Here is an 80,814-nt window from a genome sequence, read left to right as displayed (position 1 = left end):
GTGGTCAGGTTGGCGTTGATGCCGCCCGATTGCCCGCGATAGTCCAGACGCACGATCCCGTCGCCGCCCAGCACGTTGATCGTGTTGCTGCCGCCATTGTTCCAGAAGGACACCCAGTCGGTGCTGTTCTCGCGCAGGGTAAAGTTCACGGTGTCGTTGTGCGCGGTGCCGTTGACCTCAAGCCCCCACCACTCGACAACATTGCCGACGTCGATCAGCGTGGTGGTCCCAAGCGTGCCCTTGTCGACCGTGCCGGTGTTGGCTGCGCTGTTGATATCGGCCACAAACCCGTTCGAGAGCCCAAAATGGTTCAGCGAAGCCCCGCTGCGATAGACGTCCGAGAAATCCACCGTGTCATTGCCGCTGCCGGGGTTGAGCGTATCCCAGCCCTCTTCCGCGGTGCGCCCGGGGTTCAGGTAGTCGTTGCCATCGCCCCCATTCAGAACGTCGTTGCCTAGGCCACCATCCAGCGAGTCATCACCGGCAAACCCTGACAGTATGTCGTTGCCATCAAGGCCGAGAAGCGTGTCGTTTTCGGCGGTCCCGTCAAGGGTGTCTGCACCAGCCGTGCCAGTTTGCAGGTTATCGTTCGGAAAGAGATCGCTCACCCGGACAGTCTGGTCATCGAACCACAGTTCCTCGACATTGCTAAGCCTGTCAGTACCCTGCCCCGAGACCACCTGGATCACACCAGGCGACACTTCTGTAATCGTCGCCGCCGAACGTGAGATGCCCCAGAACGCGGCGGCGTCAAACCCGTCGCCCCCGTCGATCGAGTCATCTCCATAGTTGCCGATCAGCGTATCATGACCCGCACGACCAAGCAGCGTGTCATTGCCACCGCGCCCGTCGATCTGATTGCCACCCGAGTCTCCGGCAAGGCTGTCGCTGTCGTCGCGTGACCCGTTGATGTTTTCGATATTGCTCATGCTGTGGCTGAAGCTTTCACCGCGCCACACGCCAGAGGCCGTCCCGGCCTCAAGGTCCACAGTGACCGCCTCGACCCGGCTGCGGTCATAGCGCAGCGTGTCGGTACCTGCGCCACCATCTACGGTATCGCTGCCCGCCATGAGGATGAACCGTTCATCCGCCGAGGACCCAAGGATCGTGTCGGTGTGCATCGAGCCGCGAATTTCACTGGCGCGACCGGTGATCGTGTCCGTCCCGCCAAAGCCGTCCATGATAATCCCGGTTTCAAGGTTGGCGTTGATCCCTGCCGCGTCGCCGCGATAGTCCAGACGCACGGTGCCGTTGCTGGTGCCGATGTTGATCTGGTCGTTACCACCAAGGCCCCGCACCTGCACAAATCCGCCATCGGTCGAGGTCAGGTTGAACACGTCGGCAAACCCGGTCCCGTGGATGCCGAAGCCACCGGTCTGGATAACGTTCTCGATTTCGAGGATCACGGTTTCGCCGCCCGCGCCCTTGTCTACGCGGCCAAGGTTCTGTGTGCCGTCGATGATTGCCGTGATCCCGTTGGTCAGTTGGTCGTTATGCACAAGTTCCGCATATGCGCCGCCGTCAAAGGCAACACGGACATCGGCGAGATCATAGATGTCGTTGCCGACGCCAAGATCGGCCTGTGCCTCGGTATAACCGTTCTCGTCATCGACAATGACGATGTCGTCCCCGCCAAGCGTTCGGACGATATCCCAACCGCCACCGCCAACGGCAACCCCGTCATTACCAGCCCCCGTGGTGATCATACTGTCGCCCGGGTCATAGTCTTCGATGATCTGGCCAGTATGCGCGATCATGCGGTCGAGATTGGCCAGCGGGATCGAGCGGTTCGGCGCAAATGGGCCGCTTGTCACATGTCCGACATCCGTAATGACAGTGTCGCTTTCGCCAAACGCGTTCCACTCAGAGACCGGATCAAGGCTGTTGGTGAAGTCAGGTAATGCATCTCCACCAATCACGAAATACCAATCCGTTGCCGGCGTGTTTATGGGCCCATAGTTGAAGCTGAGGATGTAAGTTGTATTACCGTCCCAATCAACAAAACCGATATAGGTTTCGTCAATCAAAGCGAGGTCCTGGGTCAGTAGATCCACCTCGATGTTTCCGGGGATATCTGCATCGACCAATGGCAAGGCTTCATCATCCGGGTCCGGCACAGGGTTTCCGGGTGTCTCGAACGTGTAAGTCAGGTTCGGCATCACGCCGTTCGGCATCTCGATGCTGATAGATGTGTCTTTAACTTCGACCACATTGTCGTTGATGTCGTAAGTCACCTGATACCCGAGAAGGGTGTAATATGTCATTTTGTACTCTCCCAGAAACGACAACTGCTGCTTTTGTATTGGGCGACACTGTACCGTGCCGCCCGCGACAGTCAAAGAGTTTGGGGTCACAAAATGGTGCTCTCTTTCCGGTGGTTACCCGGGGCGATCAGGCCATCAGATCAAACACCTGACCGGCGATCTGGATATTGACCGAGTCCTGACCCGCGCCATCGACCAGCGCCCACATGATCTGGCCCGTGGGACGGTAAATCACGAACGCCTCTTCCACGTTGTCATCGCCCGATCTTTCGCCATCAGGGCTGGTGGTGTGGGTGGTATTGATCTGGAACTGGCTGCGCGTGGCCGAGTTGATCCCGAACATGAGCACATCGCCCTCGCTGGCGTCATAATCCTGAATCCAGTCCGACCCGTGATCGAAGATCCCGATATGAAAAAACCGGTCGGCCCCATTGCCGCCATTCACGCGGTCATGGCCAAACCCGCCATTGACGAAATCATTGCCGTCCCCGCCAAACACGAGGTCCGAAAAGGCGCTGCCGGTCAGGGTGTCATTGCCCGCCCCGCCGATCACCGTGTCCGCGCCGAAATCGCCCGCGATCTGGTCATTGCCAGCGTCCCCGCGCAATTCGTCATTGCCGAACCCGCCGTCAATCGTGTCATTGCCCGCACCGCCAAACACGACATCGCGCAGGTCGGCCTCGGTCGCGCCGCCTTCGATACTGTCATCGCCCGCGCCGCCGCTCAGGGTGTCTGCCCCGTCAAAGCCGAACAGGGTGTCATCGCCCCCTGCCCCGCGCAGCGCATCATTGCCGCTCTGACCATAAAGCGTTTGGTGCGTCTCGGTCGCGCCGATGCGGAAATGGTCAGCCGTCAGGGGCGTGCCGGTTTGCGAGTCATGGAAGACCCTGACAAAGGACCCGTCCGAGAATGTCAGCCGGGACACATTGCTAAAGTCTTTGGTAACCGCCAGCGCGGCCTCTTGCGCAGTTGCAAAGCCCGATCCGACCAGATGGATCACTTCGCCATTCAGATCGAAATCGGAAATCACGATACTGCCGCCGCCCGCCTGCAACTCGAACACATCCGTGCCGTTGCCACCGAACAACGTATCGGCCCCGCCCGTCCCGACCAGAGTGTCGTTGCCATCGCCGCCCTGCATCTGATCATTGTCGGCCCCGCCGACAAGCCGGTCATTTCCCTCTTGTCCGAATAGCGTGTCATTGCCAGCGCCGCCAATCAGGATGTCGTTTCCGCCTTCCCCCTGTATCTGGTCGGTCCCACCTAGACCATCAATCACATCCGCGATCTCGCGCCCGAAAATCGTGATATCGGCCCCGTTCGTAGCCAGCGCGGGCGTGGACCCCTGCGCGGTAAATCCCGTGGTCTCGTATCCAATATCCGCCAGCAGCGCGAGGTCGATCTGCGACGGCAACAGGCGCGATCCGCGGCTGGTGGTCGGATCCATCAGCACCATATTGTCATCATGCCCTTCCTCGACATGGACCAGATCGTGCTCGACCGGAACCGGTACCCCGCCATTGGCATTCAGCGCATTTGGCCCGTCAAAGCCACCTTGCGCAATCTGTTCAAAGATTTCTGCCGTCCCGAGACCAAGGATATGGCCAATCTCGTGAAGGGCCACGGTGATGAAATCGAACTGCCCTGCCTGCGGTGCATCCAGCGCGAAACTCCAGTCCGACGAGATGTCGAAACGCATGACGCCGACCCAGGGTTCAAAATTCGTGACCGGCCCAGTGCCTCGGTAATCATTGTCGATCCGGGTGTCGTAAATGTCACCACCGATATCCGTGCCGGAAAACCCGCCACGGCCCAAAGTGTTGCCACCCAGTTCTTCGGAACCCACAAACACCAGCAGATCATCAATCGGTCGATCCAGAACGATGGTTTCACGGACCGAAGAATTCGACGGGTTGCGGATGCTAAAGGTCTGCCCCGGTGCCACATCGTCGAATTCGTCCTGAATGAACCCCTCCCAGATCTCGCCGGCGCGCTCCAGCGCATCACGCGCGGCCTGGCTGTCGAAAAAGCCGTTGCTGTCGAAACGATAGTCAAATTCGATATTGAAACCCATGAGACCCTCCCGGACGCGGTGTTTTCCTGCCAGTGTAGCACAGGTCTATCCTTCCCACACAACCCAGGATGCTTTTTCACGCGAGATATGCTAAGGTACATATCTACCTCTAATTGAATAATTCCCTTAGCGGGTCTTTCCGCCTCGACCTTGGATCAAAAATGTAAAGAATGAGCCGCGAAAGGCCCTTTGTGCCGACCCATAAAGATCGGAACGACTGATGGCCAGCTTGCAGAAAATTCTTCATGTGGAAGACGACCCCGATATTCGGGAAATCGTGAAAATCTGTCTTGAGACGCTTGGGGGTTTCAAATTGCTGCAATGCGAATCCGGGCGCGTGGCGCTTGAGGCTGCGGAAGGGTTCGCGCCAGACCTGTTCATTCTCGACATGATGATGCCCGGCCTGAACGGGATCGAAACGCTGCAGGCGTTGCGGGAAAAGGACAGCCTTGCCAATGTGCCTGCGATTTTCGTGAGTTCCGTGGACACCGCCGACCGCTATCGCGCGGATATCGAGGCGCTGGCCATTGGGGCGATCCAGAAACCCTTTGATCCGACTACGCTGGCACAGCAGGTGTCGGACCTGTGGGCACAGACGCAATCCTGATCCGCAACAGCCTGGGTCAACCGCGCAGATGCACGTCCAGCGTGATGCGAATTTCCTCGGCCAGATCATCCGAGACAATCAGCACCTCGTCCAGTTCCAGAATAACATGCGGGGGCATCACCGATTTGACCAGCAGGGTTTCAGCACGCAGCGCCACCTCGGCCAGACCGTGGAATTTGTGCATGGGCGCCATGCCAACAAGGTTGTGCGCCGTATAATAGAGACGCGCGACAATCTCTTTGTCCAACCCATAGGCCGCAAGCGTGACAACCGCCTCTTCGACTTCTTCCTCCTTTTGGGCAAGCGTTTCGAGAAACTTCTGGCGCAGGGCCATCAGGTGTTTCTCAAGCGCCTCAGTTTGCCCTGCCGACAGGTCCGTACCATCCATCACGCGCACTCCTCTGGGTCACACAGCGGCAGCTTGACAAAGAACGTCGTGCCGACACCCAATTCACTTTCAAAATCCACCATGCCCCCGTGCGCTTCGACAATCTGTTTGACGATGTTCAGCCCCAGACCGGTGCCCTCATGGGCGCGGTGGTCTGACCCGTCGACCTGCGCAAATTTTCCGAACACGACATCACGTGACCCGGCGGGGATGCCGATGCCCTCATCCTGTACCGAGATGATCGCATAATCCGCATTGGCCTTGACCGACGCCTTGACCGTGTCGCCCGCGTCCGAGAACTTGACCGCGTTAGACAACAGGTTGTCGATCACCTGGGTCATGCGGTCGTAATCGGCGTTGATGCAGAGGTCGCGGTCGGATTTGGCGAGTTTCACCTTCACCCCGCGCCCGTCCGCATGGGCCGAAATCGCCTCGACCGAATCCTGCACAACGTCCAGCGGATCAAGTGGCGCAAGAGCATAGCGCATCTGGTTCGACTCGAGCTTTTGCAGGTCCAAGAGATCGTTGATCAGCGTGGAAAGACGCACGCCGTTCTTTTCGGCGATGCCAAGGATCTTTTCAAACCCTTCGGGATTTTTGGCGCTGTCCATGGTTTTCATCAGCCCCAGCGCGCCAATGATCGAGGTCAGCGGCGTGCGCAATTCATGGCTCACGATTGAGACGAACTGCGATTTCAGTTCAGCCATTTCATTGGCGCGGTCCCGTTCGATGCGCAGTTCCTCGTATTGATCCAGCCCCTTTTGATACAGGCGCAGGAAGATCATCGAACATTCCAGCACGAAGAACAGGACGAAAACCGCCGTGGCAAGATTAAGATAGAGTTCCGACCGCAGCGGTGGACGCACCTGAATGATGTCGCTGATGGGCACCGAAAGGAAGGTCAGGCTGTAGATCACCAGACGAACCGCCAGAACCTTGGGCAGCTGGTGGTTGTTGACCGCCGCGAACAGACCGGCCGCAAACAGGAAAAACAACGAGGCCAGATGTTCCGATGGCCCTTCGATATGCGCCACCAGAAGCACGAACATCGCAACCGCGATCGAGCTCAGCGTGGACGTGGCAAGCAGCTGGAAGTGGAAGCGGCGCGCCTTGCGGGGCGAGGCATCGCTCCATTTCATCACCCGTTTGGACACCCAGAAATCCAGAACCTCGGTGAACTGGCAAAACAGGTAACAATAAAGCGCAACCCAAAAGCTGTAGAAGAATGCGCACAGGATGAAAGCGCCGACATAGATCGCCTGGCGCTGAGGGACGAGGGCAAGACCACCACCCGCAAAGTCCTTGATCTGTTTCTGCAACCTCTTGGCCTCAGAGACCGTCATCTTCGACGACCGGTCCCGCGGCGCGCGCATTTTGGCCCAAAGCCGGTACGGCGACAGCGAAAACAGGGCGCTGCTGCGCTCTGCCGCTCCGATATCAAGGTCGCTTTTCATCATGGACTTGCTCCGTGCGGTCAGTGCAGGAAACCAGCAACCCGACGGTCTTGTGCGGGCAGCGCCTCGGCAAAATCATGTGGTGCGGTGTGGATCTTGGTGAAGTCCTGCATCAGGAACGTGGTGTCGATATAGGTGGTTTTGTGCGGCACATAATCGGTTTGGGAAAAGGTGCCCGTGGCCTGTATCGTGTCGCCAATGCTGACCTTTTCCTGAAAACTGCGGATCAGATCGGGGCAGCGGATTGAAAAGCAAGTCCGCGAAACATAAGGTTGCCCCAGCATATCGTCGGCGTCGCGGGTTTCCGTTGAGATATCCACCAGCAACCGGCGCTCTGGCTGGTCCAGCAAAAGCATCTCCGCGATTTCCCCCAATACCTGAAAGCGCATGAAATAAGTCATCTTGTTCACCTCGTGGCAGCGTGGTTCGTCCGCCCCGGCGGTTTTGCGACCGGGGTCGCACAGCAGGGGTGGTTCTCTTGATGTCCTTGATGGCGCTGCAAACTGGCAAAATCTTGTTCACAGCAAGGTCAATTCTTGGATTTGCCCGTCCCAAGCAGAGCCAGCGTCTGCTATGCGCAGAATTAAATTGATGCTTTAACAACACATCTCGAATAATTTGAGCCAAAACAAAGATTTTTGTGGAACCCCGTGTAATTGTATGAATCTCTTGTAGAAAAGAGATGAGCAGACGAGCCGGTGGGACGGCACGTCAGAAGAGGTGCGGAAACAACCGTATCCGAGGGGGCAAAACAGTTTGCGACGTTCGATGAACGCGCGCCTTTGTCCCGTTTCTGACGCGCATAATCCTGCGGTGACTTTGGTCCCGGTAAGGGCCGCTTTGGCCTTTTGGAACGAGTTGAGTGTTTCGGTCAGAACAAGAACGAGCAGGACAAAACAAATGCATGCAACGACTCTTTCCTTTGGAAACATGCATACGCACGGGGACCTTCTGGTCAAACTTCTCAAGGCGCGGCGGCAATCCTTTATTGTCGAACGGAAATGGGACCTGCCCGAAGCCGAGGGCATGGAATACGACCAGTATGACACCCCGGCCAGCCGCTGGATCGCAGTGCATGAAGATGGCGAGGTTCTGGCCGGGATCCGCCTGACACCGACCACGGCGCGCTGCGGGATGTATTCCTATATGATCCGTGACGCCCAGAAGGGGATGCTGGCGGATATTCCGGCGGATCTGTTGTCCTTCGAGGCACCCGTGGACGAAAAGGTCTGGGAAAGCTCGCGCGTTTTCATCGCCAAGGACATTCCCTCGGATAAACGGCTGGAAGTGCAGATGAAACTGATGCGCGAATTGATCAAGGCCGCGCAGGATGAAGGGGCGGAAAAGCTTCTCGGAATGGTACCGGCGCTCTGGCCGCGCTGGATCCGGCGCCTTGGCCTGCACGCGGAACCGGCGGGACCGGTGATGGAAATCGAAGGTATGCGTGTCCAGGTTGCCATGATGGACCTGTCCGAAGCGATCCACTAGGGCAAGGAAAAGGCCGTCGTCGCGCGACGCCCCCCTCATCAACGCAGTTTCAAACCAATTCCGCCAAAGCCCATACGGCTTTTCTTGGTTTCGTCATTCATGGCGTCGCGCAACAACACCTCGTAGGCGCGGCGTTCCATATCGTTCTGAAGGCCACTGCGCTTGCGGGTCCGCACAAGGCGCTGCATCTTCTGCAGAACTTCCTTGCGTTCGCTGGCGCGGCCCTCGGCACTGGCTGCAGCGGTCTGCAATGAAAACAGCGCCCCTGCCCGTGTCAGCGACATCAGCGACACCGCCTCGCCCACGCTGAGATTGACCTTTTCATTGTTGAACCGGGCCGCGACGGTTTCACCCATCTGCCCGTTCAGCATCATTTCAAAGCTGTGCTGAGAATGATCCGATTTCGCGTTGGTCGTGCACAGGAACACGCCATTGCCGCGATAGGTAATCATGCTGTCGGTGTGCGACATGGCCCGCGACAGGATGGTCGCGATATCAGTAAGCAACTGCTGGAACGCGATGTTGCTCAGGCCGCGATGCACCTTTTCCACGTTGACAATCTTGACCGCGAACACGTGACTGCGCATCAACTTGGTGCGCGACAACTGCATGATATAGTTTTCGAACGTGACGTAACCGACAACGCTTTCGACGCCACTGATCTCGACCGGTTCGCTCAGGCTGTGGGCAAAGCTGCGTTCCAGATCGCGCTTGAGCGCGGCAACCTCGGACCGACCTTCCTTCGCGCGGACTTGTTCCTTGGCCAGACGCTCGGCATTGCTGATCCGGCTGAACAGTTCAAGAAAATCAAAGGGCTTGGTCACATAGTCGGTGGCCCCGGCCTTGAACGCCCGGTCCACGTATTTCTTCTGGGACATAGCCGTCAGCATGATGATCGGCACCCGTGCATGCCCCGGCGTGCGCCGCAGCTTTTCACACAAGGTAATCCCGTTCATCACGGGCATCTGGATATCCAGCAGAAAACAATCAAACGGGGACCCTTCGGCCGCAACCATCTTAAGCGCCTCGGGCCCGGATGAGGCTGTCTTGATCACATGGGAGGTCTCCGCCGCCATGGAGGCTTCCAGCAGGTCCCGGATGTTTTCGTCGTCGTCAACCGCGAGTATTTTCATAATATCCCCCCACACGAGGTGGGCTCCGTTCATTTCCCGAAGCCGCAAGGGCGAAGTCGCCTCGCATCTCGGATCATCCCGTAAATCAGGCTAGAAGCGCATTGCGACAAGAAATGGGCGAAGTTAGGAAATTTTTACCATTTTTGAAATATCATTTATTACCTTATACTTAGATTGCATTTTTCAGAGAAATTGTGAAAAGTTCATGCAGGTTTGCTTGTTCTTCTATGATCGGACCCGCAACGCAGTTGCATAAAAGCCACAGCAAAGACTGCCCTTTCCGACTAAGAGTCCAGCTGGCACTGAAAGGCGGTCACGTCCCTTTCAAGGAACAGCGGCTTGCGCGCAGCAATCGTGTGGGCAACCTCGCATCGGGAGGCAATTTCGCCCCAGAACGCACGGAACAAGAGCGACGGGGTCTCGTTCAGCATGTAAGGCAGATTGGACACCACAAAGACCGAAAACCCCTCATCCAGCCAATAATCCAGCTGCCACTCTTCGGGTTGCAGCGGCCAGGCATGGGGGCGGATCAGGTCGCGCATTTCTTCATCCGTCGCATTCTCAAGGCCGAACATCACCGCCGGTGTCGGCACCCAGAAAAGCGCCTTTCCATCTTCTGTGGGTTCAGCGTCACGCGCGGCTTCTTCCGGCATCTCGACTTCATATTTGCGCGCCAGCCGGGTGATCCGCTCACGCGACATGGCCTGCGCCTCGGGGTGCTGCGGGGCGTCGACCGGCGGCAGGGACAGGATACGTGCCGCGGCATGGTCGCGCTGTAACAGGGCGGTTAGATCCCGCGACATGGGCACGGCCCGCGCCTGCCCCCACAGATCGAGCACGGCCAGAAAGGACAAAACCGCGGACGCGGCCAACGCCCCACCACCAATCCACTTCAGCGCTGGCATGCCAGACCGGATCACACTGACCAGACCGAAGCTGGCAAAAAACTGCATCAAAACGAAATAGCTGATCCAGAGGTGTTCGGGCTGGCGGTCACGCACCATCCCCAGTGTGATCACCATTCCGGCAAGGATACACAGCCAAAGCGCCATGTGCAGAGACCTGAGGTCTTTGTTGAGGAACGGACTACAAGCAATTGCAGGATAAAGAAAAAATGCGCCTAAAATAATCCACCCGACACCCCAGTTGGGATGACCCGCAAGCTGTAGCCACTGCACCGCCGCGTCCCGCATCGAGGCCCCCTCTCGCACGGACATGAGCGCCTGAATCTTCTGGTAGTTCACGAAGTTTTCGAAATCGAGCAGGATGCCGATATTTAGAACGGGCCAGAGCACAGCAATCACCAAGAGCGACCGCCCGAGGCTGCGCAAATACGGCACCGCGCCAAAACGCGGGGCCAGCAGGGCCACATGCGCAATCAGCAAAGGCACCAGGAAAAACAGGATGGACTGCTTGAAGCTGAGCGCCAGACAGGCGGCAAGTCCCAGCCACAGATCATACCGCTTCTTATCCCGCATCACGCGCAGGCTGAAGGCAAGAACGGTCAGAACCGTGGCCGCGGCCAGCGGTGTATCCCCTTTTGCAATATAGGAAAACGTGATCGCAGGCCCCGCAATCCCACCCAGCAGCGCAATCCCAATCGCCCACTCGCGCGGCGTCGCGAAACAACGCGCAAGGATATAGAACAAGGGCGCGATCGTGGCCCCAAATGCGGCAGTGACACCGCGCGCAGTGAGGTAAAACACCGTCGGATCGGTGAAATAGGCATCGCGAAAAGCGCCCGTATCCGCCCACCATCCCGCGACCATGCCGAAGCCGAACAGACCCGCAAGCGCCACCGCGTTGATATAGTTGAACAGCGGCGGATAGAAATGCTGGCCTGGCACAAGCTGCCCGGTGAGGACACGCGCGGCATCGTTGATGCGCTCATCCCCGTGAAAATAACCCCAGTCCAGCCCCACAAGACGCAGCGCAAAGCCAAGCAGGAACAAAACCGCCAGCACTCCGAGATCTTTTCTGTTCAACGGCCCTGCCCTGTGTTGCCTTGTGTTGCAAATCTGCGGAATGTGCGAAAAGGTGCACAATTCAACCATAATTTTGATGTCTTGACCGGTAATTTAGTCAGAATATGGCAACAAGCACAGATCAAAATTTACACTTATGACCTCTGGATCCCCTCATACCGATATCCCGATCTTCGTGGATCTGGACGGCACGCTGGTGAAAACCGACCTCGCTCAGGAACAGCTTGCCGGGCTTGTGTTTCGCCCCGCGCACCTTGGGGGCCTGATCCGTACCGGCGGCGAAGGCCGGTCGCATCTGAAACGCTATGTCGCCGAAAACGCCCGTCTCGACGTGGCCCTTTTGCCCTATAACGACGAGGTGCTGGACTATCTGACGGCGGAAAAGGCCGCGGGACGCCGGATTATTCTGGCCACGGCCGCAGACAGCAAGGTGGCCGAGGCAGTCGCGGGGTATCTTGAGATATTTGATGATATCATCGCCTCAACCCCGGGAAATAATCTCAAGGGCGCGGCGAAACTGGCCGAGATCGAGGCCAGTGCAGAGGGCCCGTTCGAATATCTGGGGGACAGCCCCGCGGACCTGCCGATCTGGCAGGCAGCGGACCGGGTCGGATTTGTGAACGCGGCTCATGGGCTGCGCACGCAGGTGCCCAACGAAAAGACAATCTCGCTGGCGGTCGACAACAAACCACCGGTCTGGAAATCCTTGCTCAAGGCCATGCGCCCGCACCAATGGGTCAAGAACGCGCTGATCTTTCTGCCGCTGTTCTTTTCACACAGCTATGGCGACCCCGAACTGCTGGTCCGGGCCCTGCTGACCTTTGTCGCGTTCAGTCTGCTGGCCTCCTCTGTCTATCTGTTCAATGACATTCAGGATCTTGGGGCAGATCGCAGACATGCCAGCAAGAAGTTCCGCCCCTTCGCGGCGGGTACCCTGTCGCCGGTCAAGGGGCTGATGGCCGCCGGGGGCCTGATGGTCTTTGCACTGGGTCTGTCCGCCCTGACCCTTGGTGCGCCGATCACGCTGTTGTTGCTGATCTATCTTGCGATCACGTTCCTTTACTCCGGCTGGCTCAAACACTTCTCGACCATCGACGTGATCACCCTGACCTGCCTTTACACAATGCGGATCTTTGTGGGCGGTGTCGCCATCGGCGCCCTGCCCTCGCCCTGGCTGCTGAACTTCTCGCTGTTCTTCTTCCTAAGCCTCGCGCTCATGAAACGCTATGTCGAGCTGGACGGGGTGCGCGCGGCGGGCAAGGACCGGTCTCGCGGGTATCAGGTGGGCGACCTTCCCGCCGTGATGGCGGGCGGGATTTCCACGGGGGGCCTGTCGGTCCTGACCCTGACGCTGTACCTCAATAGCGATTTCGTGGCGCAAACCTATCAGACCCCCATGCTGCTGTGGCTGGTGGCACCGCTGATCCTGTTCTGGATCCAGCGTGCCTGGGTCTGGGCCCTGCGCGGCTGGATTCACAGTGATCCCGTCGTGTTCGCGCTCAGGGACCGCATCAGCCGCGTAACGCTGGGCCTGACCTGCCTTCTTGTCGTGGCGGCAAAATATCTAGACCTCGGAGCATGGTTCCAATGACCCTGAACGGCTTTCTTCTGATTATCGTCAGCATCACCTTTTCCGCACTTGGGCAGACCTCGTTCAAGATCGGCGTGGACAAGCTGCAACTTGCCGAGGGCAGCACGCTTTGGGACAAGCTGATGGGCTTTGCGCTGTCGCCCACGATCCTGCTGGGCTTTGGGTTTTATGGTGTCGGGGCCTTTGTCTGGCTGCTGGCATTGCGACAGACCGAACTGTCGCTCGCCTATCCCTTTGTCGCGCTGAGCTTTGTGATCGTATTCCTGATCGGGGTAATCGGTCTGGGCGAGACAGTGAATGCCACCAAGATCACGGGGCTTGCCATCATCATCCTGGGCACGTTGGTACTGGCGCGGGCCTAGGCCTTTTTCTCGCTGGCGTCCTCGGGCGCGATGCGGGCGTTGGGGGCCAGCTCACCCTCCCACACGGGCGGTGCCACCTTGGGTTCCTCGGGATCGCCCTCATATGCCGGTGTCATGATCGCCACCTCGTTTTCGTTGAAGACATCCACGATGTTCTTGTGCAACTGCGAGCGCAGCAAAGGCAGGCTTGAGCCGCGTGTGGTGAAGGCATTGATCTGGTAATTGATTCCGAAATCGCCAAGACCGTCCATCAACACGAACGGAACCGGATTCTTCTTGAGTCCCGGCGTACGCCGCGCGGCCTCGACCAGCATGGCCTCGATCTTTTCGCGCGGCTCTTCATAGCCGATGCCCACCGTGCTGTGCAGGATCAACCCACGCCCGTCGATCTTGCTGGAATAGTTCACCACCTCGGACGAGATCAGAGTCGAATTCGGGATCGAGACCAGTTCGTTCTTGACCGATTTGATGTAGGTTTCCATCAGCTTGATCTCGATCACATCGCCGTAATGGTCTCCCACCCGGATGCGATCACCGATCCGCATGCTACGCTTGTAAAGCACGAAAAGCCCAGCCAGCATATTCGCCACCACCGTGTTCGACCCAAGCGACAACACCACGCCCACGAAAATGGTCAGCCCCTGAAAAGCCGCCGAGTCCGCACCGGGGATATAAGGAAAGCACAGGACCAGCGTCATCAGGATGATGGTGATCTGCAAAAGGTTGTAGGTCGGCCAGATCCATTCCTTCTCGAACCCTTTCCACGTGATGACCCCGGCCTCGAGGTTCTGGAAAAAGAGGCGGATGGTTTTCAGCAACAGGCGGGCCAGATAAGCGAGGACCGCAATGGTGATCAGGTTCGGCAGATAACCGAAAAAAGACCTGAGCAATGACAGCACAGGGTTTGTGACATTGTTGATCAAGATCTGCGCGATGGGTTTTGTCTCGGGGAAGGACAAGAGAACCAGCGACAGGTAATAGTAAAGCCCAATCAGAAAGACGAAACCCAATAGAAGGCGCATCAGGGAATAGACGAGTTGGGCAATCGCATCGCTTTTGACCACGTCACCCGTGGCGACCCCCACCCCTTGCGTATACCGTTTTACGCGCCGCGCGATGGCCCTCGGAAAGCGCTTGCGCACCACCACGAGTACAAAGCAAAAAAGGGCGAAAACCACCGACCAGACCACGGCCATCAAGGCGTTGAGCACAAAGGCTTCGGAGGATCTGTTTTCGCGGTACGCGACTATGGCGCGCTCAATGGCATCCCGCTGCAGCGACGCCAGAACCTCGATATCAAAACTCTCGGCTTCGGCATCGGCCTGTGTTGCCACGGTGATCCTTGTGCCATCAGCCAGAATGACCAGACCAAAATCGCCGGGTTGGATATCCATGAAAGGCGTGCCTGTCTCGGATCTTTGGGCCACCTCAATGATCCGGGCCGCGACACTCTCCGCGCGCTTGTCGGCAGGCAACGCGCTGGATCCGCGCAGTTTGAACAATTCGACACCGTCCACCACGACAGGGTGCAGAAATACGCGATCACTTTCGGCAGAGGACTCTTCGGGGAGCGCACCCGGCTGTTCCTGGGCTTTGGCGGGGCTGACCGACATCAGCCATCCAAAGACAACGCAACAAAGGACGCCGATCATCCCCATCGTCATTTGCCGCATGCCCAATCCCCTACCAAGCTATCGGTTGGGATCGACGCTAATCGGGGGACGCAATTTCACAAAGCCATTTATCTGAACATCTTAGTGAGCTTGCACGGGACTGTCATTTGGCCCCGTGCAAAACCTTTCGGTTTGGGCTCAACCCCGTGCTTCGGATAGCTTTGCCGCCACCTCTGCCACCACGGACTGGCGCGCGGCGTCCTTGACCGGACCATAGCCGCGAATGTCCATCGGAGCCGCAAGGATCTCTTGCAGTGTCTCGGCCGGCAGCGTGGTTGCCTGCGCCGCGACCTGGTCCATCACCCCTTCGTACCAGCCGATCAGGGCGCGTTCCTCGCGGCGCTCCTGCATGTAACCGAACGGGTCCAGCGCCGTTCCGCGCAGCCCCTTGAGCCGTGCCAAACCGGACAGGACCGGCCGCAGCCACGGGCCAAGGCGGCGCTTTTTCGGGCGGCCGCGCGCATCGCGCCCCGCGTTCAGCACCGGTGGCGCCATGTGATAAGCCACCTTGAAATCGCCTTCGAACTGCCCTTTCAGATTCTCCTCGAACCCGGTCTGCGTGAACAGGCGCGCGACTTCGTATTCATCCTTGTAGGCCATCAGTTTGAACAGGGATTTCGCCGCCGCCTGCCCCGCGATTTCGCGCAGGTTTTCGGGCAGGGCCGCCACGAACGCATCCAGACGCGCGCGATACCGGTCCGCATAGGCGGCATTCTGATAGTCGCGCAGGAACGCGGCGCGCTGATTGCGAAGGGATTCATAACTGTCCTTGGGACTCTCAGCCTCTTGCATCCCCGGCACGCGATCAGGGAAAGCCGCCATCAACCGCCCCAGATCAAAAGCGCGCCCGTTGGCCTCGATCGCGACGCCATTCAGCAGGATCGCCTGTTTCAATGCCATTTCGCTGACCGGCACCAGCCCCTTTTGCCACGCATATCCCAACATCATCACGTTGGCGAAAACCGCATCGCCCAGCAGGTCCTCAGCCAGCAGGTTCGCGTCGAACCCATCGACATTGTCCGCCCCCACAGCTGCGCGAATGACCTGTTCACGTGCGTTCACCTTCAGTTCGGCGTCGCGGCGCAGGACAAGATCGCCGGTTGGCATCTCGGCGCGGTTCAGCACCACGCGCGTGCCCTTGCGGTAATGCACCGACGCCTTGGGGGCCGAGGACACCACGATATCACAGCCTACCACCGCATCTGCCGCGCCCTTGTCGATGCGCACCTGATGAATGTCTGACGGGGCCGCCCCCAACCGGATATAGCTGAGCACCGTGCCGAATTTCTGGGCAAAGCCGGTGAAATCCAGCACGCTCGCGCCCTTGCCTTCCAGATGGGCCGCCATGGTGATCAGCGCGCCGACGGTCACAACACCGGTGCCCCCGACCCCGGTCACAAGCAGATCGAACGGCTTGGTGAGTGGTGGCAAAACGGGGTCGGGGGCATCGGCCAGCAGGCCGGCCAGATCAAGGTCGGCCGCCTGTTTGCGTTTGCGGGTCGCGCCCTCGACGGTTACGAAACTGGGGCAGAACCCGTTGAGACAGGAAAAATCCTTGTTGCAGTTGGACAGGTTGACCTTGCGCTTGCGTCCGAACTCGGTTTCCAGCGGTTCGATACTCAGGCAGTTGCTCTCGACCGAACAATCCCCGCAGCCCTCGCAGACCAGCGGGTTGATAACCGCGAACCGGTTCGGGTCTTCCATCTTGCCCCTTTTGCGGCGACGGCGCTTTTCGGTGGCACAGGTCTGTTCATAGATCAGAACGGTGACGCCCTTGATCTCGCGCAGTTCGCGTTGCACCGCGTCCATGGTCTCGCGCGGGTGGAACGTGGTTCCTTCTGGGAAGTCGGCCTTATCGAATTTCGAGATGTCGTCGGATACCAGCGCAATCCGCTGCACCCCTTCGGCGCGGCAGGTCTGGGCAATGCCCGACACGCTGACGGGGCCATCCACAGGTTGCCCGCCGGTCATGGCGACGGCATCGTTGTAAAGGATCTTGTAGGTGATATTGGTGCCCGCCGCGACCGCCTGCCGAATGGCGAGCGAGCCGGAATGATACCAGGTCCCTTCGCCCAGGTTCTGGAAGATGTGCTTGTTGCCGTTGTATTTCGATGCCACCACCCATGGCACGCCTTCGCCGCCCATCTGGGCATAGCCCACGGTTTCGCGGTCCATCCAGCTTGCCATCACGTGACAGCCGATGCCGCTGGCCGCCTTGGAGCCTTCGGGCACCTTGGTCGAGGTATTATGCGGACAACCCGAGCAGAAATAGGGCGTGCGGGTCGCGCCCTCGACCTGCAACAGAACCGGCGGTTCCGCCGTCAGGGCACGGGCCTTCTCGAGCAGGTTTTCTTCGGGGAAGAACGCGTCCAGACGTTCGGCCACCACAGGCACCAGCGCCAGCGGACTCAACTCGCCGGTCCAAGGCAGCAAAGGGTCACCTGCCGCGCGGTGCTTGCCTACCATTTTCTGGGGTTTGGCGCCCGGCCAGTCATAGAAATATTCCTTGAACTGGCTTTCTATGATGCCACGTTTTTCCTCGACGACCAGCACCTCTTGTTTGCCGCGCACGAAGTCCAACGCATCTCGACGCGCCAGTGGCCAGACCATGCCGACCTTGTAAATGTCGATCCCAAGCGCACGGCACTTGGCCTCGTCCAGCCCCAACAGGCGCAGCGCCTCCATCAGGTCAAGATGGCCCTTGCCGGTGGTGACAATGCCGAATGTGGCGTCCGCCACATCATAGATGCGCTTGTCGATCGGGTTGGCCTCGACAAACGCTTCGACCGCGCGCAGCTTGTGCGCGATGCGGGTCTCGATCTCGGGGCTGGGCAGGTCGGCGCTGCGCACATGCAGCCCGCCCGCCGGCCCCTTGAAATCAGGCTGCACAAAGGACCGATCCTTGGGCAGCTCCACCGACTGGCCGGATTCAACCGTTTCCGAGATCGCCTTGAACCCGACCCAAGTGCCGCTGAACCGCGACAGCGCGAAACCGTATTCTCCGAATTCAAGATATTCGCCAACCGAGGCAGGGTTCAGCGTTGGCATGAACCATGACATGAAGGCCACGTCCGACTGATGCGGCATCGACGACGAAACACAGCCGTGATCGTCACCGGCCACCACCAGCACACCGCCCTTGGGCGCACTGCCATAGGCGTTGCCATGTTTGAGCGCGTCGCCCGACCGGTCCACACCCGGCCCCTTGCCGTACCACATGGAAAACACGCCCTCGACCTCGCAATGGGGATCAAGGCTGGCCTGCTGCGCCCCAAGTACCGCCGTCGCGCCAAGGTCTTCGTTCACCGCCGGCATGAAGGTGATCTTCTGCGCCTCGGTCTCGTTGCGGGCCCGCCAGAGTTCCAGGTCCAGCGCGCCCAGCGGCGAGCCGCGATAGCCCGAGACAAAGCCGCCCGTGTTCAGCCCCGCGCGCCTGTCGCGCCGGGCCTGATCCAGCATGACACGGACCAATGCCTGCGTGCCGGTCAGGAACACGCGTCCCTCACCTCGGGTGTAGCGGTCGTTGAGCTGGTAGGTCTGGAAATCGTGGCTGGCTTTGGTCATGCTGGCAGGTCCTGTTCGCGTTGAAGGGCAATAGTGCTTCCATAAGTCTGAAAGATGTGACCATATTTTATGGAATTCCTCTTGATACTCGGGTAATTTGTTCGAAAACAGCCACTAGGTAGACATTTCAATTCATGCATCTTGACGACCGCGACCGAAAAATCCTCGAAGTCTTGCAAGCGGATTCGCGCATTTCCAACGCAGATCTTGCCGACCAGGTCGGTATGTCGGCCTCGGCGCTGTGGCGGCGGGTGCGGGCCTTTGAAGACGCAGGACTGATCGCGCGCTATGGCGCGGTTCTGGACCCCGAGGTTGCGGGGCTGGGGTTTCAGGCCGTGGTGCATGTGCAACTGACACGGCACAAGTCGGAAAAGCTGGACGAATTCGTGCGCGCGATCCAAACGCGGCGAGAAGTTCTGGAATGCTATGCCACCACTGGTCAGGCCGATTACCACATGCGGGTTATCTGCGCTGATCTCAAAGCCTATAATGACTTCCTGGAAAACTTCCTGTTCCGCATGGAGGCGGTTGAAAGCGCGCAGACCAACGTGATCCTGCGCGCCATCAAGAAAGACGCCGCCATCCTGCCGTGACTGTCGGGTGAGGGCAAGGACCGCCGCCTGCGCTCACACCCCGAGATAACGGTGCGTGATCTTTTCATCCAAGGCGTCGAACCGGTCGGCCCAGACGGTGCGCCCCTTTTCCAGGATCACGGCGCGGTCGGCCACGGTAGCCAGTTCTTTCAGGGATTTGTCCACGACCAGAATAGACAGCCCGCTTTCACGGCGCAGCGTGCCGATCGCAGCCCAGATTTCCTGCCGCACAACCGGTGCAAGCCCTTCGGTGGCCTCATCCAGGATCAGCAGGCGCGGATTGGTCATCAGCGCCCGCCCGATGGCCAGCATCTGTTGTTCCCCGCCCGACAGGGACGCGGCCAGTTGATCGCGCCGTTCGGCAAGGCGCGGGAACAGCTGTGTCACGGTTCGGAAATCCCAATGCCCACTACGCGCGGAGGCAATCAGGTTTTCATAGACGGTCAGGTTCGGGAAGCACCGGCGGCCCTCGGGCACCAGACCGATCCCTGCCTGCGCCGCCCTGTAGGACGGCACCCGCGCCATATCGCGCCCGTCAAAGGTGATCGTGCCCCCGGCATGGGGCAGCATCCTGCAGATGACCTTGACCGTGGTCGATTTGCCCATGCCATTGCGCCCCATCAGCGCCAGACCTTCTCCCTCGGCCAGCTCCAGAGAAACATCGAACAGCGCCTGCGACGCCCCGTAAAAGGCGGAAATGCCCGAGAGATGCAAAAGACTCATGCCGCGTCGTCCCCCAGATAGGCCGTGCGCACATCCGCGTTCTGGCGGATCTCGTCCGGCGTTCCGGTGGCAATGATCTGGCCATAGACCAGCACACTGATCCGGTCTGCCAGCGCAAATACGGCGTCCATGTCATGCTCCACCAACAAGATCGGCGCCTCGTGGCGCAGCCCGTCCAGCACACGGATCAGACGTTGCGAGCCCTCGGCGCCAAGGCCGGCCATCGGTTCATCCATGAGAAAAACCTTCGGCTCCAGTGTCAGCGCCACTGCCACCTCAAGCTGGCGGCGCTGCCCGTGCGACAAGGCGGCGGTCTGCACATGCGCCTCGTCCGCCAGCCCGACCCGTTGCAACGCCTGCATTGCCATGTCGCGCTGGGCGGTATCTTTCAGGATCGCAGAAAAGAACCGCATCACCCGCCCCCGACGCCCGACCGCCCCCAGAAGGACGTTTTGCAGAACAGTATAATCCATGGCGAGCGAGGAAATCTGGAAGGTGCGGGCAAGCCCCATCCGTGCCCGCGCCACGGCATCTTGCGCTGTGATGTCCACGCCATTCAGGGCCACACTGCCGTGATCGGGGTGTTCGGCACCCGAGACCTGCTTGATAAAGGTGGACTTGCCCGCGCCATTGGGCCCGATCAATCCGTGGATTTCTCCGCCCCGCAGGTCCAGCGAAATATCCTTGTTCGCCTCAAGCGCGCCATAGGCCTTGGACAGGTTGCGGATGTCCAGTACGGTCTCAGTCATGGGCCACCTCGCGGCCAGCGAGAAGCCCCATCAGCCCCCCCCGCGCAAACAGCACGACGCCCAACAGCACAAGGCCAAGATAGATGTGCCAGAACTCGGACAGCCCGCCCAGGACATGCTCCATCAGGATAAACAGGATGGCCCCGAGGACAGGGCCGAACAGGCGCCCGACCCCGCCGATGATGATGAACACCATGATCTCGCCGCTGAACTGCCAACTGAACATATTGGGACTTACAAAGCGGTTGAGATCGGCATACATCGCCCCCGCCAGCGCGGTGATCGCCCCCGAGATGACAAAGGCGGTCAGGCGGATGCGGAAGGGATCAATCCCGACTGCCTGAAGGCGTTCCGCATTCTGCCGCGCCGCGCCAAGCGCCAGACCAAAGGATGACAGGCTGATGCGCCAGACAAGGAGCAGTACAACCAAGAGCACAGCAAAGCTCAGCCCGTAGAACTGGATCGGGACCAGCGTGTTGAGACCGGGGAATTCGTTGCGGACATAGATCGACAGCCCGTCTTCGCCCCCATAAGCGGGCCAACTGATTGCGAAGTAATAGAGCATCTGCCCAAAGGCGAGCGTGATCATGATGAAATAGACACCCGACGTGCGCAGCGACAGCGCGCCAATCAACACCGCCGCCAAAGCCCCTGAAATCACGGCCACAATCCAGATCACGGGCATCTGGTTGCTGCCTTCGAACAGGATCGGCCATTCCATCAGCGGCACATAGTCCTGCAAGTGCGAGGCAAGGATACCCATGGCATAGCCGCCAAGCCCGAAAAAGGCTGCATGTCCAAAACTGACCAGCCCGCCAAGCCCCAGCGCGAGGTTCAGACCAACACCGGCGATGGCAAGGATCACCACCTTGGTGGCAAGTGTCACCCAATAGGTTTCACCCACGGAATTGGCCCATAGGGGGACCACGGCCAAAACTGCAAGAGTCGCAATGTTCACAAGGGTTTCACGCCGCATGCTCATGCCCTCCCGTAAAGGCCGGTGGGGCGCAGGACCAGCACGATCGCCATCAGCACATAAATCGACATCGACGCCAGCGCCGCCCCGACCGAGGTGGCCGCGGCGGGGTCCATGAAGGTGCCGAACAGGACTGGCAGCAGGATGCGACCGAACGTGTCGGTCAACCCCACCAGAAGCGACCCGACCAGCGCGCCCTTGATGGATCCGATGCCGCCGATCACGATCACCACGAAGGCAAGGATCAGCACCGGTTCGCCCATGCCGACCTGCACCGACTGGATCGCACCGACCAAGGCACCGGACAATCCTGCCAGCGCCGCGCCCAACGCGAAGACCAGCGTGTAAAGCTTTGAAATATCGACGCCAAGTGCGGCGATCATATCGCGGTCAGCTTCGCCCGCGCGGATGCGGATGCCGATGCGCGTCCTGGCAATCAATAGGAACAATCCTGCGGCAATGGCCAGCCCCACGCCGATGATCGTCAGGCGATACAGCGGATACTGGATGCCGCCCGGCAGGGTCACCGGCCCCGACAGCGCCGCCGGGATGTCGAGAAACAGGGGAAACGATCCAAAGATCCAGCGGGTGCCTTCAGAAAAGATCAGGATGAGCGCAAAGGTCGCCAGCACCTGATCCAGATGGTCGCGGTCATAAAGCCGCCGGATCACCAGCACCTCGACCAGCACCCCCGCGGCCGCGGCCGCCGCCAGACTGGCCGCCAACGCCAGCAGGAACGATCCCGTCGCCCCGGCCACAGCTGCTGCCGCGAATGCACCGATCATATAAAGCGACCCGTGGGCAAGGTTGATCAGACCCATCACGCCGAAAATCAGCGTGAGGCCCGCAGCGGACAGAAACAGCATCACGCCGAATTGCAGCCCGTTCAAAAGCTGCTCGACAATCAGGTAGGCTGGCATGGGAAAGTTCCGGTTGCCCCCGCGCCGCGTCGGGCGCAGGGGCGGTTTCGCTTACATCTTGCACTCGGCCGCATAGGCGTCGGCATGATCGGTCAGGGCGGTGCCGATGATCTTGTTGGTGTAGACTTCGCCTTCCTTGATCACTTCGCGCACATAGATGTTCTGGATGGGGTGGTTGTTCGGACCGAACTTGAAATCCCCCCGGACCGAGTCGAACTCGGCCGCCTTAAGCGCGGCGCGGAACGCATCCTGATCGGCCACATCGGCCTTGGCCGAGGCGGAAATGAGAAGGTTCGCCGTGTCAAACCCCTGCGAGGCATAGAGCGATGGCAGGCGGCCATATTCGGCCTGGAAACTGTCGACAAAGGCCTTGTTGGCGGCGTTGTCGATGTCCTTGTTCCACTGGCTGGTGTTGATCACACCCATCGCGGCCTCGCCCACGGCTTGCAGGATACCCTGATCAAAGCTGAACGCCGGCCCCACGACCGGCAGGTCCACGCCGCTGTCGGCATATTGTTTCAGGAAGGCGATCCCCATGCCACCCGGCAGGAAGAAGAAGACGCTGTCGGCGCCCGAGGCACGGATCTGGGCGATTTCGGCGGCATAGTCAGTTTGCCCGAGCTTGGTATAGACCTCACCCGCCAGGCCTCCGCCATAGGTACGCTTGTATCCGGTCAGCGCGTCTTTGCCCGCGGGATAGTTCGGGGCAAGAATAAAGCTGTTTTTATAGCCCGCTTCCTTGGCATAGGCGCCGGCGGCCTCGTGCAGGTTGTCATTCTGCCATGCGACGTTGAAATAGTTGGGGTGACAGCGTTTCCCGGCCAGCGCGGACGGCCCTGCATTCGGCGACAGGTAGAATTTGCCCTGCGCGGTCGCGGCAGGCACCACCGCCATTGCAAGGTTCGACCAGATGATGCCGGTCAGCACGTCGACCTTTTCCGACTGGATCATTTTGTCGGCCAGTTGCACAGCCACGTCGGGTTTGCGTTGATCGTCTTCGATCACGACTTCGATATCATCGCGGCCCGCCTGCTTCATGGCCAGCATAAAGCCGTCGCGCACATCAATGCCCAGACCGGCTCCGCCGCCGGACAACGTGGTGATCATGCCAACCTTGAGCCCCTCGGCCTGCGCGCCAAATCCGATGGCGGCCATCGCAGCGGCCAGGGCAATGGATTTCAATTTCATTCTGTGGTCACTCCCTATTGCGTCCGGCACCCGCGTTTTCGCGTATGGCTTGTGCCCCTTGTGGCCCGTGCCAGCAAAGCCAAAAAGGGGATGTGGCGCTCACTTTTCACCATTTCAAAACGATTGACAACGCAAGGATGTGAAATGCGGGCCAAATGCGCCCGGAACTAGGGTTGGATCGCGCGCAGCGACACCGGCATTCCGGGGCGCAAAAGGCCCTCTGGGTTTGGGAAAGATATCAGGATGGAGCCTTCACCGGTCTCGGGGTCCAGATCATAGCCCACCGCCTCGGCAGAGCCGCGTTCGGCAAAGGCAGATCCGTCGGGCAGAACGATTTCGTATACAAGGCTTCGAGCCTCGTCCAACGTGTAGTTGCCTTCCTTGAGGCGCGTCAGCACCTTTTCAAGAGATATCCCCACCCGCACATGCACAGGGTTGAGCTGTACGACCTGCGCGATCGGTCCGGACAATTCAACACTGAAGTTGCTGCCTTCGTGCAGGCGCGGGGCCGAGATCAACCCGTCTGCCTTGGCCGTGATCCGGTGCAGATCCAGCACCCCTTTGGCGATCTGCACCTCAAGATCTGCCGCCTCTTTCTCAAGCTGGGCAATCTCGCGTTCGAACGCGGCGTCCCCATAAGCCGCAACAGACACCGCTTCGCGTTCGATCAGCTCCTCGTGGCGGGCAAGGTCCTCGTCACGTTCGACCAGCACCGCCTCTGCCAGTTTCAAACGTGACTCAGCCAGCGCCAGTGTGACCCGTGCCTGCCGGTCATCCAGGCGAACCAGCAGATCCCCCTCGGCCACGCTTTGGCCCTCGGAAAACAGGATTTCCTCGATCCGGCCATTGATGGGCGAGGACACTTCCCACGCATGGGCCGCGACCACCGTGCCGTTTAGTTCGCCCGGTTGCGAGATCACCTCTTCGGCAGACGCCTTGCCTGCGCCCGTCACCGCAAATGCAAAACAGAAGATCATCACCATTTTGACCAGTCCGCAATGTCGCATCATTTGCCTTTCCCCTTTGCCTGTTCCCCAATTTAGCGGAGGCGACAAAAGTAGCGAGAAAAAATTCACCCGCGCCGTTCGGATGATGCGGACGTTTTCAGGGTCGATCCGGCTGCGGAAACTCCGTAGAGAGGGGATATGGACATGCACACCCCTTTCGAGATTTTCCTCACGGCTCCGCCCGGGCTTGAAACCGAACTCTGGACCGAAACCCGCGAGGCCGGCTTTCCCGACCCGCGCAAAGTGCCGGGGGGCGTGACCTTCGAAGGCACCTGGCCGGATGTCTGGCGCGCGAACCTTGTGCTGCGCGGGGCCACGCGTGTTCTGGCGCGGATCGGGGCGTTCCGGGCGTTTCACCTCGCCCAGCTTGATAAACGTGCGCGCAAGTTTGATTGGGGCGCGGTGCTGCCCAAGGGCGTGCCGCTGCGGGTCGAGGTCTCGACCTCGAAGCGCAACAAGATATATCACGCCGGGGCCGCCAAGCAGCGGGTGGAAACCGCCCTGCTCGAAGAATTCGGCGCACCGATCGCTGCCGACGCGCCGATCCAGATCAAACTGCGGATCGAGGACAACAACTGTCTGTTCAGCGTCGACACATCCGGCGAAAGCCTGCACAAGCGCGGCCACAAGGAAGCCGTGGCCAAGGCCCCGATGCGCGAAACGCTGGCAAGCCTGTTTCTGCGGCAGGCGGGGTTCGACGGCACACAGCCCGTGTTGGACCCGATGTGCGGGTCAGGCACGTTTGTGATCGAGGCGGCAGAGACCGCCATGGGGCTGTTCCCCGGACGTAGCCGCAGCTTTGCCTTTGAGCTATTGCCGACATTCAATGACGATCACTGGCAGGAAATGCGCAACACCCCTCCGGCCGCAAAGTCCCAAACGCAATACTTTGGCAGCGACCGTAATGACGGGGCCATTGCCGCCAGCCTTGCCAATGCCAAACGCGCCGGCGTCGATGCCTGCACCACGTTCGAACGCAAGCCCGTCAGCGAACTGACCCGCCCCGAAGGTCCGGTCGGGATTGTGATCGTCAACCCGCCCTATGGCACCCGCATCGGCAACAAGAAGCTGCTATATGCGCTGCATGCGACCTTGGGCGACCGTCTGAAAGAGGCGTTCAGCGGCTGGTCCGTGGGGATTGTCACGACCGAGGCCAGTCTGGCCCGCGCGACGGGCCTGCCCTTTCTGCCGCCCGGCCCGCCGGTGCCGCATGGCGGGTTGAAGGTCAAACTCTACCGGACAGCCCCCCTGCCCTGACCGGGCTCATCGGGACAAAATATCCACGGATCACCAAACCCTTGCGGGACGCCTCTGCTTTCAGGGTCAAAATGTCCAAACACGCACACCAGCCGAAATTATCGGTTTCAGGACTCACTTTCCTGTGATTGAACAGGAAGCGAGGGGCGCAAGAAGCACCCCGAGACTACTGGAACGGAGCCCGCCACCCCATGTCGGATTTGCTAAATGGTCTGTCTCAGGCCTTCTGGCTGGTGGTGACGCTGGACCCCGATCTGGTCGAGATCACCCTGCGGTCGCTGCGCGTGACGCTCACCGCGCTGCTGGTCGCCTCTCTGATCGCCCTGCCCTATGCCGCGCTTCTGGCGGTTCGACGGTTCCGGTTTCGCCGCACCACGATTGCCGTTTTGAATGCGCTGATGGGGCTGCCGCCCGTGGTGGTCGGCTTGATCGTCTATATCCTGTTGTCTCGGTCTGGTCCGTTCGGGGTATTTGGCCTGTTGTTCACACCCACAGCCATGATCATCGCGCAGGTGATCATCATCGTGCCGCTGATCGCTTCGATCGCGCACCAGTCGCTGCGCGAGCTGTGGTCGGATTACCACGACCTGCTGATTTCCATGAATACCACCCAGTCACAGCGCATCCGCGCAATCCTCTGGGACGGGCGGCGCGCCTTGCTGACCGCATCGCTGGCCGGGTTTGGCCGCGCCATCGGCGAGGTGGGCGCGATCATGATCGTGGGTGGTAATATTGACCATGTGACCCGCGTGCTGACCACCGCCATCGCACTTGAGACCGGCAAGGGCGATTTCGCGCTGGCGCTGGCGCTGGGGTTCGTACTGATCGCGATGGCAATTGCTGTCAACATGACGATCCACTGGCTGACCCAGACGGAACAGGAAGGGCGCTGGTGATGCCGTTGATGCCGATGACCGCAACAGGCGCCCTGTCGCGTCGCAGGGGTAAGGTTCTTGTCGGCCCCGTCGACCTGACGCTGGCCACCGAGGGTGTGACCATCGTAATCGGGCCGAACGGGTCGGGGAAAACCTCGCTGTTGCGGATGTTGCACGGCATTGCCCGTCTGAACGCGGGCGACATTACGTGGTCCTGTCCCATCACCGAAGCCCGCGAAAAACAGGCCTTTGTCTTTCAGACCCCGATCATGATGCGCCGGTCCGTGCGCGACAACCTGATGTTCCCACTACGCGTGTCCGGCGTTGCCAAACCCGAGGCGCGCGCCCGCGCCGAAGAATGGGGCCAGCGGATCGGCCTGGGCGAGGCTCTGACCCGGCAGGCCACGGTGCTTTCGGGCGGCGAGCGCCAGAAACTGGCTATTGCGCGGGCCCTGATCCGCAACCCCGAGGTGCTGTTTCTGGACGAACCCTGCGCCGCTTTGGACGGGCGTGCCATGCGCGAAGTCGAAGAGATCTTGCAAAACGCCGTTTCCGGCGGCACGCGCATTATCATGTCGACCCATAACATGGGACAGGCCCGCCGCCTTGCCACCGAAGTGATCTTCATGCTGGGCGGTCTTGTACATGAATTCTCATCCGCGCCGCCGTTCTTCGAGGCGCCCCGCACACCCCAGGCCCAAGCTTTTCTGAGAGGAGATATTGTAGAATGAAAAATTTACTGATTGGCGCAATGACTGCCGCCCTTGTCGCCACGTCGGCCCTTGCCGATGACATGAAAATGGCCGTGACGACCTCGTTTCACAATTCCGGTTTGTCCGACATCCTTCTGCCCGAGATCAAAAAGGATCTCGGGCTGGACGTGCAGCTTCTGATCGTGGGCACGGGCCAGGCGCTGCGCCTTGGGGAAGCGGGCGATGTGGACGCGATCCTTGTGCATTCGCGCAAGGCCGAAGAAAAATTCCTGGCCGCGGGCAACGGCACCCATCGTCGAGAGATCATGTATAACGATTTTGTCTTTATCGGCCCCAAGTCTGATAACGCTGCGATTGCCACCGCCAGCGCCGCCGCCGATGCCCTGCAAAAGATCGAGGCCGCGCAAGCCCCCTTCGTAAGCCGTGGCGATGACAGCGGCACCCACAAGAAAGAGCTGAGCCTGTGGTCGGCAGCGGGTCTGGATCCCGAAGGTTTCGGCGACTGGTACCGCGCGGTCGGCGCGGGCATGGGATCGGCCCTGAACACCGCGTCGGGCATGAACGCCTATATCATGGCTGACCGTGCGAGCTGGCTGAACTTTGGAAACAAGGGAGATCTGGCGCTGCTCTATGCAGGCGATCCGGTGCTGTTCAACCAGTATGCGTTTATCCCCGTGAACCCAGAAAAACACGGGCACGTGAAAAACGATCTGGCGATGAAACTGGAAAACTGGCTGGTGTCGGACAAGGCGAAAGAACTGATCAATAGTTATACCATCAACGGCGAAACCCTGTTTGTCTTCAACGCGAAACAGTGAACACTTCACCTATTGAAACGGCCCCGCATCCCTCGGGTGCGGGGCTATTTCTTTGGCGGTCAGTCGATGTCGCCATGCACGGCAAAAGCTTCGAGCTCTGCCTCTTGCGGTTCGATCACGCGGAAGGCCTCGCGCACCCCGGCATCGGTCAGTTCCCGCGCCACGGTCAAAAGCGTGTTGGCCTCGTGATCCTCGCACAGCTCAACCATGTGAGACAGTTCCTCGGACGCGACCGGACGGGCCGCTTCGACCGAAGGCGCGCCATAGAAGGACACGAAATGTCGGGCCAGCAGGTCGGTCAGCGCATCCATCTCGTCCGGCTCGATCTGCGTGACCGCAACAAAGGTGACACGCCCCCCGGTTTCAAGACCGAACCAGCCGTTGGCAAAGGCCTGTCTTGCCTTGCCCGAGAGATCAGCCTCGGTCCAGTTGGAAAACTCGAACCCGCCGGAGATGCACCATTCGCCCGTGCGGGCCGGAGAATGGAACACGTGTTGGTCGCTTTCGTCAAAATGGATCGCGCGGGCAAGTTTCATCTCTCAGGTCTCCAACAGTGTTGTCAGGGGGATCACATGGGTGGTCGCGTCATCGCGCAGCAACATGCCGAAATCCTCGTCCACGCCAAGGAATGATCCGGCAAGGCCGTTCTGCATGGTGTCTTCGCCCATGTCCTGCGCAAGGCCGCGCCATTCGGCGTGCAGCGGGCGGTTGCCCTCCTCTTCCCAACGCGTAATCCAGTTTAGCGTGTGCCGCGCCCAACTTTCAAGGAGCGCGTCCGCCGCAACATCGGCGCAGCCTTCGGCGTAAAGCGCGGTCTGGTCCGGGGTCTGTCCGGTCTCCTCGGACGCGGGCCACAAGGGCAAATCCAGCCCCACGACCAGCCAGTCCGGCACCGCCTCGGGGTCGGGCGTCGCCGAGGCAACGCGCAGCCGCCCACATTTGGCCCCGTTGATGCGGATGCCGCCACCCCATTCCAGATGCACCGCCACTTCGGGGGGACCAAGCGCGCCCAGCGCGTTCTGGAACCCGACACCGCACAGGGGCAGCATGGTCAGCGCCCGCTTGAGCGGCACTTCGGGTGCGAATACCAGCGCTGCGCGCAGCAGGTCGGACCCGAGGTCATAGACCACAAGCCCCGCATCACAGCCAAGTGCCGCGCGCATCTGGGCGGTCTCGAACGGGTCTTCCCCGCCCGCGACCGCAAGGCCCGACATCAGGGGAGGAAAGGTGACGTCGCTCATACCATCCCCTTGGCAATCAGGGCACGGGCCACGTCACGGAAAGCCCGCGCCTGCGCGCTGTCGGGCTTTGACGCCACGATCGGCGCGCCGCCATCAGCCGCCAGACGGATGTCCAGGTGCAGCGGAATTTCCGCCAGCAAAGGCACATCCAGCTTGGCCGCCTCGGCCGCAACACCGCCATGACCGAACACGTGCTCCTCGTGCCCGCATTGCGAACAAATATGGGTCGACATGTTCTCGATCATGCCAAGGATCGGGATGTTCAACTGCCGGAACATGTCGATCCCCTTGCGTGCATCCAGAAGCGCCACGTCCTGTGGGGTCGAGACCACGATCGCGCCATCCAGCGCGAATTTCTGGCTGAGCGTCAGTTGCACATCCCCCGTGCCCGGCGGCAGGTCAACGATCAGCACGTCCAAAGCGCCCCATTGCACCTGTGTCATCATCTGCTGCAGCGCCCCCATGAGCATCGGGCCACGCCAGACCACCGCCTGATCTTCGTTGGTCATCAGGCCAATCGACATCATCGTGACACCATGGTTGCGCATCGGCAGGATGATCTTGCCATCAGGGCTGGCCGGACGGCCCGACACGCCCAGCATCCGGGGCTGCGACGGTCCGTAGACATCCGCGTCCAGCAGGCCGACACGTTTGCCCTCGGCGGCCAGCGCGCAAGCGATATTGGCCGACACCGTGGATTTGCCGACCCCGCCCTTGCCCGAGGCAATGGCAATGATCCGCGCCACACCGGGCACCGGTTGCGGCCCCTGCGACTGGGCCTGTTGTTGGCTGCGCGGCTTGAGATCCGGCGGCGCCTTGGCGCTGTGGCCGGTCAGAACCACCGAAGCCGTCGCCACGCCTTCAAGCGCCTTGACGCGCGCCTCGGCCTCGGCCCGGACGGGTTCGTACATCTCGGCCTTGGCCGGGTCGATTTCCAACACGAAGCGCACGGTGTTGCCTTCGACATTCAGCGCCCGCATGACGCCTGCGGATACGATATCGCCCTGCCCCAGTGGGTCAGCGATGTCTTTCAGAACGGCGAGCACGGCCTCTCTGGTAAGTGCCACGAAATTACTCCTGCCCTTTGATGTCGCCGGTCACGACATGTTCCATGTCCAAACCCTCGATGGTGATAACCGCCTTTGCGGTAAAGGTTTTCCCCGCTGTGTCTGCCTCGCGCATGGCCTCTTCAATGGCCTGTTGCGAGGTCACGCCGACCTGTTTCAGGAACTTGCGCATCGACATGTTAAAATCGTCACTCATCGGTTTTCCTTTCCTTGCGCTTGACGGCGCGGTGTTTGGGTTTCTACCATTCCCCATGCACCTGCGTAAGCTGATTGTTGGTCTTTGTCTGATAGGTATAGGGTTTCCCGCCCTTGCCAATGACAGGCTCGTGCGGCTTGAGGCACCGGCCCCGTTGGTCGAAAGCGGGCTGATCAAATACATGGTGCCGCGCTTTTCGTTGAAAACGCAGGTCCGGGTCGAAATCGTTGCCGACGGCGCTGCGGCGGACATGCGGTTCGGCGAGACTGGCACCCCTTTGTTTGCCGGGCAGGATGCGACGTGGCACATGCAGATCGTCAGCCCCGACCATCCGGGCACCCAACGCTTTGCTGACTGGCTGCAATCCGACATCGGGCTGCGCACGATCACCGGCTTTGCCCCCGCGGGCACCGCGCTTTATACTCTTGCCACCGCGGAAGAGGCCGCACCAGTTGCCCTGACCTATGACGGCGACGCCGTGCTTGGGCACAAGGCCTCGATCGTGATGTGCGGGCGTTGTCACGTCGTCGACCCCGCCAACCGCATGAACGACATCGGCTCGACCCCGTCCTTCTTTGTCCTGCGCAGCCTGCCCAACTGGGATGAGCGGTTTGAGACCTTTTATGTCCTGGCACCCCATGGCGCCTTTACACAGGTTGCGGATGTCACGCCGCCCTTCCCCGAGGACCGCCCCCCGCCGATCGTGCCCGTCGAAATGACGCTGGACGATCTCGAAGCGATCCTTGCCTATGTCGCCTCTCTCGAGGCGGCCGATCTGGGGGCGCCATTGCAGCATCAGTGATCGCGGCGCTTGCTCAGGTAGTCCTCGGTCGTGCGCACCTTGGGACGCTCCCCGCCCGAGAACGGATTGTTGGTGGAATGGTACTGGGCATTCACGCGGCAATTGTCACACATCTGGATCATGCGCGCGGCTTCGGGGTTGGAATACATAGAATGGTTTCCGGCCAGCTTGTCCATGATGCGTTCGATGGTGGATTTCACCCCGAACAACGCCCCGCATTCGACGCAGGCAAAAGGTTCTTCCTCGTGCAGCACCACCTGTTCCAGAGCGGTGGCGGCAAGGTTCATGCGGGGTTCGTAAGTGATCGCATCCTCGGGGCAGACATTGGCACAGAGACCGCATTGCAGGCAGGCATCTTCCTGAAAACGCAATTGCGGCTGGTCCGGGTTGTCGCCCAACGCGCCCGAGGGGCAGAGCGAGACACAGCTCAGGCACAAGGTGCAGGAATCCGTGTTCACGAGCACGGCCCCGTACGGCGCGGTCTCTGGCAGGGCGATCACCTCGGCGTCGGGGTTGAGGCTGCGCGCGGTCTGACGGGCGATCTGGCGCCGCGTGCCCATCGGGCGAACGGGTTCTGCGACAGGGGTGTCAGGCGACGCGTCGTAAAGGCGCGCGACCATTGCATCGGGATCCTGTTCGTCCAGCAGCGTGACCTTTCCCCCGCCAAGCGCATTGGCCAGCGCGATTTCGCTCTCCAACGGCGGGCGGTCGGTCTGGGGGGCGGGCACGATCCACACATCGGCAAACCCAGCCGCCAGCGCAGCAAGCGCCTCGGCGTGACCAAAGGCGTTCAGCGCGTCCACCTCAAGCGGGATCACGTCCGCCGGCAGGCCGTCACCATAGCGCGCGGCCAACCTGACCATCTCGGCCCCGTGAGCGTTGACGACCAGAAGGCGGGGGGATGCACCGCCCGCCTCGCGGTAGGCGGTGGCAAGGGTCTGTACCCTGCGGATCGTGTGATCGGTGGCGGGCGCATCATAGGTGATTGCGCCGGACGGGCATAGCGCAGAACAGGCCCCGCAACCCGCGCAGATCATGGGGTCAATCGCCACATGATCGCCGTCGGGTGAAATCGCACCGGTGGGGCAGATATCAAGACAATTGCTGCACCCGATCTGGTTGGCACGGGAATGGGCGCAGAACAGCGGCTCGAGCTTGACATACAGCGGCTTTTCAAAGGTGCCGACCATGTGCGAGGCTTCAAGGATCGCCTCGGCCACGGCCCCCGGACTTTTGGGGTCGGGGCGCAGGTAGCCTTCGCGTTTCTCGTGCGCCGGAAACAGCGGAGTGCCGCCCGTCAGGTCCAAAATGATATCGCATTGCGAACGACCGCCATTGCGCGGCTCGGTCAGGCCCGGCGCGCCGCGACCGCCGGGGATCACTTGTTGCAGCGCATCAATCGTGACCTCGAACTGACCAAACGCGCCCTGCGCCTTGCGCAACTGTCCGCGGACGACATCGAAATCACGTGTGTCAGGCAGGTCCGCATCGTCGGTCAACAGGACGGTCACGCTCAGATGCGGGGCCAATTGCCGGCCCGCAGAGAGGGCCAGGTCCCCGGTCCCGATAATCAGGCACAAGCCCTCGGACAGGACGTCCGTGGTCTTGGTCTGGGGGGATGGCAAAAGGGCCTCGGCGGTCAAAGCGGCCATTTTGGGTAGTTTCGACGCGGTGTCCGCGCTCCAACCCGCCCTGTCGCGCAGGTCAAGGACCGCCGGTGCGGGGGCATCGAGATCGGTTGCAAGCTCCTCGAAGAAGTGCTGTTCCTGGGTGCAGCAAATAATTGCATCCCCGGCGGCAATCGCGCGGGCGGCGTCCTCGGATTGGGCCTGACAGAGGTTGGTGTGCAGCTTTGAGCATGGCTGGCCAGCGGCCTCGGACAAGGCCGCATCGTCGATGGGCATCGATCCGAGACAATCACACAATATCAATGTTTTGGATGGATTTCCTGATGCCGATCCCTGCGCCATTTTATGCCTCTCTCCCCGGTCAAAACGTACATCAACTAGGCATGATTCCCACCCATCGACAACCGGTTTTCTGAGGCGGCCGCCCGGCGAATCATGTGCGAATCGTGCGCCATGATCCGCAAATGCCTGCAAGACCTCTTTTCCAAGTTTTTTTATCAAGTTAGACAATTCGACCACGCCGCCATACCACGGCATACCGACCTGCCCAAAATGTCCGGACCATCCTTTTATTTAGGCAAAGTGAAAAAACGTCCTTTGCGTGGCGCTGCCGTGACGTCAATGCTGGATATTGAACACACACGCTTGGGGAAGGATCGCGGAGGTTTGGTCCACAATCCGCAAAAATACCAGACGCTGCCGATCGGCATCGTCCTGCGCCGCACACCGGGGGTGACCCGGTGGGCCAAGTGGTCGTGGAAGGCCGTGGGCGTCTTGCCCGGCGCCCCCGATGCCGATTGGAAATTGCTGCGCGAAGACGGCGATCAGGCCGAGTTCCATGCCGCGACGGTACAGATTGAACTGCACGGGGCCGAGACCGACGCCTACCTGCACGGGCTGAATGCGCAGGTGCCCTGCGTTTATGTTGTGATGCGCGAAACTGATGGAGACGAACCTTTCGAGATCGTGCTGGCCACCGCATCGCCCTACGAGGCGCAGGACTACGCCGACAGCGGCGAAGAGATCGTGGAAAAGGTGTCCATGCCCGAGGGGCTGAAACTCTGGGTGCAGGATTTTGTAGACGCCCACCACGTGGAAGAGGAATTCAAGAAGCGTCGCCGCGACAAGAAAGACATTGGACAGGTCGAGGACGGCGTGGGCGATCCGCGCATCCAGCAGATGGCCGATGTGTACCGGTCCCCCAGATCCAGAAAGGCGCGCCTGCAATGAGCTCTGATTTCTGGTCCCGCCGCAAGGCCGCCGTGGAAGCGGAACAGCGCGAAGAGTTGCGCAAACTCGCGCAGGAAAAGGCCGTGGTGCGCGACGAGGCGCTGGCCGAGAAGTCCGACGCCGAAATTCTGGAAGAACTCGGGCTTCCCGACCCCGACACGCTGGGCGAAGGGGATGACTTCAAGGCGTTCCTGACCGAAGAGGTGCCGGCCCGTATCAAGACACGGGCGCTGCGCAAACTCTGGAAGAGCAACCCCGTGCTCGCCAATGTCGACGGGCTGGTCGACTATGGCGAGGATTTCACCGATGCGTCCTGCGTGATCGAGAATCTGCAAACCGCCTATCAGGTGGGTAAGGGCATGACCGCGCATGTGCTCGAGATGGCGCGTCAGGCCGAGGACAAGGCCGACGCAGAGACCGACATGCAACCGGAACAAGCCGCGGAAGCGGACGCAACCCCGCCTGTCGAGGCACCCGAAGAGGCCCCGGCACAGATCGCCACCGCGCCTGCGCCACTGCCCGCCTTTGACAGCGACGCAACAGAAGAAGATACGCCCCTGCCCCCGCGCCGGATGCGCTTTGCATTTGATGACAGCGGGGCCACCGCATGACCGAGGAGAGCCAGATGACCGCCACCGCAAAAGCCGACGCCCCGCGCGTGTCCGAAGAAGACCGCCTGCGCGCCGACCTTTACAACTATCTGGGCGTGATCCTTGCCGGACCGCCGGATGACATGCTGCTGTCGCAGACGGCGGGTCTTTCGGGCGACGACAGTGACCTTGGCACCGCGATCAACGCGCTGGCCAAGATTGCCAGCCTCAGCAAATCCCAGACGATCGAGCGCGAGTTCAACAAGCTGTTCATCGGGCTGGGGCGCGGTGAGTTGCTGCCTTATGCCAGCTACTACATGACGGGCTTCCTGAACGAAAAGCCGTTGGCCACCCTGCGTCAGGACATGGCCGCACGGGGCCTAAGCCGCGCGCAGAATGTCTATGAGCCCGAGGACAATATCGCCTCGCTTATGGAAATGATGGGCGCGCTGATCGTCGGGCGCTTTGGCACGCCGGCCTCGGTCGCGGACCAGAAAACGTTCTTCAACCGCCATATCGCCCCATGGGCAGGGCATTTCTATTCGGATTTGGAAGCTGCCAAGAACTCGGTCTTTTACGCCGCCGTCGGAGCCGTCGGCCGCGTGTTCATGGAGATCGAAAGCGAAGGCTTCCGGATGAGCGCGGAGTGATCCGCATCAAGAGGGCGGGCAACCGCCATAACCAGAGAGGAGGACTCTCATGACCAAGAAAACCGAAGAGGGCGCAAGCCGTCGCGATTTTCTGAAACTGGCCGCGACCAGCGCCCCTGCCGCGGCAGTGGTTGTTGCGACCACCGGGGGCGCTGCAGAAGCGGCAGAACCCGACCTGTCGTCTGACAAGATGCAGGATACCGCGCACACCCGTGCGTATCTCGACAGCGCCCGTTTCTAAGACGGACGGTGTTTTCTGCCGAAGGCGACTGGTTGCGATTGGCCCGACTGCCCGAGGTTTTCGTTAACCCAGCTAAGTCCCGAGAGGGATAGCAAGGGAGGTTTAAATGCTTAGGAAAAAGACCAACGGGGTAGCGAGACGCCCCCAGCGGACAAGTATCCTGTCTGACGTCGCAGAGAAATCTGTCGACCGCCGCGCATTTCTGCGGGGCAGCGGTCTGGCCATCGGTGGCCTTGCCGCAATCAGCGCCACCGGAGGCACGGTGACGCAAGCCAATGCTGCGGCATCCGCCGCGGCTGGCACCGTCGAGACCATCAAATCGGTCTGCACCCACTGTTCGGTCGGATGTACCGTGGTGGCCGAAGTGCAGAACGGCGTCTGGATCGGGCAAGAGCCCGGCTGGGACAGCCCGTTCAACCTTGGCGCACACTGTGCCAAAGGCGCATCGGTTCGCGAACACGCCCATGGCGAGCGCCGTCTCAAGTACCCGATGAAAAAAGAGGGTGGTGAGTGGAAGCGCATCAGCTGGGAACAGGCGATCAACGAGATCGGCGACGGCATGATGCAGATCCGCCAGGAAAGCGGACCTGACAGCGTCTATTGGCTGGGTTCGGCCAAGCATAACAACGAACAGGCCTATCTGTTCCGCAAGTTCGCCGCCTACTGGGGCACGAACAACGTGGATCACCAGGCCCGTATTTGTCACTCGACCACAGTGGCAGGTGTTGCAAACACCTGGGGCTATGGGGCGATGACGAACTCGTACAATGACATCCACAACTCCAAGGCCATCTTCATCATCGGCGGCAACCCTGCCGAGGCGCACCCCGTCTCGCTGCTGCACGTTCTGAAGGCCAAGGAACAGAACAACGCACCGCTGATCGTCTGCGATCCGCGCTTCACCCGCACCGCGGCCCATGCGGACGAATATGTCCGTTTCCGTCCCGGCACGGACGTCGCGCTGGTTTGGGGGATCCTGTACCACATCTTCGAGAACGGCTGGGAAGACAAGGAGTTCATCCGCACCCGTGTCTGGGGGATGGACCAGATCCGCGAAGAAGTCGCGAAATGGACCCCGGAAGAGGTCGAACGAGTCACCGGCACCCCCGGTTCGCAGTTGCGCCGCGTGGCCCGCACCATGGCCAATAACCGCCCCGGCACCGTGATCTGGTGTATGGGTGGCACGCAGCACACCAACGGGAACAACAACACCCGTGCCTACTGCATCCTGCAGCTGGCCCTTGGCAACATGGGCACCAGCGGTGGCGGCACCAACATCTTCCGCGGTCACGACAACGTACAGGGCGCAACAGACCTTGGCGTTCTATCACACACCCTGCCCGGCTATTATGGCCTGTCCAAGGGTGCATGGGCACACTGGGCTCGTGTCTGGGAGGAAGACCCGGAATGGCTGAACGCACAGTTCGACACGCTGGTCGGCAAGGACGGCAAGGAAAAATCGCTGCAGAACCTGCGCGGTATTCCGGTGTCGCGCTGGATCGACGGTGTTCTTGAAGACAAGGACAACATGGACCAGCCGAACAACGTGCGTGCCATGGTTCTGTGGGGCCATGCGCCCAACTCGCAGACCCGTGGGCCGGAAATGAAAACGGCGATGGAGAAGCTGGACATGCTGGTCGTGATCGACCCGTACCCCACCGTCTCGGCCGTTCTGCATGACCGCACCGATGGCTGCTATCTGCTTCCGGCATGTACCCAGTTCGAAACCCGTGGCTCGGTCACGGCATCGAACCGGTCGTTCCAGTGGCGGGATCAGGTGGTTGAGCCCCTGTTCGAGTCGAAAACGGACCATGAAATCATCGGGCTGTTCGCCAACAAGTTCGGCTGGGCCGATCGTCTGTTCCGCAACATTGAAATGGAAGACGAGAACACCCCGAACGTGGAAAGCGTCACCCGCGAATTCAACAAGGGTCTGTGGACGATCGGCTATACCGGCCAGTCGCCCGAGCGTCTGAAGCTTCACATGGCCAATCAGCACACCTTTGATCGCACCACGCTGCGGGCAATTGGTGGCCCTGCCGACGGGGACTATTACGGTCTGCCGTGGCCTTGCTGGGGCACTGCAGACATGAAGCATCCGGGCACGCCAAACCTCTATGACATGTCCAAGCCTGTCTCTCAAGGCGGCCTGACCTTCCGTGCCCGTTTCGGCGTGGAACGTGATGGCGACAACCTTCTGGCCGAAGGCGTCTATTCGGCGAATTCGGAAATTCAGGACGGCTATCCCGAATTCACCATGCAGATGCTGATGGATCTGGGATGGGATGCGGACCTGACAGACGAGGAACGCGCCAGCATCGAAGCGGTGGCCGGTCCCAAGACCAACTGGAAAACCGACCTTTCGGGCGGCATCCAACGGGTCGCGATCAAGCACGAATGCGCGCCCTTCGGGAACGCAAAAGCCCGTGCTGTCGTGTGGACCTTCCCGGATCCGGTGCCGCTGCACCGCGAGCCTCTTTACACCCCACGTCGCGACCTGGTCGAGGATTATCCGACATACGAGGACCGTCAGGCCTATCGTCTGCCGACCATGTATGCCTCGATCCAGAAGAACGATTTCTCGAAGGATTACCCGATTGTCCTCACCTCCGGCCGTCTGGTCGAATATGAGGGCGGCGGCGACGAGACCCGTTCGAACCCGTGGCTGGCCGAACTGCAACAGGACATGTTCGTCGAAATCAACCCGCGTGACGCCAACAACCTTGGTGTGCGGGACGGCGCGCAGGTCTGGGTCGAAGGGCCCGAAGGCGGCAAGGTCAAGGTGATGGCAATGGTGACCGAACGGGTCGGCGAAGGCGTGGCCTTCATGCCGTTCCACTTTGGCGGCCATTTCCAGGGCGAAGACCTGCGGTCGAAATATCCCGACGGGGCTGACCCCTATGTGCTTGGTGAATCCACCAACACGGCACAGACCTATGGCTATGACTCAGTGACCCAGATGCAAGAGACGAAATCGACTCTCTGCAAGATCTGGGCAGCGTAAGGAGGAGAAGAGAAAATGGCAGCAAGAGCAAAGTTTCTCTGCGACGCCGAGCGCTGCATCGAGTGCAACGCCTGCGTCACAGCCTGCAAGAACGAGCACGAGGTGCCCTGGGGCATCAACCGTCGCCGTGTTGTGACCATCAATGATGGCAAGCCCGGCGAACGCTCGATCTCGGTGGCCTGTATGCATTGTTCCGACGCGCCCTGTATGGCGGTGTGCCCGGTCGATTGCTTCTATCAAAACGAAGAAGGCGTCGTCCTGCACTCGAAGGATCTGTGCATCGGTTGTGGCTATTGCTTCTACGCGTGCCCGTTCGGCGCGCCGCAATATCCGCAGGCTGGCAACTTCGGAAGCCGTGGCAAGATGGACAAATGTACCTTCTGCGCCGGTGGCCCCGAAGAGAACCACTCGAATGCGGAATTCTCGAAATACGGCCGCAACCGTATTGCAGAGGGCAAACTGCCGATCTGTGCCGAGATGTGTTCGACCAAGGCACTGCTCGCCGGTGACGGCGACGTCGTGTCGGCGATCTACCGTGAACGCGTCGTAGCCCGTGGCTTTGGCTCGGGGGCTTGGGGCTGGGGTACAGCCTACGAACAGAAAGGCGGCTAACCCCGTCTGCACGGACAGGGCGGCCCCGGTGCGGGCCGCCCGCTTTCGCACTTTTATGCATTCTTATTCAAGGAGGGTGGCCGATGCTTCGCATGGCACTCGCACTTGTCCTGTCGCTGATGGTTGCCATCCCGGCACTCGCGCAGGAATCCGATCGCAGCGCCACGGGTGGCGCGCAGACACTTGAAGACATCATGGCTCGTCAGGCGGGCCAGAAGATCGACGACAGCTTTCGCCGCGATGCCGTCGGCAGCGACGAGAACGCCAAGGGCATCAGCGAACAGCTGGGCACGCTTGGTGGCGTCTCGGACCCCGAACTCTGGCGTGCGCTGCGTTACGGCTCGGCCGACACCACCGTCTCCGCCCGAGGTCAGGCCACGGATGTTCTGATGCAAGACGGCGGCATGTGGTGGCAGGCCTATCGTGACGGTCCGCTGCGCACCTATGGCGGTTGGCTGCTGCTGGGCACTATTGGCGCGCTTGCCCTGTTCTTCCTGTTGCGGGGGCGCATCAAGATTGACGAACCGATGACGGGCCGGACCGTGACCCGGTTCAAGTCGGTGGAACGCTTTGGGCATTGGCTGCTGGCAGGGTCTTTCATCCTTCTGGGGATCACCGGGCTGGCCGTATTGTTCGGGCGGACCTTCATCGCGCCCTATCTGGGCAAGGAATTCAACGCCACGCTGTTGATCTGGTCGAAATGGATTCACAACAACGTGGCCTGGGCCTTTATTGTCGGGCTGGTCATGGTGTTCGTGATGTGGGTTGTGCACAACATTCCGAACCGCACCGATCTGGTCTGGATCCGTCAGTTCGGTGGCATCGTCGGCAAAGCCCACCCGCCCGCCAAGAAATTCAACGCCGGTCAAAAACTGATCTTCTGGTCGGTGATCGTGCTGGGCACATCCATTGCGGTGTCGGGGCTGTCGCTGCTGTTCCCGTTCGAAATGCCGCTTTTTGCCAAGACCTTCGCAATGCTGAATTGGACCGGCCTGCCCGAACTGTTCGGCTTCGGGGTTTTGCCGGAAACCATGTCGCCGCAGGAAGAGATGCAATACGCCCAGCTTTGGCACGCGATTGTGGCCTTTGTCCTGATGGCGATCATCCTTGCGCATATCTATATCGGCTCGGTCGGGATGGAAGGCGCCTATGACGCGATGGGATCGGGCGAGGTCGACGAGGCCTGGGCCCACCAGCACCATTCGATCTGGCTGGACGAGATGCTGGAAGAAGAAAAGGGCAAGGCCAAGGCCGAGCCCGAAGGCGCCGCCCCGGCTGAATAGGCGCCTGATGCCTCACCGTTTCCTCCTCAGCTTTGCGGTGAGCCTCTGGGCGGGTCATGCACCCGCCCAGCAAGACGAATTTGCCACGCTCAAAGGTCATGGCGGCCCGATCATGGACATTGCCGTTTCAGACGCAGGACAGGTGGCCACGGCCAGTTTTGACAATTCCGTCGGCTGGTGGACCGGTACGACCCCGCACTGGCGCGAGGCCCATGACGCTGCGGTCACGGCCCTCGCCTTTGCACCGGACGGAACGTTGATCTCGGCCGGAGATGACTATGCGGTGTTGCGCTGGGATCTTTCCGGCGCCACGGAACTGGGACGTCACAAAGGCAAGGTCAGCGATATCGCCATTTCCCCCGACGGGCAGCAAACCGCCACGGCCAGTTGGGACGGCACCATCGGGTTGTGGCAGGAAGGACAGGCGCCAGTGTTCCTGTCTGCGCATCATGGCGGCGTGAATGCGGTCGCCTATGCGCCGGATGGCAAGACACTTTTTGCGGCCACCATGACGGGACGGCTTGTTGCCTATGACACGGCACCGCCTCATGCCATGCGTCCGTTGGTGTCGCACGGGTTCGGGATCAACCGGATCATCGCGACAGCGGACTGGATCGCCTATGGCGCGGTAGACGGCGTGACCCGCGTGGTATCCCCCGTTGACGGCAGCGCGATTGCCGATTTCACGCTGGACCGTCGCCCGATCCTGTCGATGAGCCATCACGCCGGCACCCACCAGATCGCAGCGGGGGACGGGCACGGCTATATCATGGTGATCGATACGCAGGACTGGCGGATCGCCCGCGATTTCCGGGCCACCCGTAAGGGACCGGTCTGGGCTCTGGCCTATTCGCCGGATGGCACGATGATCTATGCCGGGGGGCTGGATGACGTGGCCTATCGCTGGCCGGTGGCATTGCTCAGCGAATTTGATCCCGCCATCAGCGGCGAGCGCGCCTTTCTGCGGGATGCCGACACCATGCCCAACGGTGAACGGCAGTTCATGCGCAAATGTGCCGTCTGCCACGCTCTGACCCCGCCGCCGTCACGCAAGGCGGGTCCGACACTGTTTGGCGTGTTCGGACGCGCCGCGGGCACGCTTGACGGATACCGCTATTCCGCCACACTGACCGGATCGGACATTGTCTGGTCGGATGATACCATTGACTTGCTGTTCGACCTCGGGCCGGATCACTATATCCCCGGCTCGAAAATGCCGCAGCAACGCATCACCGGCGCACAGGACCGCGCGGACCTGATCGCCTTCCTCAAACGCGCCACAAGTTCGGAGAACTGAAACATGCAAGCCATGCTGGCAGGATTTGCCGCCATCATCGTGATCGCCATAGGGGCGGATATGATTCTGGATGAGGTCGGCTTTGCCGCCTCGGAACGCTTTACCGGAGAGGCCGTGCGGCTGGGGCTCACGCAGTGATCGCAGCCCCTGCCCCCAAAGACGACTATGGAGAAAACCTTGCTGGTGCGTCGATCCTCGTGATCGACGACGAACCCGGCATGCGTAATTTTCTTACCAAAATCCTGACGCCGCGCTGCAAGCGAGTGGAGCAGGCCGCATCGCCCGACGAAGCCTCGCGCATTCTGGACAAGGCGCATTTCGATCTGGTGATCCTCGACAATATCATGCCGAACCGCACCGGCCTTGAATGGCTGCGCGAACAAGGCCGGGTCGGGTTCTTTGCCGATACAATCCTGATCACCGCATATGCCGATCTTGAGACCGCGATCACCGCGCTGCGGGCAGGCGTGGCGGATTTCGTGCTGAAACCCTTTCGTGCGAACCAGATCCTGAACGCGGTGGCCCGCGCGCTGGACCGGAAATACCTGCGGCGCGAGAACTATCTTCTGAAACACGAACTGTCGTCGGAAAGCGTGGCGCGCGGGCGTCTGTTAGGGAAATCGCTGGCGATCGAGGGAACCCGCGAGATGCTGCACCGGCTGGCGCCCCTGCCAACGCCGGTTCTGTTCACAGGTGCCAGCGGCACGGGCAAGGAAATTGCCGCACGTACCCTGCATTCCCTGTCGGACCGGGCCGAGAAACCCTTTGTGGCCGTCAATTGCGCCGCCATCGCACCAGACCGCGTGGGGCAGGAACTGTTTGGCTTGATTGATGCGCACAACAACCGCAAGGACGGGTTGTTCCTGCATGCGGACGGGGGCACGCTATTTCTGGACGAAGTCGCACAGATGCCGGATCAGGTGCAGGCGGCACTATTGCGCGTGCTTGAGGAAAAACGCATTCGCCCGGTCGGGGCCGAGCGCGAAATCCCTCTGAACCTGCGGTTCCTGTTTGCCACCAACGCCAACCTTGAACAGGCGGTTCAGGCGGGCACCTTCCGCGCAGACCTCTATCACCGGATCAACGTCGTGCAGATCGCGATGCCGAACCTGCGCGACCGGGCCGAGGATATTGTCGAGCTGGCCGCAATGTTCATGGAGCAGTTCGCGACCTCTCTCGGGATGCCGCCTCTGGACTTGAACGAAGAGACCCTGCTCAAGTTCAGCCGTTATGACTGGCCCGGCAACGTGCGTGAATTGCGCAATCTGATCGAGCGCTCGGTCATTCTGGGGGCCTTTCCCGACGAATTCAGCGGCAGTGGACCGGTCAGCGGCACACGCGCCATTGAAACGCTGGATCTGGTCACGCAGCGCCATATCATGCACGTGCTGGACGCCTGCGACGGCAACCGCGCCGAGGCCGCGCGCCGTCTGGGCGTGTCGCGCAAAACCATTGACCGCAAATGCGCAAGCTGGGGCGTCTGAGCCCCGGACTTTTCTGGTCTCACAGACTGTCGGAACACGCGGGCAGCCAGACCGTGAACTCCGCGCCACCTGAGGCGCGGTTCTCGACCGAAATCAGACCACCCGCACGCTGGATCAGGGTCTGGCTGATCGACAGCCCCAGCCCCGTACCTTCGCCAAGCTTGGTCGTGTAGAACGGATCAAATACAGACCGCATGACGTCCTCGGGGATACCTGGTCCACTGTCCGCCACCCGCAGCCGCGCGCCGATGGTCCCGTCGCGGGTTTCCGTGTCCAGCGTCAAAACCAGCCGCCCCTGCCCCTCCATCGCCTGCGCGGCGTTGATCACAAGGTTGATGATGACCTGCTGCATTTCGCCCGGCGTCACGCAGACAAACGGTGCATCCTGCAACTGCATATCGACCTTGATCGCCTGCTTGGAAATCACGTGATCCACCAAAACGAGACAATCCTCGACCAGCGGGGCAAGATCGACACTTTCTTCGTGGGTTCCGAACTCGGTCGGACGGGCGAATTGCAACAGCTTGCCCACAATGGCCTCGATCCGCTGCACCTGCCGGTCGATCAGGTCCAGCTCGGTTTCGACGTCACCGGTGGCCTCGGGGGTGAGCGTCTGGCGGATCACGTCTACATTGCCCTGAATGACGGCGACCGGGTTGTTGATCTCATGCGCGACGCCCGCGGTGATTTCGCCAATCGAGGCCAACTTTTCGGACATGACAAGTTGTTTGAACGTCTCTTCCAGTTTCTTGTTGGCTGCGCGCAATTCGGCGGTGCGGCGTTCGACGCGATCGTTCAACTCGTCCGCCCAGGACCGGAGCGCACGGTCGCGTTCCTGTATCTGGTCCAGAAGGGTGTCGAGATGTCCCGCAACCTGCCCGATTTCGTCCCGTGATCCCACATCACCGATGCGCGCATTGAGATCACCCCCCTCGACCTTTTTCATGGTCTGGGTCATGCGTTCAAGCGGCGAAAAGATGCCCTTGGCCAGTAACAGAAAGACCGGCACAGACAGGGTCAGAACCGCGATAAACGCCCCGAGGATCGTCCAATAAGCCGCGCGTTTCGCGGCGGCAAAGGGGGCTTCGAGGAACCCGACATACAGCATTCCGACCCGCTCCCCGAAACTGTCGGTCAGAGGTAGATAGCCCGAGATATACCAATCATTCACCACGAAGGCGCGGTTCAGCCAGGTCTGCCCCTGGCCCAGCACCTTGGACCGCACTACCGCCGAAACCCGCGTGCCCAGGGCCCGGACATCCTCAAACAGGCGGACATTTGTCGAGACCCGCACATCGTCCAGAAACAGGGTCGCCGTGCCCTGACGCGCCTCGCCGGTGCCGTCGTCGCGATAGACAAGGGCGTTGATCGTGTCGATGAACTGAAGATTGCGGTTCAGAAGCATCCCCCCCACCAACACACCTTGATGCCCCTCGATGCGCACCGGGCTGGCGGTGTGTACGACCATTCCGCGATCCTCGAACTGGCGGGTGGTGGGCACGGCGGCTTCGGTGTCGATCAGCGGCAGACGCGCGCGTTCCTCAAGATCGGACGAGATCTGCCACAGGTCGGGGGCCGAAAAAATATCGATATCCGTGGCCAGCTCCCCCCGCGCTGCACGGGCGATCACGGGCCAATCCTCACCCGCCTCGACCGCCTCGTCTAGCGGCATGAAATACAGAAAATCCAGCCGCAGATCCCATTGCCGCTGGGCGAGATACTGGTCGAAAGCCGTGCCGTCGGTCTGGATCACGGTCTCAAAGGTGCGGGATTCGGCGACGCTGCGCACATTCGTGCCCGTCGCGAGGATGATCTGACCCAGATACTGTTCGGCAATGCGCAGGTCGCTTTCCACGTTGGCAATCAGAACCTTGTCGTAATCCGAGGTCCAGCGCGTCATCGCCGTCAACAGCAGCAGGGGCATCAGCACGATCAGCGGCAGCAGAGCCAGCAAAAGCAGGCGCAGCCGTACAGATCCCAGCAGTTTCCCCATGAATGCGCCATCCTTGTTCGCTCACCATATCCACTGTGTCATTTCCGGCAGAGCGAGGGCAAGGGGCAGGTGTGGCGTGACGGGCCGCGAAACCCGCCCCCTGTGGCAGAGGGTCGCCACGAATTGTTGTTGCCACAGCGCGCCGGACACGCCTATCCTGTGTCCGATGGTGCCGGAACGTCAAAAACTCCGGCATAATTGGGAACACGGTGCGGATCACATGATCCAAGGCCGCGACTGCCCCCGCAACTGTAAGCGGTGAGCGCCCCGTCAAGACCACTGGCCCCAGGGCCGGGAAGGGACGGCAAGCTTTGACCCGCAAGTCAGGAGACCTGCCATCGCATATGAACGTAACCCGGGCGGGGTGCCCCGGAGAGGCGCGCATCACCGGGGTTCCCGTTTCTGATCGCCTTTTCCTGCCCCTGCCTCATGCGCGGAGGGCGCTATGCTGATTGCAAGAACACTGACCCAATTGCAGGTCGACATAGAAACACCCGAACGGGCCGAGGAACTGGGCCGGATGGGCTATATCCAGTGGCTGGGCTGGCTGCCGGGCCAGAGCAGCTACGAGGCCGAGGCGGTCAAGGCCTATCTTGTGGCGATGGATTTCATCGAAACCGATCCGGCGGTCGCAGTGTTTTGCGACCTGATCCGGCAATCCCTGCGACGGCCTTTGGTGCCGCTGGATCTCAGACTGCCGAAACCCCGCCGTCGCGGCGGTGCCCGCCAAAGACGCATGGCGCTCTGACGGTGTGCTCGGCCCGCCCCGGCCTGAAAAGGACCGGAGCGGGCTTTGATCAGGCTGGCACGCTGTCGGCCTCAAGCGCAGCTAGTTCCCGTTTCTCGTCACCTCGGAAGAAGACGAGATAGAACACGGGCGCGGCGATCAGGGTCAGGACCGTGGCAAAAGCCAGCCCTCCCATAATCGTCACCGACATGGACACGAAGAACGCATCCCCCAACAGCGGCGCCATGCCCAGAATGGTGGTCACCGCCGCCAGCATCACGGGGCGCAGGCGCGACACGCTGGCCTTGACGATGCTTTCGCGCAGCGGCAGCCCGCTTTCCCGCACGTGGTCGATCTCTTCCACCAGAACGATCCCGTTCTTGATCAGCATCCCAGAGAGGCTGAGCAAACCCAGAAGTGCAGTAAAGCTGAAGGGCAGACCGGTGCCCAACAGCCCGATCACCACCCCGTTGACCGACATCGGCACCAAAAGCCAGATGATGATCGGCTGACGGATCGCATTGAACAGCAGGATCGAGATCAGCACCATGATCAACGCACTGACCGGGAGCTGCGCCCCAAGCGCGGCCTGCGCCTCGGCCGAGCTTTCCAGCTCTCCCCCCCATTCCATGTGATAGCCGGGCGGCAGGTCCATGGCCTCGACTGCGGCCTGAACCTCGGCCTGCACGGCGGCGGCGGTCATGCCGGTCGGAATGTCGCCCCCCACGGTGATGGTCAGAACGCGATCGCGGCGTTGGACCAGCGTGTTCTGAACCTCGTATTCGAACCCGTCCACCATCTGTTCAATCGGCACGGCCTGCCGAGAGTTCGCGGAATAGACCACCTGATCCATCAGGTTGTACCCCGAGTCTTCCGAGCGGCGCACGATGATGGGAATGAGACGGTCCCGTTCGCGGAACACGCCGCCGGTAAACCCGTCGGTCGAGAACAACAGCATGTCGGCGATATCATCGCGGTTCACGCCTGCATTCTGGGCGCGTTCAGTGGCATAGATCGGGCGGATCATCACCTCTTGTTCACGCCAGTCTGTGCGAATGCCCCGCAAGTTGTCCGACGCCTCTTGCATCCGGGCCGCGGCCTCGGTGGCCAGTTCACGCAGGACAACCGGGTCGCTGCCCGACAGGCGCACCTGAATCGGGTCGCCGCCCCCGGGGCCGAAGACAAGCCGCTTGGTGCGGAATTCGCCCTCGGGGAAATGGCTGTTTCCGAACTCTTCGAGATCCTGTTGCAACTTGGGGATCTCGTCGAGGGCATGCGTCCGAATGATCAGGTGTCCGTAACTGGGATTCTCGGGCTGGGATTCATAGGTGAGCATGAACCGCGTGGCCCCCTGCCCGACGAAGGTTGCCACCGAGACCACCTCGTCACGGGCGGCCAGCCAGTCTTCCATCTCGGCCATATGCGCCGAGGTCGTGGCAATCGACGTCCCTTGCGGCAGCTTGTAGTGCACAAAGAACAGCGGCGTGTTCGAGTCAGGGAAAAACTGCTGTTTGACCTGCGAAAACCCGACAAAGCACAGCGCGGTGACCGCCACCAGCCCCGCAATGACAAGCCAACGCATTTTAAGCGCCAGACGCAGACTGTTGCCATAAAGCCGGAAGAACAGCCCACCATAGGCATCATCGTCGCCCGCCTTGCCCTGTTTGAACAGGTAGTGCCCCAACAGCGGCGTCACCGTCAGCGCCAGCAACCAGCTGAGTAGCAGCGAGATCGCGATCACGGCAAAGAGCGAGAACAGGAACTCCCCTGTGGCGTCCGGCGACAGGCCGATCCCGGCGAAGGCCATGATGCCGATCACCGTGGCCCCCAAGAGCGGAATCTGGGTTTTTGAGGCAGCGTCATCCGCCGCTTCGCGCGAGTTCCGCCCATGCAGCATGGCAATCTGCATCCCCTCGGCGACAACAATGGCGTTGTCCACCAGCATCCCCATGGCGATGATCAGCGCCCCAAGCGAAATCCGCTCCATCTCGATGGACCAGAGGTTCATGAACAAAAGCGTGCCAACCACGGTCAGCAGCAGCGTCGTGCCCACTACCACCGCCGCGCGCCAGCCCATGAACACGGCCAGCACGATCACCACGATGGCGACCGACATGGCAAGGTTCACAAGGAAATCATTCGAGGCCTTTTCGACCACGACATGCTGTTGATAGATCGGCAGCAGTTCGACCCCATAGGGGATATCGGCGTCAAGTTCGGCCAGCTTGGCATCCACGCGTTTGCCGACTTCAACGATGTTTTCGTCAGGCAGGCCCGCCACCCCGAGGGTGAATGCCTCGGTCCCGTTGAAGCGCACGATCAGGCCGGGGTCATCCACGCGGCCACGCGACACGTCGGCAATGTCGAACAGGTTCAGCACCGCCCCCCCAACGCCCACGGACAGGCCCGCGATAGCATCGACAGTATCCGACCCATCCGGCGTGAGGATGCGTGTCTTGGCAACACCGTTGTCCACGGCGCCGGCATCCGCAACCGAATCTGCCGTCGCAATTGCGTTGACGATGGCCTCGATCGGAATGCCGGTATTGACTGACAGGGTCATGTCGGGTTCGACAAAGATTGCCTCTTCGGGAAGCCCGCCGACCTCGACATCCGCCACCCCGTCAACGGTCAGCAATTCACGCCGCAGGAAGGTGGCCAATTCGTGCTTTTCCGCATCGGAATAGCCATCTGCCGTAACCGCGAAAAAGATGCCGAATACATCGCCGAACGTGTCGTTGACATACGGTTGCCCCACCCCCTGCGGCAGCGCGCGCGCGGCATCGCGTATGCGTGCCCTGAGATCGGTCCAGATCGCGCCCAGTTCCGCGCCGTCATAGGTCGACTGGATATGCACATCGATCCGGCTGACGCCGGGGCGGTTGGTCGAGGTGATATAGTCCACCTCGCCCATCTTCTGGATCGCGGACTCGAGCGGTTCCGAGACTTCGGTCGCCACCTGTTCGGCGGTTGCACCGGGATAAGAGGTGATGATCACGGCCTGTTTGATCGTGAACGCGGGGTCTTCCAGCCGACCGAGGGAAAAGAACCCCCAGATCCCGCCGAACAGGAACACGAAGATGATCAGCCACGTATATAACGGCTTTTCGATAGAATTGCGGGCGATGTTCATGGCCTGCCCCCTAGTTTCCGAAACCGGCGAAACGGCGCGCCATCTGGCCGTTTTCAAGGGCGCCGCCGCCCGCCATCACGATTTCATCGCCATCTTCCAGCCCCTCGGTGATGCGCGCATCCCCGGTTTGGGTGGGTTCGATCTGAACCGGCGTCCAGACCACCATGCCGTCGGTTGCGTTGGTCGCATCAAACCGCATGACACCCGGATCACCCTGATCGCTCATCACCAGTGCCGTGGTCGGCACGACCATGCCGGTATGCGGCAAGGTCGCCCGCACGATGACCGTCGCCGACGAGCCCGGCAGCACCATCAACCCCTCGGGCGGCTCCATCCCGAAAGAGGCGCGGAATGTCTGACCGACGGTCGAGGTCTCGGCGTCAAATTCGCGGATCATCAGGGGATATTCCTCGTCCGAGATCGGGAACCGCGCCATCACACTGTTCTCGCGGTTCTCGGCGGACCGCTGGAACAGGATTTCGGGCACATCGACCTCGATCCGCAGCTCCGACATGTCATGGATACGCACCACCGGCGTTCCGGCAGCCACGGTCGAGAAGGTCTCGACATTGCGGCTTGAGATCAGACCGTCAAACGGCGCCAGCAGCGTGGCGTGTTCCAGCGACCATTCCGCACTGCGCACCGCAGCCCCGGTCAGGCCAACCTGCGTTTCGGCGTCATCCACCGACGCCTCGCTGACCGTGTTGCCAAGAAGTTTCGACATGCGGTCCAGCGTCCGTTCGGCCTGTTCCTGTTGCAGCAACGCCTGTTCCAGCTGGATTTCGAACTGTTCCTGATCCAGCTTTGCGATCATGTCGCCCTCGGCAACCATGTTGCCCTCGATCACCGGAAACTCGATGATCTGCCCGCCGACCTGAAAGGCCAGATCCACAGATTGCCGGGCCGCGACACGACCGATGAACTGGCGTTCAAGGATGACAGGCTCGGACGAGACGGTCATCAGCTTGACCGGTTTCAATGCGTCCGACGCAAAGACCGGCGCAGCGCATATGGCGAGGATTACCCCAACTACATTAACAATTTTCACGTTTCATCCCCTCTGGTATGCCCTGTTTCAGGATGTTGACACCCGCCTTTGTCGTAATATCGGCAAGGCGGTCGATTTCAGGCCGGGTCAGACCCGACAATGTGGAAAAGGCGCTGGCGGCCTCGGCGATCAGCTTGTTCCGCAGTTTTTCCCCACGCTCGGTCAGTTGCACCCGCCACGCGCGCCGGTCCTTTGGATCACGTTCGCGCAGCACCAGATCGTGCGCCTCAAGCGCCATCGCCGCTGCGGTGACGGTCGACGGCAAGGCCGCCATCTGGGCCGCAAGCACCCCCATGCGTTTGGGTTGGTCCAACCGCACAAGAAGGTGTCGTTCCTGTTTACCTAGCGGCGGATCGGTGGTGACTGTCTGGAAAAACTCGTCCAGCTTCCAGAACATGACGTAGACGCCCATCATCGCCCGCAACTCGGGCGGATAACTGTCGTCCATGAATTCGAACTCGGAAGACATTTTTGAAGTCTCGTTTTAAATTTTGAGTCTTGCGCCCTACATACTTCAGAAAATGAAGCTTTCAATCCCGGAATTGAAAAAGATGGGCATTTTGACTGATCGTGACGGCTAAGGGCGCTGTTCTGCGGGCACGGTGAGCGGGTTGCCCGGGTTACGCGCTGTTTGCGCCAATATCGTCGCGCGCTATAGACACCGTTTTGACCACCACGTGACAGGGCGTGCCTTCCCGCAGCCCCATCGCGTCGACCGACCGCCGTGTGATGCGGGCAAGGATCAGCCCCGCCTTGGTCCGAACCGACGCAATGGCGCCGGGTCCGTCGCCAGCCTGCAGGCTTGCGATCTCGCCCGCCATGATGTTCAGCGCAGAAAGACCCGCGGGATAGTCGCGCGCAAGGATCACATCCTGTGCGGCAATCCTGACACGCACCTGGGTGCCAACCTCCTGGCGGACACGCGGCAGAAACAGCGCCTCGCCGCCCGCCTCCAGCTCGCTCAGCCCGTCGTCATGATGCCGTGCAATCCGCGCCTCAAGCAGCGCGCCAACCCAGCGCACACCGGCGGGCCGGAAGGCCGGATCGCTGAACAGCGTGGTCGCTGGCCCCTGATGGCGCACCTTCCCGTTTTCCAGCGCAACAACCGTGGTGGCAAGACGGGCGACTTCGGACATCGCGTGGCTGACATAGAGGATCGGCACCTCAGCTTCGTCGCGCAACCTTTCGAAATAAGGCATGATTTCGGATTTTCGCGCCTCATCCAGCGCGGCAAGAGGTTCGTCGGCCAAGATCAGGCGCGGCCTGGCCAAAAGCGCCCGGCCAATAGCCACCCTTTGCTTTTCGCCCCCCGAAAGGTTCGGAGTGCGCCGGTCCAGAAGATCACCAAGCCCCAGCATGTCGACCACACGGTCAAAATGCGCCTCGTCGGCCCCACGTGCCGAAAACCAGCGCCCGTAAACGAGGTTCTGGCGCACGTTCAGATGGGGAAACAGGCGCGCATCCTGAAAGATATAGCCGACGCGGCGCTTGTGGGGCGGCTGGCACAGGCCAGAGGCGCTGTCGAACAACACCTTGTCCCGGAGTGTGATCCGCCCCTGCTCGGGCCGCATCAGCCCCGCCACCGCATTTACAACGCTGGTTTTGCCCGATCCCGAATGCCCGAACAGAGCCGTCAGGCCCGCAGGGGCGTCAAAAGCCACGTTCAGCCGAAACCGGTCAAGGGGGTGGTTGATCTGCACGGACAATGTCATGCGCCGCTCACCCTTTTGGCCAGACGTTGCGCCAGAACCTCGGACAGCAAAAGGGCCAGCATCGCGATGGCAATCGACACCATCACAAGGCGCATCGCCGAAGCCTCGCCCCCCGGAATTTGCAGGAAGGCATAGATCGCGGATGGCAGGGTCTGGGTTTGGCCGGGGATGTTTGACACGAAGGTGATCGTCGCGCCGAATTCTCCCATTGCCTTGGCAAAGGCCAACACCGTACCCGCAAGGATGCCCGGCAGGATCATCGGCAAGGTCACGGTGGCAAACACCCAGACCCGCGACGCGCCAAGCGTGGCCGCCGCCTGTTCCAGGCGCGGGTCCACGGCCTCGATCGAGAGGCGCATCGCCCGTACCATCAGGGGAAAGGCCATGATCCCCGCCGCCAGCGCCGCCCCGGTCCAGCGAAAGGCAAAGACGATCCCGATCTGTTCCAGCCAGCCGCCCAAGATCCCACGTGTCCCGAAACCCATCAGCAAAAGGTATCCTGTCACGACCGGCGGCAGGATCAGGGGCAGATGCACCAACCCGTTCAGCAGTTGCTTTCCGGGAAACTGCCAGCGCGCCAATGCAAAGGCCGTAAGCAGCCCCAACGGCAACGCGCCCAAGGTCGCCCAAAACGCGACCTTCAGGGACAGGGCCACCGCCTGCCATTCTTCGGGGCCCAGCCAGTCACCCATCGGTTTTCCCTTCTGGGATCGCGAACCCGTAGCCCTTGAAAACGGCTTGAGCAGCATCGCCTTGCAGATAGGTCAGAAAGGCACCTGCAGCCCCGGTGTTGCTGCCTTTGATGGCGGCAGCCGGATACAGGATCGCAGGATGGCTGTTCTCGGGAAAGCGCGCCACGACGGACACATCATCCGACACCCCAACATCCGAGGCATAGACAATACCCAGGGGCGCCTCGCCCCGCGCAACAAGGGCCAGCGCCGCGCGCACATTGTCGGTTTGTGCGACCCGTGCTGCGACCCCCTGCCAGAGACCAAAATGGTCCAGAGCAGCCTTACCATAAATTCCGGCCGGCACCGCCTGAACCAATGCCATCGCCAAACGCCCCTCGCCCAGCATCGCAGTCAGATCGGTTTGGGGCGAAAGCTCGAAAGCTGGCGTCCCTTGCGGCGCAACCATGACCAGACGGTTGGCCAAAAGACGCAGGCGGGTGTCGGGAGCGATCAGCCCCCTCGTTTCAAGATCGTCCATCCAAGCCTCGTTTGCCGAGATGAACACATCCGCCGGGGCGCCAAAGGCAATTTGACGGGCGAGTATCGACGACCCCGCAAAGGACAGGACGACTTCGTTCCCTGTCGCTGCCTCGTAGAGACCCGCGACATCTTCCAGCGCCTCTTTGAGGCTGGCAGCCGCGAACACGGTCAAACGGTCCGCCGCCGCCCCCGTTGCGGCCAGAGCCCCCCCGCACAGCAGGACAGAAGTCAGAAGACGTTTCAACATCAGCATCTCGCAGGGAAGTATCCGGCCCAAACACGCCCATGCAAGGGATAAATCCCGTTTCCCCGCCAAACATCTCTGCTGAGCCACACAGTTCAGGATTTTCTTCCAATGGGGGGCGGATTTTCTTCTTTTTGAGAACGGGTTGTTCTAGGTTTCATGATATCCCGAAACAAACAACAGGGTTTCAGCTTGCAGAACCAGGACAGCCCCCTCACGAAAGGCGAAATGACCCGCCGCAAAATCAAGACCGCCGCGATGAAGCTTTTTGCTGAAAAGGGGCTCGAAGCGGTGTCTGTCCGGGACATTAACAAGGCTGCCGGTCAGCGCAATGCCGGGTCCATCAATTACCATTTCTCGTCTCGGGATGACTTGATCCGCGAAATCATGATGGATGTCGGCAAGATTCTGGATGATGACCACAGCGCACGCCTCGACCGGATCGAGGCAACGGGCGGGCCGCGTTCGATCCGCGACGTGGCGGATGTGCTGGTCAGCCCAAGCCTGACCGCGGCAGTGGACCAACAAGAGAACCGTCATTCGCTGCGCTTCTTGCAAATGGCGGTAATGAGCCACCGCGACATGCTGATGGAAGCCATGGACAACAGCCCCGGCCTGAACCGGTGTTTGGATCACCTGCGCCGAATGGCCCCTGAGATGCCAGAAGACCTGCTCGATCACCGTATCCGGCTTGGCATGAAGTTCCTGCTGATCACAGGTTCAGCCCGCGAACAGGCCCTGCAAGATGGCGACAACTCGGACCCGTATTGGCAGGAACAATGGGCCCCGGGCAATGTGGAAGACGCCTTTGTCGGCATCATCACCGCGCCCGTGTCGCCGCAGACGCAAACACTTTTTGATCAACGCGACGACACGCAGGATCTGGCCAGCTGACGTGCGACCGTTTTGCCCGGTTGGACGTCATGCAGCCTCGGACAACCACGCCCACCATTCCTGCCAGAGGGCCTCGCGTCCTTTTCGGAACGCGCCTTCATGGCCGATGCGCGGCACGCCTGCCTCGTCCGGGGCGCGCAAAACCTGCATATAGGGGGCATTCGGATAGAGCTTTGGAAACAGGCTGGCCGCGCCTGGCGTGGCAATGCCATCATCGGTGAACAACCAGGACCGGATTGGTGCCGTGACCGCTTCATAGTGTTGCGGGGCAAGCAACGTGTCGAGATCCCCAAGCAGATAGTCCTTGCGAAACGCCCAGCGCCGCCAGCTTTGGAACACGCGCGGCGGCAGGGGTTCGCCTGTCCAGCCCAGCGCGGTCGGGATATAGCCCCAGCGCGCCAGAGAAAACGCGCCCATCCCGTACCAGAAATACCATTCCAGCGGCCAGCGCCGCATCGGATGCGCCCCCCAATACCCGCTGCCCACGGCAACAAAGGCATGGCGTGCAATCTTGTCATGGTTGGGCATCAGCCCGAGGTAATGCCCGCCCACGCTGTGCGCGACATGCGTCAGGGGCAGGTCCGGCGCAGCCTCTTCCAGCCGGTCCAGCGCGGCGGTCATGTCAAGCCGCCCCCAGTCCCAATACTCGATCTCGGACCCTTTCAGCGGTCCCTGCCGCGATCCGCCGATCCCGCGATAGTCGTATGTCAGGACAACGGCCCCCTGCGCGGCGGCCCATTCGGCGAAGCGGGCATAGACCCGGTGGGGAAACCCTGTTCCGGCAGACACGAGAATAGCGATCTTTGGCGCGGCACTTAGGAACAGCTCACCTTCGAGCATATAGCCGTCGGGCGCGGCAAAACGGATCTGTTGTCTGTTTATCGGCCCTGCGGTCATGTGTTCCGTTCCTTTTGGCGGCGCGGGATGCCTGCGATACTATCCGCCCGTCAGCCCCTCAAATGCATCCTCTTGCCTTCAAAGCCAACCCGTTTTGCCCCATTCGAACAACCGTGACTTGGCGTCAGGGGCCTTTGCGCCCCTACTCTGCGCGCGGCCACTTACCGACAGGCCGGTCCGTAAAACGGGGAGTGCATTCTGCCTCTTCACCTCTTGCGCGGCGGTCGCTATCAAGGTCGTCCGAGCCAACCAGAGGACCGCGCCTTGACCGACACCGCCGCCCGCATTGCCCGCACGATTGCCACCGAGATTTCCGCCGCCCCGACACAGGTTACCGCGGCGGTCACCCTTCTGGACGAGGGCGCAACGGTGCCTTTCGTGGCGCGCTATCGCAAAGAGGTCACCGGTGGTCTGGACGATTCCCAACTGCGCACGCTGGCCGATCGCCTGTCCTATCTGCGCGAACTGGAAGCGCGCCGCGAGACCATCGCCCAGTCGATCCGCGATCAGGACAAGATGACCGATGAATTGGCCCGCGCCATTGCCGGGGCCGAAACCAAATCGGCGCTCGAAGATATCTATCTGCCCTTCAAGCCCAAGCGCCGCACCAAGGCAATGATCGCGCGGGAAAACGGGCTTGAACCACTGTTGCAGGCCATTCTGGACAATCGCCAGAGCGCACCAGAAACCCTTGCCGAACCTTATGTGACCGAGGCCGTCCCAACCGCAAAAGACGCGCTGACCGGTGCTCGCGATATCCTTGTCGAAACGCTGAGCGAGAACGCCCAGTTGCTGGGCCAGCTGCGCGCCTTCATGCAGAAAGAGGCCTATATCGCGGCCCGTGTCCTGCCCGACAAGGAAAAGGTCGGGGCCAAGTTCTCGGACTATTTCGATCACCGCGAGAAATGGGCAACGATCCCGTCGCACCGCGCACTGGCGATCCTGCGGGCCTCGAAAGAAGAGATCGTATCGATCGAAATCGCGCCAGACGAAGACGGCGTGACCCGCGCGGTCGAGATGATCGGCGCCGAGATCGGCATCCGTGGCGATGGCCCGGGCGATTCGTGGCTGCGTCAGGCTGCGGGCTGGACCTGGCGCGTGAAACTCAGCCTGTCGATGTATCTTGATCTCATGACAGAGCTACGCCGCCGCGCCCATGAAGAGGCGATCACGGTGTTTGCCCGAAATCTCAAAGACCTGCTTCTGGCAGCCCCCGCAGGCGCGCGGGCCACGATAGGTCTGGACCCGGGCATCCGGACTGGGGTCAAGGTCGCTGTGGTGGATGGCACGGGAAAACTGGTGGATACGGCCACGATCTATCCGTTCCAGCCCAAGAACGACATCCGCGGGGCCGAGGCCACTCTGATGGCATTGATGAAGAAACACGAGGTCGACCTGATCGCCATCGGCAACGGCACCGCCAGCCGCGAAACCGAACGTCTGGTTGGCGACCTGTTGAAACTCCTGCCCGCCGGAATGAAACGCCCTACCAAGGTGGTGGTGTCCGAGGCCGGCGCGTCGGTCTATTCCGCGTCGGAACTGGCGGCGTCCGAATTCCCCGATCTTGACGTGTCGCTGCGGGGCGCGGTGTCGATTGCGCGCCGTCTGCAAGACCCGTTGGCCGAACTGGTCAAGATCGAACCCAAGTCCATCGGTGTCGGCCAATACCAGCACGACGTTGATCAACGGCGGCTGTCCCAGACCCTTGAGGCGGTGGTCGAGGACGCCGTGAACGCCGTCGGTGTCGATCTGAACACCGCATCAGCGCCGCTTCTGGCGCATGTGGCGGGGTTGGGACCGTCGCTTGCGCAGTCCATTGTGACCCATCGCGACATTCACGGCGCCTTCGGATCACGCAAGGCGTTGCTCAAGGTGTCGGGGCTTGGGCCCAAGGCGTTTGAACAATGCGCGGGTTTCCTGCGCATCCGCGAAGGAGACGAGCCGCTGGATGCCTCGGCCGTCCACCCCGAGGCCTATGACGTGGCGCGGCGGATCGTGCAAAGCTGCGGGCGCGACCTGCGCCAGATCATGGGCGATGCAGGCGCGCTGAAAGGGCTGCGCGCCGAGGATTTCGTCGATGACCGCTTTGGCCTGCCAACCGTGCGGGACATTCTGAGCGAGTTGGAAAAACCCGGTCGCGACCCGCGCCCGTCTTTCAAGACCGCAACCTTCACCGATGGGGTCGAGACGCTGTCCGATCTGAAACCCGGCATGATGCTGGAAGGCACTGTCACCAACGTGGCGGCGTTTGGCGCCTTTGTGGATATCGGCGTGCATCAGGACGGGCTGGTTCATATCAGCCAGCTTGCCGACCGGTTCGTCAGCGACCCGCATGACGTGGTCAAGGCCGGCGATGTGGTCAAAGTGCGCGTGACCGAGGTGGACATTCCGCGCAAGCGGATTGGTCTCAGCATGCGCAAGGATGGCGGCGGCACGGCGCGCGGCGGAAGCAAGCCCGAACATCGCAATGCGGGCAAGAACACCCCCTCAAAACGCAGCAAACCGTCCCCACGCGCGCAAGGCAAGAGCGACAACGGTGCATTGGGCGCGGCGCTTTTGGATGCGATGAAGCGCAAGAATTAGGCAAATCGCCGACCTGCAGGTCGGACGAGTCGTCGCAGAAACGGGAAAACTCGGGCGTGGCGGCTTGCCACCCTTGAGCGCAGGCCCGAGGCTGTGGTTCCGTGACCGACTGCGAACAGGAAGCGAGACCGACCATGGGCGACCGATTGAAGGCCGCAATTGCGGCGATTGACGTGGCCAACAGTGCCGATCCCCGCATCGACGAAGGCCAGCCCGAGGCGCTGCTTTATGGTCAGCGCATGAGCGCGCAATGCGACCGCCTGTTTCCAGAAGCGTCCGAGGTGCTTTGCCTGACAGCGCGGGCGCAGCATATCGAACGCTGGGTTTTGAACCGCAAGGATTACCCCGAGGGCCGCATCGGGTACCTGACTTGGCGCAAGGATCTGGCCGATCACCACGCCACGCGACTGGGCGAGATCATGCAGGCCGCCGGGTACGACTCCGACGCCATCGCACAGGCGGGGCGCATGTTGCGCAAACAGGGGATCAAGCGGGACGATCAGGTACAGGCGCTTGAGGATGTGATCTGCTTCACCTTCCTGACATGGTACTTTGCCCCCTTTGCCGCCAAGCATACGCCCGAAAAGGTTGCCGATATCGTGCGCAAAACCGCACGCAAAATGTCGGCAGAGGCCCGCGCGCGTGTGCTTGCGGAATTTGACCTTCCTGAAGACCTTGCCGTGGCGTTTGCGGACTGACCCCGACACGGTCTGAACTGTAGCCATGTTTGCAGTCAGACCGAGCGTGTAATGCCCCCGTCGACGCGAATGTTTTGGCCGGTGATATAACCGGCACCATCCGACGCCAGAAACGCGACCGTCGCGGCGATCTCGTCATAGGACCGCCCATAGCGTTCCATCGGGATTCGCGCCTTCCAGTCGGGGTTTTCAGGCAAACTGTCGATAAATCCGGGCAGGACATTGTTCATCCGCACGTTATCGGCAGCGTACTTGTCCGAAAACAGCTTGGTATAGGCCGCAAGACCGGCCCGCATCACGCCCGAGGTCGGGAACACGGGATCGGGTTCAAAGGCGGCAAAGGTCGAAATGTTGATAATGACACCGGATTTCTGCGCAACCATGATCGGGGCCACGATCCGCGTCGGGCGCACCGCATTCAGGAAATACACATCCATACCCACGTGCCAATCCTCGTCGGTCAATTCCAGCACCGGGGCGCGTGGACCATGTCCGGCCGAGTTGACGAGGATATCTACACGCCCCCATCTGTTCATCGTGGCATCAACAAGTCTTTGAAGATCCGCGTTTGACTGGTTTGTGCCGGTAATCCCGATCCCGCCCAGTTCTTCGGCAAGCGCCGCGCCTTTTCCAGAAGAGGACAGGATCGCGACCTGAACCCCGTCTGCCGCCAACCGACGGGCGGAATCGGCGCCCATACCGCTGCCGCCTGCGGTGATGATGGCTACCTTGGTCTCGGTCATGGCTGTTTCCTTTCTGCTTCTTCCTGACCCTAAATTGGCGGCCGTCTGGGGATTTGACCAATCATCATTTCTGCCTTAATTCAGTAGAAATTCTACACTCTTTGAAAACCCGATGATGCGTAAACTTCCCCCTCTGAACGCCCTACGTGCCTTTGAGAGCGCAGGCCGTCACCTAAACTTTCGCCTTGCCGCGGAAGAGCTTGGAGTGACCCAAGGGGCCGTGGCCCAACAGGTGCGCGGACTTGAGGCGCAGCTGGGGGTCAAGCTGTTTGACCGATTGCCGCGCGGGTTGACACTGACGGACGAAGGACGGCGCTACCACACGCCGGTCGGACAGAGCTTTGACATGATCGCGGACGCCACCTCAGAACTGCGACCGCAGGAACAGGTGGTCACGATTTCAACCACCCCGTCCGTGGCAACCAAATGGCTCGTGGCGCGTCTGGGGGCGTTTTCGAGGGACTATCCGAATCTCCGAGTGCGGCTGGATGCCTCTTTCGGGCTCGCGAATTTTCAGAGCGACGGGGTGGATATCGCCATCCGACAGGGCCAGCCGCCTTTCGGTCCGGGTCTGGTTGCAGAAATCCTATTTCCACCTGACCTGATCGCCGTGTGCCACCCCGATCTGCCCAACGGGGACACGCCGTTGCGAACGCCGCAAGACCTTCGGCACCACACGGTGCTACTTGACGGGCACGGGCAATGGACAGTTTTCCTCAACACCCTTTTCTCAAAGGATACGGCCAGTACGATCCGCCGCATCAGTTTCAACCAGACCGCTCTGGCGATTGATGCGGCCATCGCAGGCCAAGGAGTTGCCCTGGCCGATCGCGCACTTGTCGCGACTGATCTGGCGCAGGGGCGGCTTTGCGAACCTTTCCCTGTGACGGGCGTGACGGGGACGGGTTATTACCTTGTGCACCCGCGTCGCCCGCGCCACTCAGGGCGCGTAGATCTGGTTAAGGACTGGCTTCTGGCGCAGGTATACTCGGGTCTTACAGACCCTGCGGAATGACCTCATAGCCCGGCTCTTCCGGCTCGTCGTCGGTCATTTCGGGCGGAAAACCGGGGGCTGTGATATCAAGCCCGGTCTTTTCCTCAAGCCGCTTGATGATGTTCGGAGACAACTCGCGCGGGCCGTATTTTGCGATCCCGTCCTTGAAAATCTCGATCATCAGCGGGTTCATTTCCAGCGGCACGCCGGCACGGTCGGCAACCTCCTGAAACAGGCCGATATCCTTCAGGACAAGGTCCATGGTAAAGGAAATGTCTCGGGACCCGTTGAGGATGACCTGGCTCTCGGTCTCGTGCACGAAAGAGGTGCCCGAGCTGATTTTCATCGCCTCGTAAGCGGTGTTCAGGTTCATACCTGCCGCTTTGGCCACAACCAGCGCCTCGCAGCAGGTGATCAGGTTCGCGGTGGCAAGGTAGTTGGTCAATACCTTCAAAACCGAGGCGCTGCCCAGTTCTCCGGTATGCAGAATGCGGCGCCCCATGGTGGTCAGGAACGGCAGGATGCGTTCGAACGTGGCGCGGTCACAGCCCGCAAAAATCGAGATATTGCCGGTATCGGCCCGGTGGCACCCGCCCGACACCGGGCAGTCCACCGCCGCGCCACCCCGCGCGATTACCATGCCGCCAAGGCGTTTAACCTCGGCCTCGTCCGTGGTTGACATCTCCATCCAGATCTTGCCGTCGGTCACCTCTGGCAACATCTCCTGCATCACCGCATCCGATGCGGCGGGGGATGGCAGGCAGGTGATCACCGCGTCGCAGTCGCGCATCAACTGGGCCGGGCCGTCCGCCGCTTTGGCCCCCTTGGCCACGAAACCTGCAACCAGATCCGCGTTCAGATCATGCACGGTCAGATCGACCCCGTTTCGCAACAAGGACCCCGAGAGTTTGCCCCCCACATTGCCCAGACCGATAAACCCAACTTTCATGCCTGTGTTCTCCTGATTTTGGCACTTCCTGATCAGGGATTAGGCCGCGCTGGCATTCGAAAGTAAAACGAGCAATATTGACCATGATACCTAAATTTTTTTGGTGATATTGTGAAGAAACTGCCCAATCCGGTCTGGTTGCGTTCGTTCGATGCGGCGGCGCGCCACCTGAACTTTACCGCCGCGGCCCAAGAACTCGGGATCACGCAAACAGCGGTCAGCCTGCATATCCGGGCGCTTGAGGCGGATCTGCGCTGCAAGCTGTTCATCCGCAATGCGCGCAATCTGACCCTGACCGAGATGGGACAGGCCTATGCCATGACCCTGCGGCGCACCCTTGGCGAGATTGCCAGCGCCACCAACAGCCTGTTCGGGGCCACGGGATCACAGGTTCTGACCGTGCGGGCGCCGATTTCCACCGCGGCGCTGTTTCTTGTGCAACACTTGCCCGGTTTTGTCGCAGAGAACCCAGGTATTTCGATACGCCTGGTGTCGAACATCTGGGCCGACTCGGTCGAAAGCGAAGATGTGGATGTTGAAATTCGCCTTGGCCGGGGGGATTGGCCGGGCATCACCGCGAAGCAAATTTCGCAGGAACGGCTTGTGCCGATTGTTTCGTCCCGCCTGTCCGGGCCTTTCGATCTTGAAACACTATGCCAAGGGCCGATGATCCAGATCCTCGGCTACGAAGACATGTGGGGCCGTTATCTTGATGTGCAGGGGCTGACCCTCGGCATGACCCCTATGGCTTATGCGGTGGATACCACCGTTGCCGCTCTCGGGATCGTGGCGGGTGGTGGCGGCGTGGCTGTGGTTCTTGAACGCTTTGCACAACAAGCCACCGCAGACGGACACCCCGTGCGCATTGCGGGGCCAGCGGTGCCGCTGAATCAGGCGCATTACCTGTTGGGTCACGCGGGCAAGCCCGAAACCGCGACCGCCAAAACCCTGTTCGAAGACTGGGTGACGGCGGTGTTCTCTGACGACGGATAGCTACTCGCCGCGCGGAAACCTCTGGTTTTCCTCAACCACGTTCAGGTCCATGTGGTTGCGCATGTACCGTTCCGAGGCTTTTTGCAGCGGTTGATAGTCCCAAGGGAAATAGCCGCCCTGCCGCAGCGCCTCGTAAACCACCCAGCGCCGCGCCTGGCTTTCACGGACGTCTGCGTCGAATTTTTCAAGATCCCACCGCGCCTCGGATTTGGCGCGCAAGGTTTGCACCGTGCCTTGATGCTCTGGCATATTTGCAAGATTGGTCAACTCGTGCGGGTCGGCATCAAGATCGAATAGCTGATCCTCGTCCAGCAGGCAGCGATTGTATTTCCACTTGCCATATCGCAGCGACACCATCGGCGCATATGACGCCTCGGCCGCGTATTCCATGGCGACGAGTGACGTACGCGCCCCACCCTGCCCCAACGGCACGAGGGATTCTCCGGTGGTCCATGGCATGACCTCGTCCATGCTGACCCCGGCCAGATCGCAAAGCGTCGGGCAGACGTCGATATTGCTAACTGGTGTGGTGACCAGACCCGGTGTCATCTGCGGCGCGGCAATCATCATCGGCACGCGCGCAGACCCTTCGTAAAAGGACATTTTGAACCACAAACCACGTTCGCCCAGCATGTCGCCGTGATCGCTCACGAACAGGATGACGGCCTCTTGGCGGGTGGTGTCCAGCGCCTCGAGCACCTCTCCGATCTTGTCGTCCAAATAGGAAATATTTGCGAAATAGGCCCGGCGGGACCGGCGGATGTCTTCCTCGGTGATATTGAAGGACCGCCAGTCATTCGCATCAAAGATACGTTTGGAATGGGTGTCCTGTTGTTCATAGGGAATGGCGGGCACCTCGGGCAGAAGGTGGTCGCAGTCCTCGTAAAGATCCCAGTATTTCTTGCGCGCCACATAAGGGTCATGCGGATGGGTGAAGCTGACGGTCAGGCACCAGGGCCGTGTGTCGTGCCCGCGCGCCAGATCATATACCTTGCGCGTGGCGTGATAGGCGACCTCGTCATCATACTCCATCTGATTGGTGATCTCGGCCACGCCCGCGCCCGTGACGGACCCCATATTGTGATACCACCATTCGATCCGTTCACCCGGTTTGCGGTAATCCGGCGTCCAGCCGAAATCGGGCGGATAGATATCGGTGGTCAGACGCTCTTCGAACCCGTGCAACTGGTCGGGACCGACAAAATGCATTTTGCCCGACAGGCAGGTCTGATAGCCCGCGCGGCGCAAATGGTGCGCATAGGTCGGGATGCTGGATGCAAATTCCGCCGCATTGTCATAAACGCGCGTGGCGCTCGGCAATTGTCCCGACATGAAACTGGCCCGCCCCGGCGCGCATAGCGGGCTGGCGGTATAGGCGTTGCGGAACCGCGTCGAGCGCGCGGCCAGTTTCTTGAGATTGGGTGCATGCAACCACTCGGCAGGGCCATCTGGGAAAAACGTTCCGTTCAGCTGGTCCACCATGAAAATCAGGATGTTGGGTTTGGTCATGCGTTTGGTCCCGTACCGGTGATGCGCTTTTCCTGCGACGCTAATGGCAGGGGGCACCGCCTTTCAATCCGAAATTCGACAGATCAGGACGGTGCCGCGGCAGGATGTGGCCTTAGACCTTGGTCGCGTTCACCGTTGGCGTCACCTGCCGGCGTTTCAGAACGGCCTCGCGCCATGTGATAAAGCTGATTGCCGAGATGATCAGAAGCCCCCCTGCGATCACCCAGATATCGACGCTTTCGTCGAAAACCACCCATCCCAGCAGGACAGCCCAGACCAGTTGCAGGAAAGTGACCGGCTGTGTCACCGTGACGGGGGCCGCTGCAAAGGCCAGCGTCATGGTATAATGCCCCGCCGTTGCAAACGAGGCGACCGCGAACAGGATCAACAGATCGTTCAGCGTGGGTGGCACCCAAACCGCATAGGCCAGTGGGGCCAGGCCAATTGTCACTGTGACCGAGAGCATCCCCACGACCACGGCCGGGCTGACCTCATCGCTCATGATCTTGGCCACCAGATAGCCCACCGCAAAAGACACCGCCGTGAATAGCATGGCAAGATGTCCGGTATTCACCTCGCGAAAGCCGGGGCGCAGGATGATCACGGCCCCCAACAACGCGACCACCACCGCAATCACACGCCGCGCGGCCAGGGTTTCCCCCAGAAACAGCGCGGCCCCGATGGTGACATAAACCGGCGAGAGATAATTCATTGCCGTGACCTCGGCGATGGGGATTTGTGTCATGGCATAGAACCAGCACACCACGCCCAGGGTATGCGCCACGCCGCGCAGGCCGAACAGGCCCAGTTGGCGCCGGGTCAGACGCGCGCGCAGCATGGGTCGGATCATCGGCAACAGGAAGACCAGCCCCAGCAGATAGCGCAGAAAAGCCGCTTCAGCGGCGGGCACACGCGGCCCCAGATATTTGACAAGCGCCGTCACGGCGACAAAACAGCCGCCGGTGACAAGCATCCAGAAAACCCCGATCAGGGGACGTGCAGTGGTCGCCTCGCTCATGCGCCCATTAAGACCTTTTCGATCCGCCTTGTCGAGACGGATAACAGGTTAAGGAAGCGGAATGAACTCCTGATCGTCACCTGCAGGCAGCGTGAACCGACCGTGCTGCCAGTCGCCGCGCGCCCAGGCCTCTTTCGCTTCCTCGATGCGCTCGCGGGACGAGGCGACGAAGTTCCACCAGATATGCCGCTGCCCTTCCAGCGCGGCCCCGCCCAGCGCCATCAGGCGCGCACCATTCGGGCCAGCCTGCACAGTGATTGCATCGCCGGGGCGAAACACCATCATGCGTCCGGCCTCAAACCGGTCTCCGGCGATTTCAACAGACCCTTCCACGATATAAAGCCCACGTTCCTCGTGCTCGACCGGCAGCGGCAGTTTCGCCCCTGCTTCCAGCACCACATCGGCATAGAAGGTCTCGGACAGCATCGTGGCCGGGGCTTTCTCTCCCCAAGCTGACCCGAGGATCAGACGCACCGATTTACCCTCGGCCTCAAGCACAGGCAAGGCGCCCTTGCCGTGGTGTTCGAAGAAAGGCGCGTCATCTTCATGGGCTTCGGGCAAGGCAATCCATGTCTGGATGCCAAAAAGGTTGCTGGGATGTGCGCGGGTCTCGGCGCTGGTCCGTTCGGAATGGGTGACGCCCTGCCCTGCCATCATCCAGTTGACCTCGCCCGGGCGGATCATCTGGTGGGCACCGGTGCTGTCGCGGTGTTCGAATTCACCCTTGTAGAGGTAAGTCACCGTCCCAAGCCCGATATGAGGGTGCGGGCGCACGTCGATCCCCTGTCCGGTCACGAATTCCGCGGGGCCCATTTCGTCAAAGAAGATAAAGGGACCGACCATGCGCCGCCCGGGCGCTGGTAGCGCGCGGCGCACCTCGAAATCGCCCAGATCGCTGGCGCGAGGCAAAATCACGGTTTCGATGTCGTCCAGTTTTGCAGGGACGGTTTCCTGGGGGTCAAGGCATGGGTTCCAGCTCATGTTGGGCTCCGGGGTTTAGGGGTTGTTCGGAATAAGCTAGGTCAAAACCCGATGGCACCAAACCACCACCTGCGCACAAGCCCTGTGCAGGATACCTGCGCTCTATCCCAGCAGCAGCTTCAGCGCGATCCCCCACATTGTCAGCCCCACCACCACATCCAGAACCTGCCAGGCGCGGGGACTGGTAAAATAGGGCCGCAACAACCGCGCGCCATAACCAAGCGAGAAGAAGAAGGTGAAACTGGCCAGCACCGCCCCAAGACCGAAGCCCCATGCAGGCATGTATTGAGAAGATATCCCCCCCAACAGAACCACCGTATCCAGATAGACATGGGGGTTCGCCCAGGTCAGGACAAGACAGGTGCCAAGCGCCGCCCAAAGGCTGGCTGCGCCGCGCCCTGTGTCTTCCAGCGCCGCGCCCCCCGTCCATGCCGCCCGAAAGCTCATCGCGCCATAAAACACCAGAAACGCCGCACCACCCCAGCGGGCCCAGTCCACGGCCGATGGATAGCTTTCAACCAGAACGCCAAACCCCATCACCCCCGCCGTGATCAGCAGGGCGTCGGAAATCGCACAGGTCAAAACCAGCGGCAGAACATATTGTCCGCGCAACCCCTGACGCAGCACAAAGGCGTTTTGCGCCCCGATCGCCATGATCAGGGACAATCCAAGAAAGAAACCGGCGGCAAGCGCATTCAACATGGGGAAACCATCCTATTGGGGTCGTACTGGCATTGACCTATCCGGACGGACTTCATTACACAAATTAAAGAAACTAACTATGGATTAGCCATTCTAATGCATCTTGACTATGCCCAGCTACACGCCTTGTCCGCGATCCTGCGCACCGGGTCGTTTGACGGGGCCGCGTCCGAGTTGGGCGTGACGCCTTCGGCGATCTCGCAACGGCTCAAGGCGCTTGAGGATCAGGTTGGCACCTTGCTTGTCAATCGCGGCCAGCCCTGCACCGGCACGGATGTGGGGCGGCGGCTGGCTGCGCATATGGAACATGTGGGGTTGCTTGAGGGGCAATTGTCGCGCGACCTCGCGCAGCTCGCCGCGGCATCGCAAAGCCGTCTGCGCATTGCGGTGACCGCCGACAGTCTGGCCACTTGGGCCCTTGAGGCATTGGCTGAGGTGCCGGATGTCCTGTTCGAACTGATCGTGGACGATCAGGACTTTTCCGCAGACTGGCTACGGCGGGGCGAAGTGGTGGCCGCGATCACCGCGCATGAAAGGCCCGTGACAGGCTGTGACAGTATCCCGCTGGGCGTGCTGCGGTACATGGCGACCTGTAGCCCCGCCTATTTCGAACGCTATTTCCCCGATGGCGTGACTCCCGAAGCGCTGACCGAGGCGCCCATGCTGCGGTTCGACCAGAAAGACGAACTTCAGACGATCTGGATGCAGCGTCATCTTGGCCGGAAACTCACCCCGCCCAGCCACGGCCTGCCCTCTTCCCAAGGCTTTGTCGATGCCTGTCTTCTGGGGCTGGGCTGGGGCATGAACCCTGCCCCTCTGGTCGAAGGGCATATCGCTGCCGGTCGGCTGATGCCCTTGATGCCGGATACGTCCTATGACACGCCCCTGTTCTGGCAAAGCAGCCGCTTGTTGCGCACAGCCCTTGACCCTCTGAGCCGCGCCATCCGCAAAACCGCCAAGCGCCATTTGCCTCGGGCCTGAACTCCTGACATGGTGCGGTCATGACCGGATTGCGCACCTATCTGAACGGAGAGCAGACCCTCCGGCGGACCTTGACGGTGTTCGCGCTGTTGCCGCGCGCGGGCGTCTGGGTCGTGCTGGCCCTGATGGGTTTCTGGCCACACCCGTGGCTGGCCCTGTTGCTACCGCTATTGCTGGCCGATCTCGTGCTTTTCTGGGTTCAACTGCGGGGGTTCAACCGCGCAACGGAAAACCACCTGCGCAGCCATGGCAGCATGGGGGTCGTCTGGGGCGGGTATCTTGCGTTCCTGTTCATGGCGGCTCTGTCTGCAACGCTTTGGTGGGGGCTGATCCTTGCGGCGCTGACCCCACCGGAATCGGAATCCTATGCCGACCAGGAAGAACGCCTGCGGCGCACCACCTATGACCTGCGTGTGTCGGATAATGGCAGGGATCTGGTGTTCGAAGGCGAAGTGACCTTTGGACTGACCAAGCGCATCACCGAGATCCTTGCCAAAAACGCGCAACTGGACCGGCTGATCCTGACGAGTGCGGGGGGTCAGATCTACGAGGCGCGCGGCGTGTCCAAACTTATCCGCGCACGGCAGATGGCGACACATGTGCCCGAAGCCTGCAGTTCGGCCTGCACCCTGATCTTTATTGCCGGCTCCGAGCGAACGCTTGCAGAAACCGGGCGGCTTGGCTTTCATCAATATGCGCTGAACTTCGGCAATGCCCTGCCCTCTGTGGATCTCGCAAGGGAACAAGCCAAGGACCGCGTTTTTTTCGCCGAACAGGGTGTCTCGCAACAGTTTCTGGACCGGATGTTTGACCAGACCAGCGACGGCCTGTGGTATCCGACCCAGGATGAACTGCGCGATGCGGGGATCGTGACCCGGCCATGAAAAAACCCCGGCGCCGGGCCGGGGTTTTGAATGTCTTGTCAGACCACGTGGATCAAAGCTGATCCATGACCTCGTCAGAGGCTTCGAAATTGGTGGTGACGCGTTGCACGTCGTCGTCATCTTCAAGGGCGTCAATCAGCTTCATCAGCTTCTGCATACCTTCAAGGTCCATCTCGGTGGTGGTGGTGGGCTTCCACACGAGCTTGGTCGATTCCGATTCGCCCAGCGCCTCTTCCAGCGCGTTTGAAACGTCGTTTAGATCTGTATCAAGACACCAGATGATATGACCGTCTTCCGAGCTTTCGACATCTTCGGCGCCCGCCTCGATGGCCGCTTCAAAGATCGCGTCCGCATCGCCCGCCGACGCCGGATAGGTCACCTCGCCCTTGCGTTCGAACATGAACCCGACCGATCCGGTCTCGCCCAGATTGCCGCCGTTCTTGGAAAAGGTCGAGCGCACGGTCGACGCGGTACGGTTGCGGTTGTCGGTCATCGCCTCGACGATCACGGCCACGCCATTGGGGCCATAGCCTTCATAGCGGATTTCCTCGTAATCGTCTCCGTCACCCGCTGTCGATTTCTTGATTGCACGTTCGATCACGTCCTTGGGCACGGATTGCGACTTGGCCTCTTTCACGGCCAGACGCAGACGCGGGTTCTTGTCAGGGTCGGGATCCCCCATCTTTGCCGCGACGGTGATTTCCTTCGAAAGCTTCGAAAACAGCTTCGAGCGTGCAGCGTCCTGACGCCCTTTGCGGTGCTGAATATTTGCCCATTTACTGTGGCCGGCCATGTGTGCGTGCCCTGTTTGTTGCGAAAATTTTGCCTCGTATAGCGCAAGGCGCAGGGGGCCTGCAACCTAAGGCGACAAGGCCAGCGCACCACCCATCGGCACCGCGCCCGCAGGATCACGGGTTGCCACCGGCACGCGGATAAGGTTCTGTCGGATCAAAGGATAAAGGTGCGCGTATGACAACCGACCAGATCATTCTGTTTTCGTTGTTTGGAGGGGTGTTCGCCCTCTTGCTCTGGGGGCGGTTCCGATATGATCTCGTGGCTTTCTCTGCCCTTCTCTTGGGGGTCATCTTGGGCGTGGTCAAGGTGGACGACGCTTTTAGCGGCTTCGGGCATCCGGCCACGATCATTGTTGCGCTGGTGCTGGTGGTTTCGGCCGGGTTGATGCGGTCGGGCGCAGTGTTCCTGATCACCCGCACGCTTGTGGACAGCGCCCGCAGTCTCGGGGGCCACATCGCGCTCATGGGCACTGTCGGAGCGGTGCTGTCGGCGTTCATGAACAACGTCGCTGCGCTGGCCCTGTTGATGCCGGTCGATATTCAGACCGCGCGCAAGGCTGGCCGGTCGCCCGCGCTGTCCCTGATGCCATTGTCCTTTGCCACCATCCTTGGCGGCATGGCTACTCTGATCGGTACTCCGCCCAATATCATCATCGCCTCGATCCGCGAGAAATCGGTCGGGGAAAGCTACAAGATGTTCGATTTTGCCCCTGTGGGCGGGTTGACCGCGGTGGCCGGCATGATCTTTGTCGCGCTGATCGGCTGGCGCCTGATCCCTACCCGCGAGGCAGATGGCGACGCCGCAACCGAGGGCGACAGTTTTATCGCTGAACTCACCGTTCCGACGGACAGCAAGCTGATCGACAAGAGGTTCGCCGAGTTACGCCCCGAGGCCGAAGACGCAGATGTGGCGCTGCTTGGGGTGATCCGAGATGGCAAACGCCGCTATGGCGCGGCACGCAATGTGCGGCTGATGGCGGGCGACACCCTTATGATCGACGGCACGCCCGACGCACTCGACGAATTCCGGCAGGCCTTGAAGCTCAACTTCTCGGATGAACGCCGCGAGGAACACCTTAAGGCAGCGGGCGACGGTCTCGACATGATCGAGGTCGTGGTGCCCGAAACCGCCCGCATCGTCGGCAAGACGGCACAGGGGTTGGGGCTGGCCTGGCGCCGAAATTCGGTGCTGATGGGCATTTCGCGCAGTGGCGAGCGGCTCAAGGGCCATGTCCGTCGAACCGAAATCCGGATCGGCGACATCCTGTTGCTGCTGGTGCCAAAGGATCGCGGCCCCGACGTGACCGACTGGCTTGGCTGCCTGCCGCTGGCGGACAAGGGCTATGTCGTGACCGACAACAGCAAGGTATGGCTGGCCATTGGGTTGTTCGTGGCAGCGGTGGCAGCGGCTTCGCTTGGCCTTATCTATCTGCCGATCGCGCTGGGGCTGGTCGTGGTGGCCTATGTCCTGACCCGGATCATGCCGCTGTCTGAGCTGTATGAGCATATCGAATGGCCGGTGGTGGTGCTTCTGGGGTCGATGATCCCGCTCGGGGCAGCTCTTGAAGATGCGGGGGGCACGCAGCTGATTGCAGACAGCCTTGTCGGATTGACGGCGGGGCTTCCGGCCTGGGCGGTGCTGACCGTGTTGATGGTGGTAACGATGTCCCTGTCCGATGTGCTCAACAATACCGCGACAACAATCGTGGCCGCACCGGTGGGCATACAGATGGCAAATTCTCTGGGGGTGTCACCGGACCCGTTCCTGATGGCCGTGGCAGTGGCAGCATCCTGTGCCTTCCTCACGCCGATCGGGCACAAGAACAACACGCTGATCCTTGGGCCGGGCGGCTATCGGTTTGGCGATTACTGGAGGATCGGACTGCCGCTCGAGATCATCGTGGTGGCCGTTTCGGTGCCGGCGATCCTTGTGTTCTGGCCGCTTTAACGCCGCCCCATCAGGCGCGCCATGTCCAGCATTCGGTTGGAAAAGCCCCATTCGTTGTCGTACCAGCCAAAGACGCGCAACAACCCCCCGACCGAGACCGAGGTCTCGCGCCCTGACACAATCAGCGACTCAGGCCGGGCGCGCAAATCCGTCGAGACCAGCGGCTTTTCCGTCCAGCCCAGCAGGGCGGCGCGATCCGCCTCAGACCTAAGCAATGCGTTCACATGATCCACATCCGTGGCCCTGTCGGTCTGGATGGTCAGGTCGATGGCCGACACGCTGGCGGTCGGCACGCGGATGGCGCGGGCCAGAACACGCCCCGAAAGCGCGGGCAACACCTTGTCGATCAGGCGCCCTGCGCTGGTGGTGGTCGGCACCATCGACAGGGCCGCGGCACGGCTGCGGGCAAGGTCGCCGCGCGGCTTGTCCACGGTTGGCTGACTACCCGTATAGCAATGCACCGTGGTCATATGCCCGCTGATCAGCCCGTATTCGGCATCGAGAATTTTCAATAAAGGGGCCAGCGCATTCGTGGTGCAGGAGGCGTTCGAGACGATCTTGTGGTCCGCCAGAAGATGTTCATTCGCCCCCATGACCAGCGTGATATCCGCCTCGTCCGAAGGACCGGAAATCAGCACCGCCGCCGCGCCCGCCTGCAATCCCCGTTCGGCCATGGCACGCGTTCCGGCCATACCGGTACATTCCAGCACCACGTCGACATGGCCCAGATCCAGATCACGCAAATCACCGACCCCGTGAAAAGGGATGGCCAGCCCGTCCAATATGATCTGGCCCGGCGCGGTTTCGACGGTGCCGCCATAGGTGCCAAACACGCTGTCATACTCAAAGAGATAGGCGCAGGTTTCCAACGGCTCGATATCATTAATCCCGACAATTTCGAACTCGGGGTGTGCGCCCTGCGCCAGAATGCGCAAAAGTGTCCGGCCGATCCGCCCGAAACCATTGAGAAAGATACGTATCTTGGGGTCAGTCATGTGCGCCTCCGGTCTTTCGCCTGTTTTCAACCGGATTGGCCCGGAAAGGCCAGCGCATTTTTGTGATGTGTCGTATCAACGGTCTTTCCGCAGATGGCCGTGCATTGTCGACGCATTAACCCTCGTCCAGTGGGTCGATCAGGTCTGGTCCTGCGGCGCGGTTCGAATTCACCGCGCGGTCCACCTGGTAAAAGGACAAAAGGTCATCCGGCGCGGATGTCATCAATTTGGCCGCCCCATGCCCCGCCTCGCCCAGCCAAAGCGCCCAGTCCTCGTGCCCGACGATGACCGGCATCCGGTGGTGGATTGCCGACATCGGCCGGTTGGCCCCTGTTGTCACGATGGCGCAGGTGTTGACCGGCCCGTTCTCGCCCTTCCAGCTTTGCCAGACCCCGGCCAGCGCCAGCGGCCCTTCGCCGTGAATATACCAAGGCCAGCGCAGCCCGTCTTCGTCCTTGGTCCATTCGTAAAACCCTGTGACCGGGATCAGGCAGCGGCGTTGCCGGCAGGCATCACGAAAGGCGGGTTTGGTAGCAATGGTTTCGGCGCGGGCATTGATCAGCAAGGGGCCACCATCCGGCGCCTTGTACCAATGCGGCAGGAAACCCCAGCGCATCGAGACCAGCCTGCGCCCGCCTTCCCCGCCCTGCACCACGTGAATTTGCGTGGTCGGGCAGACGTTATAGTTCGGCACCTCGGGCAAATCATTGGCCGGAGATGCGGAAAACAGCTGCGCCATGGCATCGTTGGGCAATGTGATTGCAAATCTACCGCACATGGTTACACCCTATCAGCAGGCCCGCCGGGGCCAAGGTGAATCTTGGACCAACCCGACCAGCAGGAAAGACGACATGGCAGACCATCCGCAGCAACACGCCCAAAAGATCATGCAGTTGATGAATGCCGGCCAGTTCCCCGCCGCAGCCAAGGCCGCCAAAGCCGCCCAGCGCAAGTTCCCGCGCGAGGGCCTGTTTTCCAACATGGTGGGCATGGCGCTGGCGCAAGGGGGCAATCCCCGCGAAGCGATCGGGTTTTTCACCAAGGGGCTGAAACTGCGCCCGGGTGACCCCGACATCCAGAACAACCTTATTCAGGCATTGCTGAGCGCCGGGCAAAGCGCGAAGGCCGACGAGTTGATCGACAAGCTTCTGGCCAAGCGCGGCGACTCGGCGATCCTGTGGCACTTCAAGGCGGTCGCCCATTCGCAACTGGGACAGCCCGAGCGCGTGCTGGACTATGCCACGCGGGCGGTCACGGCCGACCCGAACATGGCGCTGGCCTATAACCTGCGCGGCATTGCCCATTCCGACCTTGGCAATGATCTGAAGGCGATCGCCGATTTTGAAAAATCCCATGCCCTGAACCCCAACGATCCCGACCCGCTGTCCAACGCCGGTTTGCCGCTATCGCGTCTGGATCGCACCGACGAAGCGATCGAGGTCGTGGAAAAGGCGCTAGCCCTGCGCCCCGATCACGTGAACTCCCTGCACAGATACGCGGTTCTTCTGGCCGAGGTCGGCCGCGTGGACGAGGCCATTGCCCAATACAAGGCCCTTCTCAAGGCCGATCCATTCCACGGCGAAGGCTTTTCGGAACTGATCAAGACCCAATCCGCCGAGGAAAACGCGGCTCTGGAACCGGCCCTGCGCACCGCCCTGGCCAAGACGCCGAAAAAATCGCCCGCCCAAGTGTTTCTGAACCTCGGGATGGGCAACCTCTTGTACCAGAAAGGCGAAATCGACAAGGCCGCGCGGTTCCTGTCAGCGTCGAACAAGTTGGCGGCGCAATCGCGCCCTTATGATGCGGGCAAGGCCGAGCAAGAGTTCGAACGGATCAAAGCCTTGTTTCCGCAAGGCAGCACGCTGCCCGCCTCCGGCGACACAGAGACACCACGTCCGATCTTCGTGATTGGCCAGCCCCGGTCCGGCACCACCCTCACCGAGATGATTCTATCGGCACATCCAGATGTGACCTCTTGTGGTGAACTGCCTCTCGCCGGGCGCCTGACCCCGTCCATCGTGCAGGGCGACGCACCATTTGACCCTGCCGGTTTTGCCGCCGCCTTTCGCGAAAACCTGCCCGCGATCCCGGAAGGCGCGCAGGCATTTGTCGATAAGATGCCCGCGAATTATCGCTATGTCGGGTTCCTGCTGCATGCTTTCCCGAAAGCCCCGATCATCCATATCACCCGCGATCCAAGGGATGTTGCCCTGTCGATGTGGCGCAGCCATTTCCCAAGCGCGTGGATGAATTTCACTTTTGACCTCAAGGCGATGGCGCATCACGCCAACCTTTACAAACGCTATATGGCGCATTGGAACGCGGTCTACGGGGACCGGATACTGACCCTCGACTATCGCGATATCGTGTCGGACGTCGAGGCCGCCAGCCACAGTCTGGCCGCGTATTGTGGTCTGGATTGGGTGGCCGACATGGCCGCCCCCGAGCGCAACACCGCCCGCGTGCGCACTGCTTCTGTGGTGCAGGTGCGCGAAGGGGTGCACAAGAAATCGCTGGGCGGGTGGCGTGCCATGCAGTCCCACCTGCAACCCTTTGTCGATGCACTGGACCCGGCGCTCTGGCCCGAGGTTTTCGTGGATCAGGAAACGGAAGGGCAGTAAGATGAACGCAGCGCAAAAAGCGATGGAAAAATTCTCGGCCCAGATGCAGGCCGGTCAATTCGCCGCCGCCGCCAAAACGGCAACTGCAGCGGCCAAGAAATTCCCGAAAGAGGCTGGCTTTGCCAACGCGGCCGGTGCGGCCCATGCCCGCGCCGAAAACTATGCGCTGGCGGTCACCTTCTTTAACAAGGCCCTGTCGCTGGCTCCGGGCGATCCTGCCACCCAGGACAACCTGCTGCGTGCCCTGATCTCGGCAGGGCGGGCCGAAAAGGCGCTGGAGCAGATCGCCAAGCTGGAACCCAAACGCGCCAACAAGGTCGGGCTTTGGGTGCTCAAGGCCAACGCCCTTATGCAACGGGGGGACGCGGCAGGTGTGATTGAAACCGCCACGCAGATCCTTGAGGTGGCGCCGGATCACCCCGAGGCGCTCAGCCTGCGCGGCACGGCCCACGACACATTGAAACAAGATGATGAGGCAATCGCCGATTTCCAGCGTTTCTTTGACCTGACGGGCGATCCGGCGGGGCTGGTCAACCTTGCCGATCCCCTGACCCGCCGTCACCGCCCCGAAGACGCGCTCGCCGCCCTTGAACAAGCGGTGTCCATGACGCCGGACGATGCGCGGGCGCAGCGGTTCCTCGCGATTCAGTTGAAACAGATGGGGCGCATCGCCGAGTCGAACGAGGCCTATCGCCGCCTAATCGCCCTTAACCCGCAGGACACGGGCAGCTATCGCGCATTGGTCTCCAGCCAGTCCGCCGACGAGAATGCCGCCCTGAAACCAACGCTCGAGGCGCTTCTGACCAAACTGCCGCGCAAGGATACCGAGGGGCACGCCTATCTGAACCTCGCCCTTGGCAACATCTGTCTGCAAACCGGCGATCAGGATGCAGCAGCAACCTATCTTGCGCGGGGGAATGCCCTGTTTGCCAAGGCGTCACCTTATCAAAAATCCGCCGCAGATGCCGAATTTTCTGCTATCACCGCCACCTTCACGCCCGACCACCAGCCCGACCCGGCGGCGGGCGATAAGGCGCAGCCACGCCCGTTCTTCATCATCGGCCAGCCACGCTCGGGCACCACGCTCAGCGAAATGATCCTCAGCGCCCATCCCGATGTGGCCAGTTGTGGCGAGATGATCAGCGCCAGCGCCGTTCTGCAGAAAGACGTGATCGACGCGGGCGGGAATGCCGCAAAACTGGCGACAGCCTATCGCAAAGAGTTGCCGCCTGATGCGCGGGACGCGGCGATGTTCGTCGACAAGATGCCCCAGAACTATCGCTTTGTCGGATATCTGCTGGACGCTTTCCCCGAAGCACGGTTCCTTCACCTCACACGCGACCCGCGTGATGTGGCGCTGTCAATGTGGCGCGAACACTTTGCGGCGGACTGGATGAATTTCACGCTGGATCTCAAGGCGATGGCCTATCAGGCCAACCTCTATAAACGCTATATGCAGCACTGGACCACGCTTTACCCCGACCGTATTCTGACGCTGGACTACAGCGACGTGGTGGCCGACGTGGCCGGGTGCAGCCGCAGGATCGCCGAGTTCGCCAATCTCGACTGGGTGCCCGAAATGGCGGCGCCGGAAAAAAATACGGCCATCGTGCGTTCGGCGTCGCTGTCACAGGTGCGCCAGAAGGTGCATTCGAAATCCGTGGGCGGCTGGCGCCGTCTGGAAAAGGCCCTGGCACCGTTTTGTGAGGGGCTTGATCCAACGCTCTGGCCGGAAATCGACCTTTAGCGATAAGATTTTCTCGCCAGTTCGATACGGGCTTCCATCATGGACATCTCTTTCATTATGTCCTGACGTCGTGCGCGATCCCCCGTGTCGCGCAATTCTGCGCGCAGGCGTGACAATTCCCGGCTGAGCGAAACAAACTCCGGCACGCCGCCGCTTTCCTTGACCAGACGGTTCAGCAGGGCGTTTTCAGGATCCTCTTCCTTCGGCAGGGGCCGACCCGCCCCTTCGAGATTGTCAAACTCTCCGGCGTCCTCGGCCTCTTTGATTTTCTGGTTGATCAGGTCGATCAAAGGATGGTCCATCGCCGCCCCCACAGCTGCGGCCCGCCGATGTGGCGGCAGACCGGATTTTCATGCCCTTACTTCCGCGTGATACGCCCGTCTGTATAGGGTGTATAGGGTTGCCCCGCAGCCAGATATTCCGCCGTCACGTCGGCCAGATCGGGCCCGTAGTCATAGGCGTTCTTGGCGGATTTGAACATGCTGTACCCGTCGCCGCCATTGCGCACATAATTGTTCGACACCAGCGTGTAGGTCGCCGCCGGATCAATCGTGCCCCAGCCGCCGTCCTGTTGCACCAGCACCTCGGTGATGCGCCCCTCATTCGGGGCCACTGCCGGATCCCAGGTGAATTTCAACCCGGCCACCTGCGGGAAGCGGCCCTTGACGTCCTCGACCTGGCTGACCCCGTTTTCCAGCGCGTCGATAACGGTCTGTCCCGAGACCTGGAAGGTCGAAAGCGTGTTCTGGAAAGGCAGCACGGTCAGCACTTCGCCCATGGTCACATCACCCGCATCAATGCTTGCGCGCAGGCCGCCGGAATTGGCAATCGCAATGGTCACCCCCTGATCGGCCACGCGGGCAAGCATGGCATCCGCCACCAGATTGCCCATGGCGCATTCCTGCACGCGGCACACGCTGCGGTCGCCTTCGATCGGGGCGGCGGCTGATGCCACGACCTTCTGGCGGATTTCCTCAAGCGGGCCTGCCAATACGCCGATACGGGCCTTGGTTGCGGCGTCCTCGGTTACGGCGGCATCTATGAGGACCGGCTCGCCCGTCGCGGACAGGATTTCGCCCGCGTCATCGAACACCACGTTCAACTCTCCCAGAAACTTTCCATAGGCATAGGCCTGTACGATGGCTGTGCCGCCCACCATGGTCGGATAAGGCCCCTTCGCCTTGTCGCTGGTGTTGGAAAGGAACGTGTTGTCATGCCCGCCGACGATGACGTCCACGCCGGTCGTATTGGCCGCAACATGCTGATCCACGCCATAGCCCGAATGGCTGAGCACGATGATCTTATTCACGCCCATCTCGGTCAGCCGGTCGACTTCAGCCTGAACCGCGACCACGGGATCGGTAAAGGTGATGTGCGGCCCCGGGCTGGCCAGTTCATCCGTATCTTCGGGGGTCAGACCAATCAGGCCGATCTTCTCGCCGCCCCGCTCGATGACCGTCGATTTCTGCAGGACGTCTGCCAGCAATTCCTCGCGGGTCAAATCGGCGTTCGACATCAGGACCGGGAAATTCACCGCATCCATGAACCCGCGCAGCACCTCGGGGCCGTCGTCGAATTCGTGGTTGCCGACGGTCATGCCGTCATAACCAAGCTTGTTCATCATCTCGGCTGCCACTTTGCCCTTGTAATAGGTGTAAAACAGGGTGCCCTGAAACTGGTCGCCACCATCCACAAGGATGCTGTTGCTGGCCCTGGCGCGGGCGGCATTCACGGCGGTGATCAGTCGGGCAGTGCCGCCAAAGCACGCGCCTTCGGCGTTTTTCTCCTCGGAACAGCCCGAGTCGTATTTGTTGATCGGCTCGAAACGGGCATGGAAATCATTGGTGTGCAGGATGGTCAGCGCGTAATCGGCCTGAGCAGCGCCGCTGAGCATGGCGGCCATCGCGCCCCCTGCAAGGATCGTTCTGAACATCTGTTTCCCCTCCTGTCCGGCAGACTCGCCCAGAATGGTGCCCCCGACGCAGCCCTTCTGTCAAAACTTCTGTTGCTTGACCTTACGCGCGTCGCGTTGCATGTCCCTGATATGCTGATTTTCAAGATATTCCGGGCCGACGAATGGGCGGCTCTTCGCCAAGACGGGGAAACAACCGGCGCGCCGGTCGATGTGGCCGACGGGTTCGTACACTTTTCCACGGCAGAACAGGTCGCCGAAACTGCTGCCAAGCACTTTGCAGGAGAAGAGAACCTGTTCCTTCTCGGGCTTGAAAGCGAAGAGTTTGGTGAGGCGCTCAAATGGGAACCTTCGCGCGGTGGTGCCTTGTTTCCGCATCTTTATCGCCCGTTGCGGCTTGAAGACGTGGCATGGGCCCAGCCGCTGCCAATCGAGAATGGCAAACACCAGTTTCCCGCAGGAGTAGGCATATGAAAATCCTTGAAAATATCGGGATGCGCGCGCTGCGCAACATGGACCCCGAGGCGGCGCATGGCATGGCCATCAAGGCGCTGCAAATGGGTGTCGCACCAGCGCCGGGGCGGATCACGTCCAACCGTCTGAAAACCACGCTGGCGGGTCTGCCGCTGGACAACCCGGTCGGTCTGGCTGCGGGGTTTGACAAGAATGCCACTGCTCTGAACGGGCTGGCCAAAGCAGGGTTTGGTTTCTTCGAGGTCGGGGCCGCGACCCCACGCGCCCAGCCCGGCAACCCCAAGCCACGCCTGTTCCGACTGACCGAAGATCAGGCTGCGATCAACCGCTTCGGGTTCAACAATGACGGGATGGAGGCCATCGCGGCGCGCCTGGCACAGCGCCCAAAAGAGGCCGTGATCGGTCTGAACCTCGGGGCGAACAAGGACAGCGACGACAGGGCGGGCGATTTTGCAAAGGTTCTGGCGCATTGCGGCACGCATCTGGATTTTGCGACCGTCAATGTCAGCTCTCCCAATACCGAAAAACTTCGGGATTTGCAGGGTAAGGCGGCGCTGTCCGCACTGCTGGCGGGGGTGATGGACGCCCGTGACGGGCTGGATCGCAAGATCCCTGTTTTCCTGAAAATCGCACCGGATCTGAGTGATGCGGAACTGGTCGAAATTGCGGAAGTTGCTATCGACTCCAAGCTGGACGCGGTGATCACCACCAATACCACTTTGGACCGTACAGGGCTGAAATCACATCATAAAGACGAGATGGGCGGTCTTTCGGGCGCGCCACTTTTTGAGAAATCTACCCGTGTCTTGGCGCGGATGTCACAGCTGACCGAGGGCAAGATGCCTCTGGTGGGGGTGGGTGGCATTTCCAACGCCGAACAGGCCTATGCCAAGATTTGTGCGGGGGCCTCTGCGGTGCAGTTATATACTGCACTGGTTTATGGCGGGCTGTCGCTGACCGAAGAGATCATCCGCGGGCTGGACGCGCTTCTGGAACAGGACGGTTTTGCCAATGTCACCGACGCGGTGGGCAGTAAACGAGAGGATTGGCTATGATCACCATCTGGCACAACCCGCGATGTTCGAAATCGCGCCAAACCCTTGCTTTGGTTGAGGAAAAAGGTGACGTCACCGTGCGCAAATATCTTGAGGATGCGCCCAGTGCAGGTGAAATCCGCGCCGCGCGGGATCTGTTGGGGGTCAAAGCCATCGATATGATGCGCCCCAAGGAAGCCGCGTTCAAAGAAATGGGTCTGAGCAAGGATGACGACGACGAAACCCTGATTGCGGCGATGGCGGACTGTCCGAAACTGATCGAACGTCCGATTGTTTTCGCGCAAGGCAAGGCCGCGCTGGGGCGTCCGCCGGAACAGGTGCTGGAGATTCTCTAGGCCGCGAGACTTTCGGGTTTGTACCAAGTTTCAGGGCCAGTCGTCCGTTTTGTACACAATTTTTCAGCCCTCTGACGCCCGCTCCAGCGCCGGATAGCGCAGGGCGAGTGTCAGCGCGCGGGCGACAAAGCTGATCAGAATCGCCATCCACAAGCCGTGATTGCCAAAGACTGGCATCAGGGTCAGCACAGCCACCGCATAGACCAGCGCGGACAGCGCCATCATGTTGCGCATGTCGCGGGTGCGGGTGGCCCCGATGAAAATGCCATCCAAGAGGAAGGACCAGACCCCGAAGATCGGCGCCAGCAC

74 protein-coding genes and 1 riboswitch (1 of these 75 cut by a window edge) are annotated in these 80,814 nt (G+C 60.9%); of the genes, 34 read left to right on the top strand and 40 right to left on the bottom strand.

From position 1 onward, the window contains the following. Window positions 1-2,264: calcium-binding protein (locus WNE31_RS13515; RefSeq protein ID WP_349980355.1), on the bottom strand; the 2,264-nt coding region annotated here is incomplete at its 3' end. Window positions 2,265-2,391: 127 nt separating this feature from the next. Continuing rightward, complete coding sequence (locus tag WNE31_RS13510) at window positions 2,392-4,338, bottom strand: matrixin family metalloprotease (protein WP_349980354.1); 1,947 nt, start codon at window positions 4,336-4,338, stop codon at window positions 2,392-2,394. A 220-nt stretch (window positions 4,339-4,558) separates the two neighbouring features. On the opposite strand from WNE31_RS13510, the gene WNE31_RS13505 reads away from it, so the two are divergent. Beyond that, window positions 4,559-4,945 (top strand): response regulator, encoded by a 387-nt coding sequence (locus WNE31_RS13505; protein ID WP_349980353.1) that lies wholly within the window; start codon window positions 4,559-4,561, stop codon window positions 4,943-4,945. Between the two features lie 16 nt (window positions 4,946-4,961). Here the strand turns inward: WNE31_RS13505 and WNE31_RS13500 are convergent, their stop codons facing one another. Genes WNE31_RS13500 through WNE31_RS13490 form a run of 3 tightly spaced genes read right to left on the bottom strand, consistent with a single transcriptional unit; the run spans window position 4,962 to window position 7,188 of the window. Beyond that, a complete protein-coding gene (locus WNE31_RS13500; protein WP_349980352.1) occupies window positions 4,962-5,333 on the bottom strand; it encodes a hypothetical protein in 372 nt (123 codons plus the stop codon). Beyond that, window positions 5,333-6,790 (bottom strand): sensor histidine kinase, encoded by a 1,458-nt coding sequence (locus WNE31_RS13495; RefSeq protein ID WP_349980351.1) that lies wholly within the window; start codon window positions 6,788-6,790, stop codon window positions 5,333-5,335. Before WNE31_RS13495 ends, WNE31_RS13500 begins: the two co-directional genes overlap by 1 nt. A 17-nt stretch (window positions 6,791-6,807) precedes the next feature. Then, a complete protein-coding gene (locus tag WNE31_RS13490; RefSeq protein WP_349980349.1) occupies window positions 6,808-7,188 on the bottom strand; it encodes a hypothetical protein in 381 nt (126 codons plus the stop codon). A 499-nt stretch (window positions 7,189-7,687) separates the two neighbouring features. On the opposite strand from WNE31_RS13490, the gene WNE31_RS13485 reads away from it, so the two are divergent. Next, window positions 7,688-8,275, top strand: coding sequence for an acyl-homoserine-lactone synthase (locus tag WNE31_RS13485; RefSeq protein ID WP_349980348.1), 588 nt, complete (start codon window positions 7,688-7,690; stop codon window positions 8,273-8,275). Window positions 8,276-8,313: 38 nt separating this feature from the next. Here the strand turns inward: WNE31_RS13485 and WNE31_RS13480 are convergent, their stop codons facing one another. Together WNE31_RS13480 and WNE31_RS13475 are read right to left on the bottom strand one after the other, a co-directional pair. Then, window positions 8,314-9,408: a response regulator gene (locus WNE31_RS13480; protein WP_349980347.1), complete on the bottom strand. Its 1,095-nt coding sequence runs from the start codon at window positions 9,406-9,408 to the stop codon at window positions 8,314-8,316. Window positions 9,409-9,692: 284 nt separating this feature from the next. Beyond that, on the bottom strand, window positions 9,693-11,393 hold the full coding sequence (locus WNE31_RS13475) for a phospholipid carrier-dependent glycosyltransferase (protein WP_349980346.1): 1,701 nt from the start codon (window positions 11,391-11,393) through the stop codon (window positions 9,693-9,695). Window positions 11,394-11,529: 136 nt separating this feature from the next. Here WNE31_RS13475 and WNE31_RS13470 point away from each other — a divergent pair, with 136 nt between their 5' ends. Beyond that, the gene (locus tag WNE31_RS13470) at window positions 11,530-12,984 is read left to right on the top strand and encodes a UbiA family prenyltransferase (protein ID WP_349980345.1); all 1,455 of its coding nucleotides are present in this window, start codon (window positions 11,530-11,532) and stop codon (window positions 12,982-12,984) included. Beyond that, window positions 12,981-13,346 carry a DMT family transporter gene (locus WNE31_RS13465; RefSeq protein WP_349980344.1) on the top strand — a complete coding sequence of 122 codons (366 nt, stop codon included), beginning with the start codon at window positions 12,981-12,983 and terminating at the stop codon, window positions 13,344-13,346. The genes WNE31_RS13470 and WNE31_RS13465 overlap by 4 nt, the downstream gene beginning before the upstream one ends. Here WNE31_RS13465 and WNE31_RS13460 read toward each other — a convergent pair. Together WNE31_RS13460 and WNE31_RS13455 are read right to left on the bottom strand one after the other, a co-directional pair. Further along, complete coding sequence (locus tag WNE31_RS13460; protein WP_349980343.1) at window positions 13,343-15,019, bottom strand: mechanosensitive ion channel family protein; 1,677 nt, start codon at window positions 15,017-15,019, stop codon at window positions 13,343-13,345. The two genes, WNE31_RS13465 and WNE31_RS13460, sit on opposite strands and share 4 nt — an antisense overlap. Before the next feature lie 138 nt (window positions 15,020-15,157). Next, complete coding sequence (locus WNE31_RS13455) at window positions 15,158-18,583, bottom strand: indolepyruvate ferredoxin oxidoreductase family protein (RefSeq protein ID WP_349980342.1); 3,426 nt, start codon at window positions 18,581-18,583, stop codon at window positions 15,158-15,160. A gap of 134 nt (window positions 18,584-18,717) precedes the next feature. Here WNE31_RS13455 and WNE31_RS13450 point away from each other — a divergent pair, with 134 nt between their 5' ends. Beyond that, on the top strand, window positions 18,718-19,176 hold the full coding sequence (locus WNE31_RS13450; protein WP_349980341.1) for an Lrp/AsnC family transcriptional regulator: 459 nt from the start codon (window positions 18,718-18,720) through the stop codon (window positions 19,174-19,176). A 33-nt stretch (window positions 19,177-19,209) separates the two neighbouring features. On the opposite strand, the gene WNE31_RS13445 is transcribed toward WNE31_RS13450, so the two are convergent. From WNE31_RS13445 to WNE31_RS13420, 6 genes are all read right to left on the bottom strand, one after another. Next, the gene (locus tag WNE31_RS13445) at window positions 19,210-19,899 is read right to left on the bottom strand and encodes an ABC transporter ATP-binding protein (protein WP_349980340.1); all 690 of its coding nucleotides are present in this window, start codon (window positions 19,897-19,899) and stop codon (window positions 19,210-19,212) included. Next, window positions 19,896-20,648, bottom strand: a complete 753-nt coding sequence (locus tag WNE31_RS13440; protein WP_349980339.1) for an ABC transporter ATP-binding protein — start codon at window positions 20,646-20,648, stop codon at window positions 19,896-19,898. Before WNE31_RS13440 ends, WNE31_RS13445 begins: the two co-directional genes overlap by 4 nt. Beyond that, a complete protein-coding gene (locus WNE31_RS13435) occupies window positions 20,641-21,624 on the bottom strand; it encodes a branched-chain amino acid ABC transporter permease (RefSeq protein WP_349980338.1) in 984 nt (327 codons plus the stop codon). Before WNE31_RS13435 ends, WNE31_RS13440 begins: the two co-directional genes overlap by 8 nt. A 2-nt stretch (window positions 21,625-21,626) precedes the next feature. Beyond that, window positions 21,627-22,544, bottom strand: a complete 918-nt coding sequence (locus WNE31_RS13430; RefSeq protein ID WP_349980337.1) for a branched-chain amino acid ABC transporter permease — start codon at window positions 22,542-22,544, stop codon at window positions 21,627-21,629. A gap of 51 nt (window positions 22,545-22,595) precedes the next feature. Beyond that, on the bottom strand, window positions 22,596-23,732 hold the full coding sequence (locus WNE31_RS13425; RefSeq protein ID WP_349980335.1) for an ABC transporter substrate-binding protein: 1,137 nt from the start codon (window positions 23,730-23,732) through the stop codon (window positions 22,596-22,598). A 167-nt stretch (window positions 23,733-23,899) separates the two neighbouring features. Continuing rightward, entirely contained in the window at window positions 23,900-24,742 is an 843-nt protein-coding gene (locus tag WNE31_RS13420) for an efflux RND transporter periplasmic adaptor subunit (RefSeq protein WP_349980334.1), read from the bottom strand. A gap of 135 nt (window positions 24,743-24,877) precedes the next feature. Between WNE31_RS13420 and WNE31_RS13415 the strand changes: the two genes are divergently transcribed. From WNE31_RS13415 to WNE31_RS13400, 4 genes are all read left to right on the top strand, one after another. After that, on the top strand, window positions 24,878-25,996 hold the full coding sequence (locus WNE31_RS13415) for a THUMP domain-containing class I SAM-dependent RNA methyltransferase (protein WP_349980333.1): 1,119 nt from the start codon (window positions 24,878-24,880) through the stop codon (window positions 25,994-25,996). A gap of 191 nt (window positions 25,997-26,187) precedes the next feature. Beyond that, window positions 26,188-26,892: an ABC transporter permease gene (locus WNE31_RS13410; RefSeq protein WP_349980332.1), complete on the top strand. Its 705-nt coding sequence runs from the start codon at window positions 26,188-26,190 to the stop codon at window positions 26,890-26,892. After that, the gene (locus WNE31_RS13405; protein ID WP_349980331.1) at window positions 26,892-27,602 is read left to right on the top strand and encodes an ABC transporter ATP-binding protein; all 711 of its coding nucleotides are present in this window, start codon (window positions 26,892-26,894) and stop codon (window positions 27,600-27,602) included. Before WNE31_RS13410 ends, WNE31_RS13405 begins: the two co-directional genes overlap by 1 nt. Next, complete coding sequence (locus WNE31_RS13400; protein ID WP_349980329.1) at window positions 27,599-28,402, top strand: ABC transporter substrate-binding protein; 804 nt, start codon at window positions 27,599-27,601, stop codon at window positions 28,400-28,402. Before WNE31_RS13405 ends, WNE31_RS13400 begins: the two co-directional genes overlap by 4 nt. A 59-nt stretch (window positions 28,403-28,461) precedes the next feature. Here WNE31_RS13400 and WNE31_RS13395 read toward each other — a convergent pair whose 3' ends face one another. The 4 genes from WNE31_RS13395 to WNE31_RS13380 are packed head-to-tail and all read right to left on the bottom strand — an operon-like array spanning window position 28,462 to window position 30,906. After that, window positions 28,462-28,938: a DUF6505 family protein gene (locus WNE31_RS13395; protein WP_349980328.1), complete on the bottom strand. Its 477-nt coding sequence runs from the start codon at window positions 28,936-28,938 to the stop codon at window positions 28,462-28,464. Window positions 28,939-28,941: 3 nt separating this feature from the next. Continuing rightward, window positions 28,942-29,643, bottom strand: coding sequence for a biotin/lipoate--protein ligase family protein (locus tag WNE31_RS13390; protein WP_349980327.1), 702 nt, complete (start codon window positions 29,641-29,643; stop codon window positions 28,942-28,944). After that, window positions 29,640-30,710 carry an Mrp/NBP35 family ATP-binding protein gene (locus WNE31_RS13385; RefSeq protein ID WP_349980326.1) on the bottom strand — a complete coding sequence of 357 codons (1,071 nt, stop codon included), beginning with the start codon at window positions 30,708-30,710 and terminating at the stop codon, window positions 29,640-29,642. The genes WNE31_RS13390 and WNE31_RS13385 overlap by 4 nt, the downstream gene beginning before the upstream one ends. A 4-nt stretch (window positions 30,711-30,714) precedes the next feature. After that, entirely contained in the window at window positions 30,715-30,906 is a 192-nt protein-coding gene (locus WNE31_RS13380; RefSeq protein WP_349980325.1) for a DUF6494 family protein, read from the bottom strand. 55 nt (window positions 30,907-30,961) lie between these two features. Between WNE31_RS13380 and WNE31_RS13375 the strand changes: the two genes are divergently transcribed. Then, entirely contained in the window at window positions 30,962-31,708 is a 747-nt protein-coding gene (locus WNE31_RS13375; protein ID WP_349980324.1) for a hypothetical protein, read from the top strand. On the opposite strand, the gene WNE31_RS13370 is transcribed toward WNE31_RS13375, so the two are convergent. Continuing rightward, complete coding sequence (locus WNE31_RS13370; protein WP_349980323.1) at window positions 31,702-33,612, bottom strand: 4Fe-4S binding protein; 1,911 nt, start codon at window positions 33,610-33,612, stop codon at window positions 31,702-31,704. The two genes, WNE31_RS13375 and WNE31_RS13370, sit on opposite strands and share 7 nt — an antisense overlap. Window positions 33,613-34,032: 420 nt before the next feature. On the opposite strand from WNE31_RS13370, the gene WNE31_RS13365 reads away from it, so the two are divergent. From WNE31_RS13365 to WNE31_RS13320, 10 genes are all read left to right on the top strand, one after another. After that, window positions 34,033-34,566, top strand: a complete 534-nt coding sequence (locus tag WNE31_RS13365; protein ID WP_349980359.1) for a DUF3305 domain-containing protein — start codon at window positions 34,033-34,035, stop codon at window positions 34,564-34,566. Then, a complete protein-coding gene (locus WNE31_RS13360) occupies window positions 34,563-35,177 on the top strand; it encodes a DUF3306 domain-containing protein (RefSeq protein WP_349980322.1) in 615 nt (204 codons plus the stop codon). The genes WNE31_RS13365 and WNE31_RS13360 overlap by 4 nt, the downstream gene beginning before the upstream one ends. A 14-nt stretch (window positions 35,178-35,191) precedes the next feature. Then, window positions 35,192-35,806 (top strand): TorD/DmsD family molecular chaperone, encoded by a 615-nt coding sequence (locus WNE31_RS13355; protein ID WP_349980320.1) that lies wholly within the window; start codon window positions 35,192-35,194, stop codon window positions 35,804-35,806. 49 nt (window positions 35,807-35,855) lie between these two features. Continuing rightward, complete coding sequence (locus tag WNE31_RS13350; RefSeq protein WP_349980318.1) at window positions 35,856-36,047, top strand: twin-arginine translocation signal domain-containing protein; 192 nt, start codon at window positions 35,856-35,858, stop codon at window positions 36,045-36,047. Between the two features lie 106 nt (window positions 36,048-36,153). Further along, entirely contained in the window at window positions 36,154-39,051 is a 2,898-nt protein-coding gene (locus WNE31_RS13345; protein WP_349980317.1) for a formate dehydrogenase subunit alpha, read from the top strand. 15 nt (window positions 39,052-39,066) lie between these two features. Beyond that, entirely contained in the window at window positions 39,067-39,663 is a 597-nt protein-coding gene (gene fdh3B / locus WNE31_RS13340) for a formate dehydrogenase FDH3 subunit beta (protein WP_349980316.1), read from the top strand. Between the two features lie 83 nt (window positions 39,664-39,746). Next, window positions 39,747-40,946, top strand: coding sequence for a formate dehydrogenase subunit gamma (locus WNE31_RS13335; protein WP_349980315.1), 1,200 nt, complete (start codon window positions 39,747-39,749; stop codon window positions 40,944-40,946). A 7-nt stretch (window positions 40,947-40,953) separates the two neighbouring features. After that, window positions 40,954-42,243, top strand: coding sequence for a c-type cytochrome (locus tag WNE31_RS13330; protein ID WP_349980314.1), 1,290 nt, complete (start codon window positions 40,954-40,956; stop codon window positions 42,241-42,243). Between the two features lie 3 nt (window positions 42,244-42,246). After that, complete coding sequence (locus tag WNE31_RS13325; RefSeq protein ID WP_349980313.1) at window positions 42,247-42,381, top strand: hypothetical protein; 135 nt, start codon at window positions 42,247-42,249, stop codon at window positions 42,379-42,381. After that, the gene (locus tag WNE31_RS13320; RefSeq protein ID WP_349980312.1) at window positions 42,378-43,727 is read left to right on the top strand and encodes a sigma-54-dependent transcriptional regulator; all 1,350 of its coding nucleotides are present in this window, start codon (window positions 42,378-42,380) and stop codon (window positions 43,725-43,727) included. The genes WNE31_RS13325 and WNE31_RS13320 overlap by 4 nt, the downstream gene beginning before the upstream one ends. Before the next feature lie 19 nt (window positions 43,728-43,746). Here the strand turns inward: WNE31_RS13320 and WNE31_RS13315 are convergent, their stop codons facing one another. Next, window positions 43,747-45,720, bottom strand: a complete 1,974-nt coding sequence (locus tag WNE31_RS13315; protein ID WP_349980311.1) for a sensor histidine kinase — start codon at window positions 45,718-45,720, stop codon at window positions 43,747-43,749. A 150-nt stretch (window positions 45,721-45,870) separates the two neighbouring features. Beyond that, a riboswitch (cobalamin riboswitch) is annotated at window positions 45,871-46,074 on the top strand. 91 nt (window positions 46,075-46,165) lie between these two features. On the opposite strand from WNE31_RS13315, the gene WNE31_RS13310 reads away from it, so the two are divergent. Further along, window positions 46,166-46,468 (top strand): hypothetical protein, encoded by a 303-nt coding sequence (locus WNE31_RS13310; RefSeq protein ID WP_349980310.1) that lies wholly within the window; start codon window positions 46,166-46,168, stop codon window positions 46,466-46,468. 49 nt (window positions 46,469-46,517) lie between these two features. On the opposite strand, the gene WNE31_RS13305 is transcribed toward WNE31_RS13310, so the two are convergent. The 6 genes from WNE31_RS13305 to modA all read right to left on the bottom strand — a co-directional run bounded on the left by WNE31_RS13305 (window position 46,518) and on the right by modA (window position 53,801). Further along, complete coding sequence (locus WNE31_RS13305) at window positions 46,518-49,580, bottom strand: efflux RND transporter permease subunit (protein ID WP_349980309.1); 3,063 nt, start codon at window positions 49,578-49,580, stop codon at window positions 46,518-46,520. A 10-nt stretch (window positions 49,581-49,590) separates the two neighbouring features. Continuing rightward, a complete protein-coding gene (locus WNE31_RS13300; protein WP_349980308.1) occupies window positions 49,591-50,628 on the bottom strand; it encodes an efflux RND transporter periplasmic adaptor subunit in 1,038 nt (345 codons plus the stop codon). Next, a complete protein-coding gene (locus tag WNE31_RS13295) occupies window positions 50,615-51,097 on the bottom strand; it encodes a MarR family winged helix-turn-helix transcriptional regulator (protein ID WP_349980306.1) in 483 nt (160 codons plus the stop codon). The genes WNE31_RS13300 and WNE31_RS13295 overlap by 14 nt, the downstream gene beginning before the upstream one ends. Window positions 51,098-51,248: 151 nt before the next feature. Then, window positions 51,249-52,340 carry a molybdenum ABC transporter ATP-binding protein gene (gene modC, locus WNE31_RS13290; RefSeq protein WP_349980304.1) on the bottom strand — a complete coding sequence of 364 codons (1,092 nt, stop codon included), beginning with the start codon at window positions 52,338-52,340 and terminating at the stop codon, window positions 51,249-51,251. Next, window positions 52,337-53,032 (bottom strand): molybdate ABC transporter permease subunit, encoded by a 696-nt coding sequence (gene modB, locus WNE31_RS13285; protein WP_349980301.1) that lies wholly within the window; start codon window positions 53,030-53,032, stop codon window positions 52,337-52,339. The genes modC and modB overlap by 4 nt, the downstream gene beginning before the upstream one ends. Then, window positions 53,025-53,801 carry a molybdate ABC transporter substrate-binding protein gene (modA, locus tag WNE31_RS13280; protein ID WP_349980298.1) on the bottom strand — a complete coding sequence of 259 codons (777 nt, stop codon included), beginning with the start codon at window positions 53,799-53,801 and terminating at the stop codon, window positions 53,025-53,027. Before modA ends, modB begins: the two co-directional genes overlap by 8 nt. A gap of 225 nt (window positions 53,802-54,026) precedes the next feature. On the opposite strand from modA, the gene WNE31_RS13275 reads away from it, so the two are divergent. Next, complete coding sequence (locus WNE31_RS13275; protein WP_349980297.1) at window positions 54,027-54,692, top strand: TetR/AcrR family transcriptional regulator; 666 nt, start codon at window positions 54,027-54,029, stop codon at window positions 54,690-54,692. Window positions 54,693-54,719: 27 nt separating this feature from the next. Here WNE31_RS13275 and WNE31_RS13270 read toward each other — a convergent pair whose 3' ends face one another. Then, window positions 54,720-55,589, bottom strand: a complete 870-nt coding sequence (locus WNE31_RS13270) for an alpha/beta hydrolase family protein (RefSeq protein ID WP_349980295.1) — start codon at window positions 55,587-55,589, stop codon at window positions 54,720-54,722. Between the two features lie 264 nt (window positions 55,590-55,853). On the opposite strand from WNE31_RS13270, the gene WNE31_RS13265 reads away from it, so the two are divergent. Next, window positions 55,854-58,172: a Tex family protein gene (locus WNE31_RS13265; protein WP_349980293.1), complete on the top strand. Its 2,319-nt coding sequence runs from the start codon at window positions 55,854-55,856 to the stop codon at window positions 58,170-58,172. Window positions 58,173-58,306: 134 nt separating this feature from the next. Continuing rightward, complete coding sequence (locus WNE31_RS13260) at window positions 58,307-58,870, top strand: DUF4202 domain-containing protein (RefSeq protein WP_349980291.1); 564 nt, start codon at window positions 58,307-58,309, stop codon at window positions 58,868-58,870. Window positions 58,871-58,905: 35 nt separating this feature from the next. Here WNE31_RS13260 and WNE31_RS13255 read toward each other — a convergent pair whose 3' ends face one another. Next, window positions 58,906-59,613, bottom strand: a complete 708-nt coding sequence (locus tag WNE31_RS13255) for an SDR family oxidoreductase (protein ID WP_349980290.1) — start codon at window positions 59,611-59,613, stop codon at window positions 58,906-58,908. A 115-nt stretch (window positions 59,614-59,728) separates the two neighbouring features. Between WNE31_RS13255 and WNE31_RS13250 the strand changes: the two genes are divergently transcribed. Next, the gene (locus tag WNE31_RS13250; RefSeq protein WP_349980289.1) at window positions 59,729-60,628 is read left to right on the top strand and encodes a LysR substrate-binding domain-containing protein; all 900 of its coding nucleotides are present in this window, start codon (window positions 59,729-59,731) and stop codon (window positions 60,626-60,628) included. Here the strand turns inward: WNE31_RS13250 and WNE31_RS13245 are convergent. Beyond that, window positions 60,609-61,589 carry an NAD(P)-dependent oxidoreductase gene (locus WNE31_RS13245; protein ID WP_349980358.1) on the bottom strand — a complete coding sequence of 327 codons (981 nt, stop codon included), beginning with the start codon at window positions 61,587-61,589 and terminating at the stop codon, window positions 60,609-60,611. The genes WNE31_RS13250 and WNE31_RS13245 overlap by 20 nt on opposite strands. A gap of 78 nt (window positions 61,590-61,667) precedes the next feature. On the opposite strand from WNE31_RS13245, the gene WNE31_RS13240 reads away from it, so the two are divergent. Then, a complete protein-coding gene (locus WNE31_RS13240) occupies window positions 61,668-62,549 on the top strand; it encodes a LysR family transcriptional regulator (protein ID WP_349980288.1) in 882 nt (293 codons plus the stop codon). Here the strand turns inward: WNE31_RS13240 and betC are convergent, their stop codons facing one another. The 4 genes from betC to WNE31_RS13220 form a co-directional block, all read right to left on the bottom strand. After that, window positions 62,550-64,058 (bottom strand): choline-sulfatase, encoded by a 1,509-nt coding sequence (gene betC, locus WNE31_RS13235; protein WP_349980286.1) that lies wholly within the window; start codon window positions 64,056-64,058, stop codon window positions 62,550-62,552. It lies immediately after the preceding gene. Window positions 64,059-64,170: 112 nt separating this feature from the next. After that, window positions 64,171-65,076: a DMT family transporter gene (locus tag WNE31_RS13230; RefSeq protein WP_349980285.1), complete on the bottom strand. Its 906-nt coding sequence runs from the start codon at window positions 65,074-65,076 to the stop codon at window positions 64,171-64,173. Window positions 65,077-65,124: 48 nt separating this feature from the next. Further along, window positions 65,125-66,057, bottom strand: coding sequence for a pirin family protein (locus WNE31_RS13225; RefSeq protein WP_349980284.1), 933 nt, complete (start codon window positions 66,055-66,057; stop codon window positions 65,125-65,127). Window positions 66,058-66,159: 102 nt separating this feature from the next. After that, a complete protein-coding gene (locus WNE31_RS13220) occupies window positions 66,160-66,759 on the bottom strand; it encodes a LysE/ArgO family amino acid transporter (RefSeq protein ID WP_349980283.1) in 600 nt (199 codons plus the stop codon). 96 nt (window positions 66,760-66,855) lie between these two features. Here WNE31_RS13220 and WNE31_RS13215 point away from each other — a divergent pair, with 96 nt between their 5' ends. Both WNE31_RS13215 and WNE31_RS13210 read left to right on the top strand, forming a co-directional pair. Then, window positions 66,856-67,740, top strand: coding sequence for a LysR family transcriptional regulator ArgP (locus WNE31_RS13215; protein ID WP_349980282.1), 885 nt, complete (start codon window positions 66,856-66,858; stop codon window positions 67,738-67,740). Between the two features lie 20 nt (window positions 67,741-67,760). Beyond that, window positions 67,761-68,624 (top strand): COG3904 family protein, encoded by an 864-nt coding sequence (locus WNE31_RS13210; protein WP_349980281.1) that lies wholly within the window; start codon window positions 67,761-67,763, stop codon window positions 68,622-68,624. 52 nt (window positions 68,625-68,676) lie between these two features. On the opposite strand, the gene WNE31_RS13205 is transcribed toward WNE31_RS13210, so the two are convergent. Continuing rightward, complete coding sequence (locus WNE31_RS13205) at window positions 68,677-69,417, bottom strand: YebC/PmpR family DNA-binding transcriptional regulator (RefSeq protein WP_349980280.1); 741 nt, start codon at window positions 69,415-69,417, stop codon at window positions 68,677-68,679. 176 nt (window positions 69,418-69,593) lie between these two features. Between WNE31_RS13205 and WNE31_RS13200 the strand changes: the two genes are divergently transcribed. After that, complete coding sequence (locus WNE31_RS13200) at window positions 69,594-71,366, top strand: SLC13 family permease (RefSeq protein WP_349980279.1); 1,773 nt, start codon at window positions 69,594-69,596, stop codon at window positions 71,364-71,366. On the opposite strand, the gene WNE31_RS13195 is transcribed toward WNE31_RS13200, so the two are convergent. After that, window positions 71,363-72,361, bottom strand: a complete 999-nt coding sequence (locus WNE31_RS13195; protein ID WP_349980278.1) for a type I glyceraldehyde-3-phosphate dehydrogenase — start codon at window positions 72,359-72,361, stop codon at window positions 71,363-71,365. The genes WNE31_RS13200 and WNE31_RS13195 overlap by 4 nt on opposite strands. Window positions 72,362-72,476: 115 nt before the next feature. Continuing rightward, window positions 72,477-73,139, bottom strand: coding sequence for an SOS response-associated peptidase (locus tag WNE31_RS13190; RefSeq protein ID WP_349980277.1), 663 nt, complete (start codon window positions 73,137-73,139; stop codon window positions 72,477-72,479). Between the two features lie 73 nt (window positions 73,140-73,212). Here WNE31_RS13190 and WNE31_RS13185 point away from each other — a divergent pair, with 73 nt between their 5' ends. Together WNE31_RS13185 and WNE31_RS13180 are read left to right on the top strand one after the other, a co-directional pair. Next, window positions 73,213-74,982, top strand: a complete 1,770-nt coding sequence (locus WNE31_RS13185) for a tetratricopeptide repeat-containing sulfotransferase family protein (protein WP_349980276.1) — start codon at window positions 73,213-73,215, stop codon at window positions 74,980-74,982. Between the two features lies 1 nt (window position 74,983). Continuing rightward, window positions 74,984-76,729 carry a tetratricopeptide repeat-containing sulfotransferase family protein gene (locus tag WNE31_RS13180; RefSeq protein ID WP_349980275.1) on the top strand — a complete coding sequence of 582 codons (1,746 nt, stop codon included), beginning with the start codon at window positions 74,984-74,986 and terminating at the stop codon, window positions 76,727-76,729. Here WNE31_RS13180 and WNE31_RS13175 read toward each other — a convergent pair. Both WNE31_RS13175 and WNE31_RS13170 read right to left on the bottom strand, forming a co-directional pair. Continuing rightward, entirely contained in the window at window positions 76,726-77,031 is a 306-nt protein-coding gene (locus WNE31_RS13175; protein ID WP_349980274.1) for a DnaJ family domain-containing protein, read from the bottom strand. The two genes, WNE31_RS13180 and WNE31_RS13175, sit on opposite strands and share 4 nt — an antisense overlap. Before the next feature lie 56 nt (window positions 77,032-77,087). After that, a complete protein-coding gene (locus WNE31_RS13170) occupies window positions 77,088-78,662 on the bottom strand; it encodes a bifunctional metallophosphatase/5'-nucleotidase (RefSeq protein ID WP_349980273.1) in 1,575 nt (524 codons plus the stop codon). A gap of 111 nt (window positions 78,663-78,773) precedes the next feature. Here WNE31_RS13170 and WNE31_RS13165 point away from each other — a divergent pair, with 111 nt between their 5' ends. The 3 genes from WNE31_RS13165 to arsC are packed head-to-tail and all read left to right on the top strand — an operon-like array spanning window position 78,774 to window position 80,505. After that, window positions 78,774-79,115, top strand: a complete 342-nt coding sequence (locus WNE31_RS13165; protein WP_349980272.1) for a DUF952 domain-containing protein — start codon at window positions 78,774-78,776, stop codon at window positions 79,113-79,115. Continuing rightward, entirely contained in the window at window positions 79,112-80,170 is a 1,059-nt protein-coding gene (locus WNE31_RS13160) for a quinone-dependent dihydroorotate dehydrogenase (RefSeq protein ID WP_349980271.1), read from the top strand. Before WNE31_RS13165 ends, WNE31_RS13160 begins: the two co-directional genes overlap by 4 nt. Continuing rightward, window positions 80,167-80,505, top strand: coding sequence for an arsenate reductase (glutaredoxin) (gene arsC / locus WNE31_RS13155; protein WP_349980270.1), 339 nt, complete (start codon window positions 80,167-80,169; stop codon window positions 80,503-80,505). Before WNE31_RS13160 ends, arsC begins: the two co-directional genes overlap by 4 nt. A gap of 63 nt (window positions 80,506-80,568) precedes the next feature. On the opposite strand, the gene WNE31_RS13150 is transcribed toward arsC, so the two are convergent. Beyond that, window positions 80,569-80,814, bottom strand: partial view of an MATE family efflux transporter gene (locus WNE31_RS13150; protein ID WP_349980269.1) — the final stretch only. The gene runs 1,071 nt beyond the window's last position; 246 of the gene's 1,317 nt are visible here — the last part of the coding sequence; its start codon lies beyond the right edge, outside the window; it ends in the stop codon at window positions 80,569-80,571.

This window comes from Shimia fortis (assembly GCF_040225985.1).
Taxonomy (GTDB): Bacteria; Pseudomonadota; Alphaproteobacteria; order Rhodobacterales; family Rhodobacteraceae; genus Shimia.
This window is presented reverse-complemented; position numbering and strand designations above follow the sequence as displayed.

Coding starts and splice junctions, on each gene's coding strand:
- WNE31_RS13220 (WP_349980283.1), bottom strand. CDS start 66,759: ATGTTGAATGCGCTTGCCGCCGGTTTCTTTCTTGGATTGTCCCTGATC.
- WNE31_RS13465 (WP_349980344.1), top strand. CDS start 12,981: ATGACCCTGAACGGCTTTCTTCTGATTATCGTCAGCATCACCTTTTCC.
- WNE31_RS13495 (WP_349980351.1), bottom strand. CDS start 6,790: ATGATGAAAAGCGACCTTGATATCGGAGCGGCAGAGCGCAGCAGCGCC.
- WNE31_RS13205 (WP_349980280.1), bottom strand. CDS start 69,417: ATGGCCGGCCACAGTAAATGGGCAAATATTCAGCACCGCAAAGGGCGT.
- WNE31_RS13485 (WP_349980348.1), top strand. CDS start 7,688: ATGCATGCAACGACTCTTTCCTTTGGAAACATGCATACGCACGGGGAC.
- WNE31_RS13415 (WP_349980333.1), top strand. CDS start 24,878: ATGGACATGCACACCCCTTTCGAGATTTTCCTCACGGCTCCGCCCGGG.
- WNE31_RS13185 (WP_349980276.1), top strand. CDS start 73,213: ATGGCAGACCATCCGCAGCAACACGCCCAAAAGATCATGCAGTTGATG.
- WNE31_RS13270 (WP_349980295.1), bottom strand. CDS start 55,589: ATGACCGCAGGGCCGATAAACAGACAACAGATCCGTTTTGCCGCGCCC.
- WNE31_RS13325 (WP_349980313.1), top strand. CDS start 42,247: ATGCAAGCCATGCTGGCAGGATTTGCCGCCATCATCGTGATCGCCATA.
- WNE31_RS13315 (WP_349980311.1), bottom strand. CDS start 45,720: ATGGGGAAACTGCTGGGATCTGTACGGCTGCGCCTGCTTTTGCTGGCT.
- fdh3B (WP_349980316.1), top strand. CDS start 39,067: ATGGCAGCAAGAGCAAAGTTTCTCTGCGACGCCGAGCGCTGCATCGAG.
- WNE31_RS13200 (WP_349980279.1), top strand. CDS start 69,594: ATGACAACCGACCAGATCATTCTGTTTTCGTTGTTTGGAGGGGTGTTC.
- WNE31_RS13390 (WP_349980327.1), bottom strand. CDS start 29,643: ATGAGCGACGTCACCTTTCCTCCCCTGATGTCGGGCCTTGCGGTCGCG.
- WNE31_RS13400 (WP_349980329.1), top strand. CDS start 27,599: ATGAAAAATTTACTGATTGGCGCAATGACTGCCGCCCTTGTCGCCACG.
- WNE31_RS13330 (WP_349980314.1), top strand. CDS start 40,954: ATGCCTCACCGTTTCCTCCTCAGCTTTGCGGTGAGCCTCTGGGCGGGT.
- WNE31_RS13355 (WP_349980320.1), top strand. CDS start 35,192: ATGACCGCCACCGCAAAAGCCGACGCCCCGCGCGTGTCCGAAGAAGAC.
- WNE31_RS13215 (WP_349980282.1), top strand. CDS start 66,856: ATGCATCTTGACTATGCCCAGCTACACGCCTTGTCCGCGATCCTGCGC.
- WNE31_RS13440 (WP_349980339.1), bottom strand. CDS start 20,648: ATGACTGAGACCGTACTGGACATCCGCAACCTGTCCAAGGCCTATGGC.
- WNE31_RS13480 (WP_349980347.1), bottom strand. CDS start 9,408: ATGAAAATACTCGCGGTTGACGACGACGAAAACATCCGGGACCTGCTG.
- WNE31_RS13295 (WP_349980306.1), bottom strand. CDS start 51,097: ATGTCTTCCGAGTTCGAATTCATGGACGACAGTTATCCGCCCGAGTTG.
- WNE31_RS13275 (WP_349980297.1), top strand. CDS start 54,027: ATGACCCGCCGCAAAATCAAGACCGCCGCGATGAAGCTTTTTGCTGAA.
- WNE31_RS13490 (WP_349980349.1), bottom strand. CDS start 7,188: ATGACTTATTTCATGCGCTTTCAGGTATTGGGGGAAATCGCGGAGATG.
- arsC (WP_349980270.1), top strand. CDS start 80,167: ATGATCACCATCTGGCACAACCCGCGATGTTCGAAATCGCGCCAAACC.
- WNE31_RS13345 (WP_349980317.1), top strand. CDS start 36,154: ATGCTTAGGAAAAAGACCAACGGGGTAGCGAGACGCCCCCAGCGGACA.
- WNE31_RS13230 (WP_349980285.1), bottom strand. CDS start 65,076: ATGAGCGAGGCGACCACTGCACGTCCCCTGATCGGGGTTTTCTGGATG.
- WNE31_RS13455 (WP_349980342.1), bottom strand. CDS start 18,583: ATGACCAAAGCCAGCCACGATTTCCAGACCTACCAGCTCAACGACCGC.
- WNE31_RS13310 (WP_349980310.1), top strand. CDS start 46,166: ATGCTGATTGCAAGAACACTGACCCAATTGCAGGTCGACATAGAAACA.
- WNE31_RS13370 (WP_349980323.1), bottom strand. CDS start 33,612: ATGCCCATCGACGATGCGGCCTTGTCCGAGGCCGCTGGCCAGCCATGC.
- WNE31_RS13445 (WP_349980340.1), bottom strand. CDS start 19,899: ATGAGTCTTTTGCATCTCTCGGGCATTTCCGCCTTTTACGGGGCGTCG.
- modC (WP_349980304.1), bottom strand. CDS start 52,340: ATGACATTGTCCGTGCAGATCAACCACCCCCTTGACCGGTTTCGGCTG.
- WNE31_RS13170 (WP_349980273.1), bottom strand. CDS start 78,662: ATGTTCAGAACGATCCTTGCAGGGGGCGCGATGGCCGCCATGCTCAGC.
- WNE31_RS13470 (WP_349980345.1), top strand. CDS start 11,530: ATGACCTCTGGATCCCCTCATACCGATATCCCGATCTTCGTGGATCTG.
- WNE31_RS13450 (WP_349980341.1), top strand. CDS start 18,718: ATGCATCTTGACGACCGCGACCGAAAAATCCTCGAAGTCTTGCAAGCG.
- WNE31_RS13375 (WP_349980324.1), top strand. CDS start 30,962: ATGCACCTGCGTAAGCTGATTGTTGGTCTTTGTCTGATAGGTATAGGG.
- WNE31_RS13250 (WP_349980289.1), top strand. CDS start 59,729: ATGCGTAAACTTCCCCCTCTGAACGCCCTACGTGCCTTTGAGAGCGCA.
- WNE31_RS13410 (WP_349980332.1), top strand. CDS start 26,188: ATGTCGGATTTGCTAAATGGTCTGTCTCAGGCCTTCTGGCTGGTGGTG.
- WNE31_RS13405 (WP_349980331.1), top strand. CDS start 26,892: ATGCCGTTGATGCCGATGACCGCAACAGGCGCCCTGTCGCGTCGCAGG.
- WNE31_RS13395 (WP_349980328.1), bottom strand. CDS start 28,938: ATGAAACTTGCCCGCGCGATCCATTTTGACGAAAGCGACCAACACGTG.
- WNE31_RS13160 (WP_349980271.1), top strand. CDS start 79,112: ATGAAAATCCTTGAAAATATCGGGATGCGCGCGCTGCGCAACATGGAC.
- betC (WP_349980286.1), bottom strand. CDS start 64,058: ATGACCAAACCCAACATCCTGATTTTCATGGTGGACCAGCTGAACGGA.
- WNE31_RS13165 (WP_349980272.1), top strand. CDS start 78,774: ATGCTGATTTTCAAGATATTCCGGGCCGACGAATGGGCGGCTCTTCGC.
- modB (WP_349980301.1), bottom strand. CDS start 53,032: ATGGGTGACTGGCTGGGCCCCGAAGAATGGCAGGCGGTGGCCCTGTCC.
- WNE31_RS13305 (WP_349980309.1), bottom strand. CDS start 49,580: ATGAACATCGCCCGCAATTCTATCGAAAAGCCGTTATATACGTGGCTG.
- WNE31_RS13510 (WP_349980354.1), bottom strand. CDS start 4,338: ATGGGTTTCAATATCGAATTTGACTATCGTTTCGACAGCAACGGCTTT.
- WNE31_RS13430 (WP_349980337.1), bottom strand. CDS start 22,544: ATGCCAGCCTACCTGATTGTCGAGCAGCTTTTGAACGGGCTGCAATTC.
- WNE31_RS13505 (WP_349980353.1), top strand. CDS start 4,559: ATGGCCAGCTTGCAGAAAATTCTTCATGTGGAAGACGACCCCGATATT.
- WNE31_RS13210 (WP_349980281.1), top strand. CDS start 67,761: ATGACCGGATTGCGCACCTATCTGAACGGAGAGCAGACCCTCCGGCGG.
- WNE31_RS13435 (WP_349980338.1), bottom strand. CDS start 21,624: ATGCGGCGTGAAACCCTTGTGAACATTGCGACTCTTGCAGTTTTGGCC.
- WNE31_RS13350 (WP_349980318.1), top strand. CDS start 35,856: ATGACCAAGAAAACCGAAGAGGGCGCAAGCCGTCGCGATTTTCTGAAA.
- WNE31_RS13260 (WP_349980291.1), top strand. CDS start 58,307: ATGGGCGACCGATTGAAGGCCGCAATTGCGGCGATTGACGTGGCCAAC.
- WNE31_RS13500 (WP_349980352.1), bottom strand. CDS start 5,333: ATGGATGGTACGGACCTGTCGGCAGGGCAAACTGAGGCGCTTGAGAAA.
- WNE31_RS13225 (WP_349980284.1), bottom strand. CDS start 66,057: ATGAGCTGGAACCCATGCCTTGACCCCCAGGAAACCGTCCCTGCAAAA.
- WNE31_RS13360 (WP_349980322.1), top strand. CDS start 34,563: ATGAGCTCTGATTTCTGGTCCCGCCGCAAGGCCGCCGTGGAAGCGGAA.
- WNE31_RS13255 (WP_349980290.1), bottom strand. CDS start 59,613: ATGACCGAGACCAAGGTAGCCATCATCACCGCAGGCGGCAGCGGTATG.
- WNE31_RS13175 (WP_349980274.1), bottom strand. CDS start 77,031: ATGGACCATCCTTTGATCGACCTGATCAACCAGAAAATCAAAGAGGCC.
- WNE31_RS13335 (WP_349980315.1), top strand. CDS start 39,747: ATGCTTCGCATGGCACTCGCACTTGTCCTGTCGCTGATGGTTGCCATC.
- WNE31_RS13420 (WP_349980334.1), bottom strand. CDS start 24,742: ATGATGCGACATTGCGGACTGGTCAAAATGGTGATGATCTTCTGTTTT.
- modA (WP_349980298.1), bottom strand. CDS start 53,801: ATGTTGAAACGTCTTCTGACTTCTGTCCTGCTGTGCGGGGGGGCTCTG.
- WNE31_RS13460 (WP_349980343.1), bottom strand. CDS start 15,019: ATGCGGCAAATGACGATGGGGATGATCGGCGTCCTTTGTTGCGTTGTC.
- WNE31_RS13380 (WP_349980325.1), bottom strand. CDS start 30,906: ATGAGTGACGATTTTAACATGTCGATGCGCAAGTTCCTGAAACAGGTC.
- WNE31_RS13190 (WP_349980277.1), bottom strand. CDS start 73,139: ATGTGCGGTAGATTTGCAATCACATTGCCCAACGATGCCATGGCGCAG.
- WNE31_RS13180 (WP_349980275.1), top strand. CDS start 74,984: ATGAACGCAGCGCAAAAAGCGATGGAAAAATTCTCGGCCCAGATGCAG.
- WNE31_RS13425 (WP_349980335.1), bottom strand. CDS start 23,732: ATGAAATTGAAATCCATTGCCCTGGCCGCTGCGATGGCCGCCATCGGA.
- WNE31_RS13195 (WP_349980278.1), bottom strand. CDS start 72,361: ATGACTGACCCCAAGATACGTATCTTTCTCAATGGTTTCGGGCGGATC.